Raw genomic sequence first — 115343 nt, forward strand, 5'->3', positions numbered from 1 at the left:
AATTCCAGCATCTTCCACTTGTTTCCAAACACTTTCTGAGCTAGCTAAATTGATGTCATTCACATAAACAATTTGTGGTTTCAAGGCAATCAATTTTTCTGCATCGACAGCCATCATATCCATTTGTGGTAATTTTTTTAAATCAGTCATCATTGTGCTACTTTGAGTATCAACTGCGATTAATTGGTCGGTTTTACCTAAGTCTTCAATCACTTCTGTTGTTGATGGCACTAGGGAAATAATTTTGGTTGCTTCTTTGGGTAAAGTAATTTCTTTGCCGCTACGGTCTTTGGTTGGTAACGTTACTTCTGTTTTTTCAGAAGAGGTAGTTGCTTTCTTTTCCTGTTTGCCACACCCTGCTAAGCCAAGTGTTGCTACTAAGCCTAAAGTCATCATTGTTAAAGTAAATTTTTTCATTTTTTCATCCTCGCATTCGTCTATTTTATTTTGGGGAAAATTTTCTGAAATGAACCTCCTTTGTCTCAACGTCAAAACAATACAAAAAAACCACTTTTTTCTCCAATAGAAAAAAAGCAGTCACTTAACTATGCTAATGATATACTCAGCCAGTTATCTTCAAAGCCCCTTCTTTTTCCTACAAAAGAATGATTAGACTTATCAAGCCGGTATCCTGACTTAGCTTCTTCTTACTCCCAATCCTTCCAGAATAATCTGTGGTCTTATTGGTTTCATCCACCATACAGTAGGTAGGTCTGTAGAGGATTCACACCTCTTTCCCTGACACTTCATAAGTACATATATATTGTATCTTCGTTGATAACTAATTTTCAAACCAGTGATTAGACGTCTTTGTCTAATGACACACATTTATTATAACGGTTATCAACCATTTGTCAACGCTTCCTCAAGCAAAAGAAAAACTTTTCTTGTTTTAGTTATTAGACGTTGTTCCGTTTTTCTATTCATGATAAAATAAATCCTAGTTTGAATAAGAAAGAGGTTAACTTGATGAAAATCGTCATTTTGTTACTTGTTGCCTATTTATTAGGTTCGATTCCCTCAGGTGTTTGGATTGGCAAACTTTTCTTTAAAAAAGATATACGCCAATTTGGGAGTGGGAATACAGGAACAACCAATACATTTCGTGTCTTAGGGAAACCTGCCGGAATCACGGTATTATTAATGGATATCTTGAAAGGAACGTTAGCCACTTCATTACCCTATTTGTTTGGTTTACAAGGCGTGAACCCACTCTTCTTTGGGGTAGCAGCTGTTTTAGGGCATACCTTCCCTATTTTTGCCAATTTCAAAGGTGGTAAAGCCGTAGCCACTAGCGCTGGCATGTTATTAGCATACAGCCCCACATTTTTTATTTATTCTGCTCTTATTTTTGTGATTTGTCTGTATCTAACCAGTATGGTGAGTTTAACAAGTATGATTAGCGCTGTACTAATTACACTTTCTACTATTATTTTGCCTTTCACTGTCCCAGCTATTTTACCAACATTTAACTGGTTATTAACCGTGATTGCGATTGCTTTGACTACTTTTATCTTTGTCCGTCATCGTGAAAACATTCAGCGAATTAAAAATGGAACAGAAAGTCGCCTTTCTTTTGGCTTACGTGCAAAAAAATAAAGAAAAAGGCTGTGAACAAATAATGTTCACAGCCTTTTTCTTTATTTTACACTAATCATATACTGTGTTTTAAATAGTTCGTTAGCTGGTAACTTATTGATGCCAAATTTTTCAGCGAGTTGGCCAGTTGCGTCGACAGCATCAGCAATCCCGCACCAAGGTTCGATACAGACAAAAGGCGCTTCTTTCGGTGTCGGTGACCAAATCCCCACAAAAGGCATTTCTGGATAACTCAAAGTGACTTGATGGTCACTTTCGTCTGTGGCAATCGTAATTGCTGTTTGACCTTTTGTTTCAAAAATCATTGCATCATTTTCAAATAATTGATGCGTTAAGTCAAAGCTGGTATTCGTTTGGGCTAGCGTTTTATTCGCTAAATCAATAAACGGGCCTGCTAAGGGAATTTGTGTCCGTGATTTTTTAGGTGAAAAACTTAGATAATAATCTTCAAACGTTAGTGAAGATTCTAAAGGTACATTAAAGGCTGGATGACCACCAATCCCAAAATACATCTCTTCTTTCCCTGTGTTTTCTACTTGGTAGTTTACAGTCAATTCTTGATGTTCTAATGTATAAGTAATCACTAGTTCAAAATCAAAAGGATACTTCTTCTTGGTTTCTTTTGTTGATTTTAGTGAAAAAGAAACTTCTTCTCCACCTTTTTCAATCACATCAAATACTTGATCACGAGCAAAACCATGTTGAGTTAAATGATACGCTTGATTTTGGTACATATACGTATCTTCTTTTAGACGACCGACAATCGGAAAAAGTACGGGCGCATGGCGGGCCCAAAATTCAGGATTTCCTTGCCAAATATATTCAATGCCGGTTTCTTTTGATTGTAAACTTACTAATTCTGCTCCTTCTTCAGCAAATGTTGCGATTAGAAATTCATTTTCAATTTGTACAGTCATTGCGTTGTCCTCCTAGTTGATACGAGCAATTGCTTATTTTTCCAACTCTTTAATAAATTGTTGATTTAATACTTTTAAATAAGTCCCTTTCATACCAAGAGAACGTGATTCAATAATTCCAGCTGATTCTAATTTTCTTAAGGCATTCACAATTACGGAACGAGTAATGCCTATTTCGTCTGCAATACTTGAAGCAGTTAAACGACCTTCTTCGCCATCTAAGGCTTCAAAAATGGCATGGACGGCTTTTAATTCACTATAGGAAAGAGTGTTGATGGCCATTTGCACGGCAGTCGCACTGCGAACTTCTGCTTCAATTGTTCTGGATTGATGATACAAAATTTGCATGCCGACAACGGTCGCACTATATTCAGCTAACACTAAATCATCCTCGTTAAAGGATTTTTCAACACGCGCTAAAATAATCGTACCCAAGCGTTTGCCAGCACCGTACAAAGGCACAATAGTGGTTAACCCAAACGGATACAGCTCTCGTGATTCAAAAGGAAATGCAGTTAAATCACTGTCTATTGGAATATTGGCTTCGGTTACTTTGAGCATATCCACGGCCTCGGTGTATCCTTGAGGAAATTTTTTCTCTTTAAACATATTTTTGATACGGGCATTATTAACATCTAATTTTTCAGTATACCCCAACAAATCCCCTGAACTGCTAATAATATACGCATTACTTTCTAAAATATCCCCTAAAATCATTGCCATTTTGTTGTACGGAAGTTCTGCTTGTACGTCAAACAGATTGTTTTTTTGCAAAAGCTCGTTCACTTGACGTGTTTTTTCTAATAATGTAGCCATCTTTTCTCCTCCAGCCTTTTTTATAAGATGTAACGACTTAAATCTTCATTTTGAACAATGTCATTCAATTTTTCATTGACATATGCTTCGGTAATCGTAATTTCACCCATTTGCATATCTGGTGCTTCATATAATAAATCTTCTAATAAACGTTCTAAAATTGTGTGTAAACGACGCGCCCCAATATTATCTGTATCACGGTTTACATCATAAGCGATGTGTGCTAACCGTTCAATTGCTTCTTTGGTAAAGATGACTGAAACATTTTCTGTGCCAATTAATGCTACATATTGTTTAATTAAAGCATTGTTTGGCTCAGTTAAGATACTTACGAAGTCATCCGCCGTTAAATCATCTAATTCAACTCGAATTGGGAAGCGGCCTTGTAATTCTGGAATCAAGTCACTTGGTTTTGACAAGTGGAAAGCACCTGAAGCGATAAATAAAATGTGATCCGTTTGTAAAGGACCATACTTCGTGTTAACTTGGGAGCCTTCAACAATCGGCAAAATGTCTCTTTGTACTCCTTCACGAGAGACTTCGCCCGAATTTTGTTGACTTTTAGAGGTGATTTTATCAATCTCATCGATAAAAATAATTCCGCTTGATTCAGCTAAACGAATCGCTTCACTATGGATATCAGCGTCATTTACAATTTTTGCTGATTCTTCTTTCACTAATAATTCTTGTGCTTCTTTCACCGTTACAGTACGTTCGATTTTTTTCTTTGGTGACAGAGCGCCTAACGTTTCATTTAAGTCGATACCCATTTGTTCTAGGCCATTGTTCATAGCTGGCATCGTTTTCTTCGGTTCTTCAATTTCAATTGTTACTTCACGATTATCTAATAGACCTTTTTCCAGCTGTTCCAAAATTGTTCGGCGATTCGTTCGAATATCTTCCGTTACTTCTTCTTGTGCTTCTTGCTGTTGCTGAGCCATGTTAAACATGTTCATCATTTGTTCAAATTGATTACCGCCAGCCTGTTTTTGTTCTTTTTTAATTCCAGGCACTAATACTTTGACTAAACGTTGATTGGCCTTTTTTAACGCTTGCGCATACACGCGACTGTATTGTTGTTTTTCAACAATTTGGATCGCATTTTCTACTAAATCCCGAACCATTGATTCGACATCCCGACCGACATAGCCTACTTCTGTAAATTTGGTTGCTTCAACTTTTACAAAAGGCGCATTGACAATTTTTGCGAGACGACGAGCAATCTCAGTTTTACCAACACCTGTTGGTCCAATCATTAGTAAGTTTTTAGGCGTAATATCTTGTTGCATATTTTCTTCTAATTGCAAGCGACGATAGCGGTTACGTAAAGCTACCGCCACTGATTTTTTGGCAGCTTGCTGTCCAACAATATATTGATCTAGTTCTTTGACTATTTCTTTTGGTGTTTTGTTTAATTCATTCATGGATTTTCCCTCGCTTATAATTCTTCTACAATGATATTATGATTCGTAAATACACAGATATCTGCAGCAATATTTAAGGCATTTTTAGCAATCTCTTTCGCTGGCATTTCTTTATCGCCAAAGTTTTTCATGGCTCTTGCAGCGGACAAAGCAAAATTACCGCCTGAACCAATTGCTAAAATACCATCGTCTGGTGTGATGACTTCCCCAGTTCCTGAAACTAAGAGCATTTCTTCCTTATTCATCACAATCAGCATAGCTTCTAATTTTTGCATAGACTGTTGTGTACGCCACTCTTGGGCTAACTCAACCGCAGCTCTCGTTAAGTTTCCGTTGTATTCATTTAATTTTCCTTCAAACTTTTCTTCTAATGTAAAGGCATCTGCCACACTTCCTGCAAAACCGACAACGACTTCATCATTGTAAATACGGCGCACTTTTTTGGCCGTACCTTTCATAACGACAGATTCGCCCATTGTTACTTGACCATCACCAGCCATTGCAAATTTTCCATCTTTTTCGACTGCACAAATTGTTGTAGAGTGAAATTGTGATTCAACCATTATTGTTCCTCCTAGACGTTTACCTCCATTATGCACGAGGATGAAACGTTCGATAATTTTTTTGTAAACTTTCTTTTGTCACATGCGCATATATCTGAGTTGTTGATAAATTAGCATGTCCTAATAATTCTTGAACTGTCCGCATATCGGCGCCATTATTTAATAAGTGTGTCGCAAATGTATGGCGTAACATGTGGGGATGAATTTCCGCATTTAATGAACTTTTTTTAATTAGTTGGTTTAAGACATATTCAATCCCTGTTGGCGTGATTTGTTCACCATGATGATTAACAAAGACATACGGATGTTTTTTTTGATATTTTGTCATTAATAGCGCGCGGCCATTCTCTAAGTAATCCTTTAAGGCGTCTTGTGCAAATGAACCAAAAGGCACATAGCGATCTTTATTTCCTTTTCCGTGAACCAATAAAACAGAAGCTTGAAAGTCAACTGCGTCCACCGTTAAGTTCGCACATTCACTGACCCGAATACCAGTCCCATACAGAACTTCTAGCAACGCTTGATTTCTCAAATCAAGCGGTTGCTCCCCTTGTGCGCTCTCAAATAATGCATCCATTTCTTTTTCATAAAAAAAACGGGGCAACCGTAACTGTTTCTTTTTCATATGAACATAGGAAAAAGGATTCTCTTGGATTGCTTCATTTTTTAATAAGAATTGATAAAAAGAACGCAAACTGGCAATTTTTCGACTAATCGAATTACGGCTATATTCCTGATCGTATAATTCGCTCAAATAAGCCCGAACATCCAAATGTTCCACAGTCAAATAATTGTCATTACCTGAAGTCTTTAAAAACGAAAAAAAATGTTGTATATCTTCTTGATATGCTTTTTTTGTTTTTTCTGAATAGCCTCTTTCGACAATAAGATAACGAGCAAATAACTCAGGCCAATTCTTTTCTTCCATGTGATAGCCCTCCTCATTCGATTACAAAGTAACTTTAGCATAACCTTTTTCAAAAGACAATTAAGTTGTCAGAATTTAATCAATATTTCTAAATATGTTCACAATTTTAACTATTCTTTAGCTTTTGTTATTTTTTTCTAAAAATTAAAAGACTGAGTATCATCGCATTTCTTAGCAATGATGCTCGGTCTTTTCTCATATTTTTTCTAATTTAGTCTAAAGATTGGATAACTTGAGCTTGGACATCTAAGGCCCGATTAGCAATTGCTTCATAGCGTTCTTTTTTGTCACGAATTCGTTCAGGTAACTCTGGGAAAAGCCCAAAGTTTGCATTCATTGGTTGGAAATGTTTGCCTTCTGCATGTGTAATATAATAAGCCATACTTCCTAAAGTCGTTTCGCGAGGGAATTCAATCGGCTCTTCCCCTTTGGCAAGACGAGCTGCGTTAATACCTGCGAGTAAACCACTTGCCGCGCTTTCAACATATCCTTCAACACCAGTCATTTGTCCAGCAAAAAACAGGTCGTCACGTTTTTTTGATTGGTAGGTTGGTTTTAGCAACTCTGGAGAATTCATAAAACTATTACGATGCATGACGCCATAGCGAACAAATTCAGCATTTTCTAATCCCGGAATCATACGGAATACTCGTTTTTGTTCGCCCCATTTTAAATGCGTTTGGAAACCAACAATATTGTATAAAGAAGCTGCAGCATTGTCTTGACGTAATTGAATTACAGCATAAGGGCGTTTACCTGTTTTAGGGTCTTCTAGTCCGACAGGTTTCATTGGGCCAAACAACATGGTTTTAATGCCACGTTGCGCCATTACTTCGATGGGCATACAGCCTTCGAAAAACTTCTCTTTTTCAAACGTGCGTAAAGGAACCACTTCTGCATTGACTAGTGCTTCATGAAACGCATTGAATTCTTCTTCAGTCATCGGACAGTTTAAGTAAGCCGCTTCTCCCTTGTTATAACGAGATTTTAAATAAACTTTATCCATGTCAATTGTTGATTTATCAATAATTGGTGCTGCTGCATCGTAAAAATAAAAGCCTTCAGAACCATTAAATTCTTGAATTTTTTGAGATAAGCTTTCAGAGGTTAAGGGACCCGTTGCAATAATTACAATCCCTTCCGGAATATCGGTGATCTCTTCATTTTTGATTGTAATTAATGGATGACTTTTAATTTTTTCAGTGATTGTTTCAGAAAAAGAATCACGGTCAACTGCTAAGGCGCCGCCAGCTGGTACAGCGGTTTGATCTGCACTACCAATAATGATTGAATTTAAACGGCGCATTTCTTCTTTCAAAACACCTACCGCATTGGTTAAACTATTTCCACGTAATGAATTAGAACAAACTAACTCTGCAAAATTTTCTGTTTGATGCGCTGGTGTCTTTTTGACAGGGCGCATTTCATATAAATCAACTGGTACGCCAGCATTGGCCACTTGCCATGCCGCTTCACTTCCGGCTAAACCGGCACCAATAATTGTGACTTTTTTTGTCATGTATAAAAATTCCTTTCTATGTCAAGAAGTTAAGAGCTGTCTCTTACAAACTCAATTCATTTTACTAAAAGAGAAGACCGAAGTAAATTCTTCGGTCTCAATTTTTCTTATTTTTGGACGTTTTCTTCATAATCGCCATTGATACAAACGACTTGTTTGCCGCCTTTAACTTTTTTTTCTACTAAATATTGCCCACATTTTGGACATGGTCGGCCTACTGGTTTGTCCCAAGAAGTGAAGTCACACTCTGGGTACCGACTACAGCCATAGAAAATCCGATTTTTCTTTGATTTGCGTTCGATAACTTGTCCTTCGTGACACACAGGACACGTCACGCCAATTTCTTTAACGATCGCTTTTGTATTCCGACAATCTGGGAAATTACTACATGCATAAAATTTTCCGTAGCGACCCAGTTTAATCACCATTGGATGTCCACATAGTTCGCAGTCAAAGCCTGCTGGTTCATCTTTAATTTGGATTTTTTCAATCTTTTCTTCGGCATTTGTTAATTCTTTTTCGAAGGGCTTGTAGAAGCGATCGACAACTTCAACCCATTTTTCTTGGCCTTCACCGACTTTATCTAGGTCCGTTTCCATTGTCGCTGTAAAATGTGTATCGACAATTTGTGGGAAAAACTCTGAAACTAGAGAATTCACAATTTCACCTAATTCCGTTGGTTCAAACCGTTTATTGGTTAGCTTCACGTAATAACGCCGTTGAATGGTTTCTAATGTTGGCGCATACGTTGATGGTCGGCCCACACCATTTTCTTCTAAAGTCCGGATTAACGTGGCTTCACTAAAACGAGCCGGTGGTTGAGTAAAGTGTTGTTTCGGTTCGATATCGACCGATTTAACAACGTCACCTTCCACTAATTCAGGTAAAATATTTTCCTTGTCTTCTTTACCATCATCGCGTCCTTCAACGTATACTTGCATAAACCCTTTAAATTTCACTTTGGAGCCATTGGCAATAAACGTTACGCCGTTTTGTTGAAGCGTGACCTTCATGGTATCTAAAATCGCTGGTGTCATTTGACTAGCAACAAAGCGCGACCAAATAAGAGTATATAATTTTAATTGATCTTTATCTAAATACTTCTTCATTTCATCAGGTGTTCTTAAAACGCTTGACGGACGAACCGCTTCATGGGCATCTTGTGCACCTTGCGTATTTTTTGCTTTGCGGCCGCCATGTGCTGAGAACTCATCTCCGTAGGTCTTTTCAATGAATTCAGCAGCTTCTGCTTTGGCGGAATCGGCAATTCTGGTTGAGTCTGTACGCATGTAGGTAATCAGCCCCACAGTGCCTTGTTTCCCTAAAGCAATTCCCTCATACAATTGTTGCGCAACCATCATGGTTTTACGGGTACGGAAATTTAATTTACGTGCCGCTTCTTGTTGTAAACTACTGGTTGTAAAAGGTAATGCAGGATTACGTTTCCGTTCTTTTTTCTCAACTTTTGTAACATCGTAATCTTTACCGTCAATTCGAGAAGTGATTTCTTTCACCGCTTCTGCATTTGGTAATTTTTTCTTTTTACCATCTACGCCCCAGAAATTTGCTTTGAATTTCTTGCGACCTTTTTGGAAATTCCCATCAATGCTCCAATATTCTTCAGGTTTAAATTCTCGAATTTCATTTTCTCGATCAATAATCATTTTTAAAGCAACAGATTGCACACGACCAGCACTCAAACCTTTTTTGACTTTACGCCATAAAATAGGACTAATCGAGTATCCAACTAAACGGTCTAAAATGCGCCGTGCTTGTTGTGCATCAACTAAATCAACGTTGATGGTTCTAGGTTCTTTAAATGCCGCTTTTACCGCTTCTTTAGTGATCTCATTGAATACCACACGGTTTTTATCTTTTAAATCAAGGCCAAGAAGATAAGCTAAATGCCAAGCAATTGCTTCACCTTCTCGGTCCGGATCGGCTGCGAGATAGACTTTTTCAGCTTTTTTTGCAGCCGCTTTTAAACTTTTGATGACATCGCCTTTTCCGCGAATCGAAATATAATGAGGTTCATAATTATTTTCAATATCAATCCCCATTTTACTTTTTGGTAAATCGCGAATGTGACCAACACTGGCAACCACCTTGTAGTTTCTTCCTAGATATTTTTCAATTGTTTTGGCTTTGGCAGGTGATTCTACAATCACGAGATACTTATAGGCCATTCAATTAGCTCCTTTCGCGTTCGCTTTCCTACTATATAATATATGTAAAAAACGCACAAATCGTAATACATCATATGCTATATAGAACAGGTTTGTCAAGACTAGGCTTTCTAACATTTCTGTCATTTCTGTTTGACTGTCCGAATTTATAAATAAAAAATGCCTATGATTTATAGATTTTATCCTAAAGCATTAAAATACCTATAACATTCCAAACAAAATGAGTCAAGACAGCAGCTTCAAAGCGACCCGTGCGTAGATAGACCCAACTTAAAGCTAAACCCATGCCCCAATAAATAACAAAACTACCTATATCTGTCGGCGTGTGCACAAGTGCAAATAAAATAGAAGAAACGAGTATGCCTATTTTTGAAGCTGGCTTGAAAAACGCTTGAATCCCGACACGAAAAATTCCCTCTTCGAAAATTGGCCCAATCACACCTGCAAAAATAAGTATAAGCCCTTTAGGAATGGCTTGGACAATTTCTTCAACACTTTGTTGGTTAGAGGTCGTCTCTAGTCCTTCCAGACGTAATAAGAAATCACCAAGTATTCCCACACAAAAGATTATCACCAAACCTAACAAGACCACTGGCAAGGTTTCTTTGATTCCTAAAAAAGTCCAAGTTATGAGCTTTTTCTTTTTCAAAAAAGCAACAAATAGATAGACGAAATAGGCACCAAGTCCAACAGCCACTAATCCACTAACAAAGCGAAACCAAAAATTTTCTGTAGAAAATTGAACAACTGAGACCATCATCAAAGGAATTTGATCCAAAATCAAAAAGCCCAGTAGCTGCATACCAAACAACCATCTTTTTCTAACAACCGTTTCCATTTAGACACTCCTAACTACCAACCAAAAGATTAAAATCTGATTAAATAGTACCGAAGTGAACGTAGGTTGTCAATTCACAATTAGTAAAAGTCACAATTCTTCACAAATATCATCAATTGTCTGAACACATTTAGCGCCGTCCTGAATTAATTCATGGCAGCCTGTTGAAAAAGACTGGAAAATACTTCCCGGTACGGCAAATACCTCGCGCCCGTAATCCATCGCCGCTTGTGCAGTAATTAAAGAGCCACTATTCTTACGAGCTTCCATCACGCAGACCCCTAAAGATAATCCAGCAATAATGCGATTACGTGCAGGAAAATGATATTTTTTCGGCCCACTCCCATTCACATATTCTGTTAAAACAAGCTGATTCTGCTTCATAGTTTGCTGTAATTCTTTCTTTTCATACGGATAATATACATCTAATCCAGTGCCTAAAATTCCAATTGTCTGACCCCCGTTCTGGATGGCCATCTCATGGCTACGACTATCAATGCCTTTGGCAAGACCACTGACGATTGTGAATCCTTCTTTGACTATTTTAGGAACCAGAGCTTCAGTCACTCTTAACCCATACGAAGTGGCATAGCGAGCGCCGACGATGCCAATTTTCCTTCTACTTAACAATTGTAAATTTCCTCTATAAAAAAGAATTGCTGGTGGATTATAAATTTCTCGTAATAATTTAGGATAGACGGCATCTAAAATTGTCATAAATTGGTGTTGGCATTGTCGTATATATAACGCTTCACTATGAATCGTATGGTGTAACCAAGATTGTTCAAATAATTCACGATATTTCTTGATTTCAGCAATTCTAATAATTTCTGTACTGGAAAAATCAACACGCTTTTGTGCGATAGCTTCTTGTAACACTTTTAAGATACCTAAATTGCCAATTCCTTGGCATACCGCTAATTTAAATAATAATTGTCGTTGTAAAATTTCCAACAAAAAACACCTCTTTCACATCTTCTTAAAATAAGAATACGTAAAAAAAGTGTTTTATTTTTAAATCATATCTTTTATTGGCGCAAACGTACGTCGATGAATGGGTGTTACACCGTATTTTTCTAACCCGAGAAGATGTTCTTTTGTTCCATAGCCTGCATTGTTTTTAAATCCATATCCAGGATATAATTCATCATATTCTTCCATTAATCGATCTCTTGTTACTTTTGCAATAATACTGGCTGCTGCAATCGAAATGGAGCGTGCATCCCCTTTAATCAAACTTTCTTGTGGTTGGGGAACGTCTAACTGCATTGCATCAATTAATAAATAATCTGGTGCAAAAGCTAAATCGTCAATTGCCATTTTCATCGCTTGTTTAGTTGCTTGATAAATATTAATTTGATCAATGACTCCTTGATCAGCGATACCTAACCCGATAGCGACAGCCTGTTCTTGAATCTGGTTATATAACGTTTCCCGTTTTTTAGCAGATAGTTTTTTTGAATCATTTAAGCCTAATAACTGACAATCTTTCGGTAAAATAACTGCAGCTGTCACAACAGGGCCAGCTAATGGTCCGCGGCCTACTTCATCAATTCCTGCAATTAAACGATGGCCTTTTTTATAGGCCGCTTCCTCAAATTGACTCATTTCTTTAAAAAGTTGCCACTCTTTTTCTTTGGCTAACTGGCGACGTTCCCATTGTTTGATCGCTTGTTGCACTCCTGAACGTTCATCTTCTCGCCAGCTTGCTAATCGTTCATCGGTTGCATCAGTGACAGTTAACAACGCTTCTTTGATTGCCTGAATCGACTCTTTTGCCATGTTATTCGTCTCCTAGTTCTTCCCAGCGGTCCAAAGTATACGTACCTAATTTTCCACTGCGAATTTCTAAAATAATCATTTCGCTGGCTCGATTATAATCATCTCTAAAACCACGTTTTTGGCTAATTAACATCAATTGTTCTGGGGCAGGTAAAAATAGCTCTTCCTCTGTTAAACCATATCGTTCCGTCAAACGTTGCGGATAAAAACGTGCAAAAAATTCTAATCCATAAATCGCCAAATCATCTAAATGCAATAATTGATCTTTTATAGCGCCAGTTAAAGCTAATTTTTTCCCAATTTCCTCATCTTCAAATTTTGGCCAGAGAATTCCTGGTGTATCCAGTAATTCCAATTGGGAACCAGAGCGTAACCATTGTTGTCCTTTTGTCACGCCTGGCTTGTTCCCAGTTTGCGCAATTTTTTTTCCGACTAAACGATTCATTAAGGTTGACTTACCAACATTGGGGATCCCAATACACATAGCGCGAATCGCACGCGGTTTCAAGCCTTTCGCCTGTTCACGAGCCAATTTTTCTTTTAACGCTTCCTTGGCTGCTGGCACAATTTTATTGATTCCTTTATTTTGTTGGGCATTGATGACTAGGGTTTGGTACCCTTTCTTTTGAAAGTAATGTTGCCATTTTTTATTTTGGTCGTTATCTGCTAAGTCCCCTTTATTTAAAAGGACTAATCGTGGTTTTTGTTGGACAATTTGGTCCATCATTGGGTTACGGGAAGAAAGCGGTAACCGCGCATCAACTAGTTCAAATACAATATCGACATATTTGATTTTTTCCGAAACTTCTCTTCTTGCTTTGGCCATATGGCCGGGAAACCATTGAATGGTCATAATCTGTTCAAATCCCTTCTTTAACACATTGTTTCTTTGATTCAATTCTTCAACGAGTCCTGTGTTCCGCGTAGATTCTTGCGAAAAAACACCTTCTCTAGTTTAACATATTTTTCACGGATTTGATTTATTTTCTGTAGTGTTCTTTAAAAAACAAAAAAGCTGAGACAAACTCACTTTGGATTTTGTCTCAGCCTTGTACACTGGCAAAGTATAGAAAGAAGTAGGTCAAGCTCTTCTCAAGACCGACTCAAGAGTATTTCTGTTTTTACTTGTTATTTAGCATGAAGTAAATTTTCTTTACAATGAATTAACTCTGTTAAAAACTGACAGTACGGTGTAGCAATCCCATAGGCTTTCCCTTTGCGAACAATTGCTCCATTGATATAATCAATTTCGGTTAAACGATGATTGGTTATTAAGTCCTGATACATCGATGGATGGTGCAAACCAATTGTTTCTCGATTATAACACGATCGGATTTGTTGAAGCACTGCTTGTTTATCTAACGTAACTTGTTCCACTTCAGCGACTGCTAAAAATTCATTAACTATTTGTTGAACAATTTGATCTGCTTGCTCTGTTTCGCCAAAGTCTGCCATATTACAATCCAACAAAGTACATAAACCATTCATTGTTCCATTCACACAGGCCTTCTTATAAATGGATAATAAAATATTCTCAGAATAACGAGCATTTAAGCCAGCGTTATTTAATACCTTAATGACTGCTTCTGCTGCTTGTTCACTTTGCGCCCCTAAATTTTGTAAATCAATCGAACCATTACCAAATAATTTTACTTTGCCCGGTCCTTCTAACCCAGCGGTCCACATTGTGTTTCCTAATAAAATATTTTCGTAAGGCACGTATTTTTTGATAATATCTTCGTGCCCAATTCCATTTAACAAGCATAAAACTTTCGTATTTTTATTAAGGAAATGTTCTAATGCTTCAAGCATTCCTGCCAGTTGCATTGCTTTTGTAAATAGGATAACTAAGTCTGCTGTAAAATCGATGCTTGCTACTTCTGTCTGAGGATAAATAGGAATTTTAGCGGTCATCACTTCGCCATTAAAATCAGCAACTAACCCGTTTTTTCTTATTGCTTCAATATGTTCTGGCCAACCATCAACAAAAATAACGTCATTTCCTGCTTGATGTAACATTAGTCCAAAGCGACTGCCCATAGCGCCAGCACCTGCGATAATAATCTTCATTTCTTTTCCTCCGTTCAATTTTTTATTTTTAGGTAAAAATCTGCTAAGAAAATCTCTATCTCTTACTTTTATAACCATAAAAAGGCAAAACATATGTTATATTATAAGTGATCTATTTGTTATTTTTTATCCAAGCGCATTTTTGTAAGCGCTTTTAAAAAGAAGGGGAGTTTCTGATGAATATTCAGCTTTTAAAGTACTTCATTGAAATTGTTAATACCCGCAGTTTATCGGCGGCCGCTCGCAATTTATTTGTCACCCAACCAACACTTTCTTTAGCATTGAAAAAAATGGAATCTGAGTTAGGCACAGCGTTGTTTGATCATTCTGATCAACCGTTTCAATTAACCGATACAGGTGTTTATTTATATGAACATGGCCAAGAAGTTGTTTTTCAATTCGATCAATTGGTAACAGATATTCGTGAAATGAACCAGAAACCAGTTAAAAAGCAATTGCGTTTAGGCTTAACTACTTTATTTGCTGTACAATTTATGAAAGAAATTTCACGATTTTTAACAACCCATCCACATGTGAATTTAATATTACAGCAAGATGGCTCGCCAAAATTACAAACGATGTTAGCAAATAAAGAAATTGATATGGGACTAATTTCTTTCCCAAATACCTTACCTGAAATTATTCATATTGAACCTTTAGAAACGACTACCAAAGGCTACCATGTTTATGTCGTGGTACCAGAATCAAATCCTCTCTCCCAATATGAAAAATTAACTTTTAAAGATTTGAAAGATCAACGATTTTCATCGTTAAGTGATAATTTTATGATTGGTCGCCTACTACTAGATCGGACTCGGAGCTTCGGTTATGAGCCGAATATCATTTTGCATAACGATGATTTACAAGTACTTCTTTATAGTTTACAAAAAAATAATTCGATTTGTTTGCTGCCGATTGAATATTATGAAGTGGGAAAAAGTCAGGGACTGAAATGGATTCCTTTAAAAGATAAGTTTGACTATTTCCCCATCGGCATTGCTTTGCGCCGCGATTTTAGTATGACAGAAGATGTTAGAGATTTTATACGAATCATTAAAGAAAATTAATGGATAGCCTAGCCTTGATAAGCAAAGACGACTTTACTATCATAAAGTTTCAACACTTTTTCAAATAAGAATTTTGAGAATAAACCCGCGACAATTGGAACAACAAACCAAGAAAAGAGTAAGGGTAAGATCCCTAAGCCCGCATCCAATGAAGCAAGTGGTCCCACGAGTCCAACCAAGCCAAATCCAGCCGATTGTGGGGTTCCTGAAATGTTGAATAGAACCACAGGAATTGCTGAAATAGTCGCTGTAAATAAACAAGGAATTAAAATAATTGGGTATTTAAATAAGTTAGGCATCATCATTTTCATGCCGCCCAAAGAGACAGCCAGTGTCACTCCCGATTGGTTGACATTCCAAGAATTAATCACAAGAACAACAGTTGTGGCTGCAATTCCCATTGCAGCAGCACCTGCAGACAAGCCATTCAACTGAATCGCCAAACCGATTGCCACAGTAGTGATTGGCGAAATAATCAGTGCAGCAAATGAACAAGCAATTAAAATACTCATGATAATTGGCTGGAAATCAGTAAAATTGTTAATCAATTTACCAATGGCGACCGTGATCTGTGTCACATATGGGTAAATCAACATGCCAAACAAGCCTGCACCTACTCCAACAACGATCGGTAAAGCAATGATTTCCACTGAACCGAATTTTTTATCGATGACTAATAAAAGTAAGACTGCAACAGAAGCGGTAATCATAATATTAATGATGTCACCAGTGCCTGCACCAATAAAGCCTTTCACTTCTGAATTAAATTTAATCACGCCAGAGCCAGCAAATGCTGCACCGCCAGCAATCATCATTTTTTGTGGCGTTAAGCCAAATTGAAAAGCAATCAGTCCACCAATAATTAAAGGGGTGGCTAGTTGGAAAATTTGCGCCGCATGAATAATCATTTCGATAATCTTGTATTCTGCAAAATATTTTAAAATGGCTCCTAATACAGCATTGGGAATTAAGGCGATAATGGTGCCGGAAGCTGTTCCAGCTAACACTTTGTTAAAAAATATTCTTGGGGTTAATTGAGCATCCAGTTTATCAGTGGGCATTTTCAACACTCCTATTGATTATTTTTGTTTTTTTAGAACAAGTTTGAGAATGATTGAACTTTCTATTAGATAAAGAGCGGCCTCAAAGAAGAGCGCTTATTTCTTTGAGGCGCTTTTTATTTAACTAAAGCAAGGAACGATTTTTAATATACATCCGTATCCGCATTATATTTCGCTAAATTGTCTTTAACATCTCGCAAGAACTTACCTGCTTGTTGTCCATCTAAAATTCGATGATCAATAGAAAGACATAAATTAACCATATCTGCCACTTTAAAGCCTCCATCTGCGGTTGGCACAAGGCGTTTATTAATTGACTCTACTTGTAATATCGCAGCTTGTGGATGGTTAATAATTCCCATCGATTGGACGGAACCTAGTGTTCCAGTATTATTAAGAGTAAAGGTCCCTCCTTGCATTTCTTTGCTTGCAAGCGTTCCTTGTCGGACTTCTTGTGCCAAGCGATTGATTTCGTTGGCTAGCCCTGCAATCGAATAGTTATCCGCTTGTTGAATCACTGGCACATAAAGATGCTCGTCTGTCGTTACAGCTATGGATAAATTAACATCTTTATGATAAATAATTGAGCCATCATCCCAAGATGTATTGATTTTTGGATTTTTCTTTAACGCTTGAATGACTGCTTTGGCAAAAAATGGGAAGAAGCTTAGAGACAGGCCTTCTTGTTGTTTAAATTCATCTTTTAATGAATTTCTAAGTTGGACTAAGTTGGTCACATCCGCTTCCACCATTAACCAAGCGTGAGGGATTTCGTTGACACTTTGGACCATTTTTTTAGCAATTGCTTTACGTACAGGATCTGCAGAGACAATTTTATCTGTGGTTGTTTCAGTTGGACTAGCTGTTGCGGCGCTTTCATTTTGCGAAGCAACTGGCTCCTCTGAAGTTGAAGGGCTAGTTCCTGGACTCGCTGTTTTCTCAGGTGTTCTTGCCTGTGTTGGTGTAAAGTTTGTGACATCTTTTCTAGTAATTCGGCCATCACGACCTGTCCCTGTAACTTGTGTTAAATCAATCTTTTTTTCTTGGGCAATTTTAAGGACTGCTGGGGAATAACGACCATTATTTTTTTGATGGGACGTCGCAGTGCTTGTTGTTTCAGCCGTTTCATGTTCTTGCGCTTGTTCCGCACTTGCTTCTTTCACTGGTGCTAAAGTAGCTACTTCTGTTTCTTCTGTTGTTTCTTCTGTCTCTAACGTCATCACCGCTGTTCCGATGGGCACATCTGTATCTAGAGAAATCAGAAATTCTTTTACTACACCATCAAAATCTGATGGGACTTCCGTGGTGACTTTATCAGAAACGACTTCCATTAAGGGATCATAACGTTTCACTGAATCTCCTGGTTTAACTAACCATTGGACAATGGCTGCCTCTGTGACACTTTCGCCTAGATGAGGCATTTTGATTTCTTTTGTGGCCATTTATTTTTTCCTCCTTGCTTCAATTAAAATTCTGCTAATTCTTTCATTGCTGCTAATACTTGCTCTTCGTTGATTAAAAATTCTCTTTCTAAAGGTAATGCATAAGGCATGCTTGGACAATCAGGTCCTGCAAGTCGTTGAATCGGTGCATCTAAATCAAAGAGAGCATCTTCTGAAATCATTGCCGCAATTTCACTCATCACGCTGCCTTCTTTATTGTCTTCTGTCACGAGTAAGACCTTCCCTGTTTTCTTAGCTGCAGCTACTAATGTTTCGCGATCTAAAGGATATAATGAGCGAACATCGACGATTTCGGCATCAATTCCTTCAGCGGCTAGTTTTTCCGCCGCAGCTAAAGCTAATTGCAAGGTCATGCCGTAACTAATCACGGTTAAATCACTACCCGTTCTAACGACATTGGCTTTGTCAATTGGTACGATATAATCATCTGCAGGCACTTCATCTTTTAGTAAACGATATAAACGCTTATGTTCGTAAAAAATGACTGGATCATCGGAACGAATCGCTGCTTTAATCATCCCTTTTGCATCATAAGGATTAGAGGGGGTCACCACTCTTAATCCTGGTTGTCCGCAAAAAACTTTTTCTGTAGACTGAGAATGATACAGCCCACCACGAACACCGCCGCCATAAGGGGTCCGATAAACGATTGGCGCAGTCCAATCGCCTTTTGTTCTATAGCGCATTGTCCGAGCCTCTGATAACAATTGATTGGTTGCAGGCAAAATGTAATCCGCAAATTGAAATTCACCAATTGCGCGATAGCCCATTAAACCTAAGCCGACAGCTAAACCACCAATTAAGCCTTCTGTTAACGGTGTATTAAAACAACGCTCGTCACCGTATTTAGCAGCCAAGCCCTTTGTTACACCGAACACGCCGCCTTTGTCGCCGCCGACATCTTCTCCAAAAATAACTACTTTTTCATCACGAGCCATTTCTTCAGAAATTCCTAAGTTAATTGCTTCTAAATAAGTCATCTCAGCCATTATATTTCTTCTCCTCTTCTCTTATTTTGCATACACTTCTTCTAAAATTGATGTCGGTACAGGATCTGGCATTGCTTCTGCTTCATCCGTTGCTTGATTGATTTCTGCACGAATTTCTTCATCAATTTTGGCAATGTCTTCGTCTGTTAAATAGCCCTCTTCTAATAATTGTTTTTCAAAAAGCTTCACTGCATCATTCTTTTTCATCTCTTCAATTTCTTCTTTTGAACGATAAACAGATTGATCATCGTCAGCGGAATGAGAAGTCAAGCGAGAAACCATTAATTCAATCAATTTTGGTCCTTTTTTCCCGCGAGCCGCTTTTACTGCTTCTTTAAATGCTAGATAGACTTCAGTAAAATCACTACCATCAACGGTTACACCTTCAAAGCCATAAGCTTTCGCGCGATCGGCCATTCGTTTATTGGCATACTGTTCTTCAATTGGGACAGAAATCGCATATTCATTATTTTCAACAACAAAAATGACTGGTAATTTTTTTACGCCTGCAAAGTTCATAGCTTCTTGGACTTCTCCTTGATTGGCAGAGCCTTCCCCAGTGGTGGTCAATGCAACAAAATCAGCTTTTTGAAGTTGCGCTGCATAACCAACACCTGTTGCTAATGGCATTTGTGTACTTACTGTTGAAGAGAAGGAAACAATATTATGCTCTTTTGAACCATAATGATTCGGCATTTGACGACCATGGGAAGAAGGATCCGCTTCTTTTCCAAAAGAACCCATTAAAATATCTTTGGAGGTCATGCCCCAAACCAAGCACGCGGTCATATCACGATAATACGGTAAAAAATAATCTTTTTGAGGATTAAAAGCCATCGCCATCGCTACTTGTGCAACTTCTGCCCCTTGACCAGAAATATTGAAAGAGGTCTTACCAATCCTTGTTAATTGCCACAACCGTTCGTCTAAACGACGTCCTCGTAGTACTTGACGATATGCCTGAATCAATTCTTCTTTTGATAAACCCGATTTTTTAAGCGTTTTCATTTTCATCAACCTTTCTCTATTTGTGAATCGCTAAGCCATAAGTATCTAAGGCTGCTTCTTGCAATACTTCTGTCATTGTTGGATGCGCATGGATTGCTTCACCAATTTCAATGGGCGCGGCATCTAAATACATGGCAGTACTTGCTTCGGCAATTAAATCCGTGACATGTGGCCCAATCATAGAAACCCCTAATAAATCATCGGTCTTCTTGTCACGAATTACTTCTATAAAGCCATCTGTTTCTCCATAAACAAGTGATTTACCATTACCATTAAAATTAAAGGTGCCAATCACTACTTCTTTATCTGCTGGTAAAGTTTCTCTAGTATAGCCGACACTTGCTATTTCAGGATTTGTATAAACACCTCGAGGCACGTTTGTATAATTTAAAGGTTCAACTGTCTCGCCTAAAAGATGCTGAACAGCTAACTCTCCTTCTTTCATAGCCACATGTGCTAGTTGGAGTGTATCGATACAATCACCGATCGCATAAATATGTCCTTCTGTGGTTTGATAAAATTCATTTACTTCAATGCCTTTGTCAGTATATTTCACTGAGGTATTCTGTAACCCTAACTTATTGATATTGGGTTGACGCCCAATTGCTACCATGACTTTGTCAACAGCGAGGCTTTCTTGTCCTGCAACTTCTATTTGAACCTTCTGCCCGATAACTTTCGCTTCTTGGACTTTGCTACCTAATAAAATGTTAATTCCTCGTTGCTCTAAACGTTTCTTTAATTCTTTAGAAATTGTTGCACTCTCATTTATAAGTAACCGATCCAAAAATTCAATGATAGTTACGTTGACACCTAAACTATTTAATAAAGAAGCCCACTCGACACCAATAACGCCACCACCAATAATTGCAATTGATTCTGGTAGCTCTTCTAATTCAAGCATCCCATCAGAAGATAAGATAAATTCTTCATCCAGTGGCAAATTAGGTAACGTTTTAGGACTAGAACCTGTCGCAATAATGACATTTTTAGGAACGATAATTTCTTCTTCCCGTGTTGGATCATTAAACGTAACTGCCACTGCGCCAGAGACTGGTGAAAAAATAGAGGGACCTAAAATCGCACCTTCGCCTGCTAAAATTTTGATTTTATTTTTTTTGCATAAGCCTTCAACACCTTTGTGTAACTGCTCAATAATTCCTTCTTTCCGTTGTTGTATTTTAGAAAAATCAATGGACGCTGCCTCTGTTTCAATCCCAAAAGAAGCCGCTTGTTTTAAGGTATCAAAAACCTCTGCGCTTCTTAATAAAGCTTTTGTAGGGATACAGCCTTTGTGCAAACAAGTGCCACCTAATTTGTATTTTTCAACAATTGTGACGTTTAGCCCTTTTTGTGCGGCTCGAATTGCTGCTACATAGCCTCCTGTTCCGCCACCTAAAATCAGTAAATCTGTTTGTTCCGCCATTTTGATCACTCCTGCTCAATTTTTGCTTCACTATAATTTAAAGCTTGTTCTTCCCCTGTTAATACTCGATTGACGCCTTCATATAAAGCAGCCATCTCCATTTCACCTGGGTAAACCTTAATTGGTGCAATCCAAGTGATTTTTTGACTAATTTCTTGAACAACGGTTTGCGAATAGGCTGCGCCCCCTGTTAAAATAATTGCATCAATTGCGCCTTCAAGAACCACGGCCATCTCGCCAATACTTTTTGCGATTTGGTAACACATTCCTTTTAAATAGTAATTTGCTGTTTGATCACCTGCAGCTATTTGTGCTTGGATATGCCGTAAATCTGTTTCACCTAGGTATGATTTAAGACCGCTATTACCCGCAATTAGCTTTTTCACTTGGCTAATCGTTAACTCCTGTTCAAGTATCCATTGCGCAAATTCAACGAGCGGTAAGGCACCACTGCGTTCAGGCGTATAAGGACCTTCACCATCAAGCCCATTTACCACGTCCACCATGCGGCCTTTTTGATGCGCCCCCAAGCTAATGCCCCCACCTAAATGAACAACGATAAAATTGCTTTGCTCATATGTTTTCCCTAAATCCTCAGCGATTTTTCGAGCGACCGCTTTTTGATTTAAGGCGTGACCAACGCTACGTCGGTGAATGCCTTTTAATCCGGAAATCCTGGCTAATGGTTGTAGCTCATCTACAACAACAGGATCGACAATAAAGGCTGGCACGTGATATTTTTCTGCAAACTCATTAGCTAAAATCGCCCCTAAATTTGAAGCATGGGTATTAAAGCGTTCTGTCCGCAAGTCTTCTAGCATTTGTTGATCGACAAGATACGTACCGCCAGGAATAGGCTTAAGCAAACCACCACGCCCTACGACAGCGGCTAATTGTGTGATGTTATGTGTTTCTAAAAATTCCGCGATCATTTGTTTTCGAAATGGTGTTTGACTGACAACATTTTCAAAAGGTGCCAATTCTTGGACGCTATGTCTAAGCGTTTCTTCCGCCAAGCAATCATGATTAGCAAAAAGCGCTAACTTAGTGGAGGTCGAGCCAGGATTAATAACCAATACTGTTTCCATTGTTTTCTGCTCCTTTTTTTAAACTTGTCTCATGGCAAATCTTAATGAATGGAATTTGCTTTCTGTCGAATCGCTTCTAGATGTTAAAACGACTGGGACTTTTGTGCCAACAATCGTTCCTCCCACCTTGGCGTGCCCAAACAAGGTTAATGATTTGTATAAACAATTTCCAACATCAATAGTTGGGACCACTAAAATATCTGCATCCCCCATGATAGGACCGCTGTAACGTTTATGCGCAACCGCTTCTTCAGAGGTCGCTAAATCAAGCGAAAGTGGCCCAAAAACCGTAGCCTCTTGTTGATCATTAAAATGTGCCGTGACTTCTTTTGCTAAAACAGACGAAGGCATTTTAGGATTGAAATTTTCCGCTGCGCTTAACAAAGCAATTTTCGGTTGATGCAGTCCCAATTTTTGGGCGACTTCTTTAGCATTTTCAACAATTTCAATGAGGGTCGCTTGAGTGGGAGCGATATTCATCGCACAATCGGTTAACAAGAAGGTTTTCCCCGCAGGCAGCTCCACCATTGCTACATGGGAAAGAATCGGTTTATTTTTTAATTGATGCTCGCTTTTCAATATTTCTTTTAGTAATGTGTGGGTCTGAATAATTCCTTTCAATAAAATTTGTGCTTGACCGGTTGCAACTAGACTGACAGCTTCCCGTGCTACCGCGGCATCATCTGAGCAATGAACATATTTCCAGAGATTTTCAGTATCAAGATTTTCGCTTGTATCAAATACAATAAACTGCAACGGTTGCTCGGCTTCTTTTAGTGCTTTTTTAACTAACTGTAAAATCTCTGGTTGTGAACCTCCTGCAATTGAAACAGTGATCATTTTCTCACCTCATTTTTTCTTCTTTACACTTTAAATCTACCTTAGTATGTAAGCGCATACAAATTGTTAATTTTTATGTCCTTATTAATATTTTTTATAGAGAAGGAAAAGCTTAGTAAATCAAGCTTTTCTTTCTCTAAACAATTGTTATCTAATTTACTTTTCATGAAAAAACTTCTTTTCTAAGAATGAAAGGAAAACTTATGCTTCGGCACAGCTGTTTATTTATGTCCGATCCTAAAGCATGTTATACTTTAGATACTTATTTTTAGGAGGAATTAAATGGCACTACTACTATTCTTTTTGTTTATCGCCCTACTAGGATTTGGTATATTAAAAATTAATAACCGCAGTATCCTCGGCGGTATCACTCTGGCTTCCGGCACCTTATTGTCATTAGTCACCTTACTATTTATCGGACTAGACAAAATTTATTTACATTTTAAGAATGGCGACCTAATTACCTTGGCCATTGCTTATCTATTAATTCCCGCTGTGTTTATCGGCATTTGCCTTTACTTTATTTTTAACTCACGTACGATGCAAACGAAAGAAGGCAAAAGTGTCACGGCTAAATTGTCGGCGGGCTTAGGGTTGAACTTATTAATTGCTTTACCAGCCTTTCTATATTTATTATCAGTTGGCACAGCGCAAATACCTTATGTGCTTTTTCTGTTCTTACTTTTTCTATTGTTAATGGATCTTTTGCTGACCTTTCTATTTGCTGCTTACGTCTTGTATTCATGGATGTACCAAATGATTCCTTTAAAAAAAGCGGTTGATTATATCATTGTTTTAGGTTCGGGAATTCGTAGCGAGGAAGTACCTCCACTTTTGAAGAGTCGGTTAGATAAAGGGATTGAATATTATGAAAAAAATCCCACCGCTAAATTTGTAGTCAGCGGTGGTCAAGGTCCTGACGAACCTGTGGCCGAAGCTTTCGCAATGAAAAAATATTTGCTTTCACAAAATATTCCTGCAGAAGCAATTTTGATGGAGGACCAATCCACAACCACTTATGAAAATATGTTGTTTTCTAAAGCAATAATTCAGGCAGATTGGCAAAAGATGCCGTCTGATTCTAAACAACCCTCTGTTATTTTTTCAACAAATAACTATCATGTCTTACGAGGAGCTATGTATGCCCATCGTGTCGGCTTAAAAGCTGAAGGTGTCGGGGCGCCAACTGCCTTATATTTTTTACCAACTGCTCTAATCCGAGAATACATTGCCTTACTGGTTCATGATAAGCGAATTGTGCTTTTTGTTTTTCTACTTGTCACTCTTCTTTTAGGAATCAGTATCTTACCCATCTAAAAAAACAGCGACTCACATTTTTGTGAGTCGCTGTTTTTATTCTTTTAATATAAAAAGGTTTAATGAACGTAATTGGCTATCAATGCAATCAGCCATAAATGAAGCGGATAGAATCCGTAAAATAAATATTTGAAAAATGGTGCTTTGCTCCCTCTCTCACCATTGTAAAGCGATATAAATGGTAACACAGTGATAAACATAAAATCAGAATTATAAGCTAACATTTCAATTGTCGTTGGCCAATCTCCCAACCATTGAAAACTTGTAACTAAGAAAAAGAGCGCTAATGCACCATATAAACAGTTCCGTAAGACAAGTCTCTTTCTGGCTAAATACGTAATCAACATAAAAGGTAACATCACAATGCCACCTTCAGCAAACATTGCTCCTGTTCCTAAAATTGCTAATATACTAATCAATAAAACAATTTTTAAACTGATTTTTGGCATCTCTAGCATCGCTTTTGTCACAATTAACATACTGACACCAAGGGCTAAGGTGAAGAAAATATTGTTGTGAACAGCGACAGCTGGATTATTCACTAAATGATTTAGCAGCGTATTTCCAACAAACATGATTGCTGCCCAAATATACAAACGACCATTGTAACGATAAACATTCCGTGTATAGTTGAACCCTTCTATAGCCATGTAACCAAAAAACACACCGACACAACGAGTAATTACATGAAAAATCAGTGCCCATTCTGGCGGAACAAAATAACTAATATGGTCAAGAACCATTAACCCCATCATCAATAACTTTAAGCGATTTGCGTTCATGAATCGTCTCCTTTATTTTTTCTACAGAAACTATCATATCTTTTTATATAACAGAAAACAACGAACATTCTTGTTAGATTCAACCATTCTTTTTGTCACTTTCGTTAAACCTGGTATCGCAAAGATAAATCTTCAAATAAATAATGTTGGTATTTAAATTGTTCAAAATGAATTTTTCGAATTTCTTGCTTAATGGCTATTAAGCATTCATCGACCGTCATCAATGATTCTTCTTTCAGAAGCGCCTCTTCTATTAATAATTTGCATTGGCAATCAATCAATAAAAGTTGACTATAGAATGTGTAAAATGTTTCTTTATTTAATTTTTCAATCAAATTTTTAGCTTGATTCTGCAGCTTTTGATAACATTTGGTCAATTTTTGATAATCCATTAAATCAACTAACTGACCTTGTTTTAACATGTTACTAAAGTCTAAATCCCAAAGCATTTCTTTAGTCGGCTGTTGCAATAAATAATACATAGAATGACTACTAATAATTTCAGTGGTCGGTTCTTCAATTGTTTCATAAAAAGTCACAAAATATTCTCGCTCAATCACAGTAATAATTTCTTCTTCTGAAAGCTCACAATCTTCTAAATTTTGATAGAATATCAATAATTTAATCCGCTCATCTATTTTATTCAGCGAAGCGACTAATTCAGGAAAAAGAACCGACTGACAATTCTCTACTAATTCTCTTGCCTTATTTTGTTCATTTTTATAAAAGCTGTATAACTTTTTCCGCTGTTTTAACGAGTTTAGTAAGTTATCGGGTATATTCCAGTAATATTGTTTCTTCATAGCATTCCCACTCTTCTTTTTTATGTACAATTTTACAAAATTGGTCTTAGCCAATTTCGTCTCTAGTTATTCTATCAAAAAAGTGACGCTTTTTTACTGACAATAATTACTCGTTTTACGCCCAAAAAGTGAAAATTCAGCTGTTAAGTAATTATTGGGGCTTGTTTCTCGCGGGCCGAAAAAACTTTTTCCTTTTAAAAGTCCAGAAAAAGACCTACACTAGAGATAGACAAACGTTGGAGGGATTTAAATGGATTTACACTTAACGAATAAATTAGCATTAATTACTGGTTCAACCAAAGGAATTGGCAAAGCAATTGCGATTGAAATGGCTCGTGAAGGGACCGATGTCATTATCAATGGGCGCAATGAAGCCGAAGTAATCAAAGTTGTTGAAGAAATACAAACAATGTTTCCAGACACTCATCCTCAAGCAGGGACTGCCGATATTTCCATTGAAAGTCAACGAGCTACTTTGCTTGAAAAATTCCCTAAAGTCGACATTTTAGTGAACAATATGGGAATTTTTGAACCAATGGAATACTGGGATATCGATGACGCCACTTGGGAAAAATTTTTTACTGTGAACGTGTTGTCAGGCAATGCATTAGCAAAAGCTTATCTACCTAAAATGCTTGCACAAGATTTTGGTCGCATTATTTTCATCGCTAGCGAAGAAGCGGTGATGCCTTCTGGCGAAATGCCCCAATATAGCATGACAAAAACGATGAATCTTTCCTTAGCTAAAAGTTTATCCAACTTAACTGTCGGCACACATGTCACCGTTAACACGGTTATGCCTGGCTCAACCCTTACCGAAGGTGTAGAAAAAATGTTGGAAGATATGTACGCTGATTCAGACATTCCCAAAGAGGATTGGGAAAAAGATTTCATGAAAAATCATCGTTCTCGTTCACAAATCCAACGGCTCATTCGACCAGAAGAAATTGGTCGTTTTGTTACCTTTGTGGCCAGCCCGGATTCTTCTTCCTTCTCAGGCGAAGCCTTAAGAATCGATGGCGGCTTAGTTCCAACGATCTTCTAAATTAAACAAAAAAGACAGCCAGCAAAAATTCACATTTTTTGCTGGCTGTCTTTTTAAGCATATTAATTGATTACTTACCAAAAGTAAGTTATATTTATCTCGAATTCGAAATAAAAAAGAGGTGAAACAATGAGCCAACAGCAAGAAGCTTTAAAAGCCTATATCGGTTTATTAAGAACCAGCCATCGACTAGAGCAACTTGCCAAGCAAGATGTTACTTGTTATGACTTAAACATTACAGAATTTTCAGTGTTAGAGCTGTTACTCCATAAAGGTCCTCAGACCATCCAAAAAATTAAGGAGAAAATTTTAATTGCTAGCAGTAGCACCACTTATGTTATTGACCAATTACATAAAAAAGGCTATGTAACGCGCACCCCCAGTGAAAAAGACCGACGCATTACTTACGTTGAACTAACAGAAGCTGGAAAAACATTAATTGAAGAAATTTTCCCGACGCATGCAAAGCGAATTGCAGAAGCATTTGAACAACTCTCTTCTGAAGAATTAACTCTTCTTCAAAAAACTTTACGAAAAATAACAAATGAAACGAAATGAGGAAATAATGATGAAAAAAGAAGATCAATTATTAGGAATCCACCACGTTACAGCTATGACAAGTGATGCAGAAAAAAACTATCACTTCTTTACAGACGTTTTAGGGATGCGTTTAGTCAAAAAAACAGTAAATCAAGATGATATCTATACTTACCATACCTATTTTGCCGATGATTTGGGTACACCAGGTACAACCATGACCTTTTTCGATTTTCCCAATAACCCTAAAGGATTAAAAGGAACCAATACAATTTCAAGAACAGGGTTCCGGGTTCCTTCAGATGCAGCTTTGACTTATTATGAAAATCGCTTCAATGAATTTGCTGTCAAACACACAGGTATTTCTGAAGAATTTGGCAAAAAAGTCCTTCGCTTCTGGGATTTTGATGATCAAGCGTATCAATTAATCTCTGATGAATTAAATCAGGGCGTTGCAGCGGGCACCCCTTGGAAAAAAGGACCTGTTCCAACAGAATCTGCGATTTATGGCTTAGGACCTGTCGAAATAGCTATTTCCTATTTTCATGAATTCAAAGAAGTCTTTGAAGAAATTCTAGGCTTTCACGTAGTGGCACAAGAAGGCAATCGCTATTTACTAGAAGTTGGCCAAGGTGGCAATGGTGCCCAAGTCATTTTGGTAGACGATGATACTAGCTCACAAGCACAACAAGGATATGGTGAAGTACATCACGTTGCATTCCGCTTAGCGGATCGCAAATCACTTGGGACTTGGCAAGCGCTCTTTGATCATTTAGGCTTACAAAACTCTGGCTATGTCGATCGTTATTACTTTGAATCATTGTATGTTCGTATTGGGCATATTTTAGTCGAATTAGCCACCGATGAACCAGGATTTATGGGGGATGAACCTTACGAAACATTAGGAGAAAAGTTATCTCTTGCGCCATTTTTAGAAAACCGTCGTGAGTATATTGAGAGTGTTATCAAGCCTTTCAATACAAAACGAGCCTAAGGAGGAAAAAACATGCATTCAATTTTAAAAAAAGGACATCCTGAAGCACCTGTCTTTGTGCTACTTCACGGTACAGGTGGTGATGAAACATCTCTCCTACCAATTGCCCAAGAACTAAATAAACAAGCTACTGTGCTAAGTATTCGTGGTGATGTTTCAGAAAATGGAATGAATCGTTATTTTAAGCGCCTAGCGGAAGGTCATTATGACTTAGAAGATCTAGAAAAACGCGGCGAGGCGCTTCATAAGTTTATTCAACAAGCCGCTAACGAGCATCAATTTTCATTGGATAAAATTATTTTTATTGGCTATTCAAATGGGGCCAATATCGCTATTCAATTATTGCTTACTCATCCCGACAGCTACCATCAAGCTGTCCTCTATCATCCCATGTTTCCTGTTGAATTGACCAATCAACCAGACTTGACCGACACTTCTGTTTTATTATCTCTAGGAGAGCATGACCCGATTGTCCCACTTCCTGAGAGTATGCGTGTGATTCAACTATTTCAGAATCATGGAGCAACCGTACAAGAGGTTTGGACACAAAGTCATCAATTAACTTATCAAGAAATTAAGGAAACACAAACTTGGTTGGCACATCTGTCCTCTTAACAAAAAAGTGAGGTCGGGACAGAACCGTTTAGCTCCGAGAAATAAGAAGAAATTTCCGAAAATTGCTCTTTAATTTTTGGAGAATTTCGGCTTATTTCCGAAGGAGTTGGTTCTGTTCCCGCCGTTTATCAGGTTTTGAGCCTGGGACAAAAATCTCTTTGGATTTTTGTCCCAGGCTCACTTTTTCTATTTTAAGATAACTCACTGTCTGAGCTTCTTTTTATTCTGCCATTTGAACAACTATTTTACCAACTGCATGGTGCGTTTCACTGAGTGCATGTGCATCATAAATCCCTTGTCTAGAAAAAGGGAAAACTTCACCAATAATTGATTTCACTTTTCCAGCTGCCATCAAATCAACAATTTTTTGTAATTGTTCTCCATTTGGTTGAAGCCAAATACTTTCAGCAGAAACATTTTTTTTGGCTGCCAATTGTTTATCTTCAATGCCCACAATTGAAACAAGACGACCTGTGTTTGGTTTTAAGACGTCAAAACTATTTTTTTGAACCTCACCACCCATTGTATCAAAAACCAAATCAACATCAGTTAATACCTCTGCAAAATTCGTTGTATGATAATCAATCACTTCATCTGCACCAATTTTTTTCAGTAAGGCATGATTTTTTGCGCTAGCGGTCGTGATGACATGTGCGCCCGCTTCTTTTGCTAGTTGAATCGCATAAGTACCGACCCCACCTGCACCAGCATGAATTAAAACAGTTTCTCCTTCTTTAAGGTGACCATGATCAAACAATGCTTGCCAAGCGGTTAAACCAGCCAACGGAACGGCAGCCGCTTCTTCAAAGCTAATTGTTTCAGGGATTTTTGCTAATAAATGATCATCCACAATCGTTACTTCTGCATAGGTGCCAAAACGAGTAGTTTCAGGACGAGCAAAAACTTTATCGCCAACTTGCCAATCCGTTACTTGACTCCCCACCTCTGTAATCACACCAGCGACATCCCAACCAAGAATAATCGGAAAGGACCAATCAAACATCTGTTTTAAATATCCTTCACGCAATTTCCAATCAATCGGATTAATTGATGTCGCGTATTCTTTTACCAACACTTGATGTTCCGATAATTCTGGCAGTGTTACTTCTGCTTCTTCAAGTACCTCTTTACTTCCGTACTGATTAATCACAACAGCTTTCATAAACCAACTTCCTCTCATTTGTTTCATTTTTCACACTTTTAGTATACGCCTATTGCCTTCTTTTTATATAAGAATATGCTTTAGTTAAATTGAGAGAAAGTAGCTGTTTTTAGTCTATTATTCATAACGTAAAGATTCAATTGGATCTAATTTTGCTGCTCTTCGAGCTGGTAAAGTTCCTGCTAAAAAAGCAATAAACATAATAACTAAGATAATCGTTAGTGAAGATGGCAATGAAAATTGAATTAATTTAAATCCTGTTAAAGCCTTTAAAAAAGAATCCGTTGCCAAACGATTAACTAAATTTCCAACCCCAACAGCTCCTAAAATGCCTAATATTGAGCCAAAAAAGCCAATTAAAGCCGCCTCAACACTAAAAATTGTAAAGACTTTCCCATTGCTAAGACCCATGGCTTTCATTAAACCAATTTCTCGCGTTCTTTCTTGGACAGACATATACAGCGTGTTAATAATGCCAAAGCTTGCAGCTAACAAGGCAATTGCACCAAACATGGTTAAAACACCAGTGATTGCATTGATTATATTACGAATCATGCCAATTTCATCTTCGACAGTAGTCGCTAAATAGCCAGCTTTGTCTAAATCTTTTTTGATGTCCTTAATCTGCTCTGGCGTGCTGTCTTTTTTAACTTCAGCAATAATCATCGCGTATTGATTTTTTAAATGTTCTGGAAGATCTGCTTGATTGATTGAGACAACTTTATCAATCAATGCTTTATTCATCAACGAGAGCCCATTTTGAATGACACTGGCATTTCTAACGCCAACAATTTTCGCTTCAATAACTTGCTCTTGTCCTTTCAAGGAACTTGAGATACCTAATTGAACTGTTTCTCCCACGGCAGCTTTACTAGATGTATAGCCGAGCGCTTTTACATATTCTGGTGACAAATTAATTTCGAAGTCCTGGCTCGTTTGCGAAACTTTACGGCCAGCCGCTAAATCAATGGTCATCTCATCTAGCGCAGAAGTTGCTGAAAATACATATTTATGCTTATCTGCTCCTTTTATATAATCGATAGCAACGGATTTCATTGGTTCCACTGATGTAACATCCGAGATTTTTTTAATCTTCTCAATATCTTTTTCAGCAAGCATACTTTGTTGTTGAATCGTACTGGTTTTTTTCTCTGGATTATATTTACTTGGTTCTGTTCCGTTACCAACATTCATCTCCATTTTTGGCTGAATAAATAGCTGATTTGCACCACCGACACTGCCGACTTGTTTGTCAATATAATCATTTACACCAATATTGACTCCTGTAGTTAAAGCTATGGTAAATGCTCCAATAAAGATTGCAATAATGGTCAATACGGTTCGACCTTTATTACGCATTAAATTGGTACTAGCTGATTTTAAAATATCTCTAAATTTCATTTACTCATCTCCTCCTACAATCAAGCCGTCTCGAACATGAACTTGCCGATCACAACGTGCTGCTAAGTCTGGATCATGTGTCACAATAATTAAGGTAATTCCTTTATTTTTATTTAAATCAAATAACAATTCTTCAATTTTCTTCCCAGTGGCAGAATCTAAATTCCCTGTAGGTTCATCTGCAAAAATAATTTGCGGATTATTAACTAAAGCACGCGCTATACATACCCGTTGTTTTTGGCCACCAGATAAATTATTCGCTTTATTTTGAACTTTATCTTCCAAACCGACTGCTTTTAACGCATCTAAAGCCATCTTTTTCCTCTTGCTACCGGAAATCCCACCGATTTTTAATGGTAAAAGAACATTATTTAAAACTGTATCCTTGGCATTCATAAAGAATTGTTGAAAAACAAAACCAAATTCTTCATTTCTCGTTTTATTCAGCACTTTCTTTCTAATACTAGTAACATTTTTACCATTTAAATAAATATCTCCTGAAGTTGGTTGATCTAGCAATGCCAAAATGTGCATAAATGTTGATTTCCCAGAACCACTTTTACCAATTATGGCCACAGATTCACCTTTTTCAACTTTTAAATCAACACCTTTTAACGCATCAAATTTTGTTTCGTTCTTTCCATAACTTTTTTTAATATTTTTTGCTTCAATTACCGCCATGTTACCCCTCCATTTTTCATTCTTTGTCGTTTACTTATTTACAAAGTTTTTTACTCTTTTCATACTCCTTTCTTCTCTTTCTATTTTGACGGAAGCCCTTTCCTTTGTCATGGTACTTCCGATGTATCTCTCAATTAAAACAATAAGAACATGTTCCAAATTCACCTCATTGAACATGTTCTTATTAATTAGTTATGCATTTACGCGTTTAATTTCACGATGTTTATTCAATAAATAGGCCAAACCAAGATTAATGCCAACAAAGCAACTGATTGTCAGAAGAAGTGGCAGGACAGTAAAACCAGTGGATTGATAACCAACCATTGCTTGCAAGACGTGGAGCATTCTCAGGCGCATTGGTGTCCCCCCTAATTGTGCAATCGTGCCCAGTAAAATAGGAATCATTAATAACAGCAATAAAACAATGAGTTTTTTTACGCCATCTATCCGATCATTAAAGACACCTGCTAACAAGCCAAGTGAGCCACTAAGCATTAGTAAGATAAAAAAGAGCAACCACGACATGAAAAAGTTTCCTTGTGCATAGACATCAATTAATTTCATTGATAATTGAAAATGAGAAATGAAATTGCCGCTAAATACTTTAATCAGTACAAGTACAGCCAAGGATCCAACCAAAGATAAAATAGCATTACTTACAAAATTCACCAAAAAAATCGTCCAGCGGGAAAGCCCGTTTTGAATAAACAGTTTAAAATCTGTGTTTACCCCTAAAAATGATAGTATCCCCATAAAAACCAGACAAGGAATTACTGCATCAGAGCTGACAGTATTTACGTCGTTAGAAAAGAGCAAGCCAATAAGAGGAAAAAGAATGCCGAACAAAGCATAAAAGCCAAAATAAATTGCTAAGGAACGGACTTGATAAATAACACGATACCGCAAAGCTGTTTTAAATTTCATTTTACTTTTCCTTCTTTCTATTGGTTAATTGCACAAAATATGTTTGTAAATTTAGCGGCGCAATTTGAACCTCTGCTTTTTCAGTCGGCAAGTCGCCGTACACGTAAGCCGTAACTGCCCCACCTAAAGTGTCCCTGCCTAAGATTTCCAATGACTGAGTATAGCGCTCTACTTGTTCTTTCGGCCCAGAAACAATGCGACCGTTTTTCAAAATTGTTTCAATAGATTCTGCGCGAATCAATTTTCCTTGATCAATGATGATAATATCTTCTAATAAATTCGCAATTTCTTCAATCAAATGGGTGGAAATCACAAACGTACGGGGACGTTCTTGGTATGTCTCAATTAAATAAGTATAAAATAATTCCCGATGATTGGCGTCTAAACCTAAGACTGGCTCATCTAAAAAAATATACTCACAGGGGACCGATAGCGCCACTATTAGTTTAGCAATACTCCGATAACCAGTTGATAATTTTTTGAATGTCTTTTTACCATCTAAATCAAAATCGCTTAACATTTGTTCGGCCAAAGACCAGTCAAAGGATCCATAAAAACCTTCAGTCGTTTTAAAAATATCTTTAATTTTTAACTGAGGAGGAAATAAATTATCTTCACTCATTAAGTAAATATGATTCAAAGCAGTCTCATTATCGGTCACTGTTTCTCCCGCCAATTGAACGGAACCTGAAGTGGCAAAACTTCGATTATTAATGATATTTAATAACGTACTTTTACCAGCCCCGTTTCTGCCTAAGAGCCCATAAATCGTTTCTTTTTCAAAAGTAATTGAAATATTATCTAGTGCTTTTTTTTGATGATATTTTTTACTTACTGATTCCACCCGCAAACTCATGCGTCATACCCTCTTTCAATTAGTTGTTTTAATTGTTCAGCTGTAATCCCTAATTTTTTAGCTTCTGCGACAACTTCTAAGACTTCTTTATTTAAAAATTCTTCTTTCCGTACACTTCTTACTCTCTCTTGAGCGCCTGGTAAAACAAACATGCCAATCCCCCGTTTCTTTTCAATCAACTGTCGTTCTACTAATAAATTCATTCCTTTTAAAACGGTGGCTGGGTTGATTTGATAACTTTTTGATATTTCTGTGGTTGAGGGAATTTGTTCGCCTTCTAAGTAAGCGCCATTAAAAATTCCTTCGGCAATCTGATCGGCTACTTGCTGAAATAAAGGCTTTTCCCCCGAAAAATTAAATTCCATTTTTACACCTCACTTAAACGGTTAACTACTTATGTAACTAACTATATATCTTAGAAATTCTTTTGTCAATAAAAAAACCATTGTTTCCAAAGAAATTTTTCTTTGAAAACAATGGCTATACTTTTGAGTTTATTGAATGGTTTCGTTCTTATAGGGTTCCATTGTATAACAATTCATCGGTTGTTTCGTTGACAATTTTTAAGCGATTTTGTTTTTTTATCAAAATACTTTTATAGGTCGTTCCTGTAGCCTTTTCTTCCATCACAAGAATGCGTTTATACTCATTATCAGTGACTTTCTTAATCGTTGTTTGATTTAAGGACGGGATTTTTTCTTTTAGCGTTTTTTCTTCCGCCAGACCTTTTAAGATTTCTGATTCTGTAGTGGAACTTGTGGATTTACTAGAATCGCTTGATACACCTTCGTTATTAGACGCACTTTCAGATGACTTGCGACTTGATTCGGTTACTTTAGGCTGTGATGATTCACTGGTATTAGTTGAATTCATTTGAGTTTGGGTTTGATTCCCACATGCACCAATTAGCAACCCAACGCCTAAGATAGAACTTGCTAAAATTGTTTTTCTAATCATTTGCATGACCTCCTACATCTATCATTACTTTAACCTTAACATTTTTCAGCTAAGAGAACAATTTTTCAGATTAGAAAAGACCACTAGTCGTTATTTAAATAAACGAACTAGTGGTCTTACTTATTTAGGAATGATCTTCATATGAGTGAGTGGGTAATAAACAAATTGTGCTTTCCCTAAGATTTGATCTGCATGTATTGCACCAAAAGAACGGCTGTCTTTGGACATACGGCGATTATCACCAAGTACAAAATAGCTATCTTTAGGTAATTTTTCTTGCATTAACAATTCTTTTGAATCAAAATTCGTAGTGTAAGGCATCGTTTCATGATCTTTTTTTCTGTTTTTAGTTAAATACGGTTCAGCGATTGGCTGATTATTGACATATAACTGATCGTTTTCGTAACGCACAGCTTCTCCTGGTAAACCAATCACACGTTTAATCAGAATCGATCCTGTGTCTGTTTTAAAGACCACCACATCAAACCGTTTAATGGCGGAGAATTTTTCCATCACAATCATATCTCCTTGATTCAAGGTTTTTTGCATAGAATGGCCATCCACCCGAACAGGAATCAGGAAAAATCCTCTTAAAATAAAAACGGCTACGATTGCTGGTACTAAAATTTTCAGAAAGTACATTAAATACCCAACATAATCACGTTTCTTCTTCAACTTCGTGCCACCTTTTTTCTAGTTTTTTTGAATTTCTTTGACTGCTGTATCGTAGGCAGCGTCATTTTCAAGAATTAATTTACCTAAAGTGGCTTCAATTTTTGTGGCTGTTTCATTGTCGATTTCTCCAGTTACAGGCAAGCCATTTTTCTGTTGAAGATCGCTAACCGCTGCTTTTGTTTCTGCGGTGTAGTTTGCATTGTTTTCATCAACAGGATACGCTAATACAGCTAAAATAGCATTTAAGTTCTGAATATCTTCAGATTGATCTCCTTCTTTTAGCGTTTTATCGCGAGGAATCAATTTTAAATAGGCATACTCGGGGTAATCAGCTTTGATGGTTGGTTCAATTCCTTTTTCGTTGATCCATTCGCCTTTTGGTGTTAACCATTTTAAAACAGTCAATTTTATTTCGGTTTGGTCATTTAAATCTTTCACCGTTTGGACCGTTCCTTTGCCAAATGTTTTCGTTCCAATTAATGGGACATTCGCAGATTCATGCAGTGCTGCAGCAAAAATTTCGGATGCACTGGCACTATTGCCATCAATGATAACTGCAACAGGTTCTTTTACTTTAAAGCCGTCGTCTAATTCTTTGGAAGCAACTTCTTTCATCGTACGTCCTTTTTTGTCTTCAAATTGAACAATTGTTTCGCCATTTTTTAAAAACATACTGGCCATTCGCTCTGCTTGATCTAGCAGTCCACCAGGATTTTGGCGTACATCAATTACAAAGGATTTAGCTCCTTTGGCACGTAAATTCGTGATTGTTTCTTTCAATTCTTGATATGTTTTTTTACCAAAGGACGTAATTTTAATCGAGCCAATTTGTGCATCATTTTTGTCTAACTCACCAGTCACTGTTTTAACGGGAATTTTCCCACGTTTGATTGAGATATTTTTAGTTTCTCCCTCTCTTTGGATAGTCAATTCAACGGAAGTTCCTTTTTTTCCTCGGACTTTTGAGACGACTTCTGCTAGTTTCATCCCTTTTGTAGCTGTACCATCAACTTTTTCAATAATATCGCCTTCTTTGATTCCCGCTTTTTCAGCTGGGGAATCTGCTACAGGGGCCTCTGCTACAACTGGTTCGCCATCTTTCATTGTCATAGTGGCACCAATTCCTTCAAAATCACCAGATAAGCTTTCGTTTAAATCATTGGCAGCAGATTCATTTAGATAAGTTGAGTATGGGTCTCCAATGGCTTCAGACATGCCTTTTAAGGCGCCTTCAACTAATTCATTTTTATCTACTTCACCTACATAATTGGTACTAATTTCATTATATAAATCCTGCACTTTGCTTAAATCAGCATTGGTAATTGCCCCTTCTTGACTCATCTTTTTAACACGATGATCAAAATAAATATAACTACTTCCTCCAGCTAAAAATGCGACACAGAGGAGCGAAATAATATATTGATAAAAAGGAACAGTTCGTTTGTTCTTCATAGATTTCATCTCATTTCTAACAAATTCGTCACTACTTTTGTTTACTATAACATGAATGAAAAAAGAGGTCGGGCCAGAAGCGTTTAACTCCGAGAAATAAGAAGGAATTTCCGAAAATTGTTCTTTAATTTTTGGAGAATTTCGGCTTATTTCCGAAGGAGTTGCTTCTGTTCCCGCCGTTTATCAGTTTTTGTCCCACGCTCTGGATTTATTTATTGTTTTCAAGGTACTTTTCCCATAACTCATCAAAGATGTCCATGTTACTTAAATAGTCAGCATTCATTTCTAAATAAGAAGAAAGTTCATGATAATCCTCGGTTTGTTTTGGAAACTGAATATCTTTGGCCGCTTCATTGGCAAAATCAGTTTCAGGATCTTTAGCCGGACCTTTTAATGTCATTAAGTAATGGTAAAAGCTTCGTCTCATGTAAATTAATCACTCCATTTTTCTTCAATAAATTCACTTCTACGTTGATGGGACAATCCATAACGCAAAGCGTCTTTTTTATAAAAGTCTTGATGGTATTCTTCAGCAGGATAAAATGGTGCTGCTGGTTCGATGGTGGTAACAATTGGTTCTGTAAAACGGCCACTATTAGCTAGACGTTCTTTACTTTTCTCAGCAATTTCTTTTTGTTCTTGGGAACGATAAAAAATAACTGGCCGATAATTATCGCCGCGGTCTTGAAACTGACCGAAAGCATCAGTAGGATCTGTTTGTTGCCAATAAATATCCACTAATTGTTCGTAAGAAATAATCGCTGGATCAAAAGTGATTTCTACTGCTTCCGTATGGCCTGTTGTGTGTGTTAGAACCTGTTCATATGTTGGATTAGGCACGTGCCCACCTGTATAACCCGAAACAACTGAGATAATCCCTGGTTGTGTATCAAAAGGCTGCACCATACACCAGAAACAGCCGCCTGCAAAAATTGCTTTTTCTTCCATCTCTAACACTCCTTTTTTATTTCTCTTTTGGCAAGTATATATTCATCCGAATGTCATCGTCAACTAAATTAATCTTTTCTGCTCGAACAAATAGACCATTTTGCATTCTAAACTGATCTAAACGTAATAAAACAGTTTGATCATCTGGATTGATTTCAACCCATTTAGGTAGTTTGTAAGAACGTTTAGCAAATTTCAATACTTCTTTAATTGGCAAGCCTAACGTTCCTATAGATAAACTTTTTGCTTTTAATTGTACATTACCATTCGCCATCACGTAAGGATCAAAATATAAGTAAAAAGGAATGTCATGCCCTAACACCTGAAATGTTCCATTTAATAAAGCATCATTTTCTAAATAAAATTTATATTTAATCTCCGAGCCTTTTTGAAAGTCGGCTAAATAAAAGTCAATCAGTTTGTTCACTTGTTGTTTTTTTGACTGAATGGTGACGACTGGCTCGCCTTCTTTTTCAACAATTGCTGGTATTTTCTTTAAATCTGGTTCGCGAACTTGTGTTGCTCGAAATGTCACGAAAGCTACACTACCAATGACTAAACCCACTAGAACAAGAAAAGCGATTTTCCAGGGATTTCGTTTAAGATTGGTTGGTTGTGTCTTTTTAATTGATTTACTTGTTTTTGGCTTTTCTTCATTCATTTTATTCACTACCTTCTGATTTGGTTATCCATTCTTTCTCTGTCTTGACCATTTCATCCCGGACAGCTCCGGCCATAATTTGGTAGCCAAGATTATTCGGATGGAAGCGATCTTCTTCATATAACAAATTGTTTAAATCCTCTTTGCTAGCACTACTTCCTGTAGTTTCTGAGTCACCACCAGTTACGCCAACTTCATCGCCACGACCTTTATAGAGTAAATCATTGATAGGAATGAAATAGGCTCGTTTTTGCTCTTGAACCATTTCTTCGGTTGCTTGATTCCAGTTATCAACGATTTCTTGCATTTCTGTAATTTCGGAAAAGTTTAAGTAGAAGGGATTGTAAATTCCTAAGACATAAATAGGGGCCTTCTCGTTGTACTCTCGGATTTCTTCAAGTAGTCGTCTTACTCGGCGTTGATAGGCTTTTTGTGGACGATTGAACGAGCTGACTTTCAAGTCGAAAATATTACTACTAATTACTTTCATTAAGTCATTTCCGCCAACCGTTAGCGTAATCACGTCCGCAGAGGCAAGGCCCTTTTGAATTTCAGGTTTTTCTTTGATTCGTTTTAAAATTTGATCACTACGATCCCCATTTTTCCCAAAATTGTCTGTTTGAACACCGTTCAAGTTGTAGTGTTCTTTTAAATCATCTGCCACAATAGGAACAAAACCTCCACTATTCGTCAAATCGCCAATTCCTTCAGTTAAAGAATCACCGATTGCTGTATAATGAATGACTTCTTTTTGATTTTTTTGAGCAGTTGTGGCCACTTTCTCTTGCTTTAATAGTGGCTTTGCTTTGGGGATGGCCACACTTAACAATGTAAAAACACCTAGCGCAATGAGGATAGGTGTTAAGACGGTCAGCAAAATATGCTGTGTTTGTTTTTTCATCTTCGTCACTTCCTTTTAAATAAACTAACAAGAAATTTTCCTTTTCTTGTTAGAAAGAGGTTGCGTCTACTCATTTAAGAGTGAGACCCAACCTCGTTATTTCTTAGTCTGTATAGTACATAATAGCAAAGGCATTTTTTCCTGTATGTGTTGCAATGACTGGATTCGTATGTAATACGGGAATATCCATGTCTTTAAAGATTGCTTGTAATCCTTCTTTGAATCCATTTGCTAGTTCTAGCCCATCCGCATGAGAAATGCCAATTTGTCGAACATTTGGAATCTTACTTAATTCTGATTTCAATTCGTCAAACCATTTATTAAACGTTTTAACGCCTCGGCCTTTCGCTACAGGAATCAATTCCGTATTTTCAAAGTCCATGACAACTTTCATATTAAAAATGTTTGATAATAATCCTGTTGTACGGCTGATTCGTCCACCTTTAACCAAATTATCTAATGTTGAAATGCCAATGTATAATTTAGTATTTTGTTTGACGCGTTCAATTTCAGCTAAAATTTCTGGAACACCCGCTCCCGCTTGTGCCAATTTTGCTGCTTGAATGACTTGGAAAGACAAACCTTGGTCTGTAAAATCGCTATCAATCACCGTTACTTTACTTGATGATAAGTTGCTAGCTTGACGGGCCGCTTCAACCGTTCCACTTAAGCCTTTTGTCATGTGAATCGAAATTACTTCACTGCCATCTTCACCTAAGCGATCATATAATTCTACAAATTCACCAATTGGTGGTTGACTCGTTTTGGGTAAGGCCTTCGCATTAGCCATCATGTCCATAAATTTTTCGCCTGGCAAATGATCATCATCTGGATAAACAACGCCATCAACCATAATTGATAAAGGCATCATATGGATATTTAATTCATCTCTAAGACTTTTTTCCATCGTACATGAAGAATCCGTTACGATTTTAACGTTTGTCATAAATTTATCACTCTTTCTTTAAAAGGAACCTGTTTTCATGGTAGAATACCATTAAACGGTTAATTATCTAGTTATAGTATAACAGACACTGCCGAATTTTTCATCAAATTAAAATAAAGGAAGTGAATTTATTGGAAAAAACGCATTTCTCAAAAAAATACCTAATCGTGAACGAAGTCTTAAATGCAGTTACACATGGCATAGGCGCAGGTTTAAGTATTGCTGGCTTAGTCATTTTACTTGTTAAAGGAGCTCGTTTAGGCTCACCGATTCACGTGGTATCTTATGCTATTTATGGCTCCATGTTGATTCTACTTTTTTTATCTTCAACGTTATTTCATAGTTTAATTTTTACAAGAGCCAAAAAAGTCTTTCAGGTCTTCGATCATAGTTCTATTTTCTTATTGATTGCTGGCAGCTATACGCCATTTTGCTTAATTAGTATTGGCGGCTGGTTAGGTTGGACTTTATTCAGTTTAGTTTGGTTAATCGCCATCGTCGGTATTGTCTATAAATCCCTCACGTTGCATAAACAAGAAACAGTGAAAAACATTTCAACGATTATTTATATTGTTTTAGGTTGGCTCTGTATCATCGCTGCTCGTCCGTTATATGAATCTCTTGGGTTTACAGGAACAGCGTTATTGGTCGCAGGGGGTGTGTCTTACACATTAGGTGCAGCCTTCTATTCATTGAAAAATGTGCGGTTTATGCATGTGGTTTGGCACTTGTTCGTCATGCTTGCAGCGATTCTCATGTATTTTTCTGTTCTCTTTTATACGTAATCACAGCACAATAAGAACACGATGCTCAAAGCATCGTGTTCTTTTATTGCCCTAAATCTCTTTATTATAAAGGATTATTCTTCTTTTCGAATTATTTTAACATAAATTAGTAGAAAAGACTTTACAAAACGAACATACATTCGTATAATAACAATACGAACACTAGTTCGAATCAAATGAAGAGGTGATACACATGGAAGCAATTCGTCGTGTTGGATTTTTATTTTTTGTATTGGTTATAGGTATTTTTTTGGGAACATTAGGATTACGTCTTGCTTTTATGATCGTGACGCCGTTATTTATTCTTTGGTTTATGTCATGGGATGAGAAGCGTTATACACGTACACGTAAACAACAGCAAGCAAGATACGTTTATCGTAAGTTCCCTTAATAAATAATAAAACGGTGTGTCCCCCCAAGCTATGCTCCGTTTTTATAAATATGTCAAAGAAAGAGCGAAGGATTAAATCCTTCGCTCTTTCTAATTAAATTAGATTAGTATTCCATTAAGGTAACAATATCGTAGCCATCAATTTTATCACGGCCATGTAAATCCATTAATTCAATTAGGAACGCACAACCAACCACAATACCACCTAATTGTTCGACTAATTCGATGGTTGCTTTAATTGTACCACCAGTTGCTAACAAGTCATCACAAATCAAAACACGTTGACCTGGTGTGATGGCATCTTTGTGCAACGTTAATGTATCTGAACCATATTCTAAGTCATAAGTCACTTCGATGGTTTCACGAGGAAGTTTTCCTTTTTTACGAACCGGAGCAAAGCCAACCCCTAGTTCATAAGCCACTGGACAGCCGACAATAAAGCCACGAGCTTCCGGTCCTACAACCATATCAATTCTTTTTTCTTTCGCGTAATCCACGATTTGTTTCGTTGCTTCACGGTAGGCATCCCCATTAGCCATTAATGGAGAAATGTCACGGAACACGATCCCTTTCTCAGGATAATCTGGAATGCTTGCAATGTAATCTCTTAAATCCATTTTTATTTGTCCTCCTCATTCCACAGCCATTGTTGTATTGTTTGACAATCACTGTAAAGTAGAAATTCTTCTGTTTTTATTTTTTTCAATCGTTGTTGGTACACTTGACTTTCAGTCAATGGTCGATTGTCGGGTTTCTCAATACTGTTTAAAACACCGCTTTCTATTGTAACAAATCCTAAGTCAAAAAACACCTGTATCATGAAAATTAATAATTTTTCTTGGATATTTAAGTAATTTGCCACCTTCGATAGCTGGGAACGTAGATTTACTTCTTTTTGCTGCAAAATAAATTTATACAATGTTGCAAATTGTTCACGTGAAGCCATACCGTTTAAATAAGCTTCTTCTGGTGAAATAAACATCATGTATATACGTTGTATCTCAGTCGCTTCAACAATTTCTTTAACCGTGATTGCTTCCACAGGACAGTCGACAAAAACCAGTTGTTCGATTTGATTTTGAGAAACAGCTTCCACCAATTCTTCTTGGTTTGACCAAACAATAATATTAGCGGTTGGATCTGAAATGAATTTTTGATTTTTTTCATCAAACAAAAGATAAGCTGTTGCTTCTGAAGGAATTGGTTTCGTTTGATTATTTTTGCCACGAAAATCAAATAATTGTCTTCCCGATACAGCAAAATCAGTCACCATTAATTGTGGTTTCTTACGACCATTCCATTCATTGATGGAAAGTTGGCCTGCCACATCGGCGGTTCCTTGTGCTAGTTCATCCGCTTGAGGCCCCATTTGAAAAGCAATTGCATCCAATTGTGCCCCTTCTTGATTCATTTGAAATTTCAGATGTGCATTATCTGCACCAATTTGACGAATTTGCGTAGGCGTGATTTCCTTAAATACAAAAGTTGGAACAGTATTATCAGTCCCAAAAGGCGCCAAAATACGCAATTGATCAATAAAAGTAGTCGTTGCCTGCGAAACCGCTAAGCTCTCACTAATGAGCAACTCTTGTCCATTAGCCATATCAATTTGATTTTTTTCAATAAAGTGTGCCAAATGTTCTTGAACAAAAGGAATATTTTCAACAGGTAAAGTCATTCCCGCTGCCATATGATGCCCACCAAAATGAGTGAATTGCTCACGCACTTCGTTCAACGCCTCATAGAGATTCAATGCGCTAATGCTACGTCCAGAGCCTTTAGCGGTCGTACCAGATTCATCTATTGCTAAAATAATGGTTGGTTTCCCCGTTTCTTGCATAATGCGGCCCGCGACAATCCCTAAGACGCCTTCATGCCAGCCTTGTTTCGCTAAAATATGGACCGGCGCATTCGGGTCGATTAAATCCAGCGCTTCTTTGGCAATTGTCGTTACAATGTCTTTTCGTTCATTGTTTTGTTGATCAATATATTTAGCGATTTCCAGCGCTTGCTCTTCATCAAATGTAGTCATTAATTCAACACCTGGTGCGGCTTCCCCTAATCGACCTAACGCGTTTAAACGAGGTCCAATGGTAAAGCCAATTGATTCTTCTGAAACAGCTTCCTTTTTCACACCCGCTTCTTGTAATAAAACGTCTAAACCAATTCGATCACCAGTTTGAATCATTTGCAGGCCCATTTTGACAAACGTTCTATTTTCATCGGTTAATGAAACCAAGTCAGCAATTGTCCCAATTGCTACCAAATCTAATAACTCAATTGGCAATTCACCAAGTAACGCAGTAGCGACTTTGAAAGCCACACCAACACCAGCTAAATCTCCAAAAGGATAGTCTCCTTGCGGATGTCTAGGGTGGACAATCGCATAGGCTTCTGGTAATTGTTCAGGCAATTCATGATGGTCAGTAACGATTACATCTACTCCTTGTGCCATAGCGTAGTTAATTGCTTCATGTCCGGCTACACCATTATCAACGGTTACAATTAATTGGACTCCTTGTTCAATTTGTTCAGCAAATACGTCTTTATTAGGTCCATATCCATGAACAAAACGATTCGGTAGAAAGTACTGAACCATGCCACCGACTAATTCGATTGCTTCTTTCATAACCGTGGTACTAGTGATACCATCTGCATCATAATCCCCATAGACAAGGATTTGTTCACCCGCTTCGACGGCTTGCTGGATGCGGGCTACCGCTTTCTCCATATCATGCATTAAGAACGGATCATAAATATCTTCGATAGTCGGATGTAGAAACTTACGTAATGCTTCTTCTGTCCGGATATTGCGGTGCCATAAAAGTTGGCCAATTAATGGATTAATTTGTTCTTTTTTTAATTGTTCTATAAATTCTACAGGTAATTCTGTCTTTGTCTGTAACTGCCATTGATAGTTTGATTTTTTCACGACGTCACTCCTAACCAAGTAATTATAGCAAAATTTTTCCAAAAACTAAAGAAAGCATTTTTTTAAATCTGAGAAAAAAACTGTGATATCTGTTAGATAAATAGCAGATATCACAGTTTTATTTTAAAAGAAACTTAGTGATAAAGTCTCTTCCTTATTTTTGTTCCTCTTCATTCACACGAGGTTTCACATAACGATCAATACGACTACCTGACACAGGCGTTGCGTCTACTTCTGTGTTTGATGTTTGTTCGTTGACCACTGGTTCTGCGACTTGTGGTGCTGCCGCTTGTTTGGCTTGCAAATCAGCCAATTGATTATCAAAAGAACGTTGAACTTTTTCCGTTTCTTCTTTGACTAATTTATCCATATCATTTTTATAAATATCCAACTCTTTTTGTACAGCTTTTAATTCCTTACGTTGGTTCCAAATGGTGGTTGTGGAGGTTAGTAACCCAACTAGTGCGCCAATAATTGCAGAACCTAAAATAATTAAGATTAACGGTCCACTAATTTTAGTAAAACCAAAGTTTACTGGAACAGCTTGATTATTTAAAACAGCAAAAATAACAACAATTAAGACCAACACAAGGCCCAAAATAACACGCCATTGATTTTTCATGACTTGATCGACTCCTTTATTTTTTATTTAAAATATTTCCCGCTATGAAATCTCCTAAATGTGGAAACAATGTATAAAAGCGGGCTGCCGCTTCCATGACAAATGGACGATTAATCTCACGTCGAGAAGTCCCCATACTCCCAACCACTTCTTTCGCTAATTTCGTAGGGTCCAAAACAATTTTATCCACCGCAGCTAGATATGTGCCTGTCGAGTCCGCTTTATCAAAGAATTCTGTTTGGATTGGTCCTGGATTGACAGTCGTTACTGCTACACCCAACGGTTTCAATTCTAAACGTAAAGCATTTGAAAAACCTAACACAGCAAATTTCGTTGCAGAATAAACGGTTGATTTAGCTGTAGCCATCTTCCCAGCCATTGAAGCAACGTTGATAATATGTCCTTGCCCAGCTTCAATCATTTTAATAGCTACTTTTTGAGTAAACGTCATCATTCCTAGAACGTTGACATCAAACATTTGGCGTGCAACAGCCAAGTCAATTTCAACAAAATTTTCAAACAAGCCAAAACCAGCATTGTTGACTAAAACATCTATAGGACCAACTTCTGCTGAAATAGCTTCAACCACACGTTCAACACTTTCTGGATCGGCAATATCTAATTGATAAGAAAATGCTTCTCGTCCGCTTAAAACAGCACACTGCTCGCGAACTTTACCAATCAAATTAATTCTGCGGGCGCAGACAACGACGACCGCCCCTTGTTTAGCTGCTTCATAACAAATTTGTTCACCTAAACCAGCTGAACCTCCAGTTACGACAACGACTTTATTTGTTAAATCCATCTAAGCTCCTCCTTCATTGGCAAATGGAATCTCAATGATATCCATATCTTTTACGATTTTTGTATTGGGGAAAATTTCTTGGGCTTCTTCTTGAAGCTGATAGGCTTCTTTGGTTAAATAACGGGCACTAATATGCGTTAAAATAAGTTGTTTTACTTGCGCTTCTTTTGCAACTTCAGCTGCTTGTTGACTGGTTGAGTGGAAGTAGGCTTTTGCCATTTTTGCTTCGTGTTTATTAAACGTACTTTCATGGACTAAAACATCCGCTCGTCGTGCTAAAGTTACACTATTTTTGGTTTTGCGAGTGTCTCCTAAAATCGTCACGATTCGTCCAGGTTTACGCTCTCCCACAAACGCTTGTCCATTAATTTCCTGTCCATCAAAAACAATCGTTTCACCACGTTTGAGTTTGCCATACAACGGCCCAGAAGGAATCCCTAAAGCTTGAAGTTTCTCTACTTGTAATTCTCCTTCATGCGCTGCTTCCTCAATTCGATAGCCAAAGCTCGTGATGCCATGGTCCAAGATATTACAGCGAACAGTGAATTGTTTATCTTTAAAAATAACGTCATTTTCTTTCGTTAATTCAATAAATTTCAGTGGATAGGACAACCGCGATTGCGAGACCCGTAAAGAAGTCTTGACAAAGTCAGCAATCCCAACTGGTCCATAGATTTCTAAAGGTTCTGTCCCGCCCTGAAAAGAACGACTACTTAACAAACCAGGTAAACCAAAAATATGATCCCCATGTAAATGTGTAATAAAAATCTTTTCAATTTTTCTTGGGCGAATACTACTTTTTAAAATTTGCAATTGAGTCCCTTCCCCACAATCGAAGAGCCAAACTGCATTTCGTTCATCTAATAATTTCAACGCAATTCCTGTGACATTGCGATGTTTTGCTGGTACACCAGCGCCTGTTCCTAAAAATTGTATTTCCATCTGCTACCATACTTTCTTTTAAACTTCCTTTTTATTTTAGAAGAAGTTTGCTCCTTTAGCAAATAATAATTTATCTATTTTCTCAAAGTTTCCTTCTTAGTTTACCGTATTTTACGATAAAATAACAAAAAATTAGCAAACTACCATAAAAAACCGTGATTTCTTAGTATTTTAAAAGACTGTTTTCCTTTATTCAGAAAACAGTCTTTGCTCCTTATTCTTCTTTCGATGTTGCTTCTTTGTGTTGTTCTTTTTTTGCTTGCCACGATTGTTTCGCTTCATTTGCAACTTCGTTCGCATCGTTAATTTCTTGTTGGACTTCCTCTAAATCAAGCCGCGTGATTTCGCCACCTAAGTCAAACATAACCAATTGGTTGAGCGGACGGTTGTCTTCTTCTTCTGCAATTAATAACAATCCCGTTTGTCCTTCATCAATCTTTTGAATCACATGTTCAAAAACCGTTTGTGCTTCTTGAATTTCTTTGGCGTCTTTGCTTGCACCATACATACTTCCAGCAAACCAGCCAAAAAGAATGCCCAGAGGACCACCTAATATGCCTACTAGCATCCCAATCATGCTATCTTTTGATGTATGATTGTTGCCTGTAAAATCGATAAAATCATTGATTTTAAATTGATGCTGGCCATCATTAACATGCGTAACAACCGCCATTTGCTCACCTTTAAGCTGTCTTTCTGCCTGCATCTTTTTTATTTCGGAAAATGCTTGGTACGATTTACTTTCAATATCAAAGTTCATAATGATAATTCGTTTTGCCATACAAATCGCTCCTTTATTCTGGATACATCTATTTTAGCAAGAAAGGCCTATCTCTAGCAATGAAAACTTTTTGGTTATGTATAAAAAAAGAAGATAGCTAGGCTACCTCCTTGTTAATGCTTATTTACCATCAAGAATATTTAAACGGACCTTTTTCGGACCATCGATACGTACACTATAAACAATTGTCCGAATTGCTTTTGCAACACGCCCTTGTTTACCAATGATACGTCCAATATCTTCTTTGGCCACAGTCAAATTATACTCGAGGAAATCAGTTGATTCCTCAATTTCTAATGAGACTGCTTCAGGTTGACTGACTAACGGACGGACAATAGTTAAAATTAACTCTTTCACATCTGCCATATTCAATCACCTTATTTCTTAACGTTTTTAGCTTCATGATGTTTTTTCATAACGCCTTCTTTTGAAAGGATGTTACGAACTGTATCAGAAGGTTGCGCACCTTTAGATAACCAATCTAAAACTAAATCTTCTTTTAAAACTACTTCTGCAGGGTCTTTCAAAGGGTTGTAAGTACCTACAGTTTCGATGAAACGTCCATCACGAGGAGAACGAGAATCAGCTACTACAATACGGTAAAAAGGACTCTTTTTAGAACCCATACGTTTTAAACGAATTTTAACTGCCATTATTAAATACACCTCCATTAACTTAATCACAAGAGTTAGTTTAACAGATTAACAACAACCTGTAAAGAGTTTTTTCTTGACACCTTTACTTTTTTTCAATTTTTTTAGCCAATTTGCAGGAAAACAAACGAAATAATGAAGAATTTTTACAAAATTTGATAATAGTTGTACTGGTTTCTCACTTGAAAGCCTTCTGTTTGATAGAGATGAAGCGCTGCTTGATTTTCTGTTTCAACTTCTAAAAAAATAGTCGCTGAAGCTGAATTTTCTAAAATCATTCGGAGCGCAGACTGTAACACTTGACGGCCAAGACCGCGACCTCGTTGCGTTTTTGTCACAACAAAGCCATAAATCCCCCATTCGTTTTCAAAATGATCCAAACGTAGCGTGGCTAAAAGTTGATTGTTTTCTTTATAAATAAGTGTTCGTTGAAGGTCCTCCGGCAAAGGCGTACCTTCGAGTAACCTAGCCAAGGAATCCAAATCAGCCACTTGTGGTCGGAGAAGTGTCAGCTTCGCCAACGCCTGTGAGTAAGTTTCTCTTTGAAAAACCAGATACTGTTCTGAAAAAGCTGGCACAATTCCTTGTCTATTAAAATAATTCAGGCCAACAGATTGCTTGTCGTCCATCACGAGAAAGACTTCTTTCATTCCCCACAAAGCTGCTTGCTTTTCGAGTTCTTGAACAAGTTCTTCAAAAAATGGTCCTACATTTGGCGCAACAATCGTCGCTTCCAAGGTTTCCCCATCAAAACAATACCCTACGATATATGCTTGAATGGTTTGTTCCTTCCTGTATAAACCATAATAAGTATAAGCTGATTCCTCAGGAAATGTTTGTTCCAATTTATAAAAAGTTCCTTGTTTAATCATTTCCTTGTTTTTTAATTCAGTCAATGTTTGTTTCTCCAACTGTGTTAACTGTCGGCGCCAATTTATTTTTTTATTCAAGCAGTTGCTCCTTTACTCATCCTTTTACTAGCTATTATACGTGAAGTTACGAAGTTCAACAATGTACAAGGATAAAACGTTTGCGCTTTTTTTGAAAAAGTACTATCATAAAGTAAGTAAAAGAAAAATGGAGGGATTTACATGACAAAAAAAATTGGTATTTTTGTAGGGAGTTTAAGAAAAGATTCATTTAACAAATTGGTAGCAAAAACAATGGCGGACTTATTTCCAGCTGATTTCGAACCTGTTTTCATTAACATAGGTGATTTAGAATTATACAATCAAGATTTGGATGATGAAGGAACCCCCACCGAAGCTTGGACAACATTCCGTGAAGAAGTTAAACAAGTAGATGGCGTAATGTTTGTAACACCAGAATATAACCGTTCAGTACCAGCTGTTTTAAAAAATGCATTGGATGTCGGTTCACGTCCGTATGGCGAAAGCGTTTGGGATAAAAAACCAGGACTTGTGGTGAGTGTTTCACCAGGTGCAATTAGCGGATTTGGTGCGAACCATCATTTAAGACAATCATTAGTCTTCTTAAATGTTCCAACTTTACAACAACCTGAAGCCTATATTGGCGGTATTACGAACTTAATTGGTGAAGATGGTAAAATTATTGATGGCACTGTTGGCTTCTTACAATCAATTGTAGATGCTTACGTGGATTTCTTTAATCGCTTAACTGCCTAATTGAATCAATCGAGAAAAAGTGAGGCAACTTTTTACAGGTTGTCTCACTTTTTTTATTTTTTTGCTTGACCCTCTCGTTACGTAAAGGTTTATGATAGATTTTGTCAGGAGGAATGAATGATGGAATATACAATTAAAAAAATGGCTTCACTATCTGGCGTCAGTGCACGGACGTTACGATATTATGATGAAATTGGTCTTCTTCAACCAGCCAGAATTAATTCTTCTGGTTATCGAATTTACGGGCAAGCCGAGGTGAATCGTTTGCAACAAATTCTTTTTTACCGTGAATTGGATCTGAAACTAGATGAAATTAAAGAAATTTTGGAGCAACCTGACTTTAATGTTGAACAGGCTTTATACGAGCATCAACAAAAACTATTGGAAAAGCGCAATGAAATTGATCGTCTTTTAGCCTCTGTTCAACAAACCTTACACCATTACAAAGGAGAGATAAACATGTCAGATCAGCAAAAATTCGAAGCATTCAAACAACAAAAAGTTCAAGAAAACGAAGAAAAATATGGTAAAGAGATTCGGGAAAAATATGGCAACGAAACGATTGAACAAGCCAACAAAAAATATTTAAACTTGACGGAAAAAGACATGCAAGCAATGCAGAACGTGGAAAAAGATTTATTTTCTAAGTTAGCCATGTATCAAAAATCACCCAAGTTGACTAGCCAACTTGCGCAAGAAATTTTCCAATTACACAAAGATTGGTTAATGTACTCTTGGTCAAGCTATTCGCCAGAAGCACACAAAGGGTTAGGCCTTATGTATGTTGGCGATGAACGATTTACGTCATATTATGAACAACACGGCGCTGGTTTTGCCGAAGCGTTAAACGCAATTATCCAAAACTACGCTTAAACAGAAAGTGCGCCATCAGTCGAAGAGACTGATGACGCACTTTCTGTTTCTTCCAATAATTAACTAAAGCCTGTTTATCTTTTTTTCTTTTTCTTCTTTTTGTTTTTCTTCATCATACGATTCATGGCCATTTTACCTAGCTTGCCTTTAACGCCGCCACCTAACATTTGATCCATACCAGGAATGTTCATATCCCCTTTGGACATTTGTTGCATCATTTTTTTGGATTCTTTAAATTGTTTAATCATACGATTGACTTCAACCACACTATTTCCTGAACCAGCTGCAATTCTGCGGCGGCGACTAGGATTTAATAGATCAGGATTTTCACGTTCTGCAGGGGTCATTGATAAGACCATCGCCCGTTTCCGTGCCACATCTTTTGGATCGACTTTGACATTTTCAATACCAGGCATGTTACTCATTCCAGGGATCATTTTTAATAAGTCTTCAATCGGTCCCATGCCCATAACTTGATCCAATTGCTCAATGAAATCGTTAAAGTCAAAACTGTTTTCTTTCATTTTTTGAGCAAGTTCTTCTGCTTTTTTCTCATCGTAATCTTGTTGCGCTTTTTCAATTAGCGTCAACATGTCCCCCATACCTAGGATACGACTCGACATACGATCGGGATGGAAAATTTCTAAATCGGTTAATTTTTCACCAGAACCGACAAATTTAATCGGAGCACCCGTTACTGCCCGAATTGACAGCGCAGCCCCCCCACGAGTATCGCCATCCATTTTGGTAATAACAACCCCAGTAATTCCAAGCTGTTCATTAAAACTATCTGCAACGTTGACAGCATCTTGCCCCGTCATCGCATCAACAACTAACAGAATTTCATTGGGATCAGCCAACTCTTTAATTTGTTTCAATTCGTCCATTAAAGCTTCGTCAATGTGTAAACGGCCGGCCGTATCAATTAAGACATAATCATTTTTCTTTTCTTTTGCTAATGCTAACCCTTGACGAACAATTTCCACTGGATTAGCATCTGTTCCCATATCAAAAACGGGAACTTCTAATTGTTGACCTAAAACCTTCAACTGATCAATCGCTGCTGGACGATAAACGTCACCAGCGATTAAAAGCGGACGAGCGTTTTCAGTTTTCATTAAGTGTTTTGCTAATTTACCAGTAAAAGTTGTTTTACCAGCCCCTTGTAACCCTGTCATCATAATCACTGTCGGGATTTTTGGAGATTTATTCAGTTCAACCGTTTCTGAACCTAACGTTTTCGTTAATTCTTCATCAACAATTTTTACAATTTGTTGGGCTGGTGATAAGCTTTCTAATACTTCGACTCCTACTGCCCGTTCTCTGACACGTTTTGTGAAATCTTTGACCACTTGTAAATTAACGTCGGCTTCTAATAAAGCCAAACGGATTTCTCGCATCATTTCTTTTACGTCGGCTTCGGAAACTTTTCCCTTACGACGGATTTTACTCATTGCCTGTTGTAGGCGGTTTGTTAAACTCTCAAAAGCCATAGTTTCATTCCTCTATTTCTTGAATTTGTTCAATATATTTTTTGATTTCACTATCTTTGGGATAAGTTTCTTGAACATACTGCTGTAGTTGTTCAAGATATTCTTTCCGTACAACATAGTTTGAATAAAGATGTAACTTTTTTTCGCATTCTTCTAAAATTTTTTCGGTTCGTTTAATGTTATCATAAACCGCTTGGCGACTAACCTCATATTCTTCCGCAATTTCTCCTAAAGAAAAGTCATCAGCATAGTAAAGCTCCATATAATTCATCTGCTTTTCCGTTAATAATGTCGAATAAAATTCAAATAACGCATTCATGCGGTTTGTTTTTTCCATTTCCATGAGCCGTGCTCCCATCTTCAATCCCTTATAGGTTACCGATTTCATAGGGAATAGTCAATCTTTTTTTACTAAGTTTTTACCTTTTAAAAAGAAATGTCCGCAAGTTGCCATGTTTCTTCAGAATAAACGGTCATTCCTTGTTGAATAAAATAAGCAGTTGCGACTCCAACTCCAGCTTTTTTAATGCCAGAAAATTGTCCATCATAAATCAGCTGGCTGCCACAGCTGGGACTTTTTTCTTTCAAAATCAAGGTTGTAATTTGTTGGGCTTTTAATTTTTGATACGCGCGTTGTGCCCCTGCTTTAAATGCCTCAGTCACATCTTCCCCGTTATCCGTATATACATAAGCAGTATTCGCCCAAACATCAAAGCCATCCCCGCCAATGATTTCTGCTGGCGGACGTGGAATAGGCAACTCTCCTAAAACTTCGGGACAAATCATTATTGCTTTTCCATTAGTTACAAGTTGTTTTAACGCTTCTTGTTCTTGAGATTTTCCATCGTAACGGCAACAAATCCCACCTAAGCAACTACTAATACCAATCATTCGCTTCTCCTCATTTCATTTCTCTATTATACCATGAGTTGACTTTTCTCAAAAGTAGCATTCTCGCTTACTTTAAAGTACGTTCTTCCTCTAAAAATATGTTAAACTAACAATAGTGAAATATACACTTATTTTCAGAAATTTCTTGAAGGAGTTATGTAAATGAAAAAAGTTCTTGTCGTCGATGATGAACCATCGATTTTAACTTTGTTAACCTTTAATTTGGAAAAAGAAGGCTATCAGGTGACTACTTCCGAAGATGGTAAAAACGGCTTCGAATTAGCTTTGTCTAATCAATATGATTTTATAATTTTAGATGTAATGCTTCCTGGTATGGATGGCTTAGAAATTACCAAAGCACTTCGTCGAGAAAAAATTGACACGCCTATTTTGATTTTAACTGCCAAAGATGAACAAGTAGATAAAATCATCGGCTTAGAAATTGGGGCAGATGATTATTTAACAAAACCTTTTAGTCCCAGAGAAGTCCTAGCACGCATGAAAGCTATTTTTCGTCGTTTAAAACCTACCACGACCGAAACGCTTCAAGAGGACACACCTAAAGCTCCGCTTGTGATTGGCGAGATTCGTGTAGATGAACAAAATTATGAAGTCTTTGTGCGCAATCAGCCCATTGAGCTAACACCGAAAGAATTTGAATTACTCGTTTACTTCATGAAACGCAAAGATCGGGTCATTAATCGGGAAACCTTGTTGGAACGAATTTGGCAATATGACTTCGCTGGACAAAGTCGCATCGTCGATGTCCACATTAGTCATTTACGTGATAAAATCGAGCCCGATCCCAAACGGCCCGTTTACTTAGTAACTGTCCGTGGCTTTGGCTACCGTTTTCAGGAGCCAAAACGATGAAAAAGAGACTGCGGATTGAATATTTTTTAGTTGCGGCAGTCATGCTTTTATTATTTGTCGGGAGTATTGCAGCGACCAATTTTTTCTTTCAAAAAGAAATGGTTGCTCAGCAAGAAACCTATTTAAGAAGAAAAAATACCCTTTTAACAGACCAGTTGCCCCCTTCCGTTTTCGAAAAAGGGCAACTGACAAACCAACAACAACTCCTTGTCACCCATGCGTTAGATGATGCAGAAGAACGGGTAACTTTGTTGCAAAAAAATGGTACCGTCTTTTTTGACAGCAGCCAAAATGAACCGCTAGAGTCGCACAAAAAACGACCTGAAATCGCTGCGGTTCTATCAGGAGCTACCTATGGTTCAGCTTTACGAAAGAGTAAAACGTTAAATAAAGAACTTCTGTACGTTGCCACGCCTGTTTTAAAATCAGGAGAAATCGTTGGTATTATTCGGATTTCGGAACAAACCGCGCTATTTTCTAAAAATATCCAATCTTTTCGTCGCTATATTATCTTTACATTTGGCATCTTGTTCCTACTAATTACCTTGTTTATCTTTTTATTGTTACGGCAAAAAAATCAACCGCTAGTGACTGTCTTACCGATTCTGAAACGAATGCTTAAACATCCAGATGAAAATCGATCCATTATCCAGCAATCTTCTGAATGGAATGAACTTTACGAAACTATTAACTTACTGAGTCAACAAGTAAGTCAAACGTATAAAGCGTATACGTCTGCGGATGAGCAATTTCACGAACTTTTAGATGAGTTGATGATTGGTGTCTTTATCATTGATACGCAAGGACGGCTTCGTCTGTTGAACCCTAAAATGCAGGAAATGTTAGGACTCTCTGCTAAAAATATGCAAAGCAATTATCTTGAAGTGATTCAAGACGCCGATTTGATTCATTTAATCCATCAAGTCGTCGCTGAAAAAAACAGCTTACATCAAGAAATCACTGTGACACAGGGACCAACACCTTTACGCTTAGATCTTTCTCTTCGTTACTTGGATGATCAAAGTGCCAATGATTATCAAGTATTAGGAATTGCCTATGATTTAACGCGCGTTCGCCAACTAGAAAAAATGCAAAAAGATTTTGTATCAAACGTGTCTCATGAATTAAAAACGCCTGTCACTTCTCTTTTGGGCTTTACCGAGACACTCATAGATGGCGCCAAAGAAGATCCGAAAGTCCTTGATCAATTTTTGCACATCATGCAAAAAGATGCCCAGCGTCTGCAACAATTAATTCAAGAAATTTTAGAACTTTCTCGGGGCAGCGCAACAATTCCTTATGCAGAACAAGAAATTACTTTAGAAAAATTTATTACAGAAATTCTCGGCTCTTATCAGCAACAATTGGTAGCAAAACAGCTGAAAACAGTCGTTCATGGTCTGCCAGAGAGCCAGTTTTTCACCAAATACGAATTGTTTTATCCAATCGTGAAGAATCTAATTGAAAATGCCATTCAGTATTCCCAAGAAAATGGACAGATTACTATTTCTTATGCTATTGAAAATCAGCAATTACGTTTATCTGTTCAAGATACTGGCATTGGCATTAGTCAAAAAGACCAAGAACGGATCTTTGAACGGTTCTATCGTGTCGATAAAGCACGTAGCCGTCATTCTGGTGGCACCGGTCTAGGTCTAGCTATTGTCCAAAATTACACAGAATTATTAGGCGGTAAAATCGCCATTGATAGTCACTTAGGCTTAGGGACCACTTTTACAATCACCTTGCCTTTAACAAAAAAAGAAGCCTAAAAAAACTCAGCCAATCCTGTTTATTGGCTGAGTTTTTTTGTTTATTTTTCAGTTACTTTTCCATTTACATCACGTTCTACTTGCATATCTGTGATGGCTAAATAACCTAAGTCTTTGACAATTGTTTTTTGAACATCATCGGTGACCATATAGTCTAAGAAGGCTTTTACATCTTTATTAGGCTCCCCTTTTGTATACATATGTTCATAAGACCAGATTTTCCATGAATTGTCTTTCACGTGTTCTTCTTTTGGTTCAACACCATCAATGCTTAAGGCAACGGTGGAATCATCCATATAAGAAAAAGCTAAATAGCTGATTGCTCCTGGTGTTTGTTCAACAATTTTACGAACTGTTCCCGAAGAATCTTGTTCTTGTGATTGAACTGGTTTAGCTCCATCTAAGCCCCATTTTTCAAATGTTGCTCGGGTGCCACTTCCGTTTGCGCGGTTTATTACGACGATTTCTTGATCTTTGCCGCCCACTTCTTTCCAGTTTTTGACTTTGCCAGTAAAGACATCAATCAATTGTTGCTTCGTTAAATTCTTCACGCCGACTTCTTTGTTGACCACTGGTCCCATACCGACCACGGCCACCCGATGATCGACTAATTTAGAGGCATCCACGCCATCTTTCTCTTCGGCAAACACATCGGAATTTCCAATGGTCACTGCGCCATCTGCAACTTGCGAAAGTCCTGTTCCGCTGCCGCCACCTTGGACAGAAACTGTATAATTAGGATGTTCTTGTGTAAATTGATCTTTCGCAGCATCTACTAACGGTTGTAAAGCGGTGGAACCAACAGCGACAATTTTAACTGGTTTGTTACTATCCGCTTCGCTGGATTTTTCAGTTGTGCCTCCTTGAGCTCCGCACCCAGTTAATAATAACCCTAGACTCAGCATAGTTGCTGCAATTACACGTTTTTTCATCTTTGCACTTCCTTTTCAATTAGTTACAAGTTTAGTCTACCAAGACTCTGTTAATTCTGTTTCAATTAAATGTAAATAAAAGGTAAAGGTGTGTAAAGAATCTATAAAGGCTAGTGCGTTACGCGTTGTGTCGCCATGTAATGTGCGATTCGTTCCATGGCCGTTGTTAATTTATCCATATCGGACGCATAACTAATTCGGACGTATCCTTCTGCTTCTGGACCAAAAGAAATACCTGGAATCAACGCTACTGCTTCTTTTTGCGCTAAATCAATACAAAATTTCATAGAATCTTGTTCATAACCAGTAGGAATCTTAGCAAAAATATAAAAGGCGCCATTTGGACGTGCAACCTCAAACCCCAATTGAGTCATCTGTTCATAAACAAAATCGCGCCGTTTCCGATACTCTTCTTTCATAATTTCAGCATCATGCATTCCTTCGATTAAGGCACGAACAGCCGCTTTTTGAGACACTGTTGCAGCCGCAGTAACTAAATACTGATGAACTTTAATGATCTCCGCTGTTAAAATCGCTGGTGCAAAAATAAAGCCAATCCGCCAGCCTGTCATGGCATGTGATTTCGACAAACCGTTAATTAAAATCGTTTGGTCACGTAACATTTCAGCAATCGAAACATGACTCTCATCATAAGTTAACTCACTATAAATTTCATCACTAATCACAAAAATGTCGTATTTTTTTAGAACATCAGCAATTGCTTGCAACTCTTGGCGGTTATAGGTGACACCAGTTGGGTTGCTAGGATAATTTAAAATAATTGCTTTGACTTGTTCCCCATGCTCGGCCATTGCCGCTTCAATCATTTCAGGGGTCAAGACAAAATCATTGTCTCGTGTATCCAAATATACCGGTTCCGCCCCCGCCAATGTAATAATTGGTTCATACCCTGGGTAAATAGGTGCTGGCAATAGCACTTTGTCACCTTGTTCTAAAATTGCTAATAACGAAGCTGAAATCGCTTCTGTTGCTCCAACTGTTACTAAAATTTCTGTCCCAGGCTGGTAAGTCAAATGGTACTTTTCTTTCATAAAATAAGCGGCTGCTTCACGGACATCTAATAAACCAGACATCCCTGTATAATGAGAAAAATTCGCATCAATTGCTTCTTTGGCTGCTTTTTTGACATGCTCAGGTGTGTTAAAATCCGGCTCTCCTAGCGTTAATTTTAAAATACCTTCAATTCCTGAGACTTGTTCGTCAAATTGACGAATTAAAGAAACAGCAATTTTATTTACTTGACGATTAAAACGATTGGTTAAATCCATTTAGCTTCACTCCTTCAGTTGACGTTATAGTAGCACAAATTGACCGTAAAATGAATGATTTTCTCATTGTTTCGCTAGATTTTTATTATAAATATCTCAAAAAAACGACAGAGAAGAAAATAGGAGAACTTTGTCCTTTTCAACAAAGTTCTCCTATTTATTTATTTTTCGAAACGCCATGTCCGAATTTCAAACGGACGTAATGGTGCATCAACTTCTATCGCTGGTGTCAACGGTTCTTCTAATACATTTGTTAAACAAGTCGCTGGTTGTGTCTCTTTGTGAAGTTCACAAGGAATATTTTGCGCTGTTAGATTAAAGCCACGAACGACTAAATGATTTGTTTGCTCTTGACGTTTAACGGCTGTCCAACCAATTGGTCCTTCTGCCGTTGTCAAATAGACATGGTTCGGTGCTAGTTTACCTTCATGACGCGTAGTAGTAGCTGCAGTAAAAGGAATTTGTGCACTATAGGCTTGTTGATACGTAGCAAAGCGTTCTTCTGGTTTTCCATGCAATGACAAACCATATTTAAAGGTATATTCTCCTTGGCATTGTGCTTCTGGTGTCGCAAAATAGCCCCAATCACCTAGTTCGCCAACACAACGAATTAATGTGACCGCAATGGTTCCATCTGCCAATACTTCATACTCATTTAAGCCTTCATTGAAGATAGTCACGCCTTTATTTTGGTCATGAACATTCACAAACGCTTGTTGGTGCTGCGGGTTTGTTGGATTTTCCCATGCGTCGCTTACTTGATTTGGTCGTGTCACGACTTCATAAATACTATCCGCTTCGTGTGTTTCTGTGACCATGCCAGTTGGGAAAAGCACGCGTAAACGATGATCTTTGATTTGATTATTAATGGTTGTTTCAAAGAATAATTGGTTACTTTCTTTGATCATTGTAACCACTGTCGTTATTTCGAACGGGCGAAGCGTCGTTGAACGTTGTGCTTGGCGTTCTCTAAACTCACGAACAGCCTTTTGTTCTTCTTCTAATCGTTCATCTGCTGCAACTGGTAACATGACGGTTTGTTTAATTTGATAACTTGCTTTTACAGGGGAATTTTCTTTATTCGTAATTTCAGCCGTTACATTTTCGGTTGTAATTCCTTGGTCTTCGGTCGGTTTGAAAAAGATATATTCATTCCCAATGTCGCCAGTATCTTCAAATGTTAACAATTTTGAAAATGTTTCTCCTGTTTTTTTGTCAGCAATGGTTAAGCTACCATTGTTTTCAATTTTCACTTGAATAAATTCGTTTTCCATTTCATTTGTTGCTGGTTGAGCCAAAAGACTTCCTTCAAAAGCTTTCGTTTCTCCTTGAATCAATGCAAAGCTATCCCAAGAGAATGGCGCCATTTCTTTGACAGATAATTCGACCGTTAAGTATTTGGCCATGTACGGTTGACGGAAAGCATCTTTAGGTAAATCGTAACCAAAACGAACATCTTCTTTGACAATACGGCTTGCAACGGCTTTTCCAGTTGGATCAATCACTTGATAATCTGGGGTGGCTTTTTGTTTTAATTCATGATAAAGATCTTCAGGTTTTCCTGTATAAAATGGCAATCGTTCAATCTCCACTTCCACAGTGACAACCTCCGTTTTCTGATAGCCACTAGTATTAAATAAAACAAACGGGTGCGCTTTTTCTGGGAAAACACTTGTATCAATTGCTTCTGTTAATTGTCGTGTTGCTTCATCTGCTAAGAAATGCCCGACATCATTGGCATTTTCAAAGCGAGTCATCATGCCTCGGTGAACCTCGTCGACAGAACAGCCACAAATACTATCGTGCGGATGGTTTTGAAGCAATGTTTTCCAAGCATAATCAAATTGGTCATGTGGGTAGTCGCCAGTTACTTCGTAAGCCATCGCTGCTAAAGGTTCTGCGATATTTTCTAATTGGCGTTGGACTTTTGTGTTCCACTGTTTTAAATAGACGCGAGCAGAAGAAGTATTGGCTAATGTGTACCAGCCATCCGTTTCTTGACTCGTTAATTCGCCTGTTACTGTTCCTAAATCTTCTGGTAACTCCTCTTGAACAGCTTTCAAATAGTCATCGAAATTGGAATGAATAAATTCATATTCTGGGAATAGTTCATTGGCTAAAGCGATGGCCTTAGTAATATCTCTTTGTACCGGTTGGTGGTCGACCCCATTCATCATCAATAAATGGTTTGTGGAAGCGTAACGTTCCACATCAGCCAATTTTTGTTTCCAAAAAGCGATTGCCGCTTCTTTTTCTGAAGGAATTTCGTTCCCATTACTATACCAGTTAGCAAAAAGCAAGCCGAAAATTTTCGTTTGATCAGGACCTTCCCACCACATTTCAGAATATTGTGAGCTATAGTCGCTTTCTAAGACTTGGTTATCAAAGCCAATCGGTTTCACCCCGCGTCCAAAGGCAGCCGCAGGCAGATTTGCTAATTGCATCATTTGAGGCGTTTGACCCATATTCCCAAATGTATCCGGGAAGTAACCTAATTGAACTGGTGCTCCCCATTTTTGACTTTCTAAATGCCCAATCAGCATGTTTCGAACATTGGATTCAGAGCTAATTAAAAAGTCATCTTGTAAAATATAAAATGGTCCGATTTTTAGTTTGCCTGCTTGGACAGCTTTTTTTACGGCTTCTTTTTTCTCTGGGCGAACTTGTAAATAGTCGTCTAAGATAATCGTTTGTCCATCTAAATGGAAACTGTTAAACTCTGGATCATTTTCAATTAAATCTAATACATTATCCACTAATTCAATTAAGCGCATATGATGTTCTTCATAAGGAAGATACCATTCACGATCCCAATGACTATGGGAAACAATATAGACTTTTTTCTTTGTCATCACTTTTCCTCCTATTTTTCCACTCGGATGTCAAAATAATCCATAACTAATTCACAAAACATCATATTAGCCCATGAAAACCATTCTCTTGTATAATTTTCAGGATTATCTACGTCAAAACCTTCATGCATCAAATGAGTCCCCGCATCTGTGGCAACTAATAAATCTAAAATTCGTTCTTTTTCAGCTTTATCTTTGGTTGTCATTCCTTCCATTGCTAAAGCAATCGGCCACACGTAATTTTCTGGTGTATGCGAGCTACCAATCCCTTTCGCGAATTTGCCTTCATAGAAGTAAGGATTTTCTTTACTTAATAAGGTTTGACGGGTTGTTAAATATTGTTCATCCTCTGTTGAACAATAACCCAGATAAGGGGCTGCTACTAAATTGGGAACATTACTGTCATCCATCACGCTTGCATTGCCTAAGCCATCCACTTCATACGCATAAATCGTTTCGTTATTTTGATTTTTTGTTCGTCCAAATGTTTGAATGCCTTCTTCAATCTCTTCTTGTAATTTTTTAGCAATCGCCACAATCGTAGCATCTTCTAAAACATCAGAGAAAATTTCTTGAATATAGCCTAAAATTACAACTGCAAACATGTTAGAAGGAACTAAGTAACCATATTGGCAGGCATCATCACTAGGACGGAAGCCTGACCATGTCATCCCTGTTTTGCCAACTGGTGTTCCTTTCCCTGCTTCAACCAACGTATCTTCTTGACGCCACGTATCTCGTTCAAATAAATAAGGTGACTGTGCGTGATCTTGTTCTGTTGTGAAAACGTTGAGAATTTTTTTGACGCCTTCCACAAAATCTGAATTAAATTGTTCGGTCATCCCAGTATTTTTATAAAGTAAATAGGCTAATTGGACCGGGTAACATAATGAATCAATTTCATATTTCCGTTCCCAAATCCAGCCATTCATTTCTGTCTTATCAGTTTGATGGCCTGCATGATTATCTGTTTCATTAAACGCATTGGCATAAGGATCAATGCAAATATAACGAAACTGGCGCTTAACCAACCCAGCAATCATTTGAGCAAGATCTTCGTCTTCTTTCGCAATCACTAAATATGGACGAACTTGCGCTGTTGAGTCTCTTAACCACATTGCTGGAATATCGCCTGTTAATAAAAAGGTAGTACCATCTTCTTGACGTTTCACTGTTGTTAGTAAAGTATTGGCAAAGGCCGCCTGAAAGTTTTTTGCCCAATCTTGATGTGCTTCACCGCATTTTTCTGTAATTGTCTCCATAAATGTTGCTACGGATTTTGGAACTTCTGTATAAACCATTCTCGTCACCTCTTAAATTTGATATATCATTTTACAATTGAATTATAGCGTTTACATTTCACTTTGTCTAGTGATTTCGATCATTTTTTTCATTTTAAAACCAATTAATTTATGGTAAACTATAAATAAGATATATCTTATTGTGAGGTGAAATGAATGAAGCAACCATTATATCAACAAATTATTGATTATTTACAAAATGAAATTGATTCTGGGCGATTGCCTGTTGGAGCGCAAGTGCCTACCGAAAAAGAATTATCGGCTCAGTTTAACGTCAGTAGAATTACGTCCAAACGAGCGCTAACTGAGTTGGAAACGCAAGGCGTAATCCAACGTCACCAAGGAAAAGGAAGTTTTGTTCAAGCACCAAAGCATCCTCTTCATACCTCTTTAAATAAAGTTCTTTTTTTATTGCCTTTTGCAGACGATTTATCAGTAGGAAATTTCTATAGCGGTTTGGCCCCTACTATTCAAGCAGCTGGTTTAGAAGTCTTTATGACCTCGCCTAATTTTTTGAGAGAGAAAAATGCTGCGGACATTGTGAATGAGTTTGCCGGGCTTGTCTATTATGCTGCTACTAGTAATGACTACCTCGACTTATTGTTTGAGTTGGCTTTGATGAATTTTCCAGTCGTTGTCTTGGATAAAAAGATCCATGATTTACCTTTTGCAACCATTCAATCAGACAACTTTGCTGGTGGTAAAACAGCAACCGAACGCTTAATTGGCTTAGGACATACAAAAATTGGATATATCCTTTCAGGAAGTCCGGCCCTACAATCCGTTCGGCAACGTTATTTAGGTTATCTCCAAGCTTTAAAAGAAGCCAATCTGGCGTTCCATACAGCAATCACGGAAACCAATCTCTTAGATGAACACAACTTTAAACAGTATTTTGAGGCGCACCAACTTACAGCCGTGGTCTGCGATAATGACTTCAGCGCGTTACATTGTTTACGAAACTGTAAAAACCTAGGTATTCATGTGCCAGAAGAATTATCGATTATTGGTTTTGACGATATTCAAGCAGCAGCATTTGTCGAACCGCCATTAACAACCATGGCGCAAGACTTTAAAGAAATGGGAAAACTAGCTGGTGAAGTGTTATTACAAACGATGCAACAAGACATTCAAATCATAGAAGACATTCAAGTACCTGTCACATTAATTGAAAGAGAAACCATTTCTACTGTTTCAAAATGAGCCAAAAAAGAAGAGCGTGGGACAAAAATCACTTTGGATTTTTGCTCCACGCTCAAAAACTAATAAACGGCGGGAACAGAAGCAACTCCTTCGGAAATAAGCCGAAATTCTCCAAAAATTAAAGAACAATTTTCGGAAATTCCTTCTTATTTCTCGGAGTTAAACACTTCTGTCCCGACCTCTTCTTTTTATTCCTTAGTGCTAAACGTTTTGGTATCTACCTCTTTTTTAAACAACGCTTTTAGTTCTTTGATAAAGTAGCGACCAATCGGACTGATTTCCCGATTTTTGGGAAAGAGTAAACAAATACGATTTTCCAAAGCTGGCGCCAATGGCACTAACCGAATTTCTTTCTTCGTAAAACCCGTTACGACACCTGAACCAGAAGCATAAGCATTGGTTTCTACCAACAAATTCATCAAGGTTCCACGATCCGTAGTATGAATGACCGATTCCTGTTCAGGAATTTCAACTAAATCTTCAGAAAAATAGGAAAAATTGCTTCCTTCTTGATTAAAGCGAACTTGTGGATAGGGAACTAATTCCTCTAAATGAATTTCTTTTTGCTTGGCTAAAGGATGATGATTTCCTAAAAAAATGTGTGTATTAAAAGTACTAATTACCTCGTAGGCTAGATTAGCTTGTTCTAAATACCGTTCAATACTGACACTATTTTGTTCATTTAAATAAATAATCCCCAACTCACTGTGAAATCCTTTGACGTCTTCAATTACTTTTAAGGTTGTGGTTTCAAAGACACGAAAATCTTTATATTGATCCCCATACTTTTTAAGAACTTTGGCAATTACCTCACCTAAAAAATCGTAATGTTGCGAAGAGATGGAGAATCGTTCGCTGGTCACTGTCTCGCGATAGCGATTTTCCAATAACTCCATTTGAACTAAAACTTTCTCTGCTTGTTCTAAAAAAACCATTCCTTCTTCTGTTAAAAAAGCACCCTTATTGGTACGTAAAAAGAGGGAAATCCCTAGTTCTTCTTCTAATTCCCGAATACTATTTGACAAGCTAGGTTGTGTAATAAATAGTTTTTTGGCTGCTTCCCGAAAACTCCCATTGTTAGCTATGGCAGCAACATACTTCATTTGTTGAATATTCAACCCTTTTTCCTCCACACACTAATCATTTGAAAAATAAATCTTACGCCCATTCAACGGCTGAAGGGGCCGATTGTTAAAGGCCAACATACCTTCCTTGATCTTATTTAAAAAGGCTTGATCCATTTTTTGAATGGTATCAAATACAAACCATTTCACTGGACCCTTAGTTGGCGGTGTTGTTAACGAGCCTACATAATGGTAGTGTAGACGCTCCTCTGGTAAAAAGATTGACGGATTAAACCATTGTTGGTGCGTGCCGTTTTCCCAGTCCATCGGATGATTCGCTTCTGAAAAACGATTTTCTTCCTCTGTGATGGTAAACAGGCAACCGACAACTAAATTTTCGCCAGCATCATTCATATGAACCAAATGGAATTCTAGCGGATACTGCTTTCCCGACAGCAAATGTTCGCTAGGCATATGAAAATGGATATCGGTTAAATGATACGCAACATTTTCAAACATTACGTAACTTTCCGTATTTGGTGGTACAAAATGAAACGTATTTTTGAATTCCTTTTCAGTGAATTCTTCTTTTTTATAATGAAACGTAATCTGAGAATTTATTGTCTCAGCACTTTCTTTTTCTAAAGCAATTGGCGATTGATAAGCAAACTTAGCACCTTCTGCAAACCAGTCACATAGCGTATGCCAATGTTCTGGTCCATCGTTGCCTGTATAGCTCCATTCAACGTCCATATTTTTTATTTTTTTCATACACTCTTCCTTCATTTCCACATAGTAATCAGGTAAAACTCATGTTAAAACTCTATCCTAACATCTTTTCTACGTCAAACAAAAGAACTTAGATCATTACGCGCCTCGGCAAATGACCTAAGTTCTCCTACCGTTAAATCTGGTTACTGAAAATGACACTAAAAATCAGACGACAAGAACCATCTTTAGTTCAACGGTTATTTGCCCCAGTTTTCAGGATCTTTTTTCCATTCTTGTAATAAGGTAACATCTTTTTCTTCGATATAGTTTGCTTCTAATGCAGCATCAATTAAAGTTGAGTAATTGGTTAACGTTAGTAACGTCATCTGTTTATCTGCAAAATTTGCCGTTCCTTTGGGTAACTCATAAGTGAAGATTGCCGCAACGCCTAAAACCGTTGCTCCTTCACGTTCCGCCGCTTCTGCCGCTTCTAACACGCTACCGCCGGTTGAAATTAAATCCTCGATAACTACCATTTTTTGTCCTTCAGAAATTCGGCCTTCAATTTGATTCCCTTTGCCGTGGTCTTTGGCTTTACTGCGGATATAAACCATTGGTAATCCTAAAATATCGGCTACCCATGCCGCATGTGGAATCCCTGCGGTAGCTGTCCCAGCAATCACTTCGACTTCTGGGAAAGTCTCTTTAATTTTTGCCGCTAAGCCTTCTGCAATTTCTTTACGCACAGCAGGATAACTCATCGTGATACGGTTATCACAATAAATCGGGCTTTTTATGCCACTAGCCCAGGTAAACGGCTCATTAGGGTTTAAAAATACCGCTTCAATATCTAATAAATCTTTGGCAATCTTTTTTGCTACTTTTGTCATGTTACTTTCCGCTCCAGTCTTTTTTGATTTCTTGATAGGCTTCATAAGGATTTTCTGCTTGGGTAATAGGTCGGCCAACAACGATATATGTGGACCCGATTTCGCGAGCATGTTGCGGCGTTACGACCCGTTGTTGGTCACCTACTGCACTTCCTGCTGGACGAATACCAGGTGTTAAGCAAATAAACGTCTGCTTGGTTGCTTCTTGAATACCACGTGCTTCTAATGCTGAACAAACCACGCCATCCAGACCCGCTTTTTCCGCACATTTAGCATAATGAATGACACTTGTCTCTAAAGAAACGTTGATTAATTGATCATGGTGCATCTCTTCTTCACTAGTAGAAGTCAACTGGGTTACAGCAATTAACTCAGGAACCTTAGCGCCTGGCTGAGTCCCTTTGATTAGACCTTCCTTAGCTGCTTGCATCATTCGAACGCCCCCTGCTGCATGGACATTGGTAATGGCAACGCCTAATTTTGCTAAATTTGTCATCGCTTTTTCCACAGTATTCGGAATATCATGTAATTTTAAATCCAAGAAAACATCATGTCCTTGTTCTTTAAGCCAGCGAACAATCGCTGGTCCTTCTGCGTAAAAAAGTTCCATCCCCACTTTAACAAACAAGGCTTCTTCCTTAGGAAATTTTTCTAAAAAAACAGCCACTTCTTTTTGCGTGGGAAAATCTAACGCAATAATTGGTCTATCGTGCATTTTGCTGCCCCTCTCTCACTTCTTTAATTAATTGTTCCAACGATTCAATGCCTAACTCTTCCATTCGCTTAGGTAATCCGTCAATCAACTTCGGACAAATATATGGATCTGTAAAGTTGGCCGTACCAACCCCGACAGCGCTAGCACCTGCCATGAACATTTCCAAGACATCGTCCACTGTTTGAACACCGCCCATTCCAATAATTGGCAACTGAGAAACACTGGCTACTTGTCGGATTAAGCGAATAGCAACAGGTTTAATGGCTGGTCCAGATAGTCCACCAGTTTGATTGGCTAAAATAGGTTTTCTCGTTTTTAAATCAATGCGCATCCCTAGCAATGTATTAATCATAGAAAAACCGTCTGCGCCCCCTGCTTCAATTGCTTGGGCGATCGGCACAATGTCCGTTACGTTTGGTGATAGTTTAACATAAATCGGAACAGAGGCGACTTTTTTGACTGCTTGTGTTAATTGAAAAGCAATGTCTGGATCTGTACCAAAAGCTATGCCGCCATGTTTCACATTAGGACAGGAAATATTCAGTTCAATTGCTTTGACGTTAGGCGCTTGCCCAATTTTTGTGCAAACAGCCACATAGTCCTCTTCGCAAGCACCTGCAACATTTGCGATAATCGGTAAGTTAGGGTATTTTTCTAATTTCGGTAATTTTTCTTGCATAACCACTTCTAAACCTGGATTCTGCAATCCAATGGCATTTAGCATACCACTAGGTGTTTCAGCTACACGTGGTGTGGGATTTCCATATCGTGCTTGGGGCGTTGTTGCCTTAATCATAATTGAACCTAATTGATCAAGGTCATAATAGTTAGCATATTCTTCCCCGAACCCAAAGCAACCACTGGCGGGAATAATTGGATTTTTTAATGTTAAACCTGGAATTGAAACGGCTAAAGGATTTTTCATCATAAGATAACCTCACTTGCTTTAAAAATCGGACCTTCATCACAGACCTTGACACTTTTTGCTCCAGTAGTGTCTCCTTTTTTATGGCAAACGCAGGCATAGCAAGCCCCAATTCCACAGGCCATCCGTTCTTCTAAAGAAAGGTAAACGTGTGGATGTGTTGGAAATAAAGAATCAATTGCTTTTAACATACCATTCGCACCACAAGCATACACTGCATCAGGGATCCGTCCTTTTGCTAACGCTTCTGACAATAAACGGCCCACGTTGCCATGAGCGCCAAACGAGCCGTCATCTGTGGCAAAATGTGTTTCTCCTAATGCCATAAATTCTTGTTGGTAATAAGCAACCTCTTTTGATGCATAACCAAGAAAATGAATCACTTTCACGCCTTTTTCATTGAGTTGTTTTGATAATTCATACAATGGGGGAATCCCGATTCCTCCACCAACGATAAAAGCAGTTTGACCAGCTGCTACGGTAGTTATATCAAAGCCGTTTCCTAAAGGACCTAAAATATCTAATTGTTCACCAGCCTTCATGGCAGCAAACACTTCCGTTCCAGCGCCTTCGACTCGATAAATCAAACGACAGGTTTCATTCGAATGATCAATTTGGTTGATGCTAATCGGTCGCCGCAAAAGTAAATCTGCACGCGGAACCTTGATATGCACAAACTGTCCAGGTCGTGTCATCTCTTTCACTAACTCGCCTTGTAAGTCTAACTGATAAATCCGTGGCGCTAACTGTTTTTGAGCTACAATGGTCATCATTTCTTGCTTTCTCTGCATCAGTATCCTTCACTCCTTTATTCTCTGATTCCCCTATAAATGATTTTCTATTTCTTCGTAAAATAATCTGGAACAGTCCTCCTCAGACGATTGTTCCAGATTTTTGCTTAAATGGCTTCTGTCGTAAAGGCTCTTGATTCTAACACTTTTAAAATCGCATTTGCTGTGTCAAGTGAGGTAAACAACGGAATCCCATGTTCGACTGCTTCCCGACGGATTGAAAACCCATCTTGGTTGGCACTGGAACGATTTTTATCCATGGTATTGATTACCACTTGTGCATTCCCATTACGAATGACATCGAGCACGGTTTCCCCTTCAGGATTAGAAATTTTCGTCACTTTCTTAACAGGCAACTGATGCTTCGCTAAAAAGTCAGCGGTTCCTTCCGTTGCGACTAAACTATAGCCAATTGCTGAAAAACGCTTAGCAATTTCTAAAGCCTCTTCTTTTGTTTCATCAGCAATGGTGAAAAGTACAGCCCCATAACTTGGCAAATGTAAGCCAGATGCTTCAAAGGCTTTATACAAGGCTTTTTCTAAATAATAATCACTACCCATAACTTCCCCAGTTGATTTCATTTCAGGCCCTAAGTACGTATCTACTTTTTGTAGTTTCGTAAAGGAGAATACAGGGGCTTTCACATGAACTTGTTTACTTTCAGGATATAATCCATCTTGATATCCTAGGTCAGTCAGTTTCTCACCAAGAATCGCTTTTGTAGCAACTTGGGCCATCGGAATCCCTGTGATTTTACTTAAGAAAGGAACTGTTCGACTCGCACGAGGATTCACTTCAATCACATAAACACGATTTTCATGAATAACAAATTGAATATTCATCATGCCTACACAGTTTAAACCAAGTGCCAGTTTTTTTGTATAGTCGGCAATCGTTGCTTGAATTTCTTGAGAAAGATACTGCGGTGGATAAACCGCCATTGAATCACCAGAATGCACGCCAGCTCGTTCAATATGTTCCATAATCCCTGGAATTAGTACTGTTTCACCATCACAAATGGCATCAACTTCACATTCTTGTCCCAATAAATAGCTATCAACCAAGACAGGATGTTCTGGAGAAGCTTTGACTGCATGTCGCATATAATCTTCCAAATCCTTTTGATTTTCGACAATTTCCATTGCACGACCACCTAAAACATAACTTGGACGAACTAAAACGGGATAGCCGATACGATCAGCAATCACGACTGCTTCTTCTGCACTTGTGGCCGTATCTCCTGGTGGTTGAGGAATCGCTAACTCTTGCAAAGCTTGTTCAAATAAATCACGATTTTCCGCACGATCTAAATCTTCAATCGTTGTTCCAAGAATTTTAACGCCTTGTTTTGTGAGCGGCTCAGCTAAATTAATCGCTGTTTGTCCACCAAATTGGACGATCACGCCAATCGGATTTTCTAAATCAATCACATTCATGACGTCTTCTAAAGTTAATGGCTCAAAGTATAATTTATCAGAAACAGAGAAATCTGTTGAAACTGTTTCAGGATTACTATTCATAATAATTGCTTCATAACCAGCCGCTTGGATCGCTTTGACAGAATGAACCGTTGCATAATCAAACTCGACCCCTTGACCAATGCGAATGGGACCAGAACCTAATACTAGTACAGAAGGCTTTTTCGAAACATTGCTTTCGTTTTCCACTTCATACGTGCTATAAAAATAAGGCGTGTGTGATTCAAACTCTGCAGCACACGTATCCACCATTTTATAGACGGGCACAATTTGATTGGCTCTGCGGAAGTCAGCGATGGCTTGTTCTGTTTGTCCCCAAAGTGCTGCGATTTTCCGATCAGAAAAGCCATTTTGTTTGGCTTCTTTCAAGACAGCTACGTTGTCCACGTGACTTTCAAGGGTCGTTTCAATTTCGATAATGTGTAAAAGTTTATCCAAGAAGAATAAATCAATTTTCGTTAAACTTTGTAATTCTTCGATGCTATATCCTCTACGAATGGCTTCTGATAAGTAGAACAATCGATCATCTTGCGCATGGACCATTTTCTTCGTTAATTCTAAATCACTGACATGACTTAGTTCTGCTAACTCGTTGTGATAAGCACCAATTTCTAAAGAACGAACTGCTTTTAATAAGGATTCTTCAATATTGCGGCCAATTGCCATGACTTCCCCGGTTGCTTTCATTTGCGTTCCTAGTTCTCGAGCACCTTTTTCAAATTTATCAAAAGGCCAACGAGGAATTTTGGAAACAACATAGTCCAAAGCGGGTTCAAATTCGGCATAAGTGGTTCCAGTAACTGGATTTTTCATTTCATCTAATGTTAAACCAACAGCAATTTTTGCAGCTAACTTCGCAATGGGATACCCTGTGGCTTTACTAGCAAGTGCAGATGAGCGAGAAACACGAGGATTCACTTCAATCACATAATAATTAAAGCTATGCGGGTCCAAAGCTAATTGAACATTACAGCCACCTTCAATTTTTAATGCACGAATAATTTTCAAAGACGCATCTCGCAACATTTGGTATTCATAATCTGATAAGGTTTGACTCGGAGCAAAAACAATCGAATCCCCAGTGTGAATGCCGACAGGATCAAAGTTTTCCATGTTACAAACCACAATCGCATTATCAGCCGAATCACGCATCACTTCATATTCAATTTCTTTAAAACCAGCAATACTTTTTTCAATTAAACATTGTGTAACTGGTGATAATTTCAGACCGTTTTCAGCAATTTGGCGGAGTTCTTCTTCCGTATCACACATGCCGCCGCCTGTTCCACCTAAAGTAAATGCGGGACGAACGATAATTGGATAGCCAATTCGTTTGGCAAAAGCCACGGCTTGTTCCACCGTATTGACAATTTCACTTTCTGGAATCGGTTGTTCTAATTCTTCCATCAATTGTTTAAATAAATCACGGTCTTCCGCTTGGTCAATCGCACTGAGCTTTGTTCCTAGCAATTCTACATTTAGCTCATCTAAAATTCCTGATTCCGATAATTCCATCGCCATATTTAATCCAGTTTGACCACCTAATGTTGGTAGAAGAGCATCAGGACGTTCTTTTCGCAAAATTCTTGAAACAAATTCTAAAGTAATCGGTTCGATATAAACATGATCCGCGATTTCCTTATCGGTCATGATAGTCGCTGGATTTGAGTTTACTAAGACAACTTCATACCCTTCTTCTTTTAGCGCTAAACAGGCTTGTGTGCCTGCATAGTCAAATTCTGCTGCTTGTCCAATAATGATTGGTCCTGAACCAATCACCATGATTTTCTTGATGTCCGTTCGTTTTGGCATTAGTTTTGCTCCTTCCATGCATCCATTAATTCCATAAATTCGTCAAATAAATGAAGACCATCGTGCGGTCCTGGAGCCGCATCTGGGTGATATTGCACAGTAAAAGCTGGATAATCTCGATGACGCACGCCTTCAACCGTTCCATCATTGACTTCCACGTGGGTCACAAGTAATTTTTCTGGATCAATTGTTGCTTCATCTACGGCATATCCGTGGTTTTGTGAAGTGAAATCAATGCGTCCTGTTGCAATTTCTCGTACAGGATGATTCAAACCGCGATGTCCAAACTTCATCTTATACGTATCCGCACCATTTGCTAATGAAAATAACTGATGACCTAAGCAGATGCCGAAAATTGGAACTTTTCCTTGGATTGCTTGAATCATTTCAATAGCTTCAGGCACATCTTTGGGATCTCCAGGCCCATTTGTCAACATGACACCATCGGGACTTAATTCTAAAATCTCTTCGGCCGTTGTATTATAAGGCAACACGGTTAAGTTGCATTGCCGTTTTGATAATTCTCGCAAAATACTATGTTTCAACCCAAAATCAACGACGACCACATTACGCCCAATACCTGGACTCGGATAAGGCTTAGTGGTGGAGACTTGTGCCACTTGATTTTTCGGCATGACTGTCGCTTTTAATTGATCAAACGCATGCGGCAAATCATCCACGGCATCAATGATGCTCCCCTTCATTGTTCCAGCTGATCGTAACTTACGAGTCAGCGCACGCGTATCAATTCCTGAAATTCCCGGAATCCCTTTGCGCTTTAAAAATTCATCCAAGGTCATTTGTTGACGCCAATTTGAAGCAACCCGCGCATGCTCTTTAACAATGACACCTTTACAGGTTGGTGCAATGGATTCATAATCATCTCGGTTGACCCCGTAATTTCCAACTAATGGATACGTAAAAGTAATCATTTGTCCATTAAAACTTTGGTCAGTAATTGCTTCTTGGTAACCTGTCATGCCAGTAGTAAAAACAACTTCTCCTACTACATTGCCTTCTGCACCAAACGCTTTTCCTTCAAATACTGTTCCGTCTTCTAAAATCAATAACCTTTTCAAACCTACTGCGCCTCCTCCGACCAAGCTAATGCTCCGTCAACAAATGTCATAAGTGTCTTTCCTTTGACTGTCCACCCTGTAAATGGTGTATTGACAGCCATTGATTCAAATGCTTCTGCATCAATTGGTGCAGCTGTTGCTAAGTCAAAAACTGCAATATCTGCTGGTGCACCAATTGTTAGTGTTCCTGCGTTTAATCCAAAAATTTCTGCCGGTTTCACTGCCATCCAATCAATTACTTGTTCTAATGTGAAAATGCCTGTTTCGACAAAGTTCGTATAAATCAATTGGAAGGCCGTTTCACTACCGACAATGCCAAAAGGTGCGTTTAAAAATGATTGTTGTTTTTCTTCTAAACCATGGGGCGCATGGTCGGTAGCAATACAGTCAATCGTGCCATCTAACAAGCCGTCAATCAATGCTTGTCGATCTGCTAAACCACGTAATGGCGGGTTCATTTTCCAAAACCCTTCGTCACCAGGAATATCCTCATCGACTAAAATTAAATGGTGTGGCGAAACTTCGGCTGTTACGTGAATCCCTGCTTTTTTAGCATCTCGAATAACGCGCACGCTTTCTTCTGTTGAAACATGACAAACATGATAATGAACGCCTGTTTCTTTTGCTAAAGTAATATCCCGAGCAATTTGTGAAGCTTCCGTTGCACTTAAAATCCCTGGTAGGCCTAATTTCTTAGAAACTTCTCCTTCATGCATCACACCACCAAATAATAAAGATTCATCTTCCGTGTGCGCAACAAGCGCCATATTTAATGCAGCCGCTTCTTTCATGGCTAAGTACATCGTTCCTGCCGTTTGGACACCAACACCATCATTCGTAAATGCAAAGGCGCCCGCTTCTTTTAAGGCCTTCTGATTGGTTAAAACTTCACTCCGTAGCTCTTCTGTAATGGGGGCATATTGTAAAACTTTCACGACTGCATCTTTTTGAATTAAGTCGTAAACCTCACTTAATTTTTCAGCCGTATCTGGTACTGGATTCAAATTGGGCATTGCGCAAACCGTAGTAAAACCACCGCGAGCAGCAGCTTTACTACCCGTTTTAATCGTTTCTTTATACGTAAAGCCTGGTTCTCTAAAGTGAACATGCACATCCACCAAGCCTGGCGTGATTAGTTGCCCGTTCGCATCAAACACTTGCTCAAAATCTGCTTCGTCAAACGATTCCCCGATTGCGTGAATCACACCATTTTCTAGCCAAAGTGCTGCCTCAATCAATTGATTCTCTTTTTTGATGATTTTTCCATTCTTAATTAACGTCTTCATTTCTCCACCTAGGCCTTTCCATGTAAAATTGCTTCTAAAATTGCCATGCGCATAAAGACTCCGTTACTCATTTGCGCGACGATTCTTGATTGCAGACTTTCCACTAATTCATCTGCCAGTTCAACATCCCGATTGACTGGCGCTGGATGCATAATAATTGCGTGTTTCTGTAAACGAGTTGCCCGTTCGTTGGTTAAACCATATTCCAAATGATAGCCTTCTTTTGAAAAACTTTCCTTACCATCATGACGTTCGTGCTGCACGCGAAGCAACATCATCACATCGACTTTTTCAACAATTTCATCTAATGGCACATATTGTCCATAGACATCAAACTGATGATCGTACCACTCTTCTGGACCTGAAAAATAAATTTCAGCGCCTAAACGGTTTAATAACTGCATATTTGATTTAGCAACGCGAGAATGTGTAATATCTCCCACAATCGCCACTTTCAAGCCTTCAAATCCACCAAATTCTTCATAAATAGTCATCAGATCCAATAAACATTGTGTAGGGTGTTGTCCACTCCCGTCCCCACCGTTAATAATAGAACATTGAATCGTTTTACTTTGAATCAATTCATCGTAATAATTTTCTTTGCCATGACGAATGACTGCTACATCTACACCAATTGCCGACATCGTTAGTACTGTGTCGTATAACGTTTCTCCTTTTTGAACAGAACTTCTACTTGCTTCAAACTCAATCACTTCTAAGCCTAATTTTTTCTCAGCTACCTCAAAACTTTTATGTGTTCGAGTACTATTTTCAAAAAACAAGTTTGTTGCAAAATATTGACGTTCTTCTGGGTGCCATTTTGCCCCCTGTTTAAATTCTCCTGCGCGACGGATTAACCCCATGACTTCACGGTCGGTTAAAGCCTCTGCAGTTAAAAGATGTTTTAAACTAATTCGTTCAGATGTAATAATCATTCGTCCAGTCCTCCTACTGTTCTTCGCTACGTGCGTTTTCCGGTAAAATTAAATTCAAAACAATTCCTAAGACGGTTGCTAATGCCATTGAAGACAATTCAAAGGTTCCTACTTTGAAGACTAAGCCACCAATGCCGATGACTAAAATTACTGAAGCAATCAATAAATTCTTTTTCTTATCAAAATTAATCTTATTATCGATTAAGATTTTCAAACCACTTGCGGCAATCACACCGAACAAGACGAAACTAATTCCTGAAATAACTGGTCCTGGGATACTTAGAATCAAGGCACTTAATTTTCCAACAAAGCCTAAAGCTACAGCGAACACCGCGGCTCCACCAATCACGAAGACACTGTGTACTCTTGTAATTGCCAACACGCCGATATTTTCACCATAACTTGTAACTGGCGGTCCACCAACAAAACCTGCTACAATTTGCGCTAAGCCATCTCCCATTAAAGTTTTAGATAAGCCTGGGTCTTGGAAAAAGTTGCGCTTGGTTAATTTATTCAAAACCATTAAATGACCAATATGTTCTGTCATTGTTACAAAAGCAATTGGTGCCATTGTTGTAATGGCATTTAAATACAATTTCGGTTCATATTGAACAAAAGGTACTTCAAAATTCGGTAAAGCAAACCACGCGGCTTCTTTAATAGGGGTTAAGTCAATAATTCCGAAAGCTAAAGCGACTAGATACCCACTAACAATTCCCAAAAGAATTGGAATTAATCCTAGGAAGCCTTTGAAAAACATGTTGTAAAAAATGGTTAAGCCTAAAGTAATTAAGGCTACGGCAATATATTTAAAATCATAAACATTGTTGTTATACATTGCGTTATTTGCGGCGTTAGCAGCCAAGCCTAAACCGATAACCATCACGACAGGTCCTACAACGATAGGCGGTAAAATTTTATCCAACCAGTCGGAACCAATTTTTTTAATGATTAATGAAACGATTAGGTATACCAAGCCGGTTGTCATAGCACCTTGGGCAATGGCTGGATAACCATCACTCTTCATTAACATCTGCATCGCTGCAATAAAAGCAAAGCTACTGCCAAGATAAGCGGGGATTTTTCCTTTTGTAGTAATCAGATAGACCATTGTTCCTAATCCTGAACTGACTAACGCAATCCCTGGGTCAATTCCTACTAAGATTGGTACTAAAACCGTTGCACCAAACATCGTAAATAAATGTTGTAAACTTAGGCCAACCCAGTGAAAAGCTTGCGGTCTGTCTTTAATATCTAAGACTGCATCCTCATTTCGAAATTCTTTTTCTGACAACGTTGTTCACTCCTTTTTATTCGTTTCCTTTACTGATCATAATACGATCTGCACCGTCGCGCTCTTCCATTTCCACAATAATTTCCTCAGTTTTTGATGTTGGAATATTTTTTCCTACATAATCGGCACGAATCGGTAGTTCCCGATGTCCACGATCTACTAAGACTGCTAAAGAGATTTTTCTCGGACGACCTAAATCCATAACAGCGTCCATCGCAGCACGAATGGTCCGGCCAGTGTACAAGACATCATCCACTAAAATAACTTCTTTACCTTCAATTGAGACTGGTACGTCAGAAGAATGTAATTCAGGTTCCTCCATATCTTTCACATCATCACGATACAAAGTAATATCTAATTCACCAACTGGCACGTCAATATCTTCTAATTGTTTTAAGCGTTCGGCTAGACGTTGTGCAATGTATATCCCACGCGTTTTAATTCCTACTAAAACAATGTCTTGAATTCCTTTGTTTCTTTCAATAATTTCATACGAGATTCGAGTAAGCGCTCGTTTCATTGTGACTGCGTCAACAACTTCTTTCTTTGGCATAATAATTTCCTCCTCATTTCTTTTTTATCTACGTCCTCGCTGTCTTGGGGTCAGCGATTCTTCCTTCAATTGAGCAGCTGAAAAATAAGTGGATTTTTATTGAAATTGTCCTGTTATTTTTTCCAACAAAAAATCCTCCTACCCGTATGAGGATAGGAGGATGTTGGTTACAGTTTAAAAAGGTACAAGGGTACCATGTAGCCCACACAACTTACTAACTAAGCGCACCTAGTGTTCTTTTGCATGATTCCTTCTTAGCCTCACGGGACTAAACTTAAAGGTTACAGTTATTTAGTTATTTTTCTTCTTAAAAAAGAGTTTACCTCTTCTTCAGAAAAAAATCAATGATTATTTCTTAATTGGTGTAAAGTTTTTTCAAAAACTTCTGGTAAAGGTGCTTCAAAGACTAATTGTTCACCTGTAGTAGGATGTGTAAAGCCTAATAACTTCGCATGTAAAAATTGTCCATTGCCAGGCAATGTTTTTTTCGGTCCATATAATGGATCTCCAGCTAATGGATAACCGATATATTTCATGTGAACACGGATTTGATGTGTCCGGCCTGTTTCTAGTTGTAATTCAACTAAGGTAAATGCATCAAAACGCTCTAAAACAGTAAAATGCGTGACTGCTTCTTTACCGCCTTCAATGACCGCTTGCATTTTGCGGTCAACCTTGGAACGACCAATAGGCGCATTTATCTCTCCCTTATCGTGAGGAATAACACCGTGGACCAAGGCAACGTATTTACGTAATGATGTTTTTTCTTTTAGCTGTTTCGCTAATGATTCATGGGCTTGATCATTTTTAGCCACCATCAATAGCCCCGAAGTATCTTTATCAATTCGATGAACAATTCCCGGTCGCACCACATCATTAATCGCCGATAAGTGATCCGCATGATGAAGTAACGCGTTTACTAATGTACCCTTGGGATGCCCTGCCGAAGGATGAACGACCATGCCTTGAGGTTTGTTGACGACAATCACATCATTGTCTTCATAAACAATGGTCAATGGAATATCCTCTGCTACCATATCTAGAACTTCTGGTTCAGGAATTGTTACAACAATTTCATCGCCTGCTGTAACTTTGTAATTTGCGCGGACCGTTTCACCGTTAACTGTTACGTGTTTTTCTTTTAACCATTGTTGAATTTGCGAGCGGGAATGATTGGGTAAATGTTCACTTAATACTTTGTCAATCCGGCCTTTTTCTGTTTGAATCGTTACGTTAATTTGTTCCATTTTTGCCTTCCTTTGCTGCTTTTTCATCTAAAATCAAATAAATAAATATACAAATAACGCCGACCACTAACGTACTATCTGCAACATTAAAAATAGGAAAATTCATAAAATCCGTTTGGAGCATGTCCACCACGTAGCCTAAACGTACACGATCAATAAAATTCCCAATGGCACCTGCTAAGACAAAAGATAAACCTACAGAATACCAGATACTTTTTTTATAATTCTTAATTAATAAATAAATAATCACGACACTAACAATTACTGTGATGACATAAAAGAATATCATCTTTCCTTCTAATAAGCTCCAAGCGGCTCCGGTATTTCTTAAATGGGTCAGCGACAAAAATCCAGGAATGAATTCTTTTGTTTCACCCAAAGAAATGTTTTGGACCGTCAAATATTTGCTCCATTGGTCAAGCCCTACTAATAAGGCACTGATTAAAAAATATACTACTAACAATCGCGTCATTCCTTTTCTCTATGAATACTTGCTAAATCTCTTGGTCGAACAATGCCTACTAACTCACCATTAGGATGGCCACTTTTACTAATAAGCACAGCTTCTAAGCGTGGCTGCTCCCGAAACATTTGTTCAACTTCAAAAACGGTTGCTTCAATTGAAACAAATTGATAGTTGCTGCGTTTATAATTTGATGCCAACAATTCTCGCACCGTTCGGTTGGCAATGTGAACTTCGCCTTTGGTGCTCTCAATGGCAAACCATACACCAATCCCTCGAACCGTGATTAATCCTTTAAATACACCTTTTTCATAAATCGGAAATTGGGAATATTGTTTTTTTGCAATAATCGTTAATAACGTTTCTAAAGAAGTGGTGATTTCAAAAGCTGTAACACGTTTCGCAAATTTAGGCACTACTTTTTCTGGTTTTGTTAAAGCTTGTTCAATCGTTTCAATTCGTTGAACTGCCCATTCGTTTGGCTCTGCAATTACAAAATCATCAGCAATTCGCTCATGAACGATGGCATTTCTTAACTGAGCCATTTGAAGCAAATCCTCTTCAAATTGAGCAATCTGTCCTTTTTCTTTTCGGGAAAGACGTCTTGTCATTTCACTGAATCCCATATTGACAGGATTGTTCAGTCTCTCTCTCATCCACTTTTCAATGCGATTAAAGTGTGCTAAAAATGTATCTGCTCGTTCCCCCATAGTCGTTGCTCCTTATAATAAACTACGCAATAAATTTCCGTCATTATTTTTTATTGAGCTACTTTCAAGTATATACTAAAAATAGGTCTCAGGAAAGAGCGGCTTTAAAAGAGACCGCTCGCTTGACCCGTTTCGTCCACATCCATATTTAACGCAGCAGGAACCTTCGGCAAGCCAGGCATCGTTAAAATGTCACCCGTTAACGCCACGATAAACCCTGCACCGATTTTTGGAACTAGCTCACGAATCGTAATCGTAAATCCTTCTGGCCGTCCTAATTTTTGAGGATCGTCAGAAAGTGAATACTGTGTCTTCGCCATGCAAATTGGTAATTGATCCCAACCATTTTTTGTAAAGTCTGCGATTTGCTTTTGCGCTTTCGGAGAAAAAATCGCCTGTTCCCCGCCGTAAATCGTTTGTACAATGGCTTGAATTTTTTCTTCAATAGTTTGGCGATGATTATATAAAGGTTGAAACTGTTTTGTATTGGCTTCAATCTCTGCTACTACTGTTTTCGCTAGGTTCGTGCCACCTGCGCCACCTTGCGCCCAAACACTTGTTAACTCGACGGGCACGCCTAACGCTTGGCAAGCTTCTTTCAACAGTTGAATTTCCTTCTCTGTATCCTGTGTAAACTCATTAATTGCAACAACTACTGGTACATCATAACGTTGCATGTTTTGAATATGTTTTTCTAAGTTGGTAAAGCCTTTTTGTAACGCTGGTAAATTTTCTTCTGCTAACTGATCTTTCGCCAAACCGCCATGCATTTTCAACGCGCGAATCGTTGCCACAATCACAACGGCATCGGGTGCTTTTCCTAAAGAAGGTACTTTAATATCTAAAAATTTTTCGCCACCCAAGTCGCCACCAAAACCTGCTTCTGTTACGACATAATCCCCTAGATGCAAAGCTGTTTTTGTCGCTAAAATACTGTTACATCCATGAGCGATATTGGCAAAAGGACCACCGTGAACAAAAGCTGGAGTTCCTTCAATCGTTTGAACTAAATTAGGTTTTAAGGCGTCTTTTAATAATAAAGTCAGGGCACCTGCCACGTTTAAATCTTTAACCGTCACCGGCTCTCTTTGGTCATTATAGGCGACAATAATCCGACTTAAGCGTTCTTTTAAGTCCGTTAAATTTTGCGCTAAACAAAGAATCGCCATAATTTCGCTTGCCACAGTAATATCGAAACCGTCTTCTCTTGGTACACCTTGGAAAGGACCGCCTAAACCAACAACGACCTGTCTGAGCGCACGATCATTTAGATCCACTGCCCGTTTCCAAATCACCCGTCGAGAATCAATCTTTAATTCATTTCCTTGCTGTAAATGATTATCTAGTAACGCAGCTAAGGCATTATTGGCTGTCGTAATCGCATGCATATCACCAGTAAAATGCAAATTGATTTCTTCCATTGGTAATACTTGTGCGTAACCACCACCTGTTGCGCCACCTTTAATCCCCATCACAGGACCTAATGATGGTTCTCTTAGGGCAATAACTGTTTTTTTATTGATTTGATTTAATGCATCTCCTAAACCAATGGTCACGGTTGACTTTCCTTCTCCTGCTGGCGTTGGATTAATCGACGTAACGAGGATTAATTTACCTTCTGGTTGCGCTTCTAAGGATTGAAGCGTTGGAAAATCTATTTTCGCTTTGTATTTCCCATAAAGTTCTAGCGAATCTTCTGAAAGACCGATTGTTTCGGCAATCTCTTGAATAGGTTTTAATGTTGCTGCTTGTGCAATGTTAATATCTGTCTTCATAACGGACCCCTTTTCAATTCTTTATCGTCTTTGTGACACATTGTTTCTTTTAAATTATAGCTTGTATTGAATAGAATGGCTAGAATAACCTTTTTTAAACAACCCAACCATTGACGTTTGGTAGCCTTTTCTCGTATAATGAAAGTGTCTTTACAAATCTAAAAGGAGCGTGAATTGGATGCAAAAAGGAATTGTCAAATGGTTCGATAACAGAAAAGGTTATGGTTTTATCGTTTACAACGAAGAAGATGAGATTTTTGTCCACTTCACTGCTATAGAAGGTGACGGATTCAAATCACTTGATGAGAATCAATCTGTAGAGTTCGAGATAATGGAAGGCAATCGTGGGCTACAAGCAGCACATGTCAAAAAAATAGATAACTAAAAAAGCTGAACCATCAACGCTTTGCTCCAAAAAGTAAGTAAACGTAGCGTTTGTTTCAGCTGATTCTTTTAAGATTTTGAGAGTGGGTCACCAGTCGTTTCGACTTATGACTCACTCTTGTTTTTTTCTTCTTTTTTATGAAGGCCCAAAGAATGATCTTCTGCTACCTTCAATTCAGGCTTTTTTACCTTAAGTGCCTCAAGAAATAACGGAATCGTTTTCTTTTTCATTAAAAAGACTTTTGAGCCTTCCTTAAATTCTGAGGAAAAAATTTCGATGCTTTTTTCATTGTAGGTTACTTTTTCTATCTGAGAAAGTGGAAGTGCTTTTTTGCGAAACCACAAAACATCTCTGACAATTAAAGATGTTTCTGTCATGTTAAAAGACCGCGCAATTCCTAGATAAGCAAACACAAAAAATGGAACCATCACCAGATTACTAATCAAGTAAGGACCATTATTTTCCAATGCTAAAATTAAACTAATAAATAATATACAAAATGTGCAAGACCAGTAAATAATTGTTGATGCTAATTCTGGCTGCCAATAAAATTTCTGTTTTTTCATAAAGTGCCCTCACTACTTCTGGATCAACGCCGCTAAATTTAATATGTTATAATAGTAACATACTTTTTTTAAGAACAAAAAGAAATTAGGAGTAATTTTATGTTAAGAATTTATGTAGATGCTGCAACAAAAGGCAATCCAGGTGAATCTGGCGGCGGTATCGTTTACCTCACCGACCAATCGCGGCAACAATTGCATGTGCCTTTAGGCATTGTTAGTAATCACGAAGCCGAATTTAAAGTGCTGATTGAAGCTTTAAAACAAGCGATTGCCAATGAAGACAATCAACAAACCGTTCTTCTCCACTCAGATAGTAAAATTGTTGTCCAAACAATTGAAAAAAACTATGCTAAAAATGAAAAGTACCAGCCTTATTTAGCAGAATATCAACAACTAGAAAAGAATTTTCCTTTGCTCTTAATCAAATGGCTACCTGAAAGTCAAAACAAAGCGGCCGATATGCTTGCACGGCAAGCATTACAAAAATTTTATTCCAATAAAAAGTAGCACAGATTAGTCAATGCTTTTCCTTTATTAATTTGATAGTTAAGCGTGGAGCAAAAATCCCTAGTGTTTTTTGCTCCACGCTTAAAAACAGATAAACGGTTCTGTCTCAACCTCTTCTTATAATCACTTATTCTTCTGTCGTTATTCCCGCAAATTGTCCATTGGTTAGCGAAAGGATTGCTTCAGGCGCTAATTCAATTTGCATGCCACGTTTGCCTGCAGAAACAATAATTGCAGAATATTGTTGAGCTTCTTCAGCCAAATAGGTGGGAAATTGTTTTTTCATCCCAATTGGTGAACAGCCCCCACGAATATAGCCTGTGGTTGCTTCTAAATCTTTTAAGTGAAGCATTTCTACCTTTTTGTTGCCACTAGCTTTCGCTAATTTTTTCAAATCTAATTCTTGATTACCAGGAATGACAGCCACCACTGGACCTGTTTTATTACCTACTGTAACCAAGGTTTTAAAAATTCGTCCTTTTTCAATACCTAAACTTTCAGCGACACTTTCTGCACTTAAATGATCTTCACTCCAAGCGAATTCATATTCTTTATATGGTACTTTATGTTGTTCTACCATGCGCATCGCATTCGTTTTTTGTTGTGTTTTTTTCTTTGCCACTTTTTTCACCTTCTGAATCACTTGTTTTGTTCGAATGTCTTTAAATAATTTCTTAATACTTGTACGGATAGTTGGCCTGGTGCAGACGCTTGCTGGGCTGAGCCAAAAGTTAGTGCCGACCCGAACAGTTGACCTGTTACGCGACTAATCATCCCTAACTGTCCCATTGACATAGTAACGATTGGGACGGATGCATAATGGGTGTACATTTCATTGGTTGCTGAAAGTAACGTAAGTACATCTGTCGCATCTCGTGGCATCACAGCTATTTTACAAATATCCGCCTGACGCATTTGCATTTGGCGTAACCGCGCGACAATCTCCTCTTGCGACGGTGTTTTCTGAAAGTCGTGATTACAGAGAACAATTTTAATCCCCGCCTTTTTAGCTTCGTGAATTAACGTATCTGCCGCCAGCGGATTCGCAAATAATTCAATATCTAATAAATCCAACGCACCCTTTTTCACTAATTCATGATACAAAGCAAAATAATTTTCCTCAGAAAAAGCCATTTCGCCGCCTTCTTTTTGTGTACGAAAAGTTAACAATAACGGTTTTTGCCCCAACCGTTCCATTACTTGTTGTGAAAGATTACATACATCGGAAAAATCAGCGACATTTTCATAATAGTCTAAACGCCATTCCACCAAATCACAATCTAGTGTTTGGCTCGCCGTTGCTTCGGCCAAAATATCCTCGGCTGTTGGAGCAACAATGGGCACCACAATTTTGGGATTCCCTTCACCTATTCGCACATTTTTGACTATAACTGGCTTCACAGTTCCACCTAACTTCCTCGTTTGTTTTTCTCTCTTCATATCATACCATTTCTATTCTTTTTTGCAATTTAAAGAGCTACAAAGACACCTAGAATTAGGAATTTCCTAACACTAAATGCCTTTGTTTGGGTTATTTAACTCTTTCTGTTGTTACGTTAAACTTCCGTACTTTGTAACTGATACATATCCGCATAAAGGCCACCTTCTGCCAGTAACGTTTCGTGCGTTCCTCGTTCTACAATCTGCCCTTTGTCTAAAACTAAAATCAAGTTTGCATCACGAATCGTCGAAAGGCGATGCGCAATCGCAATTGTCGTTCTCCCTTGACGCATTTTGGCTAATCCTTCTTGAATCAATCCTTCTGTTTCTGTATCAATATTAGCGGTTGCTTCATCTAAAACTAAAATTTTGGGATCAGTCACAATCGTTCGTGCAAACGAAATTAATTGACGTTGCCCGCTAGAATAACTCGCTCCTCGTTCAATGACTTTCGCATGATAGGTATTGGGTAACGTGTGAATAAATTTATCTGCCTGAACAAATTCCGCAGCCTGTTTAATTTGTTCATCTGTAATATTGGGATTCAGTAAACGGATATTTCCAGCAATATCTCCATAAAACATGAAAGCATCCTGTAATACCAAGCCCATCTTTTCCCGTAATTCTGTCATGGGAAAATCACGAATGTCTCGATCATCAATTAAAATCTGCCCTTCATAAAATTCATAGAAACGCATGAGTACATTAATAATTGAACTTTTACCACTTCCTGTATGACCGACTAAAGCGACGGTTTCCCCGGGATTTGCGACAAAGCTAATATTTTTCAATACTTCGTTTTTGCCGTCATAAGAAAAAGTAACATTGCGAAATTCAATTTTCCCGCGAATAATTTCCCCATTCGCACCTACTGATTGTTGCGGCGTTAATTCTTCCGTATCCATAATTTTTAAAATACGACTACCTGCGACAATCCCATCTGTAAAGATACTTAGGAAGTCCATCATTTGTGTCATCGGATTAAAAAAAGCTTGGACATACGTTACAAAAGCATAAATCATCCCCGCTTCTACAGGAGAATGTAAAGCATCGATGCCAAACATAGTTAAGGCCAATGCAATCGCCAACGTATACAACAAATTAATGATGGGACTTAATAATAACGAATTCATACGAATCATTGCTACTCGTGTTTTTAAATAGTCATCATTGGTTTCTTCAAATTCTTTTTCCAAACGCTTTTCTTGGCGAAATTGTTGAATGATTTGCATACCAGAGATGTATTCATTTAGTTTGGTGTTTAATTGACTTAATTTTTCCCGCATACTGCGATATAATTTTGAACTAAATTTTTGGTAATACCAAATTACAACTAATAAAATTGGCAAGAAAATTAGACAATAAAATGAAATTTCTGGACTGAGTTGAAACATTGCAAAAAATGACGAGATTACGGCAAAAATTCCTGTAATCACCATTAAGAATACATACCAGAATTCAAACAATGTTTCTGTGTCATTTGTAACACGAGACACCGTCGAACCCGCTGGTGTTTGATCAAAATAACGCATACCTAAAGTGTGTAATTTTTCAAATAATTTCACTCGTATATATTGATACGTTTTTAAAGAAGCCATCGAATACAAATACCATTGGAAAAACCAAACAATACTTTTGACAATGACACCAAAAAAATAAATAGCAGCAAAAGTTAGAATCACTTGCATTGTAGCAGTTTTAGGCGTTAAATAATTATCCATAAAAACTTGAATGACTCTAGGCAAAAGAATATTGATAATTGATAAGCCAAACGCAAAGAGAATAGCTGTGTAAAACATGCGTCGAAATGGTTTGGCAAAACGAAACAAATGCTGAACAATCGTTAATTGTTCTTTCAGCGGTAACTCTCTGGACCATTCGGATTGATACTTTTCTTCCATTAATTCTCACTCCCTTCAATTTTCGCTTCTAATTGCTGTTTTTCCCACATCCGCTGATACCAACCCTTCTGAGCCAGTAACTCCTGATGTGTCCCCCGTTCAATAATTTTCCCTTCATCCAACACTAAGATTTCTTTGGCATGCATGACACTACTTAAACGATGCGCTGTAATGATAGTGGTTTTTTCTTGGCGCGTTTCTTTTAGATTTGATAAAATCGCCTCTTCAGTCTTCGCATCGACTGCAGATAAGGCATCGTCTAAAATTAACAATTCTGGTTCAACAATCAAGGCCCGTGCAATAGAAATCCGTTGTTTTTGTCCTCCAGAAAGCGAAACGCCACGTTCCCCAACCATTGTGTCATAGCCTTCAGGGAATGCTTTAATTTCTTGGTTAATAAATGCTAATGCTGCCGCTTGTTCAACTGCTGCTTGTTCTAAGTCTGGTTTAGCAAAACGAATGTTATCTCGTACCGTCATGGAAAAGAGAAAATGGTCCTGTGGCACGTACCCCATTGCACTCATCAATGCATCTAGTGTGTAATTTTTAATGTTATGTTTTCCAAAGGAAATCGTTCCTTGGTATTGGTCATATTCACGCATCAGCAACTTCAAAATAGTGGTTTTACCAGCGCCTGTTTTGCCAACAATCCCCAAGGTTTCTCCTTCTTGCAACGAAAATTGGATATTTTCCAATGCCACCGTCTCTTCTTTTGGATAAGAAAAAGAATCAATCTTCATTGAAATTGTCCCTTGCGCCATTGTTTTGATGGCATCTTTTCGTTCGATAATATGCGTTTTTTCATGTAATAATTCGTTCACACGATCGTAACTAGCATTCCCACGTTCTAACACATTAAATAAGCGCCCAATCGCAAACATTGGCCAAACTAGCATCCCAATATAGGCAATGAAAGAGACCAACTGACCTAAACTAATCGTTCCTTCCATGATGAAACGACCACCAATAATAATTGTCAAAACATAAGAAACACCAATAATCAGCGTAATAAAAGGATCAAACAGTGCATCTAAAAAGTTCGTTCGTTTATTTTTGACGATAGCATCATCAATTTTCTCTGTAAAATCAGCAAGATCTTCTTTTTCTTGCCCAAATGTTTTAATGACTTTAATTCCAGTGATACTTTCTTGTGTTTTATCATTAATCGCTGAAAAAGCAGCTTGTGAATCTCGAAAGGCATCATGCAACTTAGAACCTAGAACTCGTGAAGTGACGGCTAATAAAGGCAGCGGTAATAAAGCAATTAATGTTAAGCGCCAATCGACAAATAGAACCATTGCGATAATCGTTGTTCCTCCCGTAATCACAGAGTCGGCAAACGTTAAAATCCCAGCTCCAGCCACATTTTGGATGGCATTTAAATCATTGGTTGCATGCGCCATCAAGTCACCTGTCCGATATTTCTGATAAAAGATGCTATCCATTTTTGTGAAATGATGAAATAATTGAGTCCGTAGCTCTTTTTCCAAACGAGCCGCACTCCCCCAAATATGCATCCGCCAAATATAGCGAAAAAGATATTGGGCAAGCCCAGCACCAATCAAGAGTGCAACCCACACGATAATTTTCGTTAAGCGAATTTCTTTGTTAACGATTTCATCTACAACGACGCCAATAACTTTGGGCGGGACTAATTGAACAAGAGCGACCATCATTAATGAGAAAACCCCAATAATATAACTTTTTTTCTCTTGCTTAAAAAACCAGCCTAATTTTTTGAATATGGACATTCAGTTGTCCCTCCTTTTACTTTGTTGTTCTACGAAGACTACTTTCGAGCTAGAAGGTTTCTTCGTTATTGTTGTTTTTGATTAAACGTTTCGCTCTTTTCCTCCTAGATTATCCTATTCTCCCGCAAAACAACAAAAAAACGGACTGAAAATCAGCCCGTTTTTACACTTATTCATGATTACCTGAATAACCTTTACTATTTTCCTTGGTTTTTCATTTGTTGCATCATTTGTCTAACCTTTTTCTCTGACGGTTTTTGACCCATTGATGCCATCATCATGCGTAACATATCCTCATTAACGGGAGGATTTTTTTTGAAATAATCTTGCATATATTTGCGTGCAAGGAAAAAGCCCCCTGCAGCGCCTACTAATAAAGCGATTACTGCGATTAATACTACCCAACCTGTTGCCATTGAAACTCTCTCCTCTCCGTATAGTTTTGCTCTCAATGAATTATTTTACTAGAAATAGCAAAAAAAGAAAAGTTCTTTTTGCGGGATTTCTCTTAAATAATGAAAAAAGTCTGATTTTTTTGCAAAATAGTGATTAAAAGTCAAAAATATACGCTCTTAAATGTCAATAGGACCTTTAAGAGCGATTGTTGCTTTAGTTTTGTCCTTGAATTTTTTCTAATAATTCTGGATCAAATGTTTGATTTTTTAACATCGCAATTTCAAAGCCGTAAGGGGCCTTTTTATTTTTTTTGTCTTCTCCGACATAAGGTGTTTCTAAAATTTTTGGTAAAGCAGTTAATTTTTCATGGTGAACCACACCGTTTAAAGCTTCAAAACCAATAGTGCCAAAGCCAATATTGGCATGACGATCTTTATGTGAGCCCATAGGATTTTTAGAATCATTCACATGAATAACTTTTAAACGATCCAATCCGATAATTTTATCAAATTCAACTAATACGCCATCAAAATCATCTTTTACATTATACCCTGCATCATTAATGTGGCAAGTATCCAGAGTGACAGAAAGCTTATCATTTAGCGTAACTCCGTCAATAATCGCAGCTAGTTCGTCAAACGTACGGCCGATTTCGGTTCCTTTACCAGCCATTGTTTCTAAAGCGATTTGAGGGATTTGCTCTTTCCACAAGACTTCGTTTAGACCTTTAACAATTTGTTTAATGCCGGCTTCTGGACCTGCGCCAACATGCGCACCTGGGTGTAACGTGATTTGCGTTGCTCCCAACGCTTGTGCTCGCTCAATTTCTTGTCGCAAAAAGTCTACGGCAAAACCGAAATTTTCCGTTTTAATTGTATTGCCTAAATTAATAATATACGGGGCATGAACGACGATATTACTTAAATTGTGTTCCTTCATAAACGCTTGCCCAGCTTCAATATTCATTTCTTCAATCGGTTTCCGGCGCGTGTTTTGTGGCGCACCTGTATAAATCATAAAGGTTGTTGAGCCATAACTAGCCGCTTCCTCGGCAGAGCCTAATAGCATTTTCTTGCCACTCATACTAACGTGTGATCCTAATAACATGTGGTTCCTCCTAATAATTCTTCTTTTTCTTTTGGTAGTGTTGATACTGTTGCAGCCATTCTTCAAGCGTGATTTTTGTTACTAATTCGCCAATTAGTTCATAGGGTATTCGCTTAGGATTAGTGAAGCGAAGACAACTTTTCCCCATGTTTAGCTTTGTTGACACTTGTTCCTGATAGGCTTCTTGAAACCAACTTCGGACGGCTTCATTTCCCATTAATCCCATGTGATATAAAGCTACTTGCCTTTTAGTAGCGCCTAAGCTGATAAATGGTAACGGCTCATCACCACGGTTGAGATAGCCTTCTGGAAATACTGAAAGCGGCACAACAAAGGTTGGCATGCCATATTGCATTGTTAATTCAAATCCTGCTGGCAAATTTTGCGAAACGGCGTCTAATACTTGCTGATAAGCAATTCGCCATTTTGGTTCGACTGTTTCGATGTATGCTGTAACTGTTTCAATTGACTGCCCCATTATTTCTTCCTTTGCTGATAAAGAGCTTTGGTTTTATAGCCTTCTTTTAAAATGACTAACATTTCAGTTTGCCGCTTTTTCCGTGTCTCCGCTCGCTTTGCACTAAATACATACCGCGCCCACTCTTTTTGATAACCAGGCGTTAATGCAGCGAATGTCGCTGCAGCAGCTGGTTCTGTTTGTACCAACGCTTCAATTTCCGGTAAATATTGAACATAATCCCCAACAGCAGAACTGGTCTGATTCTTCGCTGGCTTTTTAAGAACATTCTTCATGCCGACAACCGTAAAAGTCTCATCTAAACTAACCATGCGATTAAATTTTAAGGTTGAGCCTTTAATATACCCATCTGCCTCGTTTACTTGTAATGTTGGAAAAATTTCATCTCGGTGGACAAAAGTTGGATACATTTTATTGCCTTTTTTCGGATAAGCCACATATAACAACCCATTTTCTACTAAATGTTGACCTTCAATCACCATTGAAACAATCTCTTGAAATTCCGCCATCGTTTTCACAAATGCAAAAATCAGCTCAACTGGTTCTGAGGGTAATTGCTGCGCGGCTGAAGCAAATTCAGATAGATACTCTGCCTGTGGTCTATTTAAAATAACTGGGTGCTGATACTTCGTTAAGTTTAACTTTTCGACAATTGATTTCATAACCTACTCCTTATAGCGACTGCACTTTTTATTCTAGCATAGCACAAGTTATCTGTAATTGAATATGCCCAATAGTAAAAAAGAGTTTTTTGTAACAGAATTAATCCCAATTTATCTTTTTTAAAAGCGAAAGCTTGGAACCTGTTGTCTAAACGACCTTCGTCCCAAGCTTTCATTTTTTTAGTATTTTAACAAGAAATATTTTTTCTTACCGCGACGAATCACAGTAAATTGTCCTTCGATTTTATCAGTTTCTGTCAATTCAGCTGCTAAATCTTGTCTACGTTCTCCATTGACGTAAATCGCTCCATTTTGAACATCTTCACGGGCTTGACGTTTGGATGGTTCTATTTTTGAGGTAACTAATAAGTCAACTAAACTTAATTGATCCTCTGGTTGCACCTCGTACGTTGGTACATCTTTAAAGCCTTGTTTAATTTCTTCTGCTGTTAAGCTTTGGATATCTCCGCTGAACAATGCTTCTGAAATTTTAACCGCTTGATGATAGGCTGCTTCACCGTGGACTAAAGTAGTCACTTCTTTGGCTAACGCTTTTTGCGCAGCACGTTGACCTGGGTTCGCTGTAAATTCTTCTTCAATTGTTGCAATTTCATCCAATGTTAAGAAAGTAAAGTATTTCAAGAATTTCACGACATCACGATCATCTGTGTTAATCCAGAATTGATAAAATTCATATGGCGAAGTTTTTTCCGCATCTAGCCAAACTGCGTTTCCTTCTGTTTTACCAAATTTGGTACCATCTGCTTTTGTAATTAAAGGCATGGTTAAGCCAAATCCTTGAACTTCTTGTTCTCGGCGTAATAATTCAATCCCTGAAGTAATGTTTCCCCATTGATCACTGCCGCCTAATTGCAATAAACAACCTTCTGTTTCGTACAATTTCAAGAAATCATATGCTTGTAATAATTGATACGCAAATTCAGTATAAGAAATTCCTGTTTCGATTCGACGTTTCACGCTTTCTTTACTCATCATATAGTTAATTGTAAAGTTTTTTCCAACATCACGTAAGAAATCAATTAACGAAAGCTCTCCAAGCCAATCATAGTTATTTGCTAGAATCGCTGGATTTTTTTCATCTTCAAAATCGATAAAACGTGACAACTGGCCCTTAATACTTTCAGACCAAGCTTTCACTGTATCAAGTGTGTTTAAACTACGTTCTGCATCTTTGAATGATGGATCACCAATCATGCCTGTTCCGCCACCAACTAAAGCAATGGGCACATGACCATTTTGTTGGAAACGACGTAACATAAGAATTGGCAGTAGATGCCCGATGTGTAAACTGTCTGCCGTTGGATCAAAGCCGATATATAATTTAACAGATTCTTCATTTAATTGTTTTTGTAAGGCTTCTTCATCTGTGACTTGGTAGACCAACCCACGGGCTTTTAATTCTTCAAAAAAAGCTGAATTCATGATTTTCCTCCTATAGTAAAACATAATAATAGATCAAATTCCCCTATTCATAGTAACCGATTCTGTCACACTTGAAAAGTCAAAAAATGAGATTTCCCTATTTTCTCTTAAGTTTTTTCAACAAAAAATGGCAATTGGGGTAGAAACTATTCATAGAAGCTTTTTTTTGCTATAATAACACAGAATGTATCATTTTATTGAGGTGAAGCTTTTGAAAAATAATTCAAGTAACAATAAGCAAAAACCAACGACCTCTTCTGGCGGCAATGTCTTTTTACTTATTTTAAATGTCATTATTCGCGTTTTTCAGTCATTAGTGGTTTTTGGGGTTATTCTGATTGTCTTAGGTGGCTCTCTTGGCTTAGGTATCGGAATGGGCTATTTTGCTTTTCTAGTTGAAGATACACAGCCCCCAACGAAGGAAGAATTGCAAAAAGAAATCAGTGATATTACCGAAGTGTCAAAAATGACTTACGCAGATGGTACTCCGATTGCTAACATCAAATCAGATTTAATTCGGACACGAATAAATGGCGATCAAATGTCTCCATTGCTAAAAAAAGCCATTATTTCAACAGAAGATGAATATTTTGAAGAACATCATGGGGTGGTACCAAAAGCGCTAGTTCGAGCGTTAATTTCTGATGCGACAGGTATCGGCGGTTCTTCTGGTGGTTCAACACTGACTCAGCAATTGGTCAAGCAACAGATTTTAACTGACGAAACGACTTTTAAACGGAAAGCCAACGAAATTTTATTAGCTTTACGTATTGAAAAATACTTTTCTAAGGACGAAATCGTGACAACGTATCTAAATGTCTCCCCTTTTGGTCGTAATAACAAAGGTGAAAATATTGCAGGCGTGGAAGAAGCAGCCAAAGGACTCTTTGGTAAAAGTGCCAAGGACTTGAATCTTCCTCAAGCGGCCTTTATCGCAGGACTTCCCCAAAGTCCCATTGTTTACACGCCCTATACTAACACTGGTGCCTTGAAAGACGATTTGTCTTTAGGAATGAAGAGAAAAGATTTTGTTCTTTTCAGTATGTACCGAGAAAAAGCAATTTCACAAAAGGAATATGAAGAAGCCAAAGCTTACGACTTGAAAAAAGACTTTTTACCAACTGAACAGGCCAATGTCAATACAGAAGGCTATCTATACTACACGGTGTTAGATAAAGCAGTTGAGATTGTCATGGATTTAGATATGAAAAAAGCTAAAGTTAATCGTGATGATTTAGATCAAGTTGGTTTAGATCAATATGAAGAACAAGCACGTCGCGAAATCCAGTCGCAAGGCTATACAATCCAATCGACCATTGATCAGAATATTTACAACACGATGCAAACCGCTGTCGCAAATTATGGTTATTTGCTTGATGATGGCACTGCAGATGTCAATGGGAATACAATGATTGAAACTGGCAATATTTTAATGGATAACGCTACTGGTCGTATCCTTGGTTTTATCGGCGGTAGAAACTTCGATATTAATCAAAACAACCATGCCTTTAATGCCAATCGTCAAGTTGGTTCTACGATTAAACCAATTTCTGTCTATGGCCCTGCGATTGATCAAGGACTCATTGGTTCTGAAAGTCGTCTGGCCAACTACCCAACGACTTATGCTGATGGTACAGAATTTGTTAATTCCACAAATGTGGATTTAAATCAATTCGTGACTGTTCGGAATGCCTTGAATTGGTCTTTCAATATCCCTGTCGTTCATGTTAATAATGAGCTAAGGAAAAAAATGGGTGATGATAATTTCTCTTACAATCACTACTTAAGTAAAATGAACTATCCAGCTTCAGATGCTTGGGCTTACGAATCTGCGCCATTGGGTTCAGTAGAAACAAATGTTGTAACACAAACAAACGGCTTCCAAGCGCTTGCTAACAAAGGTAAATATCAAAAAGCCTACATGATTGAAAAAATCACAGACAATAGCGGACATGTGGTCTACGAACACAAAGATGAAGGAACGCAAGTTTATTCACCGGCGACCGCTTCTATTATGAATGACTTGTTGCGCTCAGTGGTGGATTCTGCGAATACGACAAAATTCAAACCAACATTAGCTGGCTTGAATCCTCATTTAGCCAGTGCTGATTGGGTCGGAAAAACTGGGACAACTAATGACTATAAAGATTCATGGCTAATTGTCTCTACCCCGACTGTGACACTAAGTTCTTGGTCAGGACATGATCTACCAGCGCCAATGACGACGACCAGCGGCGACAATAACGGGAATTATATGGCGAACTTAGCTAACGCGCTGTACTATGCGAATCCAGAATTGTTTGGCATTGGTCAAAAATTTGAATTAGACCCAAGTGTCATTAAATCAAAAGTTTCTGAATTTACTGGTGAAAAACCTGGCTCAATTACCTATAATGGTGCCAAGTTCAATACACCTGGCAAAACAACGACTTCATACTATGCCAAAGATGGTGCACCACAAAGTACCTATAAATTTGGGATCGGTGGAACAGACAGCAATTACGCTTCTTACTGGGGAAATCTTGCTCCACGTGCCACTACAAATAATAACAACAACAACAATAAAAACAACGAAAATAAAAAGAACAACTAAAGAATTTGGTAAGTTAAGCTTGTAACCAAAATTATGTAAAAAAGTAGAGACGTAATCCATCACTTGATGAATTACGTCTCTACTTTTATTGTTTCTCTTATTCTTTACCATCGATACTAGCTCGAGCTATTCAAAAATAGCTCCTACATTTAATGAAATAATATGCAGCAATCAACCTATTTTAACTAAAATAATCCCTTTCTGTTTCTCAAAACAATAGCAGATACTATTAAACTTATTAATACATAGACAACTATCATCTTTAAAGAAAAATCAAATGTGAGACCTATCTCATCCATCGGCTCATACCCATTTCCTCCATTAATAACTTTGGGAAAATTCATATAAGATGTAAAGAAAAATTTATTGGAAAGCATGCTAAATCCTGAAGATAATACCACACCAACAATTAGCAAGCTATGAACAATCAAATTTCCAGTAAACAGTGAAAGCAAGAAACTGAATACTGTCAATGCTAATAACAGCATACCAAACATAATTAGGCTTCTCGACAAATAGTTAGAAAGAGAAATGATTGTAACACTTTGTCCCTTTTCAATAATCGCGACTGGATAATCAGGGTTTCCTAGACCATTTTTGAAAAATGCACTGATTACAGAAAGAAAGATTGACAGATAAGAAACCAATCCGACTGTAAACAAAATACTACTTATTTTAATAGAATATTTTTCCCATAGTTTTAAGGGAAGTCCATTCCATAAAGAAACAGTATTTTTTCTTTTTTCTAAAGTTGCGAGCGCTATAATCATTAAACTAGGGATAATTAATAATAATGTATATGGAAAATCCATCGATAAAAGAAAACCTAGGTAATTCAAAGCAGGCATTTTAGCAACTTCAGAAGAATCCACTTGTTTGATCCTGTTTTCAGATAAATATTGCAATTCTTTGACTCTTTTTTGTTGCTCAATAATTGGTATACTGTACAACGTTCCTTTTAACATTGCGTTTAAATTACTTTCTTCCAATTTTTTCTCAGCTTCTAATAAAGCCCATTCATCACCAATTTTGATGGCATTAATTGCTTTCCTTAATTGCTCACTTTCATCTTCTATCTCATTTAAAGTTTCTTTTGCTGCAGGTTCATTTTTCATTTTTTCTTTCGCTTGTTCGTTATTTTTGATTCGGTTTTCATATTGCATTTCTTTAAAAGAAAGTTGTTGGGGTTGAGCTAGTAACGGATAAATTAACATTAAAATAAAGGCTACAAACACAAACCACAGACTCTTCTCTTTCAATATTTTTATCGTTTCTATCTTAAGCATTTCTTTCTTCTCCTCTTAAATATAAGTTATCATATTGTTCACGTAAAGAAAGGTTACGTTGATCATTCTCAACCAGCTTTTTATTTTTCATAAATAAAATACGTGTACATGTGTGTTCAACATTATACAAATCATGAGAAGATAAAATAACTATTTTATCTTTGGAAACTATTTCTTTTAAGCACATTATGAATAAACTAACACTAGTAGGATCCAAGCCATTAAAAGGTTCGTCTAACAAAAGTATTGTTGCATCACTTGCTAGATACATTGCTAATAATACATGTTGTTTCATTCCAAGAGATAATTTTTTTATTGTTCTATTTTGGTATTCTTTCATCTTTAATTGTTCAAAAATATGCTCTATATCGCTATTACTTTTCCAAGCAGCTTTAACATATTCAAGATGTTCTTTCGGCGTCAAATAATCATATAAATTTTTACTACTTTCAAGAAAAAATAGTTCTTTTAAATACGTTGCACTTCTACTATTGTAATCAATCTTATTTAAACTAATATTTCCATTTTTTATAGGGATTAAACCAGATATAGCATTAAAGAACGTGGTTTTTCCAGTTCCATTAGGAGCAACTAAGCCAATTATTTCACCAAATTCAGCTTGCATAGATAAATTTTCTATAATTGCTCTATTACCATACTCGACAGTTAATTCTCTTACCTCCACAAAAACACCTCTTTTTTAATCTAAAGATACCATAAGCAATGCTTTACCGACCGATTTTCTAATCAACTTAATCTTATTTTAATTTTCAATCTTATTGTGTATTAATAGCAGAATGCAAAAAAGTACAAGAAGAAATCATGAAAATGATTTCTTCTTGTACTTTTTTGCATTTCTAGTAGAATTTTCTCTTATTTTGTTGAACCTTTTTGATCAATTCCATAAGGTAAAACAACTGTTTTTTCTTCAATTTCTTCTTTGTTCATTAGTTTTGTTAATAAACGCATTGACACGGCACCGATATCATATAAAGGTTGTGTAATACTTGATAGACGTGGACGAGAGACTTCTGTAAGCAATGAGTTATTGCTTGTAATGATTTCAAATTCTTCTGGAACTTTCACACCAGCATCTAGCATCCCATCTAATAAGCCAATTGCTAGCTCATCATCTGTAACAAAGGCAGCAGTTGCCCCACTATTACGGACACGCTCAGCCAAATTAATGCCTGCTTTAAATTTATATTCAGATTCAAAAACTAAGCCTTCATTATAAGACAAGCCATTTTCCGCTAAAGCTTCTTTGTAGCCTTTCATTCGGTTTTGACCATTAATTGGATCGATTAATGCACCACTAACAAAAGCAATTTTTTTGTTCCCATTTTTCGCTAAAGTCGCTGTTGCATCTTTCGTTGCTTCTGTGTAATCAATATTAACGCTACCAACTTGTTCGTCTGGATCAATTGAACCTGCTAAGACAACAGGTGTTTTTGAACGTGAAAATTCACCACGAATATCATCTGTAATGCGATGACCCATAAAGATAATCCCATCTACTTGCTTGGCAAGTAAATTGTTTAATACAGTAACTTCTTTTTGATCGTCTCCATCTGAATTAGCTAAAATGATATTATATTTATACATTGTAGCCACGTCGTCAATGCCACGTGCTAATGAAGCAAAAAATGCATTACTAACATCTGGAATAATGACACCCACTGTTGTCGTTTTTTTACTTGCTAAACCACGTGCGACTGCGTTAGGACGGTAATCTAAGCGATCAATCACTTCTAAGACTTTTTTACGCGTTGCTGGTTTTACATTGGGATTACCATTGACAACACGAGAAACAGTAGCCATAGATACATTTGCCTCTCTAGCAACATCATAAATTGTAATTGTTTGTTTTTCCATGTTTCTTCTCCTATAAATATGAATTTGTTCTCATTTTCTGAAAACACTGTTTACATTTCTTTCCTAGCCTAGAATATCAAAATTCTTCTATTTTTGCAACCGTTTTATCGTTTTTTCATGAAAATTTACTTTCCATTTCAAAAGGAACTTTTTGTCATTTCATGTTATGATAGTACTGTGATTCACTTCAGAATAAAAGAAAGAAGGATGTTTTATGAATCAAGAAAAAATTGCCGATTTAAAAAATTGGATGCACCAAGAAAAGATTGACTTCACTTATATTAGTGATCCTGGTCATATCGCTTACTTTTCCGGTTTCGAAAGCGAACCTCATGAGCGCGTGTTAGCTTTGTTTATCGCTGCGGACGATCAATCATTTTTATTTACACCTGCATTAGAAGTCGAAGATGCCGAAAATAGTAGTTGGACTTATCCCGTTTATGGTTATTTAGATAGCGAAAATCCTTGGGAAAAAATTGCGGCTTTATTAAATAAACGGACACAAGGCACACCACGCTTTGCTTTAGAAAAACAAGCTCTTTCTTTAGCTCGTTTCGATCAATTGAAAACCTATTTCCCAGCTAGCGATTTTTCGCATGATGTTACGCCTTTAATTGAAAAACTTCAATTAATTAAAACAGAACCTGAAATTCAACGTTTACTAGAAGCTGGTAGTTGGGCTGATGTCGCTTTTGAGATTGGCTTCAAAGCAATTCAAGCAGGCGTTGCGGAACAAGAAATTGTTGCAGAAATCGAGTATCAATTAAAACGTCAAGGTATTCGCTCAATGAGTTTTGATACGTTAGTCTTAACAGGAAAAAACGGAGCTAGTCCTCACGGGGTACCTGGCGAAACAAAAATTGAGCCCCATGACTTAGTGTTATTTGATTTAGGTGTCGTTCATAATGGCTATTGTAGTGATGCCACACGAACAGTCAGCTACTTGGAACCTTCTGATTTCCAAAAAGAAATTTATGGAATTGTTTTAGAAGCACAATTAGCAGCAACTGAAGCGGTGAAACCTGGTGTTACAGCAGGCGAATTAGATGATATTGCTCGAGGTGTAATCACAAAAGCTGGTTATGGTGAATACTTTAACCATCGCTTAGGCCATGGCATTGGAACCACTGTCCATGAATACCCATCGCTGGTTCATGGCAATGATTTAGTCATTGAAGAAGGTATGTGTTTCTCTATTGAGCCCGGTATTTACATTCCTGGAAAAGTAGGCGTTCGTATTGAAGATTGTTTACACGTAACCAAAACAGGCTCCGAACCATTCACTAAGACAACCAAAGAATTGCAAATTATTCAATAGCATAAAAATAAAATGAGGCCATCAGTCAACCGGACTGATGGCCTCATTTCTAAATTTTAAGGTAAGCCGCTGAACAAAAGCAACACGATCCGTTGCTAACTTTCATAAGCTAAACGCTTGTTACCCTTTAAATTCTTTTTTTACGTCTTTCGCTGCATCTTTAACATCTTCTTTTGCTTCTGCAGCTTTTTCAGGAACATCTTTGGTGGTTTCTTTTGCTTCATCGACACCAGCAGAAACAGTTTCTTTGGCCGCTGCCGCAGAATCTTTAACGTCAATATAGATATCTTCTGCTGCATCTTCGGCAATTTCACCTAAATCTTCTGCGTGATCTTGAGCATCGTCAGCTGCTTTTTTAAATTGATCAGATAAATCACCTGTTTGTTTTTTAAAGTTATCAAGCATGTCGCCAGAAACACCTTGTGCTTTATCCAATGAATCTTTTGTTTTTTCTTTGACAGAACCTGCCAAATCAGAGGCTTGATCTGATAAAACGCCGGCTTTTTGTTTTGCGATTTCTGTTAATTCTGTTCCTTTTTGAACAGCATAATCTGTGTAATCTTGCGCTTTGTTTTTTAAATCATCTGTTTGATTTGATAAATCATCACGTAATTCTTTACCTGATTTTGGTGCAAGTAATAATGCGGCAACGGCTGCTGCTGTTCCACCAATTACTGCTCCTAAGAAAAATCCGCCTTTTTTAGCCATAAAAATCTCCTCCAATTAGTTATTTGTTTTTTTATTTTTTGAACGCATTGCTCTAAAAGCAGAACCGCCTACTTTACTCACTAAACCAGCTTTCGCTGTGCCTTTCCCTACGGTTCCTACCTTTGTAATCAAATGTTTACTTGAGGTGTTCAATTCAGAGACACTTTCGCTTAAATCAGCAACGGCCGTAAACAACGGATCAATCGTTGCCACTTTTTGATTCACATCTGTCAATAGTTCATTGCTTTTAACAAGCAAGCCTTCCACTTGGCGACTCAATACATTCACATCGCTAGTCACGACTTTGATTGTTGTATTTGTTTCATCAATTGTATCTTCAATTTTTGAAACAACTTGAGAAACTTTATATAACACAAGTACTAAAAAGATGACTAAAACAACAAATGCTACCGCTGCAATTAAGGCAGCAATTTCCCCACCTGACATATCATTACTCCCCTCTGAAATTTTATTTATAATCTTAGGATAACACCAACTTATATTTTTCACAACTCATAAAGCTAAGAATGACAATTTATTTTATAAAATTCTCATGCCCTTTTCTTTAAGAAAAAAAGCGTAAAATTTCCTTCTAACGAATTGAAATTTTACGCTTATTTTTATTTATTTTTCTTTTGGTTGCTCTTTTTTCGCTAATTGAGCACCTAAATTAATAATGTATTCTCGTAAATTATCTTTTACTTCTGGATGAGTCAAACCATATTCAATGCTTGTTTTCATAAACCCAAATTTATCGCCAACGTCGTAACGTTCTCCTTTAAACTCACGAGCAAAAACGCGTTGTGTTTTATTTAAAGTGTCAATCGCATCTGTTAACTGAATTTCGTTACCAGCGCCTGGTTTTTGATTTTCAAGTACATCAAAAATTTCAGGGGTTAATAAATAACGGCCGATAATCGCTAAATCACTTGGTGCTTCCTCGGGTTTTGGTTTTTCAACAAAATTCTCGACATTGTATAGTCCTTTTTCGATTTCTTTTTCTGGGTTGATAATACCATATTTTGAAGTATCTTCATGGGGCACTTTCATTACAGCAATCGTCGAAGCATGTGTTTCTTCGTAATCATCCATTAATTGTTTCGTTAATGGCACTTTATCTTCCATTAAATCGTCGCCTAACATCACGACAAAAGGTTCATTGCCAACAAATGCTTTCGCTTGTAAAACAGCGTGTCCTAAGCCTTTCGGATGGGATTGACGAATAAAATGTAAATTAACATCCGTTGTTTCTTCGACTAATTTCAATAAATCGGTTTTATTTTTTTCTTTTAAATTATTTTCTAATTCAACATTTGAATCAAAATGATCTTCAATCGGACGTTTGGCTTTGCCTGTCACAATTAAAATATCTTCGATTCCTGAAGCTAGTGCTTCTTCTACAATAAATTGAATCGTTGGTTTATCAACAATCGGTAACATTTCTTTTGCCATCGCTTTGGTAGCCGGCAAGAAACGTGTTCCTAACCCAGCTGCTGGAATAACTGCCTTTTTAACTTTCATCTTTTTTCCTCCTAAAAATCAAGTGTAAATTCGTTTTCGGTTTTGCCATCGCGCAACATGATTTCTTTTGCTGCTTGTTGTACATCTTCGTCATTGTACAAGACATTGTAGATTGTTTCTGTGATTGGCATTTCGACTTCTAATTGTTGTGCCAATTCATAGGCTGCTTTAGTTGTTGAAACACCTTCCACAATCATGCCCATGTTTTCTAAGACTTCATCTAACTTATGGCCTTTTCCTAATAAATTACCCGCACGCCAATTTCGAGAATGGACACTTGTACAAGTAACAATTAAATCCCCAACACCACTTAAACCAATAAATGTTAATGGGTTTGCTCCCATCGCAACCCCTAAACGACTAATTTCTGCTAAACCACGAGTCATAATTGCCGCTTTGGCATTATCACCAAAGCCTAAGCCATGAATCGCTCCGGCGCCCAAAGCAATAATATTTTTTAAGGCCGCCCCTGTTTCTACACCAATCACATCATCATTCGTATAAATTCTAAAGTAATCATTCATAAACAACTCTTGCACATACACAGCGTCTGCTAAATTTTCGCTTGCTGCTGTAATGGTTGTGATGTCATGAACAGCGACTTCTTCTGCATGGCTTGGACCAGATAAAACCACAATCCCTTGCCGTTTTTCTGCTGGAATCTCTTCTGCTATCACTTCTGAAATCCGCTTATGTGTACCTTGCTCGAGCCCTTTACTTGCATGAATAATAATTGGTTTTGTTTTTAAATGTTGGGCCACTTCTTGTGCTACTGAACGAATGGCTTTAGTTGGTACCACAAACAGTACCGCATCAACATCTACTAAAGCAGTGGCTAAATCAGTGGTTGCCTGAATTGAAGTAGGTAAGATTAATTCTGGTAAATAATGTTTGTTGGTGTGTTTTGTATTTATTTCATCGATTTGCTCTGGTTTATTTCCCCAAATACAGACCTCGTGTCCATTTTCGGCTAATACTTGAGCTAAAGCTGTCCCCCAGGAACCTGGACCTAAAACAGCGACTTTTTGTTTCATCGGTGAAACTCTCCTTTCGCTAAACAACGTTACTTCTTTAGTTTACCATATTCTTCGATCAAGTTGGATTAAGAAGTTGTTATTTTTTTCTTTTGTTTCTCCCGATTGTAAAATTTCAAATTGGGATTTCTTCTACGAACGATCACAATAACAATTGCTGCCACGAACATCACTAAAGACAACAATTGTGAGACACGAATGTTACTAAACGCATACAAACTGTCCATCCGTAAGCCTTCGATGAAGAAACGGCCGAAAGAATACCATATTATATAACCTAAAAAGACTTCGCCTTCTTTTAAAAAGTGTGGCTTTTTGCGTAATAACACTAAAACGATAAAGCCTAAAACATTCCAGACAGATTCATATAAAAATGTTGGTTGATGATACGTTCCGTTGATATTCATGTTATCAATAATAAACGTTGGTAAATGGAGATTTTCTAAAAATTGTCTGGTGGTCGCTGGCCCATAGGCTTCATGATTCATAAAGTTGCCCCAGCGACCAATTGCTTGCGCTAAAATCACACTTGGTGCGGCAATATCTAAAAAAGTCCATGTAGAAATGAAACGATGACGCGTAAAGAAAAACAGCGCCAGTCCCCCACCAATAAGACCACCATAAATCGCTAAGCCACCATTTCGAGTAAAGAAAATTTCAATCGGATTGTCTACATAGTCTTGCCATTGAAAAGCGACGTAATACAAGCGCGCGCCAACAATTGCTGCAGGTAATCCCCAGAGCATAAAGTCAAAGACATCATCTTCTTTTAAACCAACACGAACGGCTTCACGACTACTTAGCCAAACAGCTAAAGCAATCCCTGAAACAATAATAATTGCATACCAATAGACGGGAATACCGAAAAGGCGAAATGCAATTGAATTTACTTGAGCTAACATCATCACATCTTCTCCTTCTATTCTCCTGAATTTTCTTCAATCAAACGGGTTAAGCGCTCTTCGAACGTTTTTGTTGCATCATAGCCCATTGTTTTCGCGCGGAAGTTCATTGCTGCTACTTCAATGATAATGGCCACATTTCGGCCGGTCTTAACAGGAATACGAATCTGAGGGACATCAACGTTAGCTATTTCAACCATTGCATCATCACTACCGAGGCGATCATATTTCTTGTCTTTTTCCCATGCCTCTAAATAAACGACCAATTGAACTTGCATAAAGCCGCGGACCGCACTAGCTCCAAACAGGTTCATGACGTCAATAATTCCGATACCACGAATTTCAATTAAATGCTGCAAAATTTTTGGTGGCTCTCCAACCACGGTTAATTCATCTTGCTGATAAACATCGACACGATCGTCTGCGATTAGCCGATGTCCACGTTTAATAAGCTCTAAAGCTGTTTCACTTTTACCAATACCGCTATCTCCTTGAATCAAAACACCAAGTCCATAAACATCAACTAAAACCCCATGGACACTTGTCCGAACAGCTAAACGGCCATCTAAATAACTGGATAGTTCCCCTAGTAAACGGGAAGTTGAAATCGGTGAACGTAATACAGAAACCCCATTTTCTTTTGCTGCTGTAATTAATTCTTCGGGGATTTCTAGTCCTCTGGATACTATAAAGGCTGGAGTATCTTTCGCACATAAACGGCGCATCACTAATAAACGCTCTTCAGGCATCATTCGTTCTGCAAAGGTAATTTCTTTGCTCCCAAATAATTGTAAACGGTCATGGGAATAATAATTAAAGTACCCAGTTAATTCTAAACCTGGCCGGGAAATTTCACCAGTTTTAATTGTTCTATTTAAGCTTTCTTCATCTCCGTATACTACTTCTAAAGAAAGATTTTCTACCAGTTGATAAATCTTTACCACTTCTGTCATATCGAATGTCAGTCCTTTCTGCTACTTGTTATATTTTATCATTTAAAAATACAAGTTTCTAGCTATTCACTAGATAATTCCTAGAATTATCATATTTCAAAAAAATGAAACTATTTTTCAGTGAAATTACCTATGCTATTTCTGTTACTTGACTATTTCAGAAAACTTTGTATACTTGAAGCCGATCCTTTTAAGAAAAGAGGAAACTTATGAAAGAATATTTAAAGGAAAAAGCCCATCAATTACCGTTAACACCGGGTGTTTATTTAATGAAAGACGCAACCGACACAATTATTTATGTGGGTAAAGCCAAAAAATTAAAAAATCGCGTGTCGAGCTATTTTATTAATAGTAATCAACATTCTCGAAAGACGATGCGTTTAGTCAAACAAATTATAGACTTCGATGTTCTCCATACTGACACAGAATTGGATGCGCTCCTTCTAGAATGTCAACTGATTCAACAGTATCGGCCGCGCTACAATCGCCAAATGAATGCTTATGAACAATATTCTTATGTATCGGTAGCCGTTAATGAGCGGCAATTAGAGATTAAACTCTTAAATATTCCCACTAAAGAGAACTGTTTTGGTCCTTATTCGATTCGCCGAAAATTAAACCGTTTAAAAATAATTTTGGATAGTATCTACGATCTCGTCCCAACCAACTATTGGCATCAAACCTTTCAAAAAGAGAGTGCCATTCCGACCGAACTATTTCAACAAGAATTGTTCGACTTTTTCCATAATCAAGGACGAGAACCAATCAAACGAATTGCTCAACAAATGCAAGAGGCTGCTGAAAAACAAGCCTTCGAAAAAGCGGCAAAACTCAAAGAAGATTGGCTCTTTTTGACGCGCTTTGCAAACCAAAATCAACGAATTAGTCAAGCTAACCAACGAGATTGGCAACTGATGTGGTTACCTTGTCAGAAAAAAATCAAATACTATTTAATTTACCAAGGCTTGGTGGTAGCAACACGTGTTGTAACTAAACAAACGTTTCAAAAATATTCATCGCTTGAACTAGCAAAAAAAATCATGCCCAAAAAACCACCGAAAACAATTGAGCATTACTCGAAGCAACAAGTTGATTTTTTAAACATTTTATATGGCTATATCAGCCGCCATCCAGAATGTCACCTAGAAAATTTAACCATCGAAAAAGCCTGAAGAACGCATTTTATGCTACGTTCTTCAGGCTTTTTTTATTCATATTTAGATAAATTGTGATCCGTAACGATCGTATTGACAATTGACATAATTACAGCCATTAGCACCGCTGCCCAAAAACTTGAGAAGCCAAAGTTCATTTCCCCCACAAAAAACGAGGTCATTTGTAAAATCGCTGCATTGACAACAAAGCTAAATAGACCAAACGTTAATAAAGTAAATGGGAGCGACAAGATTGTTAAGACTGGTTTCACCAACATATTTAGGATTGAGAGAACAAAGGCGGCAATAATTGCAGGCATTATGCCTCTCACATGAATCATGCCAGGAAAAACAACTGATAAAGAAATGAATGTCAGTGTATTAACAACCAATCGCTGAAAATATGTCATTAAAAGTCACTCCATTCGTCATCATCAATTTTTTCCGCTTCTTTACGTTGCTTTTTATTGGCAGCATAAGGATTTTCATTGCGAACATTTCTATTATAAGGATTTTGATGGCCGTAGCCGCGATCGCTTCCTGTTCTTCCAGAAGGGATCAAGACTGCTAAGGCAATGTATAAGAGAATGCCTGGAAATCCTGCTGAGAAAAAGCTGAGCAAGACATAAACGACACGAATAATTGTTGGGTCAATTCCTAGCCAATCAGCAATCCCAGCTAAGCTTCCTGTTAAAACCACGTTATTCGGAGATTTTGTTAGTTTTCTTTTCATATGTTTTCACCTCGTCTACTAAATTTTACACTAGAAAGGCTGATTCGTCAGCCCATCTAGCTTAAAATTATTAATTATTTATCCGTATCTTTTAGGAAAATACTTCCCGTTGTTGTAGAAGCATTAATTTGAGCCATTGATTCTTCCAGTACACGTCTAAAATGTAATTGTTGATTGCCGCGATCTTTCTTTTCACGGACAACTTCAATATCTGTTAAACGGCTGTTAATACTACCTAAATTCGTTTTCACTTGCCCTTCAACGCCTAAGTCATTTGGCAAGGCCAACTTGATATTCCCATTTGCAGAGCTTGCTTCAACACGGCGAAGCGTTTTTTCTTTAGCTGTAATGCGGATATCTCCATTAATCAGAGAGACACTTAGACTTTCTGGTGCCGCGGAAATAGACACATCACCATTGACTGTTTCAATAATGTTATCTAAAATCGTTCCTTCTAGGACTTTAATTTCACCATTCACACCTTCAATTTCTAACATAGTTGCATCAATTTTTTTAAACGTAATCGTCCCATTCGTTGATTTTGTGTAAACATCTTTCGCTGTTAACTCTTCTACTAAGACATTTCCGTTTAATAATTTAACAGATACATGATCGTAAGTGCGTTTTGGTAAATAGAACGTTAAATCTGCTTTCACCCGTTTGTTTGGCACTTGGAAAGAAATCGTTTCATCATCCACATCAATGTCACTTCGTTCTAAGAAAGCTTCCATTGGTGAATCTCCTGCCATTTTACCATATAATTTGATTTTTGCTTCGACTTTCACATCTTCTTGATCCCAAGTTTTGAAAACCACGGTACCATTTGCTACCTTGACATCAATTAAACTTGCTTGTGGATTTGGATAGTTAAATTCATGTTCAAACTTAGTTGTTGCCACACCAGGAACTTTCATTTTAATGTCTTTCCATTCCACATTATCATTCATGGTGTCACTGAAAGAATTAAATGTTTTTTTCAAGAATTCTCCCACTTGGCCGCCAACTTCGGCAACTTTGCCGCCGACTTGGTTAAAGGTGTCTGTGGCTTGATCTTTCCACTCTTCAGAGAATTGAGAAGAAACTTTTTCTTTTGTATCATTCCATTGACCTTTCCATTGTTCTTTGCGAATGTTTTTTAGTTCTTCTTCCAGTGCTGTTTTTTCAGTACTTTGAGTCGCTAATTTTTCTTCTAATTGTGCAAGTAAAACGTGCAAGTCTTTTCGTTGAACTTGTTCATCTTCTGTTAATGCATCTAACTCTTCTTTTGTATCTAATGTTCCAATTTCTTCTGCGACTTCTTTAATTTCTTCTTTGATGCCGGCAATTTCTGCGTTGACTTCGTCCAATTCAGCCGAAGCACGATTGGCTTTTGTTGCTAACTCATCAAGAATTCTTTCTAAGTTTTCACGATCTTTTTCTGCACTGTCCTGTGTATTTTCTTCAAACGAATCAACAGTAGGTCCTTCTGATTCGCCTTTTTCTAATGCATCCATTAAATCTGCGACTTGATCTTCTTTATTTGTTGTTCCAATATTTTGTGTATCAACTTTTTCAGCAGCTTTTTCGATTTGTTTTTCATCTTTTTCAGTTGCCATATTTTCTAATAAAATTAACGCTTCTTCTGACGTTAGAATACCTTTTTTCACTAATTCTAATACGCGTTCTCTTTCTTTCATGGATATTGCCTCCTTAGCAAATTTTTCACTCAATAGTGTTTTCCTTACATGCATTATTATGCCTTGTTTTTGATCATTTGTCATAGGACTTAAGAACGATTTCTTCTCATTAGTAAGGACTAGTTTTATAAAATCAGTTCATTTTACGCTAAAAAAACTAGGAATTGGTCTAAAAAAGGCCGTCTCCTAGTTTTTTTATTTGTTTTTCTTAAAATTGTTCGTCACGATTACTATTCAATTCGGTAATTTTACCAGTTGCCAAGTAAACAATCCACTCACAAATATTTGTGACATAGTCACCAATTCTTTCCAAGTATTGTGCCACATGTAGATAATCAGTTCCGCTAATGACCGTTTCTGGATTAGCTTTCATTGCTTCTACGGCATGTTTGTAAATACTATCGAAATATTCATTAGTACGATCATCCATTTGTGCAATCATTCGTGCATCTTTTTGATCCGTTTTAACATAGGCGATTAAAACATTATCCACCATTTTTTTCACATAATCAGACATATCTGAAATTTCTTTTTCGATTTCAGGAATACGTGTTTCTCCTTTTAAGCGAATCGTTGATTTAGCAATTGAAACGGCATGGTCCGCCATTCTTTCTAAATCCGAACTAGCTTTCATAACAGTGATAATCATACGTAAGTCTGTTGTCACTGGTTGTTGTAACGCAATCATTTCAAAACTCTTTTTCTCAAGTTTGACTTCCATATCATTAATTTCAATATCGCGATCAATCACTTCTTGAGCCAATTTTTTATCATGATTAATATATGCCTTAACAGATTTATGGACGGCACTACTAACCATCATACCCATTTCATAAAATTGATTGTGCAGATTCAATAGTTCTTCTTCAAATTGTGTCCGTAACATTCTTTTTCCCCCTTTTAACCAAATTTACCAGAAATGTAATCTTCTGTTTGTTTTTCTTTTGGATTTAAAAATACTTTTTTCGTGTCATTAAATTCAATTAAATCACCTTGTAAAAAGAAGGCCGTTTTATCAGAGATCCGTGATGCTTGTGACATATTATGTGTCACCATAATCATGGTATATTTCTCTTTTAATGTTAACAGCATGTTTTCAATTTTACCACTAGAAACTGGGTCCAAGGCGCTAGTTGGTTCATCTAATAAAATAATATCCGGTTCCACAGCTAAAACACGAGCGATACAAACCCGCTGTTGTTGTCCACCAGAAAGTGAAAGTGCACTTTTGTGAAGTTTATCTTTGACATCCTCCCAAACGGCAGCAGCTTTCAAACTGGTTTCAACTGCTTCATCTAAGACTTGCTTGTCTTTGACTCCTTTTAGGCGCAAGCCATAAATCACATTTTCATAAACTGAAAACGGAAATGGATTAGGTTGTTGGAAAACCATGCCAATTTCTTTACGTAATTCAACGTTATCTGTTTTCGGTCCATAAATATCTTTTCCTTTATAGACGACACTTCCAGTAATAGTTACGTCTGGGATTAAATCATTCATACGATTCAAGCAACGTAAATACGTTGACTTCCCGCAACCAGAAGGACCAATCATGGCAGTTAATTCTCCTTGATTAAAAGTTAAATCAATGCCTTTCAATGCTTCTTTTTTCCCGTAATATAAATGTAAATCTTTTGATGAAATAATTTCTTTGCCCATCTTGCTCCTCCTAACCAAAATGTCCTGAAACGTAGTCTTCCGTTGCTTGAATTTTTGGTCGTGTAAAGATTTTTCTTGTATGGTCGTATTCAATGACTTTACCCATATAGAAGAAAGCTGTATAGTCACTAATCCGCGCCGCTTGTTGCATGTTATGTGTCACAATGATGATCGTGTAATCATCTTTTAAATTCACTAACGTTTCTTCAACCGTTCCTGTTGAAATCGGATCTAACGCGCTTGCCGGTTCATCTAACAATAAAATATCTGGTTTCATCGCAATTGCCCGAGCGATACACAAACGTTGTTGTTGCCCACCAGACAGAGCTAAGGCGCTTTTGTTTAAGTTATCTTTCACTTGATCCCAAAGTGCGGCTTGCTTCAAACTTGTTTCAACGATTTCATCTAATTTTTTCTTATCCTTTTCACCATGCTGTTTCAATGCGAATGTGATATTTTCATAGATAGATTTACTAAATGGATTGGGCCGCTGAAAAACCATGCCAATGCGTTTTCTCATTTCGTAGACGTCAACTTCTTTCGTATTGACATCGACATCTTTATACATGATTTTTCCAGTAACACGTGAATTGGCAATGCCATCGTTCATACGATTTAGCGAACGTAAATACGTGGATTTACCGCAACCAGAAGGTCCAATTAAGGCGGTTATTTTGTTCTTTTCAAATTGTAAATCAACACCTTTGATAGCTTCATTGTCCCCGTAAAAGACATGTAAGTCTTCCGTGTGTAACGCAATCGGGTCTTTTTGGCTATCTAGTTGAAGTAAATGGGTATCATTTAAATTGTATTCTTTCATGCTAATTCCCCTAACATTAAGCTGATGTCATTCTCTTATAAAGACGGTTGCCGATAAAGCGAGCGCCGAAATTGAAAAGTAAAACTACTAAAATTAACACAGCGGAGGCACCTGCTGAGACCGCAGCGCCATCTGGCATCGTTCCTTCGGTATTAATTTTCCAAATATGCACAGCCAACGTTTCCGCTTGACGGAAAATGCTAATTGGACTTGAAACGCTCAATGGATTCCAATTACTGAAATCTAAGGCAGGTGCGCTTTGTCCTGCTGTATAAATTAACGCAGCGGCTTCACCGAAAATCCGACCAGAACTCAAAATAACACCTGTCAAAATTCCTGGTAATGCTTCTGGCAAAATAACTTTTTTAACTGTTTCCCAACGTGAAAGACCTAAGGCTAACCCCGCTTCACGCTGTGTATAATGAATGGCTTTCAAAGATTCCTCAACATTTCTAGTCAATAATGGTAAGTTAAAAAATGTTAATGCTAACGCACCTGATAAGATTGAAAAGCCATATCCGATTTGTACAACGAAAATCAAGAAGCCGAACAGCCCGACAACAACGGAAGGCAATGAACTTAAAATTTCAATCGAGGTACGAATTAAATCAGTTAACCAATTCTTTTTCGCATATTCCGATAAGTAAATTCCAGCACCCAATGAAATTGGAATACTAATAATCATTGTAATCAATAGTAAATATAGTGAGTTAAACAGCTGAATACCAATCCCACCACCAACTTGATAGGCTCTGGATGGTTGTGTTAAAAATTCCCACGAAATATGTGGAATTCCTCTAGCTAAAATGTAAATCAGTAAGGCCGCCAAAATTAAAACAATGACGCCAGATACGGCATATAAGATACCTGTTGCGATTTTATCTGCTTTTTTTGCATTCATTATTTTAAGGCTCCTCTCTTACCGATAATTCGGATAACAATGTTGAATAGTAAAGACATCAACAATAGAATCAAGGCTAAAGACCAAAGAACGTTGTTTTCAACTGTTCCCATAATTGTATTCCCAATCCCCATTGTCAAAATACTTGTTAGTGTCGAAGCTGGTGTTGTCAAACTAGTTGGCATCACAGCTGCATTTCCGATTACCATTTGGATTGCTAAGGCTTCACCAAACGCACGAGCCATACCAAAGACAACCGCAGTTAAAATACCAGGCACAGCTGCCCGCAAGACAACTTTATAAATCGTTTGCCAACGCGTAGCACCAAGCGCCAACGACGCTTCACGATAATGTCGAGGCACAGCTTTTAATGCATCTACGGTCATCGTAGTAACCGTTGGTAAAATCATGACAAATAGCACAAACGTACCAGCTAAAATACCGAAGCCAGTTCCGCCAAAGATTGAACGGACAAAAGGAACAATGACAGATAAACCAATAAATCCATAAACAACAGAGGGAATCCCTACAAGTAATTCAATAACTGGTTGTAAAAATTTTGCTCCTTTTTTAGGTGAAATTTCTGTCATAAAAACAGCCGCTCCAATCGCAAATGGTGTCGCAACAATCGCTGACAAAAACGTTACAATAAAGGAACCCGCAATCATCGGTAAAGCCCCAACCATGGGTTTACCGTCTGCGCCGATATCACTTGGGTTCCAGTTTGTTCCAAATAAGAAATCAAACACATTAATCTTATCTTTAAAGAATGTAGCAAGTCCTTTACTTGCAACAAAATAGAAAATTGAAACAACCACTGCTACAATTAAGGCAATACATAGGAAACTAATAAATTTCCCTCGTTGCTCCATCTTGGCTCTTTTCGATTTTGTTAATAATTTTTTCTGTACATCTTCCAAGAATATTTCCTCCTCAAACAATCCAACTTTTACAGATAAAAATAGTGTACCTTTTTTACATCAATTTGTTTTTAATAACATGTAAATTTTATGTTAAGTTTGTAAATTTTGTGTTAAGAGAATTATTTAATGACATTTCCTTGCCAATCCCGTTCAATTTCCATTTTCGAAACAGGAATATACCCTAATTGACCAATCACACGTTCTTGGATATCATCTGACAACATAAAGTCTAAAAACTCTTTGGTTAAATCACTTGGATTTTTACGAGTGTACATGTGTTCATAAGACCAAATAATCCATTTATTGTTCATTACATTTTCATCTGTTGGCTGAACACCATCAATACTTAACGTAGCTACTTCATCAGTAACATATGAAAATGCGGTATAACTAATCGCTCCTGGTGTATCAGAAACAATGGAACGAACCATGCCGCTGGAATCTTGTTCTTGCGCACGAATGGCTGTTTTATCTCCCAAGACCCACTTTTCAAAAGTAGCGCGCGTACCACTACCGGCCGCTCTATTCAAAATAACAATTTTTTGGTCTTTCCCGCCAAGTTCTTTCCAGTTTGTTACTTCACCTAAAAAGATTTTCTTTAAATTTTCCATTGAGATATCTTTGACACCGACATTTTTGTTAACGATTGGTGTAATCCCAACGACAGCAACTTTATGATCAATTAAGTCTTCCGCTTTGATGCCCTTTTTCTCTTCTGCAAATAAATCAGAATTACCAATGTCTACCGCGCCAGATTGGACTTGACTCAGACCTGTTCCGCTTCCGCCACCTTGGACATTAATAAATCTTCCCGGATTTTGGCTTTGATATTCCTCACTCGCTGTCTCTACTAATGGTTGTAAAGCTGATGAGCCTACCGCTGTGATGGATTCACCACGATCAATCCATTTTGCACATCCTGTCAAAGTAAGTATACTTGCCAAACCAATAAATAATAGCAATCTTTTTTTCATCGATTCATTATTCCTCCAATTAATTTCAATCTATTCTATTTTACCATTATATGTAGGACTTGAAAATTATAAGTTATCAATTTGTTGGTACAACTGAGAAAACTCTTAAATTAAATAACAAGTATTTTAAAACTAAAACAAAAAAAACTCTCCAAAATGGAGAGCTTTTTTTCGTTTAAATTTTCAAGAAACGACGCATTGAAATAACTGAACCTAGTGATCCAATAATCATTCCTGTTGCAATCATTAATAGATTGACTTTCCAGATAAAATCTTCTGGACGAATTAATGAATAATTCGAACGCAATAATTGCGGGTTAAACATGTTATAAACTTGATGGTAGCCTAACGTCATAATAATGACTGGCACGATTGCGCCAATCAACCCAATCCAGGCGCCTTCTAAGAAGAACGGCCAGCGAATGAAACTGTTTTTCGCTCCTACAAGACGCATAATTTGGATTTCTTTTTGACGAGATAAAATCGTAATCCGAATGGTATTGGAAATTAAGAACACTGCAACGAATAAAAGTAATGCAGCAGCTGCTAAGCCCCAAGTTCGAACGGTTTGAGCGATTTTAAAGATTTTGTCTGAGTTTACACCACCGTAATCGGCTTTAAAAACACTTGGGAATTTAGCTGCTTGTTTCGCAATATCTTTCGTGTCTTCTGGTGTTTTTGCACGGACATAATACACGTCGTATAATGGGTTACTGTCGCCTTCGAAAAGATTCCAGGCATCCCCCATTTGTTCTTGGATTTTTTTCAATTGTTGATCTTTGTTTGAATAAGAAATATCTTCAACATTGTCTAATCCTTTAAGTTGTTTTTCTAATGTTTTCATTTCATTTTGTTTTGTACCAATATCGACAAAGACAGACACTGTCACGTTTTTTTCGATATCATCAGCAAGTTTCGTTGCATTAAAAATAACGCCCATAAAAATACCAACTAAAACTAATGTAATTGTAACCGCACTTGCTGAAGCAACAGTCATCCAACCGTTCCGTTTTAAACTTTTGATACTTTCAAATAAATGAGAAAAGAATGTTCTAATCATCGTAGCCGTATTCTCCTTCCACTTGGTCACGGATAATGCGACCATTTTCAATGGCAATAACACGGTGACGAATCGTATTTACAATTGTACTATTATGCGTTGCCATCACGACTGTTGTTCCTTGTGCGTTAATCCGGTCCAACAATTTCATGATTTCCCATGAATTCTCTGGATCTAAGTTCCCAGTTGGTTCATCGGCAATTAAAACTTTCGGTGTATTTACGATTGCTCGTGCAATGGATACCCGTTGCTGTTCCCCACCAGAAAGTTCGCTTGGAAAAACACGTACCTTATGTTTTAGACCGACTAAATCTAAAACTTCCATCACGCGTTTTTTGATTTCGCGAGGACGTCGTCCGATAACTTGCATCGCATAGGCCACGTTCTCATACACAGTTTTCTTTGGTAATAGTTTATAGTCTTGGAAAACGATGCCGATTTCACGACGTAAATAAGGAACTTCTTTATTTTTTATTTTCATTAAATCATGACCTGCAACTGTCAAATTACCTTTTGTTGCTTTTTCTTCACGATACATTAATCTAATAAAGGTTGATTTCCCTGCACCTGAGGGACCAACCACATAGACGAACTCGCCTTGGTCAATCTCTA

At 37.6% G+C, this 115343-nt stretch carries 117 protein-coding genes, 2 pseudogenes and 1 riboswitch (2 of these 120 cut by a window edge); of the genes and pseudogenes, 19 read left to right on the forward strand and 100 right to left on the reverse strand.

Annotated features, from left to right (window positions below; translation table 11 throughout):
* Positions 1-486, reverse strand: the 5' portion of a protein-coding gene (locus tag IGK82_RS06895; RefSeq protein ID WP_002384486.1) for an ABC transporter substrate-binding protein. The gene continues 543 nt to the left of window position 1, outside the view; the window shows 486 of its 1029 coding nt (coding positions 1-486); its start codon is at positions 484-486; its stop codon lies beyond the left edge, outside the window.
* Between the two features lie 118 nt (positions 487-604).
* Positions 605-764: riboswitch (cobalamin riboswitch) on the reverse strand.
* Positions 765-969: 205 nt separating this feature from the next.
* Between IGK82_RS06895 and plsY the strand changes: the two genes are divergently transcribed.
* A complete protein-coding gene (gene plsY, locus IGK82_RS06900) occupies positions 970-1599 on the forward strand; it encodes a glycerol-3-phosphate 1-O-acyltransferase PlsY (RefSeq protein WP_002360243.1) in 630 nt (209 codons plus the stop codon).
* A gap of 41 nt (positions 1600-1640) precedes the next feature.
* On the opposite strand, the gene IGK82_RS06905 is transcribed toward plsY, so the two are convergent.
* The 12 genes from IGK82_RS06905 to IGK82_RS06960 all read right to left on the reverse strand — a co-directional run bounded on the left by IGK82_RS06905 (position 1641) and on the right by IGK82_RS06960 (position 14642).
* Positions 1641-2516 carry an aldose 1-epimerase family protein gene (locus IGK82_RS06905; RefSeq protein ID WP_002363997.1) on the reverse strand — a complete coding sequence of 292 codons (876 nt, stop codon included), beginning with the start codon at positions 2514-2516 and terminating at the stop codon, positions 1641-1643.
* 33 nt (positions 2517-2549) lie between these two features.
* A complete protein-coding gene (gene codY / locus IGK82_RS06910) occupies positions 2550-3332 on the reverse strand; it encodes a GTP-sensing pleiotropic transcriptional regulator CodY (RefSeq protein WP_002357492.1) in 783 nt (260 codons plus the stop codon).
* A gap of 20 nt (positions 3333-3352) precedes the next feature.
* On the reverse strand, positions 3353-4756 hold the full coding sequence (hslU, locus tag IGK82_RS06915) for an ATP-dependent protease ATPase subunit HslU (RefSeq protein ID WP_002360239.1): 1404 nt from the start codon (positions 4754-4756) through the stop codon (positions 3353-3355).
* 14 nt (positions 4757-4770) lie between these two features.
* Entirely contained in the window at positions 4771-5319 is a 549-nt protein-coding gene (hslV, locus tag IGK82_RS06920; RefSeq protein WP_002357489.1) for an HslVU peptidase proteolytic subunit, read from the reverse strand.
* Between the two features lie 28 nt (positions 5320-5347).
* Positions 5348-6247 (reverse strand): tyrosine recombinase XerC, encoded by a 900-nt coding sequence (xerC, locus tag IGK82_RS06925; RefSeq protein ID WP_002357488.1) that lies wholly within the window; start codon positions 6245-6247, stop codon positions 5348-5350.
* Between the two features lie 211 nt (positions 6248-6458).
* Complete coding sequence (gene trmFO, locus IGK82_RS06930) at positions 6459-7766, reverse strand: FADH(2)-oxidizing methylenetetrahydrofolate--tRNA-(uracil(54)-C(5))-methyltransferase TrmFO (RefSeq protein ID WP_002357486.1); 1308 nt, start codon at positions 7764-7766, stop codon at positions 6459-6461.
* A 107-nt stretch (positions 7767-7873) separates the two neighbouring features.
* Complete coding sequence (gene topA / locus IGK82_RS06935; protein WP_002357484.1) at positions 7874-9952, reverse strand: type I DNA topoisomerase; 2079 nt, start codon at positions 9950-9952, stop codon at positions 7874-7876.
* 184 nt (positions 9953-10136) lie between these two features.
* Positions 10137-10790 carry a CPBP family intramembrane glutamic endopeptidase gene (locus tag IGK82_RS06940; RefSeq protein ID WP_002407055.1) on the reverse strand — a complete coding sequence of 218 codons (654 nt, stop codon included), beginning with the start codon at positions 10788-10790 and terminating at the stop codon, positions 10137-10139.
* 90 nt (positions 10791-10880) lie between these two features.
* Complete coding sequence (gene dprA, locus IGK82_RS06945) at positions 10881-11744, reverse strand: DNA-processing protein DprA (protein ID WP_002382350.1); 864 nt, start codon at positions 11742-11744, stop codon at positions 10881-10883.
* A 60-nt stretch (positions 11745-11804) separates the two neighbouring features.
* On the reverse strand, positions 11805-12572 hold the full coding sequence (locus IGK82_RS06950; protein WP_002357481.1) for a ribonuclease HII: 768 nt from the start codon (positions 12570-12572) through the stop codon (positions 11805-11807).
* 1 nt (position 12573) lies between these two features.
* Positions 12574-13425 (reverse strand): ribosome biogenesis GTPase YlqF, encoded by an 852-nt coding sequence (ylqF, locus tag IGK82_RS06955; protein WP_002357480.1) that lies wholly within the window; start codon positions 13423-13425, stop codon positions 12574-12576.
* Between the two features lie 275 nt (positions 13426-13700).
* Complete coding sequence (locus IGK82_RS06960; RefSeq protein WP_002360232.1) at positions 13701-14642, reverse strand: 2-dehydropantoate 2-reductase; 942 nt, start codon at positions 14640-14642, stop codon at positions 13701-13703.
* Positions 14643-14818: 176 nt separating this feature from the next.
* Here IGK82_RS06960 and IGK82_RS06965 point away from each other — a divergent pair, with 176 nt between their 5' ends.
* Complete coding sequence (locus IGK82_RS06965) at positions 14819-15709, forward strand: LysR family transcriptional regulator (RefSeq protein ID WP_002378358.1); 891 nt, start codon at positions 14819-14821, stop codon at positions 15707-15709.
* An 8-nt stretch (positions 15710-15717) separates the two neighbouring features.
* Here IGK82_RS06965 and IGK82_RS06970 read toward each other — a convergent pair whose 3' ends face one another.
* The 8 genes and pseudogenes from IGK82_RS06970 to ptb all read right to left on the reverse strand — a co-directional run bounded on the left by IGK82_RS06970 (position 15718) and on the right by ptb (position 23584).
* Positions 15718-16770, reverse strand: coding sequence for a PTS sugar transporter subunit IIC (locus tag IGK82_RS06970; RefSeq protein ID WP_010709438.1), 1053 nt, complete (start codon positions 16768-16770; stop codon positions 15718-15720).
* Between the two features lie 143 nt (positions 16771-16913).
* Positions 16914-17846: pseudogene (locus IGK82_RS06975) on the reverse strand (dihydrolipoamide acetyltransferase family protein); the annotation flags it as partial.
* A gap of 195 nt (positions 17847-18041) precedes the next feature.
* Positions 18042-18212: pseudogene (locus IGK82_RS06980) on the reverse strand (biotin/lipoyl-containing protein); the annotation flags it as partial.
* Positions 18213-18235: 23 nt separating this feature from the next.
* The gene (locus IGK82_RS06985) at positions 18236-19222 is read right to left on the reverse strand and encodes an alpha-ketoacid dehydrogenase subunit beta (RefSeq protein WP_002357475.1); all 987 of its coding nucleotides are present in this window, start codon (positions 19220-19222) and stop codon (positions 18236-18238) included.
* 21 nt (positions 19223-19243) lie between these two features.
* Positions 19244-20236, reverse strand: a complete 993-nt coding sequence (locus IGK82_RS06990; protein WP_016622399.1) for a thiamine pyrophosphate-dependent dehydrogenase E1 component subunit alpha — start codon at positions 20234-20236, stop codon at positions 19244-19246.
* 10 nt (positions 20237-20246) lie between these two features.
* Positions 20247-21656 carry a dihydrolipoyl dehydrogenase gene (gene lpdA / locus IGK82_RS06995; protein WP_010709441.1) on the reverse strand — a complete coding sequence of 470 codons (1410 nt, stop codon included), beginning with the start codon at positions 21654-21656 and terminating at the stop codon, positions 20247-20249.
* A gap of 5 nt (positions 21657-21661) precedes the next feature.
* On the reverse strand, positions 21662-22744 hold the full coding sequence (gene buk / locus IGK82_RS07000; RefSeq protein WP_002365701.1) for a butyrate kinase: 1083 nt from the start codon (positions 22742-22744) through the stop codon (positions 21662-21664).
* A gap of 18 nt (positions 22745-22762) precedes the next feature.
* Positions 22763-23584 carry a branched-chain phosphotransacylase gene (gene ptb / locus IGK82_RS07005; RefSeq protein WP_010709442.1) on the reverse strand — a complete coding sequence of 274 codons (822 nt, stop codon included), beginning with the start codon at positions 23582-23584 and terminating at the stop codon, positions 22763-22765.
* 282 nt (positions 23585-23866) lie between these two features.
* Here ptb and IGK82_RS07010 point away from each other — a divergent pair, with 282 nt between their 5' ends.
* A complete protein-coding gene (locus IGK82_RS07010; protein ID WP_002382358.1) occupies positions 23867-24901 on the forward strand; it encodes a YdcF family protein in 1035 nt (344 codons plus the stop codon).
* A gap of 59 nt (positions 24902-24960) precedes the next feature.
* On the opposite strand, the gene IGK82_RS07015 is transcribed toward IGK82_RS07010, so the two are convergent.
* Together IGK82_RS07015 and IGK82_RS07020 are read right to left on the reverse strand one after the other, a co-directional pair.
* A complete protein-coding gene (locus IGK82_RS07015) occupies positions 24961-25683 on the reverse strand; it encodes a TraX family protein (RefSeq protein WP_016622397.1) in 723 nt (240 codons plus the stop codon).
* A gap of 104 nt (positions 25684-25787) precedes the next feature.
* Positions 25788-26540 carry a DUF7006 family protein gene (locus tag IGK82_RS07020; RefSeq protein WP_002398752.1) on the reverse strand — a complete coding sequence of 251 codons (753 nt, stop codon included), beginning with the start codon at positions 26538-26540 and terminating at the stop codon, positions 25788-25790.
* Positions 26541-26736: 196 nt separating this feature from the next.
* Here IGK82_RS07020 and IGK82_RS07025 point away from each other — a divergent pair, with 196 nt between their 5' ends.
* The 4 genes from IGK82_RS07025 (at position 26737) to IGK82_RS07040 (ending at position 29677) form a co-directional block, all read left to right on the forward strand.
* Entirely contained in the window at positions 26737-27531 is a 795-nt protein-coding gene (locus IGK82_RS07025; protein WP_002409468.1) for an SDR family NAD(P)-dependent oxidoreductase, read from the forward strand.
* A gap of 129 nt (positions 27532-27660) precedes the next feature.
* A complete protein-coding gene (locus IGK82_RS07030; protein ID WP_002361878.1) occupies positions 27661-28089 on the forward strand; it encodes a MarR family winged helix-turn-helix transcriptional regulator in 429 nt (142 codons plus the stop codon).
* Between the two features lie 10 nt (positions 28090-28099).
* Positions 28100-29062 carry a ring-cleaving dioxygenase gene (locus tag IGK82_RS07035; protein WP_033592054.1) on the forward strand — a complete coding sequence of 321 codons (963 nt, stop codon included), beginning with the start codon at positions 28100-28102 and terminating at the stop codon, positions 29060-29062.
* 12 nt (positions 29063-29074) lie between these two features.
* Positions 29075-29677, forward strand: a complete 603-nt coding sequence (locus IGK82_RS07040) for an alpha/beta hydrolase (RefSeq protein ID WP_010709448.1) — start codon at positions 29075-29077, stop codon at positions 29675-29677.
* Positions 29678-29897: 220 nt separating this feature from the next.
* On the opposite strand, the gene IGK82_RS07045 is transcribed toward IGK82_RS07040, so the two are convergent.
* The 14 genes from IGK82_RS07045 to IGK82_RS07110 form a co-directional block, all read right to left on the reverse strand.
* Positions 29898-30866, reverse strand: coding sequence for an NADP-dependent oxidoreductase (locus tag IGK82_RS07045; RefSeq protein ID WP_430605071.1), 969 nt, complete (start codon positions 30864-30866; stop codon positions 29898-29900).
* A 90-nt stretch (positions 30867-30956) separates the two neighbouring features.
* Positions 30957-32240 (reverse strand): ABC transporter permease, encoded by a 1284-nt coding sequence (locus IGK82_RS07050; RefSeq protein WP_002357458.1) that lies wholly within the window; start codon positions 32238-32240, stop codon positions 30957-30959.
* Positions 32241-32921 carry an ABC transporter ATP-binding protein gene (locus IGK82_RS07055; protein WP_002357457.1) on the reverse strand — a complete coding sequence of 227 codons (681 nt, stop codon included), beginning with the start codon at positions 32919-32921 and terminating at the stop codon, positions 32241-32243.
* Between the two features lie 192 nt (positions 32922-33113).
* Positions 33114-33845, reverse strand: coding sequence for a hypothetical protein (locus IGK82_RS07060; protein WP_002410158.1), 732 nt, complete (start codon positions 33843-33845; stop codon positions 33114-33116).
* 1 nt (position 33846) lies between these two features.
* Positions 33847-34701 carry an ATP-binding cassette domain-containing protein gene (locus IGK82_RS07065; RefSeq protein WP_010709452.1) on the reverse strand — a complete coding sequence of 285 codons (855 nt, stop codon included), beginning with the start codon at positions 34699-34701 and terminating at the stop codon, positions 33847-33849.
* Positions 34698-35066, reverse strand: coding sequence for a GntR family transcriptional regulator (locus tag IGK82_RS07070; protein WP_002394486.1), 369 nt, complete (start codon positions 35064-35066; stop codon positions 34698-34700). Before IGK82_RS07070 ends, IGK82_RS07065 begins: the two co-directional genes overlap by 4 nt.
* 148 nt (positions 35067-35214) lie before the next feature.
* Positions 35215-35664 carry a hypothetical protein gene (locus IGK82_RS07075; RefSeq protein WP_002357452.1) on the reverse strand — a complete coding sequence of 150 codons (450 nt, stop codon included), beginning with the start codon at positions 35662-35664 and terminating at the stop codon, positions 35215-35217.
* A gap of 114 nt (positions 35665-35778) precedes the next feature.
* Positions 35779-36333, reverse strand: a complete 555-nt coding sequence (gene lepB / locus IGK82_RS07080; protein WP_002382369.1) for a signal peptidase I — start codon at positions 36331-36333, stop codon at positions 35779-35781.
* 18 nt (positions 36334-36351) lie between these two features.
* A complete protein-coding gene (locus tag IGK82_RS07085) occupies positions 36352-37794 on the reverse strand; it encodes a S41 family peptidase (protein WP_002365715.1) in 1443 nt (480 codons plus the stop codon).
* A gap of 199 nt (positions 37795-37993) precedes the next feature.
* Positions 37994-38212: a YozE family protein gene (locus IGK82_RS07090; RefSeq protein WP_002357449.1), complete on the reverse strand. Its 219-nt coding sequence runs from the start codon at positions 38210-38212 to the stop codon at positions 37994-37996.
* Between the two features lie 5 nt (positions 38213-38217).
* A complete protein-coding gene (gene msrA / locus IGK82_RS07095; RefSeq protein WP_002357448.1) occupies positions 38218-38733 on the reverse strand; it encodes a peptide-methionine (S)-S-oxide reductase MsrA in 516 nt (171 codons plus the stop codon).
* 16 nt (positions 38734-38749) lie between these two features.
* A complete protein-coding gene (locus IGK82_RS07100; protein WP_002357446.1) occupies positions 38750-39403 on the reverse strand; it encodes a YpmS family protein in 654 nt (217 codons plus the stop codon).
* On the reverse strand, positions 39396-40295 hold the full coding sequence (locus IGK82_RS07105) for an SGNH/GDSL hydrolase family protein (RefSeq protein ID WP_002365717.1): 900 nt from the start codon (positions 40293-40295) through the stop codon (positions 39396-39398). Before IGK82_RS07105 ends, IGK82_RS07100 begins: the two co-directional genes overlap by 8 nt.
* A gap of 103 nt (positions 40296-40398) precedes the next feature.
* Positions 40399-41241, reverse strand: coding sequence for a DegV family protein (locus IGK82_RS07110; RefSeq protein ID WP_002357444.1), 843 nt, complete (start codon positions 41239-41241; stop codon positions 40399-40401).
* A gap of 131 nt (positions 41242-41372) precedes the next feature.
* Between IGK82_RS07110 and trhA the strand changes: the two genes are divergently transcribed.
* Positions 41373-42026 carry a PAQR family membrane homeostasis protein TrhA gene (trhA, locus tag IGK82_RS07115; RefSeq protein WP_002357443.1) on the forward strand — a complete coding sequence of 218 codons (654 nt, stop codon included), beginning with the start codon at positions 41373-41375 and terminating at the stop codon, positions 42024-42026.
* 193 nt (positions 42027-42219) lie between these two features.
* Positions 42220-42417 (forward strand): hypothetical protein, encoded by a 198-nt coding sequence (locus tag IGK82_RS07120; protein WP_002360203.1) that lies wholly within the window; start codon positions 42220-42222, stop codon positions 42415-42417.
* 104 nt (positions 42418-42521) lie between these two features.
* Here the strand turns inward: IGK82_RS07120 and IGK82_RS07125 are convergent, their stop codons facing one another.
* The 9 genes from IGK82_RS07125 to IGK82_RS07165 all read right to left on the reverse strand — a co-directional run bounded on the left by IGK82_RS07125 (position 42522) and on the right by IGK82_RS07165 (position 50102).
* Positions 42522-43034, reverse strand: coding sequence for an adenine phosphoribosyltransferase (locus IGK82_RS07125; protein WP_002357441.1), 513 nt, complete (start codon positions 43032-43034; stop codon positions 42522-42524).
* A gap of 2 nt (positions 43035-43036) precedes the next feature.
* Positions 43037-45349, reverse strand: coding sequence for a single-stranded-DNA-specific exonuclease RecJ (gene recJ, locus IGK82_RS07130; RefSeq protein WP_016622394.1), 2313 nt, complete (start codon positions 45347-45349; stop codon positions 43037-43039).
* Between the two features lie 154 nt (positions 45350-45503).
* Entirely contained in the window at positions 45504-45971 is a 468-nt protein-coding gene (locus IGK82_RS07135) for a LapA family protein (RefSeq protein ID WP_002357439.1), read from the reverse strand.
* Positions 45972-45987: 16 nt separating this feature from the next.
* Positions 45988-46776, reverse strand: a complete 789-nt coding sequence (locus tag IGK82_RS07140; RefSeq protein ID WP_430605072.1) for an SDR family NAD(P)-dependent oxidoreductase — start codon at positions 46774-46776, stop codon at positions 45988-45990.
* A complete protein-coding gene (gene rnz, locus IGK82_RS07145; protein WP_002360200.1) occupies positions 46777-47718 on the reverse strand; it encodes a ribonuclease Z in 942 nt (313 codons plus the stop codon).
* A 214-nt stretch (positions 47719-47932) separates the two neighbouring features.
* On the reverse strand, positions 47933-48499 hold the full coding sequence (locus IGK82_RS07150) for a hypothetical protein (RefSeq protein WP_002357436.1): 567 nt from the start codon (positions 48497-48499) through the stop codon (positions 47933-47935).
* 120 nt (positions 48500-48619) lie between these two features.
* The gene (locus IGK82_RS07155) at positions 48620-48865 is read right to left on the reverse strand and encodes a KH domain-containing protein (protein WP_002357435.1); all 246 of its coding nucleotides are present in this window, start codon (positions 48863-48865) and stop codon (positions 48620-48622) included.
* A gap of 11 nt (positions 48866-48876) precedes the next feature.
* Complete coding sequence (gene rpsP / locus IGK82_RS07160) at positions 48877-49152, reverse strand: 30S ribosomal protein S16 (RefSeq protein WP_002357434.1); 276 nt, start codon at positions 49150-49152, stop codon at positions 48877-48879.
* A 146-nt stretch (positions 49153-49298) separates the two neighbouring features.
* Positions 49299-50102, reverse strand: coding sequence for a GNAT family N-acetyltransferase (locus IGK82_RS07165; protein ID WP_002369325.1), 804 nt, complete (start codon positions 50100-50102; stop codon positions 49299-49301).
* Positions 50103-50243: 141 nt separating this feature from the next.
* On the opposite strand from IGK82_RS07165, the gene IGK82_RS07170 reads away from it, so the two are divergent.
* A complete protein-coding gene (locus IGK82_RS07170) occupies positions 50244-50798 on the forward strand; it encodes an NADPH-dependent FMN reductase (RefSeq protein ID WP_002357432.1) in 555 nt (184 codons plus the stop codon).
* Positions 50799-50915: 117 nt separating this feature from the next.
* Positions 50916-51671: a MerR family transcriptional regulator gene (locus tag IGK82_RS07175; protein ID WP_002357431.1), complete on the forward strand. Its 756-nt coding sequence runs from the start codon at positions 50916-50918 to the stop codon at positions 51669-51671.
* Between the two features lie 74 nt (positions 51672-51745).
* Here the strand turns inward: IGK82_RS07175 and ffh are convergent, their stop codons facing one another.
* From ffh to IGK82_RS07190, 3 genes are all read right to left on the reverse strand, one after another.
* Positions 51746-53164 (reverse strand): signal recognition particle protein, encoded by a 1419-nt coding sequence (gene ffh / locus IGK82_RS07180; RefSeq protein WP_002361897.1) that lies wholly within the window; start codon positions 53162-53164, stop codon positions 51746-51748.
* Between the two features lie 4 nt (positions 53165-53168).
* Positions 53169-53507: a putative DNA-binding protein gene (locus IGK82_RS07185; protein WP_430605073.1), complete on the reverse strand. Its 339-nt coding sequence runs from the start codon at positions 53505-53507 to the stop codon at positions 53169-53171.
* 83 nt (positions 53508-53590) lie between these two features.
* The gene (locus IGK82_RS07190; RefSeq protein ID WP_002364031.1) at positions 53591-54055 is read right to left on the reverse strand and encodes a DUF523 domain-containing protein; all 465 of its coding nucleotides are present in this window, start codon (positions 54053-54055) and stop codon (positions 53591-53593) included.
* Between the two features lie 162 nt (positions 54056-54217).
* Here IGK82_RS07190 and IGK82_RS07195 point away from each other — a divergent pair, with 162 nt between their 5' ends.
* Both IGK82_RS07195 and pnpS read left to right on the forward strand, forming a co-directional pair.
* Positions 54218-54928, forward strand: coding sequence for a response regulator transcription factor (locus tag IGK82_RS07195; protein WP_002357427.1), 711 nt, complete (start codon positions 54218-54220; stop codon positions 54926-54928).
* Positions 54925-56700 (forward strand): two-component system histidine kinase PnpS, encoded by a 1776-nt coding sequence (gene pnpS, locus IGK82_RS07200; RefSeq protein ID WP_002393371.1) that lies wholly within the window; start codon positions 54925-54927, stop codon positions 56698-56700. Before IGK82_RS07195 ends, pnpS begins: the two co-directional genes overlap by 4 nt.
* Before the next feature lie 41 nt (positions 56701-56741).
* Here the strand turns inward: pnpS and IGK82_RS07205 are convergent, their stop codons facing one another.
* The 4 genes from IGK82_RS07205 to IGK82_RS07220 all read right to left on the reverse strand — a co-directional run bounded on the left by IGK82_RS07205 (position 56742) and on the right by IGK82_RS07220 (position 63074).
* On the reverse strand, positions 56742-57632 hold the full coding sequence (locus IGK82_RS07205; RefSeq protein ID WP_002374731.1) for a phosphate ABC transporter substrate-binding protein PstS family protein: 891 nt from the start codon (positions 57630-57632) through the stop codon (positions 56742-56744).
* Between the two features lie 110 nt (positions 57633-57742).
* Entirely contained in the window at positions 57743-58921 is a 1179-nt protein-coding gene (locus IGK82_RS07210) for a pyridoxal phosphate-dependent aminotransferase (protein ID WP_002378373.1), read from the reverse strand.
* A gap of 161 nt (positions 58922-59082) precedes the next feature.
* A complete protein-coding gene (locus tag IGK82_RS07215; protein ID WP_016622393.1) occupies positions 59083-61773 on the reverse strand; it encodes an alpha-mannosidase in 2691 nt (896 codons plus the stop codon).
* Positions 61774-61784: 11 nt separating this feature from the next.
* On the reverse strand, positions 61785-63074 hold the full coding sequence (locus IGK82_RS07220) for a glycoside hydrolase family 125 protein (RefSeq protein ID WP_002365728.1): 1290 nt from the start codon (positions 63072-63074) through the stop codon (positions 61785-61787).
* Between the two features lie 156 nt (positions 63075-63230).
* On the opposite strand from IGK82_RS07220, the gene IGK82_RS07225 reads away from it, so the two are divergent.
* A complete protein-coding gene (locus IGK82_RS07225) occupies positions 63231-64277 on the forward strand; it encodes a GntR family transcriptional regulator (RefSeq protein ID WP_002360181.1) in 1047 nt (348 codons plus the stop codon).
* Positions 64278-64465: 188 nt separating this feature from the next.
* On the opposite strand, the gene IGK82_RS07230 is transcribed toward IGK82_RS07225, so the two are convergent.
* From IGK82_RS07230 to IGK82_RS07305, 16 genes are all read right to left on the reverse strand, one after another.
* Positions 64466-65395, reverse strand: coding sequence for a LysR family transcriptional regulator (locus IGK82_RS07230; protein ID WP_002361904.1), 930 nt, complete (start codon positions 65393-65395; stop codon positions 64466-64468).
* An 18-nt stretch (positions 65396-65413) separates the two neighbouring features.
* Positions 65414-66127: a carbonic anhydrase gene (locus tag IGK82_RS07235; RefSeq protein WP_002394492.1), complete on the reverse strand. Its 714-nt coding sequence runs from the start codon at positions 66125-66127 to the stop codon at positions 65414-65416.
* A 182-nt stretch (positions 66128-66309) separates the two neighbouring features.
* Positions 66310-66942: an orotate phosphoribosyltransferase gene (gene pyrE / locus IGK82_RS07240; RefSeq protein ID WP_002357418.1), complete on the reverse strand. Its 633-nt coding sequence runs from the start codon at positions 66940-66942 to the stop codon at positions 66310-66312.
* 1 nt (position 66943) lies between these two features.
* Complete coding sequence (pyrF, locus tag IGK82_RS07245; RefSeq protein ID WP_002365730.1) at positions 66944-67657, reverse strand: orotidine-5'-phosphate decarboxylase; 714 nt, start codon at positions 67655-67657, stop codon at positions 66944-66946.
* Positions 67647-68585: a dihydroorotate dehydrogenase gene (locus IGK82_RS07250; RefSeq protein ID WP_002394493.1), complete on the reverse strand. Its 939-nt coding sequence runs from the start codon at positions 68583-68585 to the stop codon at positions 67647-67649. Before IGK82_RS07250 ends, pyrF begins: the two co-directional genes overlap by 11 nt.
* A complete protein-coding gene (locus tag IGK82_RS07255) occupies positions 68582-69373 on the reverse strand; it encodes a dihydroorotate dehydrogenase electron transfer subunit (protein ID WP_002397350.1) in 792 nt (263 codons plus the stop codon). Before IGK82_RS07255 ends, IGK82_RS07250 begins: the two co-directional genes overlap by 4 nt.
* 107 nt (positions 69374-69480) lie before the next feature.
* Complete coding sequence (gene carB / locus IGK82_RS07260) at positions 69481-72663, reverse strand: carbamoyl-phosphate synthase large subunit (RefSeq protein ID WP_002357414.1); 3183 nt, start codon at positions 72661-72663, stop codon at positions 69481-69483.
* A complete protein-coding gene (locus IGK82_RS07265) occupies positions 72663-73742 on the reverse strand; it encodes a carbamoyl phosphate synthase small subunit (protein ID WP_002360175.1) in 1080 nt (359 codons plus the stop codon). Before IGK82_RS07265 ends, carB begins: the two co-directional genes overlap by 1 nt.
* A 2-nt stretch (positions 73743-73744) precedes the next feature.
* The gene (locus tag IGK82_RS07270) at positions 73745-75028 is read right to left on the reverse strand and encodes a dihydroorotase (RefSeq protein WP_002357412.1); all 1284 of its coding nucleotides are present in this window, start codon (positions 75026-75028) and stop codon (positions 73745-73747) included.
* Between the two features lie 8 nt (positions 75029-75036).
* A complete protein-coding gene (locus IGK82_RS07275) occupies positions 75037-75963 on the reverse strand; it encodes an aspartate carbamoyltransferase catalytic subunit (RefSeq protein WP_002357411.1) in 927 nt (308 codons plus the stop codon).
* Between the two features lie 13 nt (positions 75964-75976).
* Positions 75977-77257 carry a solute carrier family 23 protein gene (locus tag IGK82_RS07280; protein ID WP_002357410.1) on the reverse strand — a complete coding sequence of 427 codons (1281 nt, stop codon included), beginning with the start codon at positions 77255-77257 and terminating at the stop codon, positions 75977-75979.
* Between the two features lie 16 nt (positions 77258-77273).
* Positions 77274-77813, reverse strand: coding sequence for a bifunctional pyr operon transcriptional regulator/uracil phosphoribosyltransferase PyrR (gene pyrR, locus IGK82_RS07285; protein ID WP_301280621.1), 540 nt, complete (start codon positions 77811-77813; stop codon positions 77274-77276).
* Positions 77814-78151: 338 nt separating this feature from the next.
* Positions 78152-79057 (reverse strand): RluA family pseudouridine synthase, encoded by a 906-nt coding sequence (locus IGK82_RS07290; RefSeq protein WP_002357408.1) that lies wholly within the window; start codon positions 79055-79057, stop codon positions 78152-78154.
* Complete coding sequence (gene lspA / locus IGK82_RS07295; protein ID WP_002360174.1) at positions 79044-79520, reverse strand: signal peptidase II; 477 nt, start codon at positions 79518-79520, stop codon at positions 79044-79046. The genes IGK82_RS07290 and lspA overlap by 14 nt, the downstream gene beginning before the upstream one ends.
* A 5-nt stretch (positions 79521-79525) precedes the next feature.
* Entirely contained in the window at positions 79526-80230 is a 705-nt protein-coding gene (locus IGK82_RS07300) for a CBS domain-containing protein (protein ID WP_002360173.1), read from the reverse strand.
* 104 nt (positions 80231-80334) lie between these two features.
* Entirely contained in the window at positions 80335-82005 is a 1671-nt protein-coding gene (locus tag IGK82_RS07305; RefSeq protein WP_002378379.1) for a formate--tetrahydrofolate ligase, read from the reverse strand.
* A 178-nt stretch (positions 82006-82183) separates the two neighbouring features.
* Between IGK82_RS07305 and IGK82_RS07310 the strand changes: the two genes are divergently transcribed.
* On the forward strand, positions 82184-82390 hold the full coding sequence (locus IGK82_RS07310) for a cold-shock protein (protein WP_002357404.1): 207 nt from the start codon (positions 82184-82186) through the stop codon (positions 82388-82390).
* Positions 82391-82494: 104 nt separating this feature from the next.
* Here the strand turns inward: IGK82_RS07310 and IGK82_RS07315 are convergent, their stop codons facing one another.
* A complete protein-coding gene (locus tag IGK82_RS07315; protein WP_002357403.1) occupies positions 82495-82956 on the reverse strand; it encodes an EbsA family protein in 462 nt (153 codons plus the stop codon).
* A 99-nt stretch (positions 82957-83055) separates the two neighbouring features.
* Between IGK82_RS07315 and IGK82_RS07320 the strand changes: the two genes are divergently transcribed.
* Positions 83056-83463 carry a ribonuclease HI family protein gene (locus IGK82_RS07320; protein ID WP_002364051.1) on the forward strand — a complete coding sequence of 136 codons (408 nt, stop codon included), beginning with the start codon at positions 83056-83058 and terminating at the stop codon, positions 83461-83463.
* Positions 83464-83590: 127 nt separating this feature from the next.
* Here IGK82_RS07320 and ybaK read toward each other — a convergent pair whose 3' ends face one another.
* From ybaK to tyrS, 10 genes are all read right to left on the reverse strand, one after another.
* Positions 83591-84106 carry a Cys-tRNA(Pro) deacylase gene (gene ybaK / locus IGK82_RS07325; RefSeq protein ID WP_002393364.1) on the reverse strand — a complete coding sequence of 172 codons (516 nt, stop codon included), beginning with the start codon at positions 84104-84106 and terminating at the stop codon, positions 83591-83593.
* On the reverse strand, positions 84103-84864 hold the full coding sequence (aroD, locus tag IGK82_RS07330) for a type I 3-dehydroquinate dehydratase (protein WP_010820865.1): 762 nt from the start codon (positions 84862-84864) through the stop codon (positions 84103-84105). Before aroD ends, ybaK begins: the two co-directional genes overlap by 4 nt.
* A gap of 155 nt (positions 84865-85019) precedes the next feature.
* The gene (locus IGK82_RS07335) at positions 85020-86804 is read right to left on the reverse strand and encodes an ABC transporter ATP-binding protein (RefSeq protein ID WP_010820866.1); all 1785 of its coding nucleotides are present in this window, start codon (positions 86802-86804) and stop codon (positions 85020-85022) included.
* Positions 86804-88555, reverse strand: coding sequence for an ABC transporter ATP-binding protein (locus IGK82_RS07340; protein WP_010820867.1), 1752 nt, complete (start codon positions 88553-88555; stop codon positions 86804-86806). The genes IGK82_RS07335 and IGK82_RS07340 overlap by 1 nt, the downstream gene beginning before the upstream one ends.
* A gap of 197 nt (positions 88556-88752) precedes the next feature.
* Complete coding sequence (locus IGK82_RS07345) at positions 88753-88971, reverse strand: YneF family protein (protein ID WP_002357397.1); 219 nt, start codon at positions 88969-88971, stop codon at positions 88753-88755.
* A gap of 193 nt (positions 88972-89164) precedes the next feature.
* Complete coding sequence (locus tag IGK82_RS07350) at positions 89165-90058, reverse strand: deoxyribonuclease IV (RefSeq protein WP_002357396.1); 894 nt, start codon at positions 90056-90058, stop codon at positions 89165-89167.
* 10 nt (positions 90059-90068) lie between these two features.
* Positions 90069-90536 (reverse strand): DUF1801 domain-containing protein, encoded by a 468-nt coding sequence (locus tag IGK82_RS07355; RefSeq protein ID WP_002364059.1) that lies wholly within the window; start codon positions 90534-90536, stop codon positions 90069-90071.
* A complete protein-coding gene (locus tag IGK82_RS07360) occupies positions 90536-91198 on the reverse strand; it encodes a YdeI/OmpD-associated family protein (protein WP_002361915.1) in 663 nt (220 codons plus the stop codon). The genes IGK82_RS07355 and IGK82_RS07360 overlap by 1 nt, the downstream gene beginning before the upstream one ends.
* Positions 91195-91374, reverse strand: coding sequence for a hypothetical protein (locus IGK82_RS07365; protein WP_002365741.1), 180 nt, complete (start codon positions 91372-91374; stop codon positions 91195-91197). Before IGK82_RS07365 ends, IGK82_RS07360 begins: the two co-directional genes overlap by 4 nt.
* A 4-nt stretch (positions 91375-91378) precedes the next feature.
* On the reverse strand, positions 91379-92641 hold the full coding sequence (gene tyrS, locus IGK82_RS07370) for a tyrosine--tRNA ligase (RefSeq protein ID WP_002357324.1): 1263 nt from the start codon (positions 92639-92641) through the stop codon (positions 91379-91381).
* 184 nt (positions 92642-92825) lie between these two features.
* On the opposite strand from tyrS, the gene IGK82_RS07375 reads away from it, so the two are divergent.
* Positions 92826-95234 carry a transglycosylase domain-containing protein gene (locus tag IGK82_RS07375; RefSeq protein ID WP_002410605.1) on the forward strand — a complete coding sequence of 803 codons (2409 nt, stop codon included), beginning with the start codon at positions 92826-92828 and terminating at the stop codon, positions 95232-95234.
* Positions 95235-95419: 185 nt separating this feature from the next.
* Here the strand turns inward: IGK82_RS07375 and IGK82_RS07380 are convergent, their stop codons facing one another.
* From IGK82_RS07380 to ccpA, 3 genes are all read right to left on the reverse strand, one after another.
* Positions 95420-96520 carry an ABC transporter permease gene (locus tag IGK82_RS07380; RefSeq protein WP_002410604.1) on the reverse strand — a complete coding sequence of 367 codons (1101 nt, stop codon included), beginning with the start codon at positions 96518-96520 and terminating at the stop codon, positions 95420-95422.
* Positions 96513-97205, reverse strand: coding sequence for an ATP-binding cassette domain-containing protein (locus tag IGK82_RS07385; protein WP_016622389.1), 693 nt, complete (start codon positions 97203-97205; stop codon positions 96513-96515). Before IGK82_RS07385 ends, IGK82_RS07380 begins: the two co-directional genes overlap by 8 nt.
* Positions 97206-97393: 188 nt before the next feature.
* Positions 97394-98395 (reverse strand): catabolite control protein A, encoded by a 1002-nt coding sequence (ccpA, locus tag IGK82_RS07390; RefSeq protein WP_002357319.1) that lies wholly within the window; start codon positions 98393-98395, stop codon positions 97394-97396.
* Between the two features lie 214 nt (positions 98396-98609).
* Here ccpA and IGK82_RS07395 point away from each other — a divergent pair, with 214 nt between their 5' ends.
* Complete coding sequence (locus IGK82_RS07395; RefSeq protein WP_016622388.1) at positions 98610-99713, forward strand: aminopeptidase P family protein; 1104 nt, start codon at positions 98610-98612, stop codon at positions 99711-99713.
* A 120-nt stretch (positions 99714-99833) separates the two neighbouring features.
* Here the strand turns inward: IGK82_RS07395 and IGK82_RS07400 are convergent, their stop codons facing one another.
* From IGK82_RS07400 to hprK, 6 genes are all read right to left on the reverse strand, one after another.
* The gene (locus IGK82_RS07400; RefSeq protein WP_002381831.1) at positions 99834-100421 is read right to left on the reverse strand and encodes a YtxH domain-containing protein; all 588 of its coding nucleotides are present in this window, start codon (positions 100419-100421) and stop codon (positions 99834-99836) included.
* Between the two features lie 15 nt (positions 100422-100436).
* Positions 100437-100868, reverse strand: a complete 432-nt coding sequence (locus tag IGK82_RS07405) for a DUF948 domain-containing protein (RefSeq protein WP_002357316.1) — start codon at positions 100866-100868, stop codon at positions 100437-100439.
* 177 nt (positions 100869-101045) lie between these two features.
* Entirely contained in the window at positions 101046-101942 is an 897-nt protein-coding gene (gene galU / locus IGK82_RS07410) for a UTP--glucose-1-phosphate uridylyltransferase GalU (protein ID WP_002360159.1), read from the reverse strand.
* Between the two features lie 11 nt (positions 101943-101953).
* The gene (locus IGK82_RS07415; RefSeq protein ID WP_002357312.1) at positions 101954-102976 is read right to left on the reverse strand and encodes an NAD(P)H-dependent glycerol-3-phosphate dehydrogenase; all 1023 of its coding nucleotides are present in this window, start codon (positions 102974-102976) and stop codon (positions 101954-101956) included.
* 68 nt (positions 102977-103044) lie between these two features.
* Entirely contained in the window at positions 103045-103878 is an 834-nt protein-coding gene (lgt, locus tag IGK82_RS07420) for a prolipoprotein diacylglyceryl transferase (RefSeq protein ID WP_002381830.1), read from the reverse strand.
* 17 nt (positions 103879-103895) lie between these two features.
* The gene (gene hprK, locus IGK82_RS07425) at positions 103896-104831 is read right to left on the reverse strand and encodes an HPr(Ser) kinase/phosphatase (protein WP_002357309.1); all 936 of its coding nucleotides are present in this window, start codon (positions 104829-104831) and stop codon (positions 103896-103898) included.
* Between the two features lie 209 nt (positions 104832-105040).
* On the opposite strand from hprK, the gene IGK82_RS07430 reads away from it, so the two are divergent.
* The gene (locus tag IGK82_RS07430) at positions 105041-106003 is read left to right on the forward strand and encodes a GIY-YIG nuclease family protein (RefSeq protein WP_002361928.1); all 963 of its coding nucleotides are present in this window, start codon (positions 105041-105043) and stop codon (positions 106001-106003) included.
* Positions 106004-106038: 35 nt separating this feature from the next.
* Here IGK82_RS07430 and IGK82_RS07435 read toward each other — a convergent pair whose 3' ends face one another.
* The 11 genes from IGK82_RS07435 to ftsE form a co-directional block, all read right to left on the reverse strand.
* The gene (locus IGK82_RS07435; RefSeq protein ID WP_002357307.1) at positions 106039-106395 is read right to left on the reverse strand and encodes a phage holin family protein; all 357 of its coding nucleotides are present in this window, start codon (positions 106393-106395) and stop codon (positions 106039-106041) included.
* Complete coding sequence (locus tag IGK82_RS07440) at positions 106395-106718, reverse strand: PspC domain-containing protein (RefSeq protein ID WP_002357306.1); 324 nt, start codon at positions 106716-106718, stop codon at positions 106395-106397. Before IGK82_RS07440 ends, IGK82_RS07435 begins: the two co-directional genes overlap by 1 nt.
* A gap of 74 nt (positions 106719-106792) precedes the next feature.
* Positions 106793-108394: a daptomycin-sensing surface protein LiaX gene (gene liaX, locus IGK82_RS07445; protein WP_002360155.1), complete on the reverse strand. Its 1602-nt coding sequence runs from the start codon at positions 108392-108394 to the stop codon at positions 106793-106795.
* A 208-nt stretch (positions 108395-108602) separates the two neighbouring features.
* Positions 108603-109280, reverse strand: coding sequence for a phosphate signaling complex protein PhoU (gene phoU / locus IGK82_RS07450; RefSeq protein ID WP_002357304.1), 678 nt, complete (start codon positions 109278-109280; stop codon positions 108603-108605).
* Between the two features lie 14 nt (positions 109281-109294).
* Positions 109295-110053, reverse strand: a complete 759-nt coding sequence (gene pstB, locus IGK82_RS07455; protein ID WP_002357303.1) for a phosphate ABC transporter ATP-binding protein PstB — start codon at positions 110051-110053, stop codon at positions 109295-109297.
* A 10-nt stretch (positions 110054-110063) separates the two neighbouring features.
* Complete coding sequence (gene pstB / locus IGK82_RS07460) at positions 110064-110873, reverse strand: phosphate ABC transporter ATP-binding protein PstB (protein ID WP_002357302.1); 810 nt, start codon at positions 110871-110873, stop codon at positions 110064-110066.
* Positions 110874-110889: 16 nt separating this feature from the next.
* The gene (gene pstA / locus IGK82_RS07465; RefSeq protein ID WP_002357300.1) at positions 110890-111774 is read right to left on the reverse strand and encodes a phosphate ABC transporter permease PstA; all 885 of its coding nucleotides are present in this window, start codon (positions 111772-111774) and stop codon (positions 110890-110892) included.
* Positions 111774-112694 (reverse strand): phosphate ABC transporter permease subunit PstC, encoded by a 921-nt coding sequence (pstC, locus tag IGK82_RS07470; protein WP_002357299.1) that lies wholly within the window; start codon positions 112692-112694, stop codon positions 111774-111776. The genes pstA and pstC overlap by 1 nt, the downstream gene beginning before the upstream one ends.
* Positions 112695-112816: 122 nt before the next feature.
* Positions 112817-113671, reverse strand: coding sequence for a phosphate ABC transporter substrate-binding protein PstS (locus tag IGK82_RS07475; protein WP_002357298.1), 855 nt, complete (start codon positions 113669-113671; stop codon positions 112817-112819).
* 175 nt (positions 113672-113846) lie between these two features.
* Complete coding sequence (gene ftsX, locus IGK82_RS07480; RefSeq protein ID WP_002364071.1) at positions 113847-114731, reverse strand: permease-like cell division protein FtsX; 885 nt, start codon at positions 114729-114731, stop codon at positions 113847-113849.
* Positions 114724-115343 carry the 3' portion of a cell division ATP-binding protein FtsE gene (ftsE, locus tag IGK82_RS07485; RefSeq protein WP_002361935.1) on the reverse strand. Its footprint extends 67 nt past the window's final position, so the window shows 620 of its 687 coding nt (coding positions 68-687); its start codon lies off the right edge, out of view; the stop codon is at positions 114724-114726. Before ftsE ends, ftsX begins: the two co-directional genes overlap by 8 nt.

Source organism: Enterococcus sp. AZ197, from assembly GCF_050556405.1.
GTDB classification, from domain to species: domain Bacteria; phylum Bacillota; class Bacilli; order Lactobacillales; family Enterococcaceae; genus Enterococcus; species Enterococcus faecalis.

Coding starts and splice junctions, on each gene's coding strand:
- IGK82_RS07015 (WP_016622397.1), bottom strand. CDS start 25,683: ATGAACGCAAATCGCTTAAAGTTATTGATGATGGGGTTAATGGTTCTT.
- IGK82_RS07220 (WP_002365728.1), bottom strand. CDS start 63,074: ATGGTTTATACAGAAGTTCCAAAATCCGTAGCAACATTTATGGAGACA.
- IGK82_RS07045 (WP_430605071.1), bottom strand. CDS start 30,866: ATGAAACAAATGAGAGGAAGTTGGTTTATGAAAGCTGTTGTGATTAAT.
- IGK82_RS06965 (WP_002378358.1), top strand. CDS start 14,819: ATGAATATTCAGCTTTTAAAGTACTTCATTGAAATTGTTAATACCCGC.
- IGK82_RS07060 (WP_002410158.1), bottom strand. CDS start 33,845: ATGAAATTTAAAACAGCTTTGCGGTATCGTGTTATTTATCAAGTCCGT.
- rpsP (WP_002357434.1), bottom strand. CDS start 49,152: ATGGCAGTTAAAATTCGTTTAAAACGTATGGGTTCTAAAAAGAGTCCT.
- ylqF (WP_002357480.1), bottom strand. CDS start 13,425: ATGACCATTCAATGGTTTCCCGGCCATATGGCCAAAGCAAGAAGAGAA.
- ccpA (WP_002357319.1), bottom strand. CDS start 98,395: ATGGAAAAACAAACAATTACAATTTATGATGTTGCTAGAGAGGCAAAT.
- IGK82_RS07175 (WP_002357431.1), top strand. CDS start 50,916: ATGATGGAATATACAATTAAAAAAATGGCTTCACTATCTGGCGTCAGT.
- IGK82_RS07205 (WP_002374731.1), bottom strand. CDS start 57,632: ATGAAAAAACGTGTAATTGCAGCAACTATGCTGAGTCTAGGGTTATTA.
- IGK82_RS07235 (WP_002394492.1), bottom strand. CDS start 66,127: ATGAAGGAAGAGTGTATGAAAAAAATAAAAAATATGGACGTTGAATGG.
- IGK82_RS07440 (WP_002357306.1), bottom strand. CDS start 106,718: ATGAAAAGAAAACTAACAAAATCTCCGAATAACGTGGTTTTAACAGGA.
- IGK82_RS06905 (WP_002363997.1), bottom strand. CDS start 2,516: ATGACTGTACAAATTGAAAATGAATTTCTAATCGCAACATTTGCTGAA.
- IGK82_RS07255 (WP_002397350.1), bottom strand. CDS start 69,373: ATGCAGAGAAAGCAAGAAATGATGACCATTGTAGCTCAAAAACAGTTA.
- IGK82_RS07305 (WP_002378379.1), bottom strand. CDS start 82,005: ATGAAGACAGATATTAACATTGCACAAGCAGCAACATTAAAACCTATT.
- IGK82_RS07215 (WP_016622393.1), bottom strand. CDS start 61,773: ATGACAAAGAAAAAAGTCTATATTGTTTCCCATAGTCATTGGGATCGT.
- IGK82_RS07300 (WP_002360173.1), bottom strand. CDS start 80,230: ATGGGGGAACGAGCAGATACATTTTTAGCACACTTTAATCGCATTGAA.
- pstB (WP_002357303.1), bottom strand. CDS start 110,053: ATGGGCAAAGAAATTATTTCATCAAAAGATTTACATTTATATTACGGG.
- IGK82_RS07085 (WP_002365715.1), bottom strand. CDS start 37,794: ATGAAATCTATGAAGAACAAACGAACTGTTCCTTTTTATCAATATATT.
- IGK82_RS07315 (WP_002357403.1), bottom strand. CDS start 82,956: ATGAAAAAACAGAAATTTTATTGGCAGCCAGAATTAGCATCAACAATT.
- IGK82_RS07170 (WP_002357432.1), top strand. CDS start 50,244: ATGACAAAAAAAATTGGTATTTTTGTAGGGAGTTTAAGAAAAGATTCA.
- IGK82_RS07035 (WP_033592054.1), top strand. CDS start 28,100: ATGAAAAAAGAAGATCAATTATTAGGAATCCACCACGTTACAGCTATG.
- IGK82_RS07380 (WP_002410604.1), bottom strand. CDS start 96,520: ATGCTTAAGATAGAAACGATAAAAATATTGAAAGAGAAGAGTCTGTGG.
- IGK82_RS07155 (WP_002357435.1), bottom strand. CDS start 48,865: ATGGCAGATGTGAAAGAGTTAATTTTAACTATTGTCCGTCCGTTAGTC.
- lgt (WP_002381830.1), bottom strand. CDS start 103,878: ATGTTAGCTCAAGTAAATTCAATTGCATTTCGCCTTTTCGGTATTCCC.
- IGK82_RS07185 (WP_430605073.1), bottom strand. CDS start 53,507: ATGGAAATGGAAAAAACAAACCGCATGAATGCGTTATTTGAATTTTAT.
- IGK82_RS07310 (WP_002357404.1), top strand. CDS start 82,184: ATGCAAAAAGGAATTGTCAAATGGTTCGATAACAGAAAAGGTTATGGT.
- IGK82_RS07415 (WP_002357312.1), bottom strand. CDS start 102,976: ATGAAACAAAAAGTCGCTGTTTTAGGTCCAGGTTCCTGGGGGACAGCT.
- IGK82_RS07140 (WP_430605072.1), bottom strand. CDS start 46,776: ATGGATTTAACAAATAAAGTCGTTGTCGTAACTGGAGGTTCAGCTGGT.
- IGK82_RS07210 (WP_002378373.1), bottom strand. CDS start 58,921: ATGGATTTAACCAATCGTTTTAATCGTCAAGTAAATAAAATTGCTGTT.
- IGK82_RS07475 (WP_002357298.1), bottom strand. CDS start 113,671: ATGAAAAAAAGATTGCTATTATTTATTGGTTTGGCAAGTATACTTACT.
- plsY (WP_002360243.1), top strand. CDS start 970: ATGAAAATCGTCATTTTGTTACTTGTTGCCTATTTATTAGGTTCGATT.
- IGK82_RS07430 (WP_002361928.1), top strand. CDS start 105,041: ATGAAAGAATATTTAAAGGAAAAAGCCCATCAATTACCGTTAACACCG.
- IGK82_RS07190 (WP_002364031.1), bottom strand. CDS start 54,055: ATGATTGGTATTAGTAGTTGCTTAGGTGGGATTTGTTGCCGTTACGAT.
- hslU (WP_002360239.1), bottom strand. CDS start 4,756: ATGAATGAATTAAACAAAACACCAAAAGAAATAGTCAAAGAACTAGAT.
- rnz (WP_002360200.1), bottom strand. CDS start 47,718: ATGGAAATACAATTTTTAGGAACAGGCGCTGGTGTACCAGCAAAACAT.
- trmFO (WP_002357486.1), bottom strand. CDS start 7,766: ATGACAAAAAAAGTCACAATTATTGGTGCCGGTTTAGCCGGAAGTGAA.
- codY (WP_002357492.1), bottom strand. CDS start 3,332: ATGGCTACATTATTAGAAAAAACACGTCAAGTGAACGAGCTTTTGCAA.
- IGK82_RS06940 (WP_002407055.1), bottom strand. CDS start 10,790: ATGGAAACGGTTGTTAGAAAAAGATGGTTGTTTGGTATGCAGCTACTG.
- carB (WP_002357414.1), bottom strand. CDS start 72,663: ATGCCAAAACGAACGGACATCAAGAAAATCATGGTGATTGGTTCAGGA.
- buk (WP_002365701.1), bottom strand. CDS start 22,744: ATGGAAACAGTATTGGTTATTAATCCTGGCTCGACCTCCACTAAGTTA.
- xerC (WP_002357488.1), bottom strand. CDS start 6,247: ATGGAAGAAAAGAATTGGCCTGAGTTATTTGCTCGTTATCTTATTGTC.
- IGK82_RS07075 (WP_002357452.1), bottom strand. CDS start 35,664: ATGCAAATGATTAGAAAAACAATTTTAGCAAGTTCTATCTTAGGCGTT.
- IGK82_RS07355 (WP_002364059.1), bottom strand. CDS start 90,536: ATGGGGCAGTCAATTGAAACAGTTACAGCATACATCGAAACAGTCGAA.
- IGK82_RS07320 (WP_002364051.1), top strand. CDS start 83,056: ATGTTAAGAATTTATGTAGATGCTGCAACAAAAGGCAATCCAGGTGAA.
- pyrF (WP_002365730.1), bottom strand. CDS start 67,657: ATGCACGATAGACCAATTATTGCGTTAGATTTTCCCACGCAAAAAGAA.
- IGK82_RS07090 (WP_002357449.1), bottom strand. CDS start 38,212: ATGAGACGAAGCTTTTACCATTACTTAATGACATTAAAAGGTCCGGCT.
- IGK82_RS07365 (WP_002365741.1), bottom strand. CDS start 91,374: ATGAAAGCTTGGGACGAAGGTCGTTTAGACAACAGGTTCCAAGCTTTC.
- tyrS (WP_002357324.1), bottom strand. CDS start 92,641: ATGAATTCAGCTTTTTTTGAAGAATTAAAAGCCCGTGGGTTGGTCTAC.
- IGK82_RS07010 (WP_002382358.1), top strand. CDS start 23,867: ATGGCACTACTACTATTCTTTTTGTTTATCGCCCTACTAGGATTTGGT.
- IGK82_RS07290 (WP_002357408.1), bottom strand. CDS start 79,057: ATGGAACAAATTAACGTAACGATTCAAACAGAAAAAGGCCGGATTGAC.
- IGK82_RS07400 (WP_002381831.1), bottom strand. CDS start 100,421: ATGGCTAAAAAAGGCGGATTTTTCTTAGGAGCAGTAATTGGTGGAACA.
- IGK82_RS07040 (WP_010709448.1), top strand. CDS start 29,075: ATGCATTCAATTTTAAAAAAAGGACATCCTGAAGCACCTGTCTTTGTG.
- pstA (WP_002357300.1), bottom strand. CDS start 111,774: ATGAATGCAAAAAAAGCAGATAAAATCGCAACAGGTATCTTATATGCC.
- IGK82_RS07270 (WP_002357412.1), bottom strand. CDS start 75,028: ATGAAGACGTTAATTAAGAATGGAAAAATCATCAAAAAAGAGAATCAA.
- IGK82_RS07195 (WP_002357427.1), top strand. CDS start 54,218: ATGAAAAAAGTTCTTGTCGTCGATGATGAACCATCGATTTTAACTTTG.
- IGK82_RS07375 (WP_002410605.1), top strand. CDS start 92,826: ATGTATCATTTTATTGAGGTGAAGCTTTTGAAAAATAATTCAAGTAAC.
- IGK82_RS07335 (WP_010820866.1), bottom strand. CDS start 86,804: ATGGAAGAAAAGTATCAATCCGAATGGTCCAGAGAGTTACCGCTGAAA.
- IGK82_RS07350 (WP_002357396.1), bottom strand. CDS start 90,058: ATGTTATTAGGATCACACGTTAGTATGAGTGGCAAGAAAATGCTATTA.
- ffh (WP_002361897.1), bottom strand. CDS start 53,164: ATGGCTTTTGAGAGTTTAACAAACCGCCTACAACAGGCAATGAGTAAA.
- IGK82_RS07435 (WP_002357307.1), bottom strand. CDS start 106,395: ATGACATATTTTCAGCGATTGGTTGTTAATACACTGACATTCATTTCT.
- pnpS (WP_002393371.1), top strand. CDS start 54,925: ATGAAAAAGAGACTGCGGATTGAATATTTTTTAGTTGCGGCAGTCATG.
- IGK82_RS07050 (WP_002357458.1), bottom strand. CDS start 32,240: ATGAAATTTAGAGATATTTTAAAATCAGCTAGTACCAATTTAATGCGT.
- pstB (WP_002357302.1), bottom strand. CDS start 110,873: ATGAAAGAATACAATTTAAATGATACCCATTTACTTCAACTAGATAGC.
- ftsX (WP_002364071.1), bottom strand. CDS start 114,731: ATGATTAGAACATTCTTTTCTCATTTATTTGAAAGTATCAAAAGTTTA.
- IGK82_RS07105 (WP_002365717.1), bottom strand. CDS start 40,295: ATGAAAAAACAAACACAGCATATTTTGCTGACCGTCTTAACACCTATC.
- IGK82_RS07065 (WP_010709452.1), bottom strand. CDS start 34,701: ATGAGTTTGCGGGTGGAATCAGTAAGTAAAAAATATCATCAAAAAAAA.
- IGK82_RS07070 (WP_002394486.1), bottom strand. CDS start 35,066: ATGGAATTTAATTTTTCGGGGGAAAAGCCTTTATTTCAGCAAGTAGCC.
- pyrE (WP_002357418.1), bottom strand. CDS start 66,942: ATGACAAAAGTAGCAAAAAAGATTGCCAAAGATTTATTAGATATTGAA.
- hprK (WP_002357309.1), bottom strand. CDS start 104,831: ATGACAGAAGTGGTAAAGATTTATCAACTGGTAGAAAATCTTTCTTTA.
- liaX (WP_002360155.1), bottom strand. CDS start 108,394: ATGAAAGAAAGAGAACGCGTATTAGAATTAGTGAAAAAAGGTATTCTA.
- IGK82_RS06970 (WP_010709438.1), bottom strand. CDS start 16,770: ATGCCCACTGATAAACTGGATGCTCAATTAACCCCAAGAATATTTTTT.
- IGK82_RS07110 (WP_002357444.1), bottom strand. CDS start 41,241: ATGACAAACGTTAAAATCGTAACGGATTCTTCATGTACGATGGAAAAA.
- IGK82_RS06950 (WP_002357481.1), bottom strand. CDS start 12,572: ATGGCAAAAGAGTCGATTCAGGCAATCAAAGAAGCGTTGTTAACTGTC.
- IGK82_RS07340 (WP_010820867.1), bottom strand. CDS start 88,555: ATGTCCATATTCAAAAAATTAGGCTGGTTTTTTAAGCAAGAGAAAAAA.
- IGK82_RS07405 (WP_002357316.1), bottom strand. CDS start 100,868: ATGTCAGGTGGGGAAATTGCTGCCTTAATTGCAGCGGTAGCATTTGTT.
- IGK82_RS07395 (WP_016622388.1), top strand. CDS start 98,610: ATGAATCAAGAAAAAATTGCCGATTTAAAAAATTGGATGCACCAAGAA.
- IGK82_RS07025 (WP_002409468.1), top strand. CDS start 26,737: ATGGATTTACACTTAACGAATAAATTAGCATTAATTACTGGTTCAACC.
- IGK82_RS07135 (WP_002357439.1), bottom strand. CDS start 45,971: ATGAAAAATCAATGGCGTGTTATTTTGGGCCTTGTGTTGGTCTTAATT.
- IGK82_RS07120 (WP_002360203.1), top strand. CDS start 42,220: ATGGAAGCAATTCGTCGTGTTGGATTTTTATTTTTTGTATTGGTTATA.
- topA (WP_002357484.1), bottom strand. CDS start 9,952: ATGGCCTATAAGTATCTCGTGATTGTAGAATCACCTGCCAAAGCCAAA.
- IGK82_RS07055 (WP_002357457.1), bottom strand. CDS start 32,921: ATGGCGGTAATTGAAGCAAAAAATATTAAAAAAAGTTATGGAAAGAAC.
- IGK82_RS07250 (WP_002394493.1), bottom strand. CDS start 68,585: ATGATGAAAAATCCTTTAGCCGTTTCAATTCCAGGTTTAACATTAAAA.
- hslV (WP_002357489.1), bottom strand. CDS start 5,319: ATGGTTGAATCACAATTTCACTCTACAACAATTTGTGCAGTCGAAAAA.
- IGK82_RS07225 (WP_002360181.1), top strand. CDS start 63,231: ATGAAGCAACCATTATATCAACAAATTATTGATTATTTACAAAATGAA.
- IGK82_RS07030 (WP_002361878.1), top strand. CDS start 27,661: ATGAGCCAACAGCAAGAAGCTTTAAAAGCCTATATCGGTTTATTAAGA.
- galU (WP_002360159.1), bottom strand. CDS start 101,942: ATGAAAGTTAAAAAGGCAGTTATTCCAGCAGCTGGGTTAGGAACACGT.
- IGK82_RS07275 (WP_002357411.1), bottom strand. CDS start 75,963: ATGATTATTACATCTGAACGAATTAGTTTAAAACATCTTTTAACTGCA.
- IGK82_RS06960 (WP_002360232.1), bottom strand. CDS start 14,642: ATGAAGATTATTATCGCAGGTGCTGGCGCTATGGGCAGTCGCTTTGGA.
- IGK82_RS07360 (WP_002361915.1), bottom strand. CDS start 91,198: ATGAAATCAATTGTCGAAAAGTTAAACTTAACGAAGTATCAGCACCCA.
- ptb (WP_010709442.1), bottom strand. CDS start 23,584: ATGATCACTGTTTCAATTGCAGGAGGTTCACAACCAGAGATTTTACAG.
- IGK82_RS07150 (WP_002357436.1), bottom strand. CDS start 48,499: ATGGCAAAACGAATTATCATTATGAACTTTGATATTGAAAGTAAATCG.
- IGK82_RS07345 (WP_002357397.1), bottom strand. CDS start 88,971: ATGGCAACAGGTTGGGTAGTATTAATCGCAGTAATCGCTTTATTAGTA.
- msrA (WP_002357448.1), bottom strand. CDS start 38,733: ATGGAAGAAAAAGCAATTTTTGCAGGCGGCTGTTTCTGGTGTATGGTG.
- lpdA (WP_010709441.1), bottom strand. CDS start 21,656: ATGGCGGAACAAACAGATTTACTGATTTTAGGTGGCGGAACAGGAGGC.
- phoU (WP_002357304.1), bottom strand. CDS start 109,280: ATGTTACGGACACAATTTGAAGAAGAACTATTGAATCTGCACAATCAA.
- IGK82_RS06985 (WP_002357475.1), bottom strand. CDS start 19,222: ATGGCTGAGATGACTTATTTAGAAGCAATTAACTTAGGAATTTCTGAA.
- IGK82_RS06990 (WP_016622399.1), bottom strand. CDS start 20,236: ATGAAAATGAAAACGCTTAAAAAATCGGGTTTATCAAAAGAAGAATTG.
- IGK82_RS07125 (WP_002357441.1), bottom strand. CDS start 43,034: ATGGATTTAAGAGATTACATTGCAAGCATTCCAGATTATCCTGAGAAA.